General features: G+C 57.9%; 89 protein-coding genes, 1 other RNA gene and 1 riboswitch. Of the genes, 45 read left to right on the forward strand and 45 right to left on the reverse strand.

The window, feature by feature from the left end:
• Window positions 1-86 precede the first annotated feature (86 nt).
• Window positions 87-743 (reverse strand): hypothetical protein, encoded by a 657-nt coding sequence (locus H8B15_RS09665; protein WP_187319482.1) that lies wholly within the window; start codon window positions 741-743, stop codon window positions 87-89.
• Between the two features lie 189 nt (window positions 744-932).
• Between H8B15_RS09665 and H8B15_RS09670 the strand changes: the two genes are divergently transcribed.
• The 3 genes from H8B15_RS09670 to H8B15_RS09680 all read left to right on the forward strand — a co-directional run bounded on the left by H8B15_RS09670 (window position 933) and on the right by H8B15_RS09680 (window position 3,384).
• Entirely contained in the window at window positions 933-1,382 is a 450-nt protein-coding gene (locus H8B15_RS09670) for an ABA4-like family protein (RefSeq protein WP_187319483.1), read from the forward strand.
• A 28-nt stretch (window positions 1,383-1,410) separates the two neighbouring features.
• The gene (locus H8B15_RS09675; RefSeq protein WP_187319484.1) at window positions 1,411-2,280 is read left to right on the forward strand and encodes a hypothetical protein; all 870 of its coding nucleotides are present in this window, start codon (window positions 1,411-1,413) and stop codon (window positions 2,278-2,280) included.
• Between the two features lie 63 nt (window positions 2,281-2,343).
• A complete protein-coding gene (locus tag H8B15_RS09680; RefSeq protein ID WP_187319485.1) occupies window positions 2,344-3,384 on the forward strand; it encodes a sensor histidine kinase in 1,041 nt (346 codons plus the stop codon).
• Here H8B15_RS09680 and H8B15_RS09685 read toward each other — a convergent pair.
• Both H8B15_RS09685 and H8B15_RS09690 read right to left on the reverse strand, forming a co-directional pair.
• Window positions 3,374-3,556: a hypothetical protein gene (locus H8B15_RS09685; RefSeq protein ID WP_187319486.1), complete on the reverse strand. Its 183-nt coding sequence runs from the start codon at window positions 3,554-3,556 to the stop codon at window positions 3,374-3,376. The genes H8B15_RS09680 and H8B15_RS09685 overlap by 11 nt on opposite strands.
• A gap of 410 nt (window positions 3,557-3,966) precedes the next feature.
• Window positions 3,967-4,632 (reverse strand): response regulator transcription factor, encoded by a 666-nt coding sequence (locus tag H8B15_RS09690; protein WP_187319487.1) that lies wholly within the window; start codon window positions 4,630-4,632, stop codon window positions 3,967-3,969.
• Between the two features lie 143 nt (window positions 4,633-4,775).
• Between H8B15_RS09690 and H8B15_RS09695 the strand changes: the two genes are divergently transcribed.
• Window positions 4,776-5,543 carry a LytR/AlgR family response regulator transcription factor gene (locus H8B15_RS09695; protein WP_187319488.1) on the forward strand — a complete coding sequence of 256 codons (768 nt, stop codon included), beginning with the start codon at window positions 4,776-4,778 and terminating at the stop codon, window positions 5,541-5,543.
• A gap of 209 nt (window positions 5,544-5,752) precedes the next feature.
• On the opposite strand, the gene H8B15_RS09700 is transcribed toward H8B15_RS09695, so the two are convergent.
• The 3 genes from H8B15_RS09700 to H8B15_RS09710 all read right to left on the reverse strand — a co-directional run bounded on the left by H8B15_RS09700 (window position 5,753) and on the right by H8B15_RS09710 (window position 8,510).
• Window positions 5,753-6,532 (reverse strand): LytR/AlgR family response regulator transcription factor, encoded by a 780-nt coding sequence (locus tag H8B15_RS09700; protein WP_187319489.1) that lies wholly within the window; start codon window positions 6,530-6,532, stop codon window positions 5,753-5,755.
• 117 nt (window positions 6,533-6,649) lie between these two features.
• Window positions 6,650-7,750 carry a sensor histidine kinase gene (locus H8B15_RS09705; protein WP_187319490.1) on the reverse strand — a complete coding sequence of 367 codons (1,101 nt, stop codon included), beginning with the start codon at window positions 7,748-7,750 and terminating at the stop codon, window positions 6,650-6,652.
• A 64-nt stretch (window positions 7,751-7,814) separates the two neighbouring features.
• Window positions 7,815-8,510 carry a hypothetical protein gene (locus H8B15_RS09710; protein ID WP_187319491.1) on the reverse strand — a complete coding sequence of 232 codons (696 nt, stop codon included), beginning with the start codon at window positions 8,508-8,510 and terminating at the stop codon, window positions 7,815-7,817.
• A gap of 254 nt (window positions 8,511-8,764) precedes the next feature.
• On the opposite strand from H8B15_RS09710, the gene H8B15_RS09715 reads away from it, so the two are divergent.
• Window positions 8,765-9,541 (forward strand): SDR family NAD(P)-dependent oxidoreductase, encoded by a 777-nt coding sequence (locus H8B15_RS09715; RefSeq protein ID WP_187319492.1) that lies wholly within the window; start codon window positions 8,765-8,767, stop codon window positions 9,539-9,541.
• Between the two features lie 196 nt (window positions 9,542-9,737).
• Here H8B15_RS09715 and H8B15_RS09720 read toward each other — a convergent pair whose 3' ends face one another.
• The 5 genes from H8B15_RS09720 to H8B15_RS09740 all read right to left on the reverse strand — a co-directional run bounded on the left by H8B15_RS09720 (window position 9,738) and on the right by H8B15_RS09740 (window position 16,735).
• Complete coding sequence (locus H8B15_RS09720) at window positions 9,738-11,987, reverse strand: TonB-dependent receptor (protein ID WP_187319493.1); 2,250 nt, start codon at window positions 11,985-11,987, stop codon at window positions 9,738-9,740.
• 254 nt (window positions 11,988-12,241) lie between these two features.
• Window positions 12,242-13,951: a gliding motility-associated ABC transporter substrate-binding protein GldG gene (gene gldG / locus H8B15_RS09725; protein WP_187319494.1), complete on the reverse strand. Its 1,710-nt coding sequence runs from the start codon at window positions 13,949-13,951 to the stop codon at window positions 12,242-12,244.
• Between the two features lie 177 nt (window positions 13,952-14,128).
• Window positions 14,129-14,854, reverse strand: coding sequence for a gliding motility-associated ABC transporter permease subunit GldF (gene gldF, locus H8B15_RS09730; protein ID WP_187319495.1), 726 nt, complete (start codon window positions 14,852-14,854; stop codon window positions 14,129-14,131).
• Window positions 14,855-14,984: 130 nt separating this feature from the next.
• Window positions 14,985-15,893, reverse strand: coding sequence for a gliding motility-associated ABC transporter ATP-binding subunit GldA (gene gldA / locus H8B15_RS09735; protein ID WP_187319496.1), 909 nt, complete (start codon window positions 15,891-15,893; stop codon window positions 14,985-14,987).
• A 152-nt stretch (window positions 15,894-16,045) separates the two neighbouring features.
• Window positions 16,046-16,735 (reverse strand): SDR family oxidoreductase, encoded by a 690-nt coding sequence (locus H8B15_RS09740; protein ID WP_187319497.1) that lies wholly within the window; start codon window positions 16,733-16,735, stop codon window positions 16,046-16,048.
• A gap of 12 nt (window positions 16,736-16,747) precedes the next feature.
• Here H8B15_RS09740 and H8B15_RS09745 point away from each other — a divergent pair, with 12 nt between their 5' ends.
• A complete protein-coding gene (locus H8B15_RS09745) occupies window positions 16,748-17,521 on the forward strand; it encodes a GIN domain-containing protein (RefSeq protein ID WP_187319498.1) in 774 nt (257 codons plus the stop codon).
• A gap of 165 nt (window positions 17,522-17,686) precedes the next feature.
• On the opposite strand, the gene H8B15_RS09750 is transcribed toward H8B15_RS09745, so the two are convergent.
• Window positions 17,687-18,400: an SDR family oxidoreductase gene (locus H8B15_RS09750; protein ID WP_187319499.1), complete on the reverse strand. Its 714-nt coding sequence runs from the start codon at window positions 18,398-18,400 to the stop codon at window positions 17,687-17,689.
• Window positions 18,401-18,556: 156 nt separating this feature from the next.
• On the opposite strand from H8B15_RS09750, the gene H8B15_RS09755 reads away from it, so the two are divergent.
• On the forward strand, window positions 18,557-19,246 hold the full coding sequence (locus H8B15_RS09755) for an MlaE family ABC transporter permease (RefSeq protein ID WP_246455375.1): 690 nt from the start codon (window positions 18,557-18,559) through the stop codon (window positions 19,244-19,246).
• A 116-nt stretch (window positions 19,247-19,362) separates the two neighbouring features.
• Window positions 19,363-20,169 (forward strand): ABC transporter ATP-binding protein, encoded by an 807-nt coding sequence (locus H8B15_RS09760; RefSeq protein WP_187319501.1) that lies wholly within the window; start codon window positions 19,363-19,365, stop codon window positions 20,167-20,169.
• Between the two features lie 77 nt (window positions 20,170-20,246).
• On the opposite strand, the gene H8B15_RS09765 is transcribed toward H8B15_RS09760, so the two are convergent.
• The 4 genes from H8B15_RS09765 to H8B15_RS09780 all read right to left on the reverse strand — a co-directional run bounded on the left by H8B15_RS09765 (window position 20,247) and on the right by H8B15_RS09780 (window position 23,472).
• On the reverse strand, window positions 20,247-20,789 hold the full coding sequence (locus tag H8B15_RS09765) for a YfiT family bacillithiol transferase (RefSeq protein WP_187319502.1): 543 nt from the start codon (window positions 20,787-20,789) through the stop codon (window positions 20,247-20,249).
• A gap of 118 nt (window positions 20,790-20,907) precedes the next feature.
• Entirely contained in the window at window positions 20,908-21,531 is a 624-nt protein-coding gene (locus tag H8B15_RS09770) for a bifunctional nuclease domain-containing protein (RefSeq protein WP_187319503.1), read from the reverse strand.
• A 99-nt stretch (window positions 21,532-21,630) separates the two neighbouring features.
• Window positions 21,631-22,608, reverse strand: a complete 978-nt coding sequence (locus H8B15_RS09775; protein ID WP_187319504.1) for an electron transfer flavoprotein subunit alpha/FixB family protein — start codon at window positions 22,606-22,608, stop codon at window positions 21,631-21,633.
• A gap of 123 nt (window positions 22,609-22,731) precedes the next feature.
• A complete protein-coding gene (locus tag H8B15_RS09780; RefSeq protein WP_187319505.1) occupies window positions 22,732-23,472 on the reverse strand; it encodes an electron transfer flavoprotein subunit beta/FixA family protein in 741 nt (246 codons plus the stop codon).
• Between the two features lie 74 nt (window positions 23,473-23,546).
• Here H8B15_RS09780 and H8B15_RS09785 point away from each other — a divergent pair, with 74 nt between their 5' ends.
• The 3 genes from H8B15_RS09785 to H8B15_RS09795 all read left to right on the forward strand — a co-directional run bounded on the left by H8B15_RS09785 (window position 23,547) and on the right by H8B15_RS09795 (window position 26,368).
• Window positions 23,547-23,888 carry a tetratricopeptide repeat protein gene (locus H8B15_RS09785; protein ID WP_187319506.1) on the forward strand — a complete coding sequence of 114 codons (342 nt, stop codon included), beginning with the start codon at window positions 23,547-23,549 and terminating at the stop codon, window positions 23,886-23,888.
• A gap of 202 nt (window positions 23,889-24,090) precedes the next feature.
• A complete protein-coding gene (locus H8B15_RS09790; RefSeq protein ID WP_187319507.1) occupies window positions 24,091-24,768 on the forward strand; it encodes a response regulator transcription factor in 678 nt (225 codons plus the stop codon).
• Window positions 24,769-24,967: 199 nt separating this feature from the next.
• Window positions 24,968-26,368: a sensor histidine kinase gene (locus H8B15_RS09795; protein WP_187319508.1), complete on the forward strand. Its 1,401-nt coding sequence runs from the start codon at window positions 24,968-24,970 to the stop codon at window positions 26,366-26,368.
• A 29-nt stretch (window positions 26,369-26,397) separates the two neighbouring features.
• Here H8B15_RS09795 and H8B15_RS09800 read toward each other — a convergent pair whose 3' ends face one another.
• A complete protein-coding gene (locus H8B15_RS09800; RefSeq protein WP_187319509.1) occupies window positions 26,398-26,820 on the reverse strand; it encodes a hypothetical protein in 423 nt (140 codons plus the stop codon).
• Window positions 26,821-27,071: 251 nt separating this feature from the next.
• Between H8B15_RS09800 and H8B15_RS09805 the strand changes: the two genes are divergently transcribed.
• From H8B15_RS09805 to H8B15_RS09815, 3 genes are all read left to right on the forward strand, one after another.
• Window positions 27,072-28,364 (forward strand): TolC family protein, encoded by a 1,293-nt coding sequence (locus tag H8B15_RS09805; protein ID WP_187319510.1) that lies wholly within the window; start codon window positions 27,072-27,074, stop codon window positions 28,362-28,364.
• 125 nt (window positions 28,365-28,489) lie between these two features.
• Complete coding sequence (locus tag H8B15_RS09810) at window positions 28,490-29,578, forward strand: efflux RND transporter periplasmic adaptor subunit (RefSeq protein ID WP_187319511.1); 1,089 nt, start codon at window positions 28,490-28,492, stop codon at window positions 29,576-29,578.
• 173 nt (window positions 29,579-29,751) lie between these two features.
• Window positions 29,752-32,916, forward strand: a complete 3,165-nt coding sequence (locus H8B15_RS09815; RefSeq protein WP_187319512.1) for an efflux RND transporter permease subunit — start codon at window positions 29,752-29,754, stop codon at window positions 32,914-32,916.
• Window positions 32,917-32,985: 69 nt separating this feature from the next.
• Here H8B15_RS09815 and H8B15_RS09820 read toward each other — a convergent pair whose 3' ends face one another.
• The 3 genes from H8B15_RS09820 to H8B15_RS09830 all read right to left on the reverse strand — a co-directional run bounded on the left by H8B15_RS09820 (window position 32,986) and on the right by H8B15_RS09830 (window position 38,826).
• Complete coding sequence (locus tag H8B15_RS09820) at window positions 32,986-34,074, reverse strand: glycoside hydrolase family 43 protein (protein WP_246455376.1); 1,089 nt, start codon at window positions 34,072-34,074, stop codon at window positions 32,986-32,988.
• 72 nt (window positions 34,075-34,146) lie between these two features.
• On the reverse strand, window positions 34,147-35,703 hold the full coding sequence (locus H8B15_RS09825; RefSeq protein ID WP_187319513.1) for a RagB/SusD family nutrient uptake outer membrane protein: 1,557 nt from the start codon (window positions 35,701-35,703) through the stop codon (window positions 34,147-34,149).
• 36 nt (window positions 35,704-35,739) lie between these two features.
• A complete protein-coding gene (locus tag H8B15_RS09830) occupies window positions 35,740-38,826 on the reverse strand; it encodes a SusC/RagA family TonB-linked outer membrane protein (protein ID WP_187319514.1) in 3,087 nt (1,028 codons plus the stop codon).
• A gap of 427 nt (window positions 38,827-39,253) precedes the next feature.
• Here H8B15_RS09830 and galK point away from each other — a divergent pair, with 427 nt between their 5' ends.
• The 5 genes from galK (at window position 39,254) to H8B15_RS09855 (ending at window position 44,282) form a co-directional block, all read left to right on the forward strand.
• Entirely contained in the window at window positions 39,254-40,429 is a 1,176-nt protein-coding gene (gene galK / locus H8B15_RS09835) for a galactokinase (RefSeq protein ID WP_187319515.1), read from the forward strand.
• Window positions 40,430-40,588: 159 nt separating this feature from the next.
• Complete coding sequence (locus H8B15_RS09840) at window positions 40,589-41,638, forward strand: UDP-glucose--hexose-1-phosphate uridylyltransferase (RefSeq protein ID WP_187319516.1); 1,050 nt, start codon at window positions 40,589-40,591, stop codon at window positions 41,636-41,638.
• Window positions 41,639-41,868: 230 nt separating this feature from the next.
• Window positions 41,869-42,438 (forward strand): Crp/Fnr family transcriptional regulator, encoded by a 570-nt coding sequence (locus H8B15_RS09845; RefSeq protein ID WP_187319517.1) that lies wholly within the window; start codon window positions 41,869-41,871, stop codon window positions 42,436-42,438.
• Window positions 42,439-42,514: 76 nt separating this feature from the next.
• Entirely contained in the window at window positions 42,515-43,252 is a 738-nt protein-coding gene (locus tag H8B15_RS09850; protein WP_187319518.1) for an SDR family oxidoreductase, read from the forward strand.
• A gap of 82 nt (window positions 43,253-43,334) precedes the next feature.
• Window positions 43,335-44,282, forward strand: a complete 948-nt coding sequence (locus H8B15_RS09855) for a quinone oxidoreductase family protein (RefSeq protein WP_187319519.1) — start codon at window positions 43,335-43,337, stop codon at window positions 44,280-44,282.
• 154 nt (window positions 44,283-44,436) lie between these two features.
• On the opposite strand, the gene H8B15_RS09860 is transcribed toward H8B15_RS09855, so the two are convergent.
• The 3 genes from H8B15_RS09860 to H8B15_RS09870 form a co-directional block, all read right to left on the reverse strand.
• Complete coding sequence (locus tag H8B15_RS09860) at window positions 44,437-45,546, reverse strand: glycoside hydrolase family 43 protein (protein WP_343069147.1); 1,110 nt, start codon at window positions 45,544-45,546, stop codon at window positions 44,437-44,439.
• 39 nt (window positions 45,547-45,585) lie between these two features.
• Window positions 45,586-46,686 (reverse strand): glycoside hydrolase 5 family protein, encoded by a 1,101-nt coding sequence (locus H8B15_RS09865; protein ID WP_187319521.1) that lies wholly within the window; start codon window positions 46,684-46,686, stop codon window positions 45,586-45,588.
• A 168-nt stretch (window positions 46,687-46,854) separates the two neighbouring features.
• Window positions 46,855-47,946, reverse strand: coding sequence for a glycoside hydrolase family 43 protein (locus H8B15_RS09870; RefSeq protein ID WP_187319522.1), 1,092 nt, complete (start codon window positions 47,944-47,946; stop codon window positions 46,855-46,857).
• Window positions 47,947-48,273: 327 nt separating this feature from the next.
• Between H8B15_RS09870 and H8B15_RS09875 the strand changes: the two genes are divergently transcribed.
• The 4 genes from H8B15_RS09875 to H8B15_RS09890 all read left to right on the forward strand — a co-directional run bounded on the left by H8B15_RS09875 (window position 48,274) and on the right by H8B15_RS09890 (window position 54,077).
• Window positions 48,274-49,269 (forward strand): glycoside hydrolase family 43 protein, encoded by a 996-nt coding sequence (locus H8B15_RS09875; RefSeq protein WP_216859124.1) that lies wholly within the window; start codon window positions 48,274-48,276, stop codon window positions 49,267-49,269.
• A gap of 135 nt (window positions 49,270-49,404) precedes the next feature.
• Complete coding sequence (locus H8B15_RS09880) at window positions 49,405-50,427, forward strand: LacI family DNA-binding transcriptional regulator (RefSeq protein ID WP_187319524.1); 1,023 nt, start codon at window positions 49,405-49,407, stop codon at window positions 50,425-50,427.
• Window positions 50,428-50,523: 96 nt separating this feature from the next.
• Complete coding sequence (locus H8B15_RS09885; protein ID WP_187319525.1) at window positions 50,524-53,010, forward strand: M1 family metallopeptidase; 2,487 nt, start codon at window positions 50,524-50,526, stop codon at window positions 53,008-53,010.
• Window positions 53,011-53,225: 215 nt separating this feature from the next.
• Window positions 53,226-54,077, forward strand: coding sequence for a transporter (locus H8B15_RS09890; protein WP_187319526.1), 852 nt, complete (start codon window positions 53,226-53,228; stop codon window positions 54,075-54,077).
• A 232-nt stretch (window positions 54,078-54,309) separates the two neighbouring features.
• Here H8B15_RS09890 and H8B15_RS09895 read toward each other — a convergent pair whose 3' ends face one another.
• From H8B15_RS09895 to H8B15_RS09905, 3 genes are all read right to left on the reverse strand, one after another.
• The gene (locus H8B15_RS09895) at window positions 54,310-56,184 is read right to left on the reverse strand and encodes a M1 family metallopeptidase (protein WP_187319527.1); all 1,875 of its coding nucleotides are present in this window, start codon (window positions 56,182-56,184) and stop codon (window positions 54,310-54,312) included.
• A 236-nt stretch (window positions 56,185-56,420) separates the two neighbouring features.
• On the reverse strand, window positions 56,421-57,734 hold the full coding sequence (locus tag H8B15_RS09900) for a M20/M25/M40 family metallo-hydrolase (protein WP_187319528.1): 1,314 nt from the start codon (window positions 57,732-57,734) through the stop codon (window positions 56,421-56,423).
• Window positions 57,735-57,838: 104 nt separating this feature from the next.
• Complete coding sequence (locus tag H8B15_RS09905; protein ID WP_187319529.1) at window positions 57,839-58,561, reverse strand: hypothetical protein; 723 nt, start codon at window positions 58,559-58,561, stop codon at window positions 57,839-57,841.
• A 212-nt stretch (window positions 58,562-58,773) separates the two neighbouring features.
• On the opposite strand from H8B15_RS09905, the gene H8B15_RS09910 reads away from it, so the two are divergent.
• Window positions 58,774-59,238: an META domain-containing protein gene (locus H8B15_RS09910; RefSeq protein ID WP_187319530.1), complete on the forward strand. Its 465-nt coding sequence runs from the start codon at window positions 58,774-58,776 to the stop codon at window positions 59,236-59,238.
• A 36-nt stretch (window positions 59,239-59,274) separates the two neighbouring features.
• Here H8B15_RS09910 and H8B15_RS09915 read toward each other — a convergent pair whose 3' ends face one another.
• The gene (locus H8B15_RS09915) at window positions 59,275-60,024 is read right to left on the reverse strand and encodes a hypothetical protein (RefSeq protein WP_187319531.1); all 750 of its coding nucleotides are present in this window, start codon (window positions 60,022-60,024) and stop codon (window positions 59,275-59,277) included.
• A gap of 84 nt (window positions 60,025-60,108) precedes the next feature.
• Complete coding sequence (locus H8B15_RS09920) at window positions 60,109-63,555, reverse strand: pyruvate carboxylase (protein ID WP_187319532.1); 3,447 nt, start codon at window positions 63,553-63,555, stop codon at window positions 60,109-60,111.
• A 414-nt stretch (window positions 63,556-63,969) separates the two neighbouring features.
• A riboswitch (SAM riboswitch) is annotated at window positions 63,970-64,077 on the forward strand.
• Window positions 64,078-64,237: 160 nt separating this feature from the next.
• Here H8B15_RS09920 and H8B15_RS09925 point away from each other — a divergent pair.
• From H8B15_RS09925 to H8B15_RS09950, 6 genes are all read left to right on the forward strand, one after another.
• A complete protein-coding gene (locus H8B15_RS09925) occupies window positions 64,238-65,503 on the forward strand; it encodes a homoserine dehydrogenase (protein WP_187319533.1) in 1,266 nt (421 codons plus the stop codon).
• 150 nt (window positions 65,504-65,653) lie between these two features.
• Window positions 65,654-66,370 carry an SDR family NAD(P)-dependent oxidoreductase gene (locus H8B15_RS09930; RefSeq protein ID WP_187319534.1) on the forward strand — a complete coding sequence of 239 codons (717 nt, stop codon included), beginning with the start codon at window positions 65,654-65,656 and terminating at the stop codon, window positions 66,368-66,370.
• A 152-nt stretch (window positions 66,371-66,522) separates the two neighbouring features.
• Window positions 66,523-67,833 carry a cryptochrome/photolyase family protein gene (locus H8B15_RS09935; protein WP_187319535.1) on the forward strand — a complete coding sequence of 437 codons (1,311 nt, stop codon included), beginning with the start codon at window positions 66,523-66,525 and terminating at the stop codon, window positions 67,831-67,833.
• A 44-nt stretch (window positions 67,834-67,877) separates the two neighbouring features.
• Window positions 67,878-68,510, forward strand: coding sequence for a TetR/AcrR family transcriptional regulator (locus H8B15_RS09940; RefSeq protein ID WP_187319536.1), 633 nt, complete (start codon window positions 67,878-67,880; stop codon window positions 68,508-68,510).
• Between the two features lie 197 nt (window positions 68,511-68,707).
• On the forward strand, window positions 68,708-70,015 hold the full coding sequence (locus H8B15_RS09945; RefSeq protein ID WP_187319537.1) for an ABC1 kinase family protein: 1,308 nt from the start codon (window positions 68,708-68,710) through the stop codon (window positions 70,013-70,015).
• 187 nt (window positions 70,016-70,202) lie between these two features.
• Complete coding sequence (locus H8B15_RS09950; RefSeq protein ID WP_187319538.1) at window positions 70,203-71,060, forward strand: dienelactone hydrolase family protein; 858 nt, start codon at window positions 70,203-70,205, stop codon at window positions 71,058-71,060.
• A 144-nt stretch (window positions 71,061-71,204) separates the two neighbouring features.
• Here the strand turns inward: H8B15_RS09950 and H8B15_RS09955 are convergent, their stop codons facing one another.
• The 10 genes from H8B15_RS09955 to H8B15_RS10000 form a co-directional block, all read right to left on the reverse strand.
• Window positions 71,205-71,936 carry a phenylalanine 4-monooxygenase gene (locus tag H8B15_RS09955; RefSeq protein WP_246455377.1) on the reverse strand — a complete coding sequence of 244 codons (732 nt, stop codon included), beginning with the start codon at window positions 71,934-71,936 and terminating at the stop codon, window positions 71,205-71,207.
• 376 nt (window positions 71,937-72,312) lie between these two features.
• Complete coding sequence (gene aroF, locus H8B15_RS09960; RefSeq protein WP_187319540.1) at window positions 72,313-73,326, reverse strand: 3-deoxy-7-phosphoheptulonate synthase; 1,014 nt, start codon at window positions 73,324-73,326, stop codon at window positions 72,313-72,315.
• A 144-nt stretch (window positions 73,327-73,470) separates the two neighbouring features.
• On the reverse strand, window positions 73,471-74,253 hold the full coding sequence (trpA, locus tag H8B15_RS09965; RefSeq protein ID WP_246455378.1) for a tryptophan synthase subunit alpha: 783 nt from the start codon (window positions 74,251-74,253) through the stop codon (window positions 73,471-73,473).
• Between the two features lie 169 nt (window positions 74,254-74,422).
• Window positions 74,423-75,628, reverse strand: coding sequence for a tryptophan synthase subunit beta (trpB, locus tag H8B15_RS09970; protein WP_187319542.1), 1,206 nt, complete (start codon window positions 75,626-75,628; stop codon window positions 74,423-74,425).
• 68 nt (window positions 75,629-75,696) lie between these two features.
• Window positions 75,697-76,392 carry a phosphoribosylanthranilate isomerase gene (locus tag H8B15_RS09975; RefSeq protein ID WP_187319543.1) on the reverse strand — a complete coding sequence of 232 codons (696 nt, stop codon included), beginning with the start codon at window positions 76,390-76,392 and terminating at the stop codon, window positions 75,697-75,699.
• A 20-nt stretch (window positions 76,393-76,412) separates the two neighbouring features.
• Window positions 76,413-77,234 (reverse strand): indole-3-glycerol phosphate synthase TrpC, encoded by an 822-nt coding sequence (trpC, locus tag H8B15_RS09980; RefSeq protein WP_187319544.1) that lies wholly within the window; start codon window positions 77,232-77,234, stop codon window positions 76,413-76,415.
• Window positions 77,235-77,311: 77 nt separating this feature from the next.
• Window positions 77,312-78,301: an anthranilate phosphoribosyltransferase gene (gene trpD / locus H8B15_RS09985; protein ID WP_187319545.1), complete on the reverse strand. Its 990-nt coding sequence runs from the start codon at window positions 78,299-78,301 to the stop codon at window positions 77,312-77,314.
• Between the two features lie 64 nt (window positions 78,302-78,365).
• Window positions 78,366-78,950, reverse strand: coding sequence for an anthranilate synthase component II (locus H8B15_RS09990; RefSeq protein ID WP_187319546.1), 585 nt, complete (start codon window positions 78,948-78,950; stop codon window positions 78,366-78,368).
• A gap of 189 nt (window positions 78,951-79,139) precedes the next feature.
• Window positions 79,140-80,555 (reverse strand): anthranilate synthase component I family protein, encoded by a 1,416-nt coding sequence (locus H8B15_RS09995; RefSeq protein ID WP_187319547.1) that lies wholly within the window; start codon window positions 80,553-80,555, stop codon window positions 79,140-79,142.
• A 226-nt stretch (window positions 80,556-80,781) separates the two neighbouring features.
• Complete coding sequence (locus H8B15_RS10000) at window positions 80,782-81,576, reverse strand: alpha/beta hydrolase-fold protein (protein WP_187319548.1); 795 nt, start codon at window positions 81,574-81,576, stop codon at window positions 80,782-80,784.
• Between the two features lie 553 nt (window positions 81,577-82,129).
• Between H8B15_RS10000 and H8B15_RS10005 the strand changes: the two genes are divergently transcribed.
• The 3 genes from H8B15_RS10005 to H8B15_RS10015 all read left to right on the forward strand — a co-directional run bounded on the left by H8B15_RS10005 (window position 82,130) and on the right by H8B15_RS10015 (window position 87,955).
• Window positions 82,130-85,171, forward strand: coding sequence for a SusC/RagA family TonB-linked outer membrane protein (locus H8B15_RS10005; protein WP_187319549.1), 3,042 nt, complete (start codon window positions 82,130-82,132; stop codon window positions 85,169-85,171).
• 19 nt (window positions 85,172-85,190) lie between these two features.
• Window positions 85,191-86,801: a RagB/SusD family nutrient uptake outer membrane protein gene (locus H8B15_RS10010; protein WP_187319550.1), complete on the forward strand. Its 1,611-nt coding sequence runs from the start codon at window positions 85,191-85,193 to the stop codon at window positions 86,799-86,801.
• A gap of 77 nt (window positions 86,802-86,878) precedes the next feature.
• The gene (locus H8B15_RS10015) at window positions 86,879-87,955 is read left to right on the forward strand and encodes a SusE domain-containing protein (RefSeq protein WP_187319551.1); all 1,077 of its coding nucleotides are present in this window, start codon (window positions 86,879-86,881) and stop codon (window positions 87,953-87,955) included.
• 141 nt (window positions 87,956-88,096) lie between these two features.
• Here the strand turns inward: H8B15_RS10015 and H8B15_RS10020 are convergent, their stop codons facing one another.
• On the reverse strand, window positions 88,097-90,670 hold the full coding sequence (locus H8B15_RS10020; protein WP_187319552.1) for a cellulase family glycosylhydrolase: 2,574 nt from the start codon (window positions 90,668-90,670) through the stop codon (window positions 88,097-88,099).
• A 382-nt stretch (window positions 90,671-91,052) separates the two neighbouring features.
• Between H8B15_RS10020 and H8B15_RS10025 the strand changes: the two genes are divergently transcribed.
• The gene (locus tag H8B15_RS10025) at window positions 91,053-91,904 is read left to right on the forward strand and encodes an N-acetylglucosamine kinase (RefSeq protein WP_187319553.1); all 852 of its coding nucleotides are present in this window, start codon (window positions 91,053-91,055) and stop codon (window positions 91,902-91,904) included.
• 224 nt (window positions 91,905-92,128) lie between these two features.
• Here H8B15_RS10025 and H8B15_RS10030 read toward each other — a convergent pair whose 3' ends face one another.
• The gene (locus H8B15_RS10030; RefSeq protein ID WP_187319554.1) at window positions 92,129-94,996 is read right to left on the reverse strand and encodes an alpha-amylase family glycosyl hydrolase; all 2,868 of its coding nucleotides are present in this window, start codon (window positions 94,994-94,996) and stop codon (window positions 92,129-92,131) included.
• A 225-nt stretch (window positions 94,997-95,221) separates the two neighbouring features.
• Between H8B15_RS10030 and H8B15_RS10035 the strand changes: the two genes are divergently transcribed.
• From H8B15_RS10035 to H8B15_RS10050, 4 genes are all read left to right on the forward strand, one after another.
• Entirely contained in the window at window positions 95,222-96,178 is a 957-nt protein-coding gene (locus tag H8B15_RS10035; protein WP_246455380.1) for a DUF2279 domain-containing protein, read from the forward strand.
• Between the two features lie 301 nt (window positions 96,179-96,479).
• On the forward strand, window positions 96,480-97,583 hold the full coding sequence (locus H8B15_RS10040) for a Smr/MutS family protein (RefSeq protein ID WP_187319555.1): 1,104 nt from the start codon (window positions 96,480-96,482) through the stop codon (window positions 97,581-97,583).
• 184 nt (window positions 97,584-97,767) lie between these two features.
• On the forward strand, window positions 97,768-99,639 hold the full coding sequence (locus tag H8B15_RS10045; RefSeq protein WP_187319556.1) for a M1 family metallopeptidase: 1,872 nt from the start codon (window positions 97,768-97,770) through the stop codon (window positions 99,637-99,639).
• A 239-nt stretch (window positions 99,640-99,878) separates the two neighbouring features.
• Window positions 99,879-100,619: an outer membrane beta-barrel protein gene (locus tag H8B15_RS10050; RefSeq protein ID WP_187319557.1), complete on the forward strand. Its 741-nt coding sequence runs from the start codon at window positions 99,879-99,881 to the stop codon at window positions 100,617-100,619.
• Window positions 100,620-100,713: 94 nt separating this feature from the next.
• Here the strand turns inward: H8B15_RS10050 and H8B15_RS10055 are convergent, their stop codons facing one another.
• Entirely contained in the window at window positions 100,714-101,943 is a 1,230-nt protein-coding gene (locus H8B15_RS10055) for a S8 family serine peptidase (RefSeq protein ID WP_187319558.1), read from the reverse strand.
• Between the two features lie 235 nt (window positions 101,944-102,178).
• Between H8B15_RS10055 and rnpB the strand changes: the two genes are divergently transcribed.
• Window positions 102,179-102,654: RNase P RNA component class A (rnpB, locus tag H8B15_RS10060), an RNA gene on the forward strand.
• Window positions 102,655-102,732: 78 nt separating this feature from the next.
• Here rnpB and H8B15_RS10065 read toward each other — a convergent pair.
• Window positions 102,733-103,176, reverse strand: coding sequence for a c-type cytochrome (locus tag H8B15_RS10065; protein ID WP_187319559.1), 444 nt, complete (start codon window positions 103,174-103,176; stop codon window positions 102,733-102,735).
• Window positions 103,176-104,537, reverse strand: coding sequence for a PQQ-dependent sugar dehydrogenase (locus tag H8B15_RS10070; protein WP_343069148.1), 1,362 nt, complete (start codon window positions 104,535-104,537; stop codon window positions 103,176-103,178). The genes H8B15_RS10065 and H8B15_RS10070 overlap by 1 nt, the downstream gene beginning before the upstream one ends.
• Before the next feature lie 230 nt (window positions 104,538-104,767).
• On the opposite strand from H8B15_RS10070, the gene H8B15_RS10075 reads away from it, so the two are divergent.
• Window positions 104,768-105,925 (forward strand): sigma-54-dependent transcriptional regulator, encoded by a 1,158-nt coding sequence (locus H8B15_RS10075; RefSeq protein WP_187319560.1) that lies wholly within the window; start codon window positions 104,768-104,770, stop codon window positions 105,923-105,925.
• 150 nt (window positions 105,926-106,075) lie between these two features.
• On the opposite strand, the gene H8B15_RS10080 is transcribed toward H8B15_RS10075, so the two are convergent.
• The gene (locus H8B15_RS10080) at window positions 106,076-107,077 is read right to left on the reverse strand and encodes an acyl-CoA synthetase family protein (protein WP_187319561.1); all 1,002 of its coding nucleotides are present in this window, start codon (window positions 107,075-107,077) and stop codon (window positions 106,076-106,078) included.
• Window positions 107,078-107,188: 111 nt separating this feature from the next.
• On the opposite strand from H8B15_RS10080, the gene H8B15_RS10085 reads away from it, so the two are divergent.
• On the forward strand, window positions 107,189-107,725 hold the full coding sequence (locus H8B15_RS10085; RefSeq protein WP_187319562.1) for a hypothetical protein: 537 nt from the start codon (window positions 107,189-107,191) through the stop codon (window positions 107,723-107,725).
• Window positions 107,726-107,882: 157 nt separating this feature from the next.
• Here the strand turns inward: H8B15_RS10085 and H8B15_RS10090 are convergent, their stop codons facing one another.
• On the reverse strand, window positions 107,883-110,303 hold the full coding sequence (locus H8B15_RS10090; RefSeq protein ID WP_187319563.1) for an alpha-ketoacid dehydrogenase subunit alpha/beta: 2,421 nt from the start codon (window positions 110,301-110,303) through the stop codon (window positions 107,883-107,885).
• Between the two features lie 237 nt (window positions 110,304-110,540).
• Between H8B15_RS10090 and H8B15_RS10095 the strand changes: the two genes are divergently transcribed.
• The 4 genes from H8B15_RS10095 to H8B15_RS10110 all read left to right on the forward strand — a co-directional run bounded on the left by H8B15_RS10095 (window position 110,541) and on the right by H8B15_RS10110 (window position 115,334).
• Window positions 110,541-111,326, forward strand: a complete 786-nt coding sequence (locus H8B15_RS10095) for a DUF1573 domain-containing protein (protein ID WP_187319564.1) — start codon at window positions 110,541-110,543, stop codon at window positions 111,324-111,326.
• Between the two features lie 171 nt (window positions 111,327-111,497).
• A complete protein-coding gene (ald, locus tag H8B15_RS10100) occupies window positions 111,498-112,628 on the forward strand; it encodes an alanine dehydrogenase (protein WP_187319565.1) in 1,131 nt (376 codons plus the stop codon).
• Between the two features lie 180 nt (window positions 112,629-112,808).
• Window positions 112,809-113,414 carry an SMI1/KNR4 family protein gene (locus tag H8B15_RS10105; RefSeq protein WP_187319566.1) on the forward strand — a complete coding sequence of 202 codons (606 nt, stop codon included), beginning with the start codon at window positions 112,809-112,811 and terminating at the stop codon, window positions 113,412-113,414.
• A 9-nt stretch (window positions 113,415-113,423) separates the two neighbouring features.
• Window positions 113,424-115,334: an LTA synthase family protein gene (locus tag H8B15_RS10110; protein WP_187319567.1), complete on the forward strand. Its 1,911-nt coding sequence runs from the start codon at window positions 113,424-113,426 to the stop codon at window positions 115,332-115,334.
• Window positions 115,335-115,343 lie beyond the last annotated feature (9 nt).

The raw sequence follows: 115,343 nt of genomic DNA on the forward strand, positions 1-115,343 counted from the left end.
TCGTTCAGCTAACAGAAGGTCCTTCGCAAGCTCAGGATGACAGCCGCGTTGGCATTCACCACTTCACCATTTCACCACTTCACCATTTACAAGCCTTTCTGAGACAGTAACCGCTCCCGGCCGCGCACGATTTGGTACAAGTCGCCCAGAAATAGCTTGACCCGGCCAATGAGGATTATTCCGCTTAGCTCCCGCTCTTCGCGCTGGTTCAGGAAGAGCATCTGCCTATAGCCCGCGCCGGCCCCTACCCCTATCCACCGAAACACGCGCATGTGCCCTACCACGGAGGGCTCCACCATCCAGATATGGTCGATGGGGGACTGTTGTCGGTCGCCGTCGGGCAGGCGGAAGCTGGAGAAAACGGTACCGAAACCAAACTGTGTGGGCGTGCTGACCTCCCAGCGCGGTGTGCCAATAAGCACATATTCACCGTAGGCTGTCACGTAGCGAAAGCGCAACTCGCTTTCTGTCCCCGGTGGCAGCTCGGGTGGTGGAGCCAGGCGTGCGGGTACGCCACCGCTCAGGAAATAGCCACCCAGGCCTGCCCGCAGTCGACCGCGCCACTCCAGGCCCACCTTCATGCCATAAATACCCACCAGCTTGCCGTTGAGGGGTGAAAAACGCTGGTCGAGCTGTACTACTACTTTGCGGTGCCGCTCCTTCCGGCTGCTGTCGGGTGGGGCTATGCCCAGGCCGCTGTGAGCGGCAGCGGGCTGGGTTGCCAGCACTAGCGGCAGAAGCAAAAGTAGGCGGGTAAAGTAGTTCACGCCCTCGAAATACGCGGCACGGCGGCGCAAGTTAAGATTTCGCTCTACGGCTCACCTGTTTTTTCCGCTGCTTCACCCCTACGTGCTGCCGTTTCACCCTTATTTGTATCACTGGCAGAAGCCTTTATAGCGAAGTTTACAACTGTATACTTACTCCTTTTCACTATGGCTGATGCTACCCTTCCGGCTCTGTTGTTCCGCTTGGCTAATATGATTGCTCTGGTTGGCTGGGCGCTGCTCCTGGTGGCACCCCGCTGGCGCATAACACGCCGCGTGGTAGGCAACGGGGCGCTGCCGCTGGTGCTGGCCGCCGCCTATTCGGCGTGCATTGGGTATCACTACCTGAGCCCCCACGGTAGCGAGGGTGGTTTTGGCTCGCTGGCCGAGGTAGCCGCTTTGTTCCACGACCCGTGGGCACTACTGGCCGGCTGGGTGCACTACCTCTGCTTCGATCTGGCTGTGGGCGCCTGGGAGCTGCGCGATGCCCAGCGGCGCGGTCTACCCCACTTGCTTCTGGTGCCTGCGTTGGTACTCACTTTTCTGGTGGGTCCGGTAGGGCTGCTGTTGTATGCAGGTTTGCGCCGGTTCTACCCTACCCCTGCCTTGGCTGCCTGAAATCCTTCCACTTCAAATGCTGCTTTTTATGAAAACGACCCTTGCGCCTACCTCCGCTTTTCAGCTTTCTACCCTTGGCCTGCCCGCCCGCTGGCGCCGGCCAGTCTGGTTGCGTCTGCTTCACGATTCATACCCTCTGCTCACTTGGGTAGGCTGGCTGCACGTGGCGGTAGCAGCCGGCGCCGTGGTGCTTGGGTTTTTAGACCACCGCACGGTTACGGGGCTGAATGTGTGGGTTAAGCCGTTCAAATTCGGCGCTTCGGGGGTGCTCTACCTCTGGACGCTCGGTTGGCTGCTGGCCGATTTTCCCGCAGTGGCTCAGCCCAAAGCCCGGCGCATTAGCCGCCTAGCGGGCATCACCATGGCCGGCGAAATTGTCTTGATTTGCTTGCAGGCGGCGCGGGGCACTACCTCTCACTTCAACGTGAGCAGCGCCTTCAACGGAGCCGTTTTTGGCACCATGGGCGTACTGATTATGGTGAATACCGTGGCCATTGTGTGGGCGTTGTGGCTCACGTTCCGGCATCGCCCCATTGGGTCGGTGGCGTGGGTGTGGGGCATCCGGCTCGGATTAGGTTTGTTTCTCGTAGGCAGCATGGTAGGCGGCGCTATGAGCGGCCGCATGGCGCACACGGTAGGCGCTACAGATGGCGGTGCGGGCCTGCCCCTGCTGGGCTGGAGCACCCGCGCCGGCGATTTGCGGGCCGCCCACTTTCTGGGGCTGCACGCCCTGCAAGCCCTACCGTTGGCGGGCTGGCTGCTGGCGCGTATGGCCCCGCGCCTGCGGGCTGGCGTGCAAACCGGCGCTATGGCCTTGGTAGCGCTGGGCTATGCGGGCGCCGTGGGCTGGCTATATTGGCGGGCACTGAGTGGTTTGCCCCTGCTGGCTCGCCCGTAATGTTGTTATTTAACCCGATGATCAGCCTCAGCGCTTACCAAGACAGATCATCGGGCCGCACGTATGAAAGACCAACGCCTACGTTTACTGGGGATTCCGCTGCTGGCGCTGCTGATTACACTGCTGGGCGGCGACTCGCACCGGTTCATTTCGTGGCTGCATTTTCTGGTAAATTGGAGCATCGCGCTGCTCTTTACAACGGTGCTGTGGCTGGGCAACCGGCTGTTGTGGGAGCTGCTGTGGCGGCGCTTCCCCGGTGTAGAGCAGACGGCTCGCCGCTTGTGGTGGCTGGCAGTAGCCTGCGTGCTGTATACCAGCGTGGCCTCGGTGGTACTGCTGTTCTTTCTACACACGGTCTCGCCCGCCTTGTTTCCCATCGAAGCACGTACCTTGTTAGTGCAGGTGGCCTTCAACCTGATTCCGACCACTGTGGTGCAGCTTATCTATGAAAGCCGCCATTTCTTTGAGCAGTGGCTCTGGAACGTGCGCCGGGCTGAGCAGCTGCAAAGTGCCGGGGTACAAAGCCAGCTGGAGGCCCTGCGCAATCAGCTAGACCCGCATTTTCTGTTCAATTCGCTGAATACGCTATCGGCGCTGGTGGAGCCCCACAACGAGCCGGCCCAGCAGTTTGTGGAGCAGCTCGCCGATGTGTACCGCTACGTGTTGCTCAGCCGCGACCAGGCCACAGTGCCCTTGCGCGAGGAATTGGCTTTTGTGGAAACCTATGTGGCGCTACATAAGGCCCGTTTCCGCGACAATTTGCGTGTGGTATACCACGTGCCGGATGCGGTGCAGGCGCGGCATGTGGCGCCACTTAGCGTGCAGCTGCTGGTAGAAAACGCCCTCAAGCACAACGTGGCCTCGCAAGAGCAACCGCTGCTGCTCACCATTGTCTACGACCCCACCACCAACTACCTCACGGTACAAAACCCCATACGCCCCCGCACTGCTGGCCTGCGCCCGCACACGCAGGTAGGGCTGGATAATGTACGGCGGCGCTACGAACTACTACAAGCCCCTCAACCGGTGCAAATAGAAACCGACAACGGCCTGTTCACTGTACGGCTACCGCTGCTACCAAGTGCCCCGGCAGCTACTCACTGATATCCTCTGAGGCCACCAGCTCTGCGTCTAGCAGTGAGTTGGCTATCAGCAGTGTGCCGTCGCTGACTTCTTCCAGGCTGATACCGGCAGATGTAGCCGGTGGGTGGCACACAACTAAAGAGGTATGGCGGCGGCGCAGCCATGCGGCATAGCGCGTGAGGATTGGCAGCATATCCGACGGCAGCATAGATAGCCCACTGCAATCAAGCCAAACCTGGCCTTTTCCGCTGCGGCTAGCATGCCGCAGCGCGCTGCGCAACAGCACGGCATCGGTTGCGGCCGGTGTAGATTCAACCAAAATGACTAGGTAGCTATTCGGCAGAATTTCCCGGTATACCTGCATGGGACTAGGGCTGGAAGGTGATGGCGTTAGCGCGAAGCGTTGGTGCCGCAGATAACATCGTGCAAGCAGATTTATTGTTCTGCCTACGTAAGCTAGCTGCCTATTTACGCTTCTTAATACGGCTGCCAAAATAACGGATTTGCTGAATAAAAAGTTATTTAAAGTATTGATTTACAAATTATTACTATTACAAGCCATTTGTACTATGCAATGCCTTCGCCATAAAAATGGTAGAGACCCTAGTCAATTAGCCCATTGCTGAGAGCATACTTAATTAGGGAAGCGGTGTTTTTTGCTTGTGTTTTCTCCATCATATTTTGCCGATGCGTTTCGATAGTGCGCTTGCTGTTGTAGAGCTTTTCGGCTATTTCACTGGTTGTGAGTCCTTCTGAAATCAACCTGAGTACTTCCAATTCGCGGCGCGATAGAACAGATTCCTTTTTTACTGGCTCATTGATGGTCATGGTAATCGGGGCGCTGTTGCCGGAATTCTGCAGTTTATGCAGCATCTGAAAACCCAGCTCCGAACATAGAAAATGACGTCCGGCAGCCACTGTGCGGATACCAAACGTTATTTCCTCTTTGCCAGCGTTTTTCAGAATGTAACCAGAAGCACCGGCCTCCATCATACGACCAATGTAGGCCTCGTGGTCCAGCATAGACAAAATCAGTATATGCGTTTGCGGGTAGAGCGCATGTACGCGGCGTGTGGCTTCTTCTCCGCTCATAATGGGCATATTAATATCCATGAGCACCACGTCGGCCGGCGTTTCTTGTAGCTTGTCCAGCAGTTCTTGACCATTGCTAGCCTGGTCAATTACTTCAATATCGGGTTCCTGCTGTAGCAGGTAGCTGATGCCATCCCGGATAATGGCATGGTCATCAACAAGTATTGTACGAATCATCCTGATGTGTGAAAGGAAGGAGCAGAAAACAGTATAGAGTATCTACGTGCTGTACGCAATTTGAGCTATTTAGCATACTTGATTTTCATCGACTGCTTTTCCCGCTGCCGCTCGGTGCGGAAGTCCTATAGATGACTGCGACCATGACTATTCTGCTACTAGAAGACGAATACCCGGCCGCCGAGCGTTTGCAACGGCTGCTACAACAGGTGGCGCCTGGGTCCCGGGTGCTAGCCGTATTCGACAGCGTAGCCGGCGCTCTGGCCTGGCTTGCTACCCACCCCGCCCCCGACCTGATCTTGTCGGATATTCAGTTGGCCGATGGGTTGAGCTTCGAGCTGTTTGAACAAACCGTGGTGCGCAGCCCGGTCATTTTCACCACTGCCTACGACCAGTACGCCATTCGGGCCTTTCGGGCCAACAGCATCGACTATCTGCTAAAGCCTGTGAAGGTGAAGGAATTGCAAGCTGCTCTCACCAAGTTGCACCAGTGGCCTACCCCGCCTACCCTCCCCGACCCGGCACAGCGCCTGGAGCGCCTACTAGAAACGCTGGCCATGCCCCAGCAAACTTATAAAACCCGGTTTCTGGTGCGAAGCGGCGAGCAATTGCTCCCATTGCCCACGGCACAGGTAGCCTGGTTCCAGAGCCGCCACGAAACCACTACCCTCGTCACGCAGGAAGGCCAGCGCTTCGTGGTGGAGTACACGCTAGAGCAACTGGAGCAACTGCTGAACCCGCAGGATTTTTTCCGCCTTAATCGACAGTTTATTGCCCAGCTACCGGCTGTGCAGCGGCTGCACGTCTACTTCAACGGCAAACTCAAGCTTGATTTACATCCTGCCCCCAGCGAAGAAGTACTCGTGAGCCGTGAAAAAGCTACTGCGCTCAAGCAATGGCTGGAGCGGTGAGATGGTGAAATGGTGAGTTTGTGAAGTTGTGAAATTGTGAATCGTCTGTCATCCTGAGCGCAGCGAAGGACCTTATGTCAGTTGAACGACGAGCGTACCAACGACTCGTTCTAGCGTGATAAGGTCCTTCGCTGCGCTCAGGATGACAGACGATTCACAATTTCACAACTTCACAAACTCACCATTTCACCACTCACCATCTCACCATCTCACCGCTCCAGCCACGCGCGGAAAGCGCTTACCCGCTCGCGGCTGACGAGCACGTCGCCCTCGGGGCTGGCGGGGGCGAGGGTGGTTTTCAGGCGGGAGTTGGTGTAGTGGATGATGTCTTGAATGGCCGTGTGGTGCACGAGGTAGGCGCGGTTGAGGCGAAAGAACTCGCGAGGATTCAGGAGCTGCTCCAGTTGCTCCAGCGTTTGGTCTACCACCACCCGGCGGCCTTCGCGGGTTTGCAGGAAAGTGGCCTTCTCGAAGCTGAAGAAATACGCCACCTGCGCTACCGGAATCACCTTTAGGTGCTCGCCCACTTTCACCACAAATTGCTGCTTGTACTGCGGCTGGGGTTGGAGCTGCTGCACCAACTGTGTGAGCAAGGTAGCGTCGAAGGCTGGTGCAGCCGGCTGGCGGGCTTGCAGGCGGGCTACGGCGGCGGCTAGCTCGTCGGCATCGATGGGCTTGAGCAGGTAGTCGATGCTATTATGCTTGAAGGCGCGCAGCGCGTACTGGTCGTAGGCGGTGGTGAAGATAACGGGGCAGCGGACCTCCACGCGCTCAAACAGCTCGAAGCTCAGCCCATCGGCCAGCTGAATATCCAGAAACAGCACGTCGGGGGCGGGGTGCGTGGCGCGTAGCAGCTCGACGGCCTCCTCCACCAACTCGGCCGTGCCGATTACCTCTAAAGGCACTGGCTGCTTGCGGAGCAGGTCGGCGAGGCGGCGGGCAGCTAGGGGTTCGTCTTCAACCAGAATGGCACGGAGAGGGGTAGGCATAAGCAAAGGGGCGACTTGCAGCCGCCCATTGGTGAATATGGGAAGTCAAGACAAGATGAAGACAGAAAACAAGAAAGCTAGCATGCTTCTCGGCAGTGGGCAACGGCAAGCTGCCCCCTACCCCAGTGTCAGCAGAGGTAGGGCCACAGTAAACTCGGTGGCCGTGCGCTCGATACGCACTGGCTGGTTGGTCAGGAACCCGTAGCGCGCCTGCAAATTTCGCAGCCCCAGCCCCGTCGACTCGGCAGCAGCCACGGTGCGCGGGCGCAGCGTATTGGCTACGCGCAGCTCGCGGTCAGCGGTGTCTATTTCCACCGTGATGTGCAGTGGATTGCGCTGACTGGTAGCGTTGTGCTTGAGGGCGTTTTCTAGCAACAGCTGTACGGCCAGCGGCGGTACCAGCAGTGTATCCGCGCTTGCGTCTGGCTGTTTTATCTCTACCTGAATGCCCTCCCCCAAGCGAGTACGCTGCAAGTGCAGGTAGGACTCGACGAAGGCCAACTCCTCACCGAGCGGCACTACCTCCCGTTCCTGGCTATCGAGCACGTAGCGGTACACCTGGGCCAGCTGCCGGATGAAGCGCGTGGCGCGAGCCGGGTCGTTTTCTTCCACCAGTACCGTTAAGGCGTTCAGCGAGTTGAACAGAAAGTGCGGGTCTACCTGCCGACGCAACGAGTCGAGGCGGGCCACGGCGCCTTCTTTTTCCAGGCGCTCGGTTTGGATGGCAGCATCACGCCACCCCAGCAAAAACGACCGGCTGTGAATGAATAGCGATATTACCGTCGTCGTAACGAGCGGCAGGATAAACTGACTCCACACGCGCGGCTCCAGCAGCTCGCGCAGAGGACGGTGGTGGTAGAGCACCCGAAATCCACCATTTACCAGCACAATCACCAGCAACGACAGCACTATAGAAAGCGCCACCGTCAGCAGAAAGCGCCGTAGTGGCTCCTGGCGCCAATCGGCTTTGCGGTTCAGCCAAGCGGCGGGGTAGCCATTGGCCAGCCACAGACCAACCGTGTAGCAAATGTTGTAGCCAAATGTCAGGCGGAAGTCCTCGCTAGTTATGGCGCACCCAGGGCAAAACAAAAAGGTAAGCACCACCGACAACAGCAGCATGAAGCCCAGCATCTGCCACCACTGCAACTCATTGGCATAGTGCTTTTTGAAGGTAGGCGCTTCGTCCTTCGCGTGGGCTCTCATGTCTACAGAAATCATAACAGCAAAAAAGTGCGTGGAAGTTACAGAAAAGCCGGTGGCAGCCAACCAGGAGCACGGCACGCTACTTGGCAGCAGCCAGAGCGGTATTGCAGTTTTTGAGCCGGCTCAGCAACTGTCCTTTGCCCCAATCGGGCGCAATAGCCGAGGCCGGCTGGAACGCCTCGAATTTCACCTTGGCCTCTTCGTACAAAGGCTTGGCTACTTCCGGACCACCGCCAAACATTTTGGGCGTAAAGAAGGCATTGTTGGCGCCAATGAGGTAGGGCCGCGGGTTGTTGGGGTTCGCCTTTTTGGCCTGCGCAATGGCCTCGTTCACCATGCCCGAATACTTCATGGAGCGCAGCATGGGCGAAACGCCCAGCCGGGCCTGGTAGATGTAAGCCTGCAATGCCAGTAGTTCCGACTCGTCGCCGCCCAGCTTGCGGGCCTGCGCCAGGGCAGCCTCGGCCTGGTCAAGCGTCTTATCCTTCACATCGCCCTCCTCCTGGCTTTGAAACACGTTGATCAGCAGCGCATAGCCTTGGTAGTAGCGCGGCAACCAGTCCTGTGGCGCTACAGTAGCGGCGCGCTCAAACGTAGCGGCGCTGGCCTTCAGCGCAGCGGGCTCGCCGGTCTGCATCAGCTCCTGAATGGCCGCCGCCATCATACCCTGGTAGCCAGCGGGGGCCGTTTGGGTAGTGGCCGTGGTGGTTTTAGTCTGGGCTGATGCCGAAAGGGAGGCAGTGGCCAGGGCGAGCAGGAAGAGTACCTTTTTCATCGTGGTAAGTGGTTGTGTGGATGTATGATCCAAAAGTCAGCAACCCCGACAACCCATGAAATTTCCTGTATCTAAAGCGTCAGATAAGCCGGATGAAGTGTGGAAATCCTCCGATGGTGTGCTGGGCGTCTGGTGTAGTTCGGCTTGCCGGGCGCAATGCCCTCAGCTAAGCAACCCTACCCTGTTAGGCGCGTTTGCGGAAGATGCACAGCCGACTTTTGGCTGTCTCACCCACTCCTCTCACTTTCTTTCCGATGAAAAGATTAATCAACAAAACGGCCCTCATCACCGGCTCCGATTCGGGTATTGGCCAAGCCACGGCCATTTTATTTGCCCAGGAAGGCGCTAACATCGTGGTGGTATACCACACCGATGCCGATGGGGCAGAGCACACGCGCCAGCAGGTAACACAAGCCGGCCAGCGCGCCCTAGTGGTGCAAGCCGACGTGAGCGATGCCCAACAAGCCGAGCAGCTTTTCAAGCAGGCCTTGTTGGAGTTTGGCTCCGTAGATATTCTGGTGAACAACGCCGGCGTGAGCGGGGCGCACAAACCTGTGGTGGAGATGCAGCCCGAGGAATTCGAGCAGACCATTCGCACCGATTTGTTTGGGCCGTTTTACCTAGCGCGGCTGTTTGCCCAGCACCGCAAGCAGCACGGCGGCAAGGGCAAGATTGTCAACGTCACGTCCATTCATGAGGAGGTAGTATCGCCCGGCACGGCCGACTACTGCGCGGCCAAAGGTGGCCTGCGCAACCTCACGCGCACGCTGGCCTTGGAGCTGGCCGAGGACGGCATCAACGTCAACAACCTCGCCCCCGGCATGATCCTGACGCCCATGAACCAAAAAGCCCTCGACGACCCGCAAAAACGCGAAGAAGGCGAGCAACGCATCCCCATGAAACGGGCCGGCCAACCCGAGGAAATCGCCAAACTAGCCCTGTTTCTGTCTTCCAGTGATTCGGATTACGTGACGGGTTCTACTTACGTGATGGATGGCGGTTTCATGCGCATGGTAGCGCAAGGCGCGTAGTTGGTAGAGTCTTCTCCCATTTGTCACTTAAATTATAGTTGTCATCCTGAGCTTGCGAAGGACCTTCTCACGCTAGAACGAGTCGTTGTTACGAGCATCGTTCTGACGTGAGAAGGTCCTTCGCAAGCTCAGGATGACACATTTTTTAACTTCTTACCCTTCCTACCCTCCTACCCTCCTACCCTCCTACCCTAACTTAATCCTCTGGCGCCGTGTGCAGGTCCACCGGGCGGTTTTTGTTGATCGAAATAAGTAGGTATACGAACACCATGCGGCGGGCCGAGGGGAGCAGTGGCACGGCGGTGTAGCGGCCGGTAGCGGCGTCGGGCGTGCTGGCGTAGCGGTAGCCGAACACGTTCTGTCGGCCCAGTATATTGGAGCAGCTCACGTGGATGATGGTGAAATTTTTACGGATTTGCGTGAGGTAGCTCAGGTTCAGGCTCAAGTCCTGGAAGCTGGGCAGGCGGCCCGCATTGTAGCCTGTGCCAGTGACGGCATCGTAGCGGTTGGGGTCGAAGTAGGCGCGGGGGCTGCCGTAGCTGTAGGTGGCCCCGAATAGCGTGTGCCACTTATCTACCCAATACTTGCCCACCACCGAGAGATTGTGACGCGCCGCGTAGGTAGGCACTGCCCGTACCGGGTCGAAGTGTTGTTGGCGGCGGGTGTCGAGCAGGCTGTAGCTCACCCAGTAATCGAAGTTGCGCAAGGTGGTTTTGTCGCGCCAGAGCACGTCCAGGCCGCGGGCGTAGCCGGTGCCGGTACTGCGGTAGGTAGCGGGGCTAGGCAATTGGTAGGCCAGCGTGGCCGGGTTGAACGCGCCGGGCAGGTCGTAGCGCACTAGGTGGGCATAACGCTTGTCGTAGGATTCGAGGCGCAGTAGGCGCCGGTGGGCTTCGTACTGGTAGGTGAGCTGGTAGTGACGGGCGCGCTCGAAGCGCAGAGGCTCCGGAGCATATTGGCCCAGCCGCAACGCGTCGTTGGTGGGCGTTTGGTAGAAGTAGCCCCAGGCGCCGGATAGCTGGCTGTATTGATTGATTTGATAGGCCAGCGCGGCCCGCGGTGCGGCGTTCCAGCGACCCAGCACCGCCGAGTATTCGGCCCGCGCCCCTACCCTGCCCGCTACCTTGTTGGAGAAGGCAATTTCCGATTCGGCAAAGCCCGTAGCCCGGCGCTCCGTGAAAGCCAATGCCCGCGTCACGTCGCTTTCCCGAGCTTGATAGTGAAACTGATACCGTTGCGCCAATACTTCCGCGCCCACCTTCAGATTCCAGTAGGCACTGGCCGAGTCGTTGGTAACCACGGTCCTACCCACCACCGACTGTTCCAGTTCCTGGATGCGCTGCTGGTCGGGTTGGATGTGCTGGTTGTCGCGAGTGGCGGCGGCGCCGGTTTGCAGGCTCCAGCCGTGGGCCAACGGAGTGCGCCAGGTGGCATTAAGGTAGGCATTGGTGTTGCGCAGGTCCACGGGTTGCCTACCATCGGCATAGTCGGCGTTGGGCGTGAGTACGGCCATGTGCTGCTGCTGAAACGTCCCATAAATCTTCAACATGCCCATCTCGCCGGTGCGCTGCCGGGCCGCTACTGAGCCGCTGGCGGCTTGCATCGTGCGCAGAATCCGCTGGGATACCAGCCCAAAGTAGGGCCGCATGTTCATGTAATCGGCCGTAACGGCCACCGACGACCGTTCCCACCGCTGCTGCCGCGCCAGCGTCAGCCCACCCAACGACAGCGCCGAAATGCCCGTCTGGGTCTCCTCCGCCAAATCCACCGACCGCAGCGCCACCACCGCCGACAACGCCTGCCCGTACTCTGCCGAGTAGCCGCCCGTGCTGAACATTGTGCCCTTGAACAAGGTAGGCGCAAACCGCCCCCGCGCTGGCACCCCGCTGGGTGTGGCGTTATAGGGGCTTTGCAGGGGTAGGCCATCGAGGTACTGCTTGGTTTCGGAGGCCGCACCGCCGCGCACGAATAGCTGGCCGGCCTCGCCGTTGCGGGTGGTGCCGGGTAGGGTATTCAGGGCGCCGGCCACATCGGCCTGGGCACCGGCAGTGGTCTGCACGTCGCGGGCCGAGAAGGTGGTGTTGCGCTTGTCGTCGCCGGCCTCATAGGTACCAGCCGTTACGATTACGTCGCCCAGCTGATTGCGCACAGCCTTCAGCCTGAAGCTGATCTGATGCGCTTTCCCATCCAGCACCACCGGTTGCTCCTGCGCCACATACCCCAACAGCGAGGCTACCAGCGGCAGCGTGCCAGTTTGGATAGTCGTGAACCGGAACCAGCCCAATGTATCGGTGCTGGCCCCGTCAAACGTAGTTTTCAGGAATACGTTCACGCCCGGCAGCGGCTGGCCGGCGGCATCGCGCACGGTGCCTGTGAGAGTAGTGGTTTGGGCCAGCAGGCGGCCGGCCGTCAGCAACAGGAGCAGCAGTGGTAGCAGTCGTTTCATCGGGCAGTAGTAAAGTGATGCCCAAAAGTGCGCGGCGACTACCGGGCAGGAAATTTACTGTTGCTGAAGTGTTGGATTAGGGGAATGAAGGGTAGGGAGAGATAGGCAAAGCTATTTTTCAACTTCGAAAATGCTACCTGTCATCCTGAGTGCAGCGAAGGACCTTATCATGCGAGAACAAGTCGTTGTTATGTCGGTCGTTCATGCGTGATAAGGTCCTTCACTGCGTTCAGGATGACACGGTAATCGAGACATTAAAACCGCGCGTAGCGCCGCTTGCGCCACCACGCCCTACCCAAACCAAACGCGGCTAGCAGGGCCAGCGGCGCCACCAGATTCAGCAGTTGCCAGCGCTGGCGCTGTTCGGCTACTTTCACTTTATCCAAGGGGCGGAGGGTGATTTGCTTACCGCGCACAGCGATGAGGCCGGTTTCGTCGAGGAGATAATCCACAGCGTTCAGCACTAGCTCGCGGTTGGCAAATTCGGTGTTAGCGAGGCGGTCGTAGCCGAGGCGGAAGGGGTTGCCGGTTTTCGGGTCCACGTCGTTGCGCACGAAGTCACCGTCGGGAATAACCAGCAGCTTGGCGGGCTTGGCCAGGGGCGACTTTTCGGGCTGGAACTGTGTGGTGCCGGGCTGGGCGCGGTTGGCGTAGAGCGAACGGAACTGCCCTTCCAGCAGGTAGCCCACCGGCTCGAAGCGCTCCTTATACAGCTTCGGATCAGGCGGTAGGCGGGCGTCGTTGAGGTTGACGGGCACGGGCGCGGGCAGCACGCGGGTATAGCGCGAGGTGAATAGCAGCGGCGTCTTGCGGATGCCCACGGCCTTCACCGTGTCAATGCTGCTCACAAACTTGGTGTACACCGCATCGAGGTTGCGGGTGATGGGGTGCTGGCTGAAGTTGTTGATGAGGGGGTAGAACTGCCAGGGCAGCGGCTCTACTTGCGGCTTGTCGCCCAGGGTGCCCGTCACCAGCGGAATCACGCCGGAGTTGAGGTCCAGCATCAAATCAGGATTGATGCGCACGCCGTACTTGAACAGCATGTCTTCCAGGTTCAGCTGCAACGGAAACGAGAGCATGCCGCCGCGGTTGGCGCTGTCGAGGTTCACGCGCATGGCATCCACGAAAAACAGCGTGCTGCCGCCCTGCGTGATGAATTGATCGAGCTTGAACTTCTCTTCCTCGGTATACGCCGTGGCGGGCTTGGCCACGATGATAGCATCGAGCGGGCGCAGGTCGCGCACCTTCGTCAGGTTCACTCGGAATACGTCGTAATTCTGACGCAAGGAGCCAATCAGGTCGCCGGCTTCGGCGTTGTCCAACTCACCGTGGCCTTCCACGATGCCGATGCGCTTGCGCTGACTGGGCTCTAGGCGCCGGATGGCGCTGGCCAGCTCATATTCCAGTCCCTCAATGCTTTGGTTGAGACGCACGTCGGCGGGGGCGGCCTGGTTGCCGCGCAGCAGCAGCACCGGCAGCTCCTGCGTGCCTACCGACACGGTAGCCCACGGAAAGATGATTTTCTCGACGCGCTTGCCGTTCTCATTGGCGCCCAGGTTGGTAGGGCGTAGGCCTTTCTTGAGTAGGGTCTCGTAGTACTGATTGCGGGCCTGCTCGGTGCCCGCCGCCGAGGGGTCCACGAATACGTAGTGCAGGTTGCTCCCCCCGTATATCTGCATTTCGTTCAGGGTCTCGCGGGTGGCCTGCTGCAAGCGCCGGAACGCGGGCGGAAAGTCGCCATCCAGGTACACCGTAATGGTGACGGGCTGCCTCAGATTCTCCAGCAGCTGCTTGGTAGCCGGCGACATAGAGTAGCGCTTCTCCTCCGTCAGATCGACACGAAAAAAGAATTGCTGGGCCAGGAAATTGAGCAGCAGCAACGCGCCAATCACCACGAAAAAGGTGGTTAGGTCGCGGCGTTTGCGGGAGGTGGCAGGGGTAGAAACAGATTCAGACGAAGCCATAAGCGGCAGATTGTAACTCAATTACGACTGTCATCCTGAGCATGTGGCGCATCAAGCCAGTGTCGAAAGACCTTCTCACGCTAGAACAACAGGCGTCACAACGACTCGTTCTACGGGCATAAGGTCCTTCGCAAGCTCAGGATGACATACTTATTTCACTTCTATTTTACTTACCATTTACCAATTCCTACTCCGCAAGGCCAGCCGCGTAGCCCATAGCATGGCTACTATCACGCTCACGAAATACAGCAAATCGCGGGAGTCGATGAGGCCTTTGCTCAGGTCGCGGTAGTGGGCGGCAATGCCTAGTTGGCTGATGTAGTAAGCCGTGCTACCCTCAAACACCGAAGCAAGCGAATCAAAGCCTGTATACACTAAGAAGCACCCCACCACCGCCACCAGAAAGGCAATAATCTGGTCGCGGGTGATGGCGGAGGCGAAGATGCCGATGGCCGCAAACACCGCCGCCAGCAGCCCCAGCCCCAGGTAGGAGCCCACCGTGGCGGCCGAGTCGATGTTGCCCTCGGGGTTGCCCAGCTGGTACACCGAGTAGTAATAGAGCAGGGTAGGCACCAGCGCCAGCAGTGCCAACAGCAAGCACGCCAGATATTTACCGCCAATAATCTGCCCATCCGTGAGCGGGCGCGTGAGCAGTAGCTCGATGGTGCCGGCCTTCTTCTCTTCCGCAAACGTGCGCATGGTGATGGCCGGAATCAGGAACAGGAAAATCCAGGGCGCGGTGTTGAACAGCGTTTGCAGGTCGGCGTAGCCGTAATCAAGCACCGAGCTATCGGGGAATACCCACACAAACAGCCCCGTAGCCACCAGAAATACGCCAATAACGACGTAGGCAACGGGCGAGCTGAGGAAGGCGTTGAATTCTTTGCGGAGAATGGAATACATAGAGTAAGAAAGGCTGTCATCCTGAGCGGAGCGAAGGACCTTCTCACGCTGGAACGAATCATTATTACGCTTTTCGTTCCAGCGTGAGAAGGTCCTTCGCTCCGCTCAGGATGACAGAAAAATAGACATTTTACTTTGTCAAATTCTTAAACACCTGCTCCAGGGACTGCTCTTCCTGTCTTAGTCCCAGCAGCACCCAGCCCTGGTCGGCGGCGAGGCGGGAGATACTGCCGCGCAGGTCGGGGCCGGCGGCGCGGATGCGGTAAGTAGCGGGCGATGCGTCGGCCTCCACGGCCAAGATGCCGGGTAGGGCGCGCAGGGGCGCAGGGTCAATGGGCTGCTCAAACTCGGCTCGAATTAGGGTTTCGCCTTTTGTGCCAGCACCCAAATCAGCCACGGGTGAATCGGCCACTAGCTGCCCGCGGTTGATAATAACCACCCGGCTGCACAGGGCCGTAACTTCAGGCAGGATGTGCGTGGAGAAAATTACCGTTTTGTCCTCCCCTACCTCCCGAATCAAGGTGCGAATTTCGCCGATTTGATTGGGGTCGAGGCCCGTGGTAGGCTCGTCGAGGATGAGCACGCCGGGGTCGTGGATGAGGGCCTGGGCTAAGCCTACCCGTTGCCGGTAGCCTTTCGACAACGCCCCGATTTGCTTGTTCTGCTCGCGCCCCAGCCCTACCCTATCCACCATTTGCTGCACGCGGCGGCGCAGCTCACTACCCTTCAACCCGTGCACCGAGCCGATGAATTCGAGGTACTCATGCACGTACATGTCCAGGTAGAGAGGGTTGTGCTCGGGTAGGTAGCCCACGCGGCGGCGCACTTCCAGGGGCTGCTCCGTCACGTCAAAACCCGCCAGCTTCACGGTGCCGGCCGAGGGCGGCAGGTAGCCAGTGGCAATCTTCATGGTAGTGGATTTGCCGGCCCCGTTCGGCCCCAGAAACCCCAGGATTTCGCCTTTGCCCGCCGTGAAGCTGATGTTGTTCACGGCGTTTTGCGCGCCGTAGGTTTTTGTGAGTTTCTCGACTTCTACCATGAATCAGTTACCAGTTATCGAGTGTAAAAATAGAACGTCATTTCGACCAACGGGAGAAATCTCGCATGCTCCCGATAATTTCCTGTTAATTGAGATTAGCGCTGCACGCGAGATTTCTCCCGTTGGTCGAAATGACGTTCACAATTCGCAACTCACTTCGGCATCGACGGCCGCATCTGAATCTCCGACACCATTGTGGCCTTGGGTGCTTCCAGGGCGTGCACAATGGCCTCGGCAATATCCTCGGGCTGCATTTTGTGGGGGTCGGGCTCCTGGCCGGCCTTCATTCCACCAAAATTGGTTTCCACCGAGCCGGGCATCACGCACGTAACGCGCACGCCATCCTGGCGCACCTCTTTAAATAGGGCATCGGAGAAGCCACGCACCGCAAACTTAGTGGCGCAGTAGCCCGCCATACCGGCCGAGCCGGCCGTACCGGCTAGCGAGGCCACGTTGATGATGTGGCCTTCGCCTTGCTCCTTCATGCGCGGCAGCACGGCTTTGGTGCAATAAAAAACGCCGTGCACGTTGGTGTCGAACATGGCGCGCCACTCCTCCGACGAGAAGCCGTCGATGTTGCCCATGTTGCCGATGCCGGCGTTGTTGACAAGTATTTGCGCCGCGTCCAGCTTGTCGATAGTGGCAGAGTAGGCTTGCAGTACCGACTGCTCATCCTGCACGTTGCACTCGAAAAAATGGAAGTCTTCGTGCTGCAACTCGTCGGGGGCCGAGCGGCTCCAACCGGCTACTATGGCACCTTTGGCCAGCAGTGCCTCGGCGGTGGCCTTGCCAATGCCTTTGCTGCCCCCTGTGATTATCGCTACCTTGCCACGTAAGTCCATATGCCTGTGTTGATGTTTCAGATTGCGTTTCAGCCGCAAGTTAACGGCCCTACCCGGCTTTTACGCAGTATGCTGGCTGGCAGCCTGCTTTTATTGCTAGCCGCCTGCGGCGACGGGCACGAAACCGATTGCTTGAAAAGCACCGGCCGCATCACCACCGAGCGCCGGGAAGTACCGGCTTTCGAGCAGCTGTATATTCACGACAACGTGGAAGTGGTGCTGGTGCAGGACTCCGTGACGTATGCCGAGGTGCGCACCGGCAAAAATCTGCAAGAAGACATTGAGCTGACTACCGCAGGCAATCAATTGATTATCCGCAACACCAGCCGCTGCAACTGGACGCGCCGCTACGATACCCCGCGCGAAATAACCCTGCATACTCCTTCGGTGCTAGATGTTTTGCAGTTTGATCAAAGCTCCCTCCACATCCCGGCCCCCTTTCGGGCCGACCGGTTTTTCTACCACTTCCTGGGTGCCGGCGAGGCTGACCTCAATCTGGACGTGCAGTACCTGAATATGGATATGTACGAGCTGGGCGACGTGACCCTTCGCGGCACTGTTGCCGGCGATGCCGTAACGCTACTGGGTGGCAGCGGCACCCTCCGCGCCACCGAGTTGGTAGCACGTAACCTCACCTTGCAAACCACCCGCAGTAGTATCGGCGATGCGCATGTGCGCGCTACGGGCACGCTGGGCATCGACCACGCCGGTGCAGGTACTGTTTTCTACCGCGCCCCTACCCACCACGTGGAGGTAACGGGCAAAGGCAATGCGGTGGCTGAGTAGAGCAGTTGTATGACGCCCATGGTTGTCAAAAGAACGGTCATGCTGAGCGCAGCGGAGTCGAAGCATCTCTACCGTAAGTAATTCCTACCGATAGCAACGAAGCGGTAAAGATGCTTCGACTCCGCTGCGCTCAGCATGACCACCTATCATTTTTATGCCCTCCACCTAAATATCGCCCAGCTGCGGCCGGATCAGTAGCTCTTCTACCACGGCTTGCTCCGAGAGCTGGTAGGTAGCAAACACGGCTTCGGCGAGGTCTTCGGGCTTGATGAACCGCTCGGGGGGTAGGCCAGCCCCGGCCCAACTGTCGGTGTAGGTGGCGCCGGGCAGCACGGCCGTCACGCGGATGTTGTGCTCCTTCAGCTCCTCGCGCAGGTTTTTGGTGAAGCCGTAGAGCGCATGCTTGGCAATGCCGTAGGAGCCGCCGTTGGGGTAGGCCGTGAGGCTGGCCGTGGAGCAAATCGTGAAGATGTGCCCGTGGCGCTGCGCTATCATACCGGGCAACAGGGCCTGCGTGACGTCGTAGGCGCTCAGCAGGTTGGCGGCCAGCATCTGGCGCAGCTGCTGCCCATCGGTGGGCTCGTCCTGCAAGCGGCCGGGCACAAAGGAGCCGGTGTTGTGCACCAGCACTTCTACCCCGCCGGGCAGCGCCCGCACAAATTCGCCAAACCGAACCGCATCGGCGTGGTTACTAAGGTCGGCAGGTAGGGTGTGTAGCACAGCTCCCGGTGTGGCCTGCTGCACGGCAGCCTCCAGGGCGGCCAAGTCCTCGGCCGAGCGGGCACAGGTGACGACCGAAAACCCGGCCCGCACAAACCGCTCCACCAAAGCGCGGCCAATTCCGCGGCTGCCACCGGTCACGACGATATTTTTTTGCATTCCTTTGTTTATATGTTGAGGTTTTACGTATGGTGCAACAGGCCTGCTGCCGCGTGTGCGCGTAGACCCGATTTTTCGCAAGTTCCTGCTTTTCTCTTTCCGGACGCTTTTTTTATGGTAAAGACCTTCGGCTCTTTTCTACTCTTTCTCCAAAGTATGCTTTCCCGCGGCGAGCGGTTCAAAACGCTTTGGAACCGCACCATCGACGAGGCTATTCTCATTGGAGTCGATTCTGTTTTTATCGTCTCGCTGGTTAGCGCTTTTATCGGAGCCGTAACCTGTGTGCAGATTTCCTACAACCTGGTCAACCCGCTTATTCCCAAAGCCACTATTGGCTATATGGTACGCGAGATGACCATTCTGGAGCTGGCCCCTACCATCACCAGCATCGTGCTGGCCGGCAAGGTAGGCTCCAGCATTGCCGGTGGCCTGGGCACCATGCGCATTACCGAACAGATTGACGCGTTAGAAGTGATGGGCATTAATTCCTCTTCCTACTTGGTATTACCCCGCATTCTGGCCTCGCTGCTGATGTTTCCGTTGCTGGTGATCCTAGCCATGGGCCTGTCCATTATGGGCGGATACATTGCCGGCACGTTGTCGGGTTCTATCTCGGCGCAGGAGTACATTGAGGGTATCCGGGAGGATTTCATCCCTTATAACATCCTGTTCGCCCTCATCAAATCGTTGGTGTTTGCTTTCCTGATTTCGGCCATTTCGTCTTTCAAGGGCTTCAATACCCGCGGCGGTGCCCTAGAGGTAGGCGCAGCCAGCACCGGCGCCGTTACCAACTCCATTATCGCTATTCTGATAGCCGACTTTGTGCTGGCGGCTGTTCTGTTGTAATCGGTTGTTAGGGTCTTAGAGTATTGGGGGTTTCGTTCTGTCTTTCACTGATTTATGAACGTTGAATTCCAATAAACCCAAGATCCCAAGACCCCAAGACCCCAAGACCCCAAGAAATGATTGAGATTCATAATATTCAGAAGTCGTTTGACGGTAACGCCGTACTGAAGGGTATCACCTGCACCTTCGAGACGGGCAAGTGCAACCTGCTGTTGGGCGGCTCAGGTACGGGCAAATCGGTATTACTTCAGTGTATTGTAGGCCTGATGAAACCAGATTTAGGCAGTATCACCTTCGATGGCACTGTTTTCACCAATAATAAGGTGAATATCCGGCAGGAGATTCGTCGCAAAATCGGGATGCTGTTTCAGGGCTCGGCTTTGTTCGACTCCATGACGGTGTATGAAAATACCGAGTTTCCGCTGAAGATGCTGACGCCGGAAATGACCAAGGAAGAGCGCCGCGACCGGGTGGAGTTTTGCCTGAAGCGGGTAGGACTGGAAAACGCGGGCAATAAGATGCCTTCCGAAATATCAGGCGGTATGAAGAAGCGCGTGGGCATTGCCCGCGCCATTGCCCCTAACTGTACCTACCTCTTCTGTGACGAACCCAACTCCGGCCTCGACCCGCTTACCAGCCTCAAGATTGACGAGCTGATTCACGAAATCACCCACGAGTACAATATCACCACCGCCATCATCACCCACGATATGAACTCGGTGGTGGAAATCGGCGACCATATCATCTTCCTGCACAAAGGCATGAAGCTGTGGGACGGTGATAAGGAGACCATATTGAATGCCGAAGTACCTGAGCTGAAAGAGTTTATCTTCAGCAGCAGCCTCGTTCGCGCCGCCAAGCGTGTAGACGATGAAGGTGGTTTGCAAGATGTGCTAGACGACGACCCCGTGCGGGCTAAATAATACTCTGTGTATCTGGCCAAGAAAAAAAGGTCTCACGCACTAGCCGTGGGACCTTTTTTTCTTGGCTTGTGGTATAACTACCAGCCTTCGCGCCGCCGCAGCTCTGTGATGTGCGCCAGGTGATGGCGCCCGTGCCACGCATACAGCACCAGCGCCTGATCCAGCGTAAAGGTTTTTTCAGAGCCCGGATGATAAAACGTACGCTGCCACTGCGCCTCTGTGAGTTGGCGCAACAAGGTAGTCCAGCGAATGTGCAACGCTTCTAGCAAGGCTAGCGACACTGCCGGTTTAGTGGCTGCCGTATCGGGCAGCTCGGCCCAGGCCTGCTCATCGTAAGGACTAATGGTGGGGGTGTCTTCGGTGAGGGCTAGTTTGAAGCGCACGTAGCTATTGAGGTGGCTATCGGGTAGGTGGTGTATCACTTGGCGCACCGTCCAACCGCCGGGGCGGTAGGGCGTATCCAGCTGCGCCGAGCTAAGGCCTGTGACGGCCGCACGCACCTGATCGGGTAGTAGAGCCAACTGTGCAATGTAGGCAATGCGGGCACCCTGGGCCAGCGGCTCCGTGGGTAGGATAGGTTGGCCAATGGGGTAGCGCAAGTCGGGAAGTTCTGTTGTCATAAGCTAAGGTGCATGGAAGAAGCGCAAGGTAACGGCAACGAATTAATAGCGGCCTTGCCACCAAAATAAAAGCCTCTCCCAAACAGGAAGAGGCTTTCTGGCCTTTAGTAGCGATACATTATTCTTTGTTGCGCTTGTTTAGCTCGTCGCGGATTTTAGCGGCTTTCTCGTAGTCTTCTTTTTCCAGCGCCTGGGCCAGCATCTTGGTCAACTCATCCAGCGACACCTGCCCGCTGGGCTCGCGTGGCTCCGGTGCCGGCTTGCTGCTGCCGCTCGTGGTATCGTCATCGTCGTCATCATCCTCGTCCGACTCTTCAGGATTTTCGTCCAGGTCGCTCAGGATAATGCCGGCTTCGCTCAGTACGCTTTCCACTGTGTAGATCGGTACGCCAAAGCGGAGGCCGATGGCAATGGCATCGCTGGGGCGGGCATCCAACTCGAAAGTGGTAGCCCCATCAGAGCACACAATTTTGGAGTAGAACACGCCTTCTTTCAAGTCAGAAATCACGACTTCCAGAATGGCTACGTGCACCTGCTCGGCAAAGGACTTAAACAGGTCGTGCGTAAGCGGACGATTAGGGCTTATTTTTTCAATCTGAATCGCGATACTTTGGGCCTCAAACATGCCAATGATGATGGGCAGCCGACGGTTGCCTGTCTTCTCTCCCAAAATCAGGGCAAACGACCCCGATTGAGATTGGCTGGAAGAAAGTCCTAGTATCTCGAGCTGAATTTTTTTCACAGGAGAAAGTATGTGCTGGTAATGAGGTGAGTGCGCCTAACGGGACTGCAAAAAGCGTATATTTTGATATATAACACTCATTTTCAATCGGTTTACGCCTTAACCTAGTTCCTTAACGGCTTGGGTTAGTTTCGGTAGTACGTCGAATACGTCGCCAACGATGCCATAATCGGCGGCTTTAAAGAACGGCGCCTCCGGGTCTTTGTTGATGACTACAATCACCTTGGAGGAGTTGACGCCGGCCAAATGCTGAATGGCGCCCGAAATACCACAGGCAATATACAGGTTGGGCGAGATGGTGATGCCCGTTTGGCCCACGTGCTCGTGGTGGGGGCGCCAGTCGGTATCAGACACGGGCTTGGAACAGGCCGTGGCCGCACCCAGGGCCTTCGCCAGGTCCTCAATCAGGTTCCAGTTTTCGGGGCCCTTCATGCCGCGGCCACCCGATACCACGAGGTCGGCTTCGGGTAGGAGCACGCCGCCGGCCTGGTCCTGCATCACTACCTCTTTGGGCGCGTCGGCAAAGTCGGCGTCGGTCAGGTTGGCCGAGAAATTTTCTACAGAAGCGGTTTTGCCGGCTTCATGCTGGGCCTCAATAGAGTTTTTCTTGACGGCAATAATCTTGCGGTCGGTGGTGAGGGCCACGTCGGCCAGGGCTTTGCCCGAGAAGGCACCGCGCTTCACCACAAACTGCCCGCCATCTGTTTTAGGCAGCTCTACAGCGTTAGTTGCCAGGCTGGCCTTCAGGCGGATGGACAGGCGCGAGCCTACCGCCGCGCCGATGTTGGAGTTGGCCAGTACCAGCACTTGCGCGCTTTCCTGTTCGGCGGCGGCGGCAATGAGCTTGGTGTAGGCACCGTTCACGAAGTCTTTCAGGCGGGGCTCGGCGTCGTAGAGCACTTTGCTGATGCCCTGCTCGCCCAATTTAGCGAGGTTGTCCTCGGTGGCTTCGCCTACGGCTACGGCCGTAGCCGTGGTGCCGAGTTGCTGGGCTACCTGGCTGGCGTAGGTAGCCACTTCCAGCGAAGACTTTTTCACCTCGCCTTTATCGCATTCTATAACAACTAGTACAGACATTATCTTGTGGTTTTGTCATCCTGAACGGAGCGAAGGACCTTATCACGTCCGCGCCGCTTGAAGTAGGAAAACCAACGAAAGCAGCCGTGATAAGATGCTTCCCTCGTCAGCATGACAGTCGAACTAAATCACTTTCGCCTCGTTGCGCAGGAGCTTGATCAGCTCGCCGGCATTTTCAGCGTCGATGAGCTTTACACCCTGCTTCTTGGGGGGTAGGGCAAACTCGGTTACCTCGGTGCGGGGCGCGTCGCCGGTGGGCTCTACCACTTTCAGGGGCTTGGTGCGGGCCGTCATGATACCGCGCATGTTGGGGATGCGGGGCTCGCACATGGGCTGCTGGCACGACGCTACGAACGGCGTGTTCACCTCCACTATTTCCTTGCCGCCCTCAATCTCGCGCTCCAGGGTAGCGGTGTTGCCGCTCATATCCAGCTTCATAGCGGGCGCTACCGTGGGGATACCCAACAGCTCGCCTACCATGCCGTGCACCTGAAAGCCGTTGTAGTCGATGCTTTCTTTGCCCATCAGAATTACGTCGTAGCCACCGTCTTTGGCGACATTGGCAATCTGCTCGGCCACGAAAAAGGCGTCCTTGGGGGCCGCATTCACGCGGATGGCATCATCAGCGCCGATGGCTAAGGCTTTGCGAATGTTGGGTTCGGTATCGGCCTCGCCTACGTTCAGCACCGTCACGGTACCGCCGCCCTGGGCTTCTTTCAACTCAATGGCACGGGTCAGGGCATATTCGTCCCAGGGATTTATCACAAACTGCACGCCGGCTTTGTTGAACTCCTTATTATCCGGGGTGAAAGTGATTTTTGTGGTCGTGTCGGGCACGTTGCTGATGCAAACGAGAAACTTCATTAGGCTGCGTTAGATAGACGAACAATACGGGAAAGCCCCTAATTTCGGGCGAAGATACAGAAAACTCCTACCCGATGGAAAACACACCCAGCCGCCTTTCGCAACTCCTGGCTTTCTACGCCGACGACCCAAACGATGCCTTCACGATCTACGCGTTAGCCACTGAATATCGGGCCGCGGACCCGCAAAAAGCCATGGAATTTTACCAAAAGCTGCTGGACGAGCACCCTGAATATGTGGGTACGTATTATCACGCCGGAAAGCTGCTGGCGTACTTAGAAAAGCCCGATGAAGCCGAAAAAGTTTTCCGCAAAGGATTGCAAGTAAGCCGCAAAGCCGGCCAGATGCACGCCGCCAGCGAATTGCAGCAAGCCCTCAACCAGCATTTGGGCTTGGATTATGAGGATGAGGTGTGATATAGGTTTGGGGGACTGATGGTCTGAGTTGGTGGGGGTCTGGGTTCGTAGGTAGGGGTTGTCATCCTGAGCTTGCGAAGGACCTTCTCACGCGTGAACGACAGACGTACCAATGACTCGTTCAACGGGCATAAGGTCCTTCGCAAGCTCAGGATGACACTCTTCCTATTCCTCTATCCCCACACCCCAGTACCTCACTCCCATGAAAATCCTGTTAGTCGAAGACGAACCCAAGGTTTCTGCGTTTATCCGGCGTGGTTTGGAGGAGGAGCACTATGAGGTGGAAGTGGCCTACGATGGCACATTTGGCCAGCGGCTGGCCCTCACGCACTCCTACGACCTAATTATTCTGGACGTCATCCTACCCAATCAAAGCGGCCTGGACGTGTTAAGAGCCATTCGTGGGCAGGACCAGCAGGTGCCCGTGCTCATGCTCACGGCCCTGGGCACCACCACCGATAAGCTCCACGGCTTCGATGGCGGCGCCGACGACTACCTCGTGAAACCCTTCGACTTTGCCGAGCTGTTGGCCCGCGTGAAAGCCCTCACGCGCCGCCGTGGCCACACGGCCAAGGGAGCAGTGCTTACCCTGGCCGACCTCAACTTGGATACGGCCGCCAAAACCGTGACGCGCAACGGCCAACCTATCAAGCTCACGGCCCGCGAGTTTACCCTGCTGGAGCTGTTTATGCGCAACCGTGGCCGGGTACTCAGCCGCGCCGAAATAGCCGAAAACTCCTGGGAAGATTCCTTCGACTCCGGATCAAACGTCATCGACGTATATGTGAATTACCTGCGCAACAAAATCGACAAGAATTTTCCTACCAAGCTCATTCACACAGTAGTAGGCATGGGCTATGTATTGCGGGAAGAGGGGTGAAATGGTGAGATGGTGAGTAGTGAATACGGCTGTCATCCTGAGCGTAGCGAAGGACCTTCTCACGCCAGAACGACCACCTTAATAACGACTCGTTTCTACATTCATCGTTCCAGCGTGAGGAGGTCCTTCGCTACGCTCAGGATGACAGCCGTATTCACCACTCACTACTCACTACTCACTACTCACCATCTCACCACCCATGACCATCCGTAACCGCTTGACCCTCTTATTTCTGAGCATGGTGGCCGTTATTCTGGCGGTGGCTCTCACGGTGGCGTATGTGCTACAGGTGCGCTACTCGCAGCGGGAGTTTCGGCAGCGCCTGCGCGACCGGGCCGAGGTGACGGGCTATATCTTTCTGGAGCAGGATGAAATGCGGGCCGGGGCCTTTCGCTTGTTTCAGAAGCGCTATTTGCAAGCCTTGAACAACGAGGTATTGCAGATTTATGACTCCAACCACCAGGTGCGTTTTTTGGAGGAAGACGAAAGCATTACGCTATCCGATAAGCTACTGGCCCGCATTGTGGTGGATGGCGAAATGTATTTTACCATCGGACCGCGGCAAGCCATTGGGATGTTCTACCACGACAACCAGGGCGACTACATTATAGTAGCCGCCGCCGAGAACAAGCTGGGCAAAGCCCGCCAGCAAAACCTTGCCCTCATTTTGGCGCTGACCTTTGTAGGCAGCCTGGCGGTTATCTACGTGGCCGGGCGCATCTTTGCGGGGCGGGTACTGGCGCCCATTGCCGCCGTCAACGACCAAGTGGACCGCATCACGGCCCGCGACCTGCATTTGCGGCTGGACGAAGGACAAGGCCACGAGCAGGACGAAATTACCCGTCTGGCTACCACCTTTAACCGGATGCTCACGCGCCTGGAGGACAGCTTTGAGGCGCAGCGTACGTTTGTCAGCAATGCTTCGCACGAGCTGCGCACTCCGCTCACGGCCACCATTGGCGAGGTGCAGGTGCTGCTGAAGCGCGACCGGACACCGGCCGAGTACCGCGAGGCGCTGGCCTCGGTGCTAGCCGAGCTGCAACAGCTAAAAACCCTGTTTAATGACTTGCTGGAGCTAACGCAGGCAGAAGCGAGCAGCCCCCACCCCGACGATATTCGTCTGGACGAGCTGATCTGGGAGGCCCGCGAAGCTCTGTTGCCTGAGTGGCGGCGACGCGTACACATTCACCTAGAAGCCCTACCCGCCGAGCCCGAAGCTCTGGAAATCAAAGGCAACCGGCAGCTGCTTACCCGCGCCCTGATCAACCTGCTGGACAACGCCCTGAAATACTCGGGCGAGGCACCCGTGGACGTCACGTTTCGCTACGCCAGCGAGGCAATCCGCATCAGGATTCAGGACCAGGGCATGGGCATTGCCGAAAAGGACCTGGCCAACATCTTTCAACCCTTTTTTCGGGCGGCCAACGCGCGGGGTGTGGTGGGCCACGGGGTAGGGCTGCCTCTGGCTCGTAAGATTATTGAGCTGCACCAGGGGCAGCTCCACATCACCTCTACCTTGCACGAAGGCACGCTGGCGGAAGTGCAGTTTTCTACGGGCAACCCAACTCAACGTTTTGATAAGCAAGGCCCTACCCGATAATACTCTGTTTTACAAGAGCTTCCTACTACCTAGTGTAGCGCTACGTGGGTGAGTGGCGAGGCTTGCTTCTGCAACCACAGGCAGGCCGTGGCTACATCATCGAACGTAGTTACGATGATTGGCTTCACGTGAATCAGGATATGCTCCGTGGCGTCGCGGTTGGCAAACAGCCGGGGATACACCCACGCGATGTGTCGCAGCCCGGCCCCTACCAGCTCCTGCAACCACCATGGGTCCCAGGTCGACAGATCGGCGGAGGTGCTGCTGATGGAAGAGGTGTCGTTTAGCATTTTGCTGCTGGGCTGCTGCCGTAAAGCATCCAACAGCAACAAGCCCGCTGCCTGAGTCGATTCCTGCGTGTGCACGCCCTGCCATTCGGCGTAGAGCCACTGGTTGATTTCGTCGTAGTAAATGGATATACCCGGCGTGGTGACAATCAGACGAAGCGGCATGAGCAAGAGCAATTAGCACTGGTAAGAACGTACTGATAGTCAGTGTGAGCTGACGAAGCTACTGAATAGAATGAAACTTAACGGACCAGCACTATAATTATTCCTATGAATTATAATTCTCTCTTATTTTATTTTACTGATTTTCAATTACTTATTTAAATATTAAGATTTCTAATCCGTTTCTAATCCAACTCTAACATCGGCCTAATACCGTCGGAGTACACTTGCATATCCAATTATCAGAACCGGATATGTCTCGCTTTCACTCGCTGCTGTTTTTTCTGTTGTTGCTGATTGGCACTAGCCACGCCGCCCCTCTCCTACCCACGGCGGCCGTGCCCGATACAGCCCAACTTACGCTACCCGAAGCCGAGCAGCGCTTCACTCAAAACAACCTGCTGCTGCTGGCCCAGCGCTACAATGTGTCGGCGGCGCAGGCGCAGATTCTGCAGGCCCGGCTTTGGGACAACCCTACCCTCTCGCTGGAGCAAAACACCTACAACCCCAACACGCGGCGTGCCTTCGACGTGACGCGCCGGGGCGAAAGCATTGTGCAGGTGCAGCAGCTGTTTGCCATTGCCGGACGCCGCAAAGCTGCCGCCAACGTGGCCCAGCAAAATGCTCTGGTAGAGCAGTTCAACCTGGAAGATTTGCTGCGCAACCTCAACTACCAGCTGCGCACCACCTTCTTCGATCTGTACTACAAGCAGCAAACCGTTAGCACCTACAACACCGAAATCAGCTCGTTTCAGCGGACGCTGACGGCTTACCAGAACCAGTATGATAAGGGCAACATTGCTCTGAAAGAGGTGATTCGGCTGCGGGCTTTCCTATTTGACCTACAATCGGAGCGGCAGGCGCTGCTCTCGGAAATTGCCTCGCAGGAGTCGGATCTGCGGATTTTGTTGCGCGAGTCATCGGGTACGTACTACCGCCCCGCCGTCAACGATACCCGGTTGCAGGCCTTGTCGCTCACGGGCTTCTCGGAAGAGCAGCTGGCCGACACCGCCCAAGTGGCCCGTGCCGACCTGCGCGCCCGCCAGGCCGACGTGGAGCAGCAAAACCAGAACCTGCGCCTGCAACGCGCCCTGGCCGCCCCCGACCTGGCCCTGGGCTACGTGTACGACCGCGCTGGCAGCTACATCCAGAACTACAATGCCCTGACGCTGGGCGTGGCCGTGCCCATTTTCAACCGCAACCAGGGCAATATCCGCACGGCGCAGGCCCAGATTGAGCAGAGCCGCGCCCAGCGCGACCAGCAGCTGCTCACGGTGCGCAACGACGTGCAGGAGGCCTGGCGCCAGGCCCAGCAAACCGATGCGCTTTACCAGACGGCCACCCGCAACATCAGCGACTTTTCGCGCCTGATTCAGGGCATCGAGCAGAGCTACGCCAAGCGCAACATCACCATCGTGGAGTTTCTGGATTTCTACGAGAGCTACAAGAACAACATCGTGCAGCTCAACCAGTTGCGCGCCGCCCGCCTGCGGGCGTTCGAGGCGCTTAATTTCTCGGTAGGGCGCCCGGTATTCAACGTCGAATAGCCTTGGGTTTTTGGTTGGTGGTTTTCGCTTGCGGAATCTCTTACTAAACAAGGCAACAAAAACCCAATATCGGCAACCAACAACAAAGGCCTAAAATCAACAACAAAAAACCAGCAACTAACCATATGAACCGCCTCCTTTTTCCTACCCTTTTTGTCCTCACGCTGGCGGGCTGCTCCGGTCACGACGAAGCCGAACAGCCGCACAAAGCCGAGGCGGGTTTCTCGCTGTCGGACCAGATGTTGCAGGAGCTGAAGATTGACACGGTGCACGCCGAGCCCGTGCGCGACGAGCTGCTGCTAACCGGCCAGATTGCCTCCGACGGCGACAAAACCGTGAAGGTGTACCCGCTGGTGGGCGGCGTGGTGGAGCAGTTGAGCGTGGAGCTGGGCGACCACGTGACCAAGGGGCAAGTACTGGCCGTGATTCGCAGCGGTGAAATTGCCGACCTGCAAAACCAGTCCTCTACGGCCGGCTCCGACCTGGACATTGCCCGCAAAAACCTGCAAGTGGCCGAGGATCAGTTTGCCGATGGCCTAGCCTCGGAGCGCGATGTGACCCTGGCCCGCCAGGAGCTGCGCAAGGCCCAGAGCAACGTGGGCAAATCGCGCAAGCAGCTGAATGTCTACGGTGTATCGGCCGACGGCACCTACACGCTACGGGCGCCGATTTCGGGCTTCATCACGGAGAAAAACGTGACTGATCACATGCAGTTCAACGCCGATAACGTGGGCAACCTGTTCACAGTCAGCAACCTGGATGATGTGTGGATTATGGCCAACGTGTTTGAGTCGGACATTGCCAAGGTGCACGAAGGCTACACGGCCCAGGTAACTACCCTCTCCTACCCCGACAAGGTGTTCACCGGCAAAATCGACAAGGTGTTCAACGTGCTCGACCCCGACTCGAAGGTGATGAAGGTGCGCGTGCGCCTGCCCAATCCCGGCTACCTGCTCAAGCCCGAGATGTACGCCCAGATCAAGGTGGAAAACACCCAAAACGAGAAGATGCTGGCCGTGCCCGCGCAGTGCGTGGTCTTCGACAAGGACCGCAACTTCGTGCTGGTGTTCAAGGACCGCAGCCACATCGAAACCCGCGAGGTGAAAGTGGCCAAAACGGTAGGCGACACCAGCTACGTGGAATCGGGCCTGCACGACGGCGAGCGAATCATCGCCCAAAACCAGCTATTGGTATACGACGAGTTGAATGATTAACGCGGGAACGTCATGCTGAGCATGTTGCGCATCAAGCAAGGGACGCAGCGAAGTCGAAGCATCTCGCGTGCCGCGCTAACCTCAACCGTCAGGAAATTACCGGGCGCACGCGAGATGCTTCGACTCCGCTGCGCTCAGCATGACTGCCTAAAATAAGTCCCCAAGATCCCAACATGAACAAGTTCATCCAAGGCATCATTGCCTTTTCGCTGAAGAACCGCGGCTTCATCTTTTTGCTGACGCTGCTGGCCATTGTGGCCGGGGTGGTGAGCTACCGCAACACGCCCATTGAGGCATTTCCGGACGTCACGAACACCGAAATTACCATCATCACGCAGTGGCCCGGCCGCTCGGCCGAGGAGATTGAGAAGTTTGTGACGGCCCCGGTGGAAATTGCCCTGAACCCGGTGCAGAAGAAAACCAGCATCCGCAGCACTACCCTCTTCGGGTTGTCGGTGGTGAAGGTGATTTTCGATGACGGCGTGGACGATGCCTTCGCCCGCGTGCAGGTCAACAACATGCTGCAAGACGTAGACCTGCCCGAAGGCGTGGACCCCGAGGTGCAGCCGCCCTACGGCCCTACCGGCGAAATCTTCCGCTACACCCTCGACAGCAAAAGCAAAACCGTGCGCGAGCTGAAAACCCTGCAAGACTGGGTGATTGAGCGTAACCTGAAAGCCGTACCCGGCGTGGCCGACGTGAACAGCTTTGGCGGCGAGGTGAAGGATTACGAAATCAGCGTGAACCCCAGCAAGCTCCAGGATTTCGGCATCTCGCCGCTGGACCTCTACAACGCCATTCAGCGCAGCAACATCAACGTGGGCGGCGACGTGATAAACGCCGGCCAGCAGAACTTTGTGGTGCGCGGCATCGGCCTACTCAACAACATTTCCGACATCAACAACACCGTTATCAAGAACGTGAACGGGGTAGGGATTCTGGTGAAGGATGTGGCCATCGTGCACGAGTCGGCCCTACCCAAGCTGGGCAAGGTAGGCCGCAACTACGACGACAACATGGTGGAAGGCATTGTGGTGATGCGCAAGGGCGAAAACCCCTCACAGGTGATTGCCGCCCTCAAAGCCAAGGTGACCGAGCTGAACGAGAAAATCCTCCCCTCCGACGTGAAGATCAAGACCTTCTACGACCGGCAGCAACTCATCGACTTCTCCACCGAAACTGTGATTCACAACCTGCTGGAAGGCATTATTCTGGTCACGGTTATCGTGTTCGTGTTCATGGCCGACTGGCGCACCACGGTGATTGTGTCGGTGATTATTCCGCTGGCGTTGCTGTTTGCCTTCATCTGCCTGCGGCTGAAGGGCATGAGTGCCAACCTGCTCTCGATGGGCGCCATCGACTTCGGTATCATCATCGATGGGGCCGTGGTGATGGTGGAAGGGCTCTTTGTGGCCCTCGACCATAAAGCCCACGAGGTAGGGATGGAGCGCTTCAACAAGCTCTCGAAGCTGGGCCTGATTAAGAAGTCGGGCCGGGAGATGGGCAAGTCGATTTTCTTCGCCAAGGCCATCATTATCACGGCCCTCCTACCCATCTTTTCCTTCGAGAAGGTAGAAGGCAAGGTGTTTTCGCCCCTGGCTTGGACGCTCGGCTTTGCCCTGCTTGGGGCGCTCATTTTCACGCTGACGCTGGTGCCGGTGCTAGCTTCGCTGCTGCTCAAAAAGAACGTGCGCGAGAAGGACAACTTCTTCGTGCGCGGCATCAACCGCGGGGCGCAGCGCTTTTTCGCCTTCACCTACGCTCGCAAAACGGCCAGCTTAGTGGTGGCTGCGGTGGTGGTAGTGGTGGGCATGGGCGCGTTCCACTTCCTGGGCTCGGAGTTCCTACCCGAGCTGAACGAAGGCTCTATCTATGTGCGGGCGCAGCTGCCGCTGAGCATTTCGCTGGACGAATCGAATAAGCTTTGCAACGAGATGCGGCGGGTGTTCCTGAGCTTTCCGGAGGTAGGCGATGTGGTGAGCCAGACCGGCCGCCCCAACGACGGCACCGACCCCACGGGCTTCTACAACAACGAGTTTCTGGTGCAGCTGAAGCACACGCCCGAGGTAGAGGCCGAGATGAAGCACAAGGACAAGCGCGAGGCCCTGATTGAGCACATGAAGGAGAAGCTGGCCCGCTTCCCCGGCGTCGATTTCAACTTCTCCCAGCCCATCACCGACAACGTGGAAGAAGCCGCTTCGGGCGTGAAAGGCTCTATTGCCGTGAAAATCTACGGCACCGACCTGAAGCTAATGGAAGCCAAAGCCCGCCAGGTCTACGACGTGCTCAAGGACATCAAAGGCATCGACGACCTGGGCGCGTTGCGCAACATCGGACAGCCCGAGCTGCACGTGGAGCTGGACGAGCGGCGCATGGCCCAGTACGGCGTGAGCAAAGCCGACGCCAACGCAGTGCTGGAAATGGCCGTGGGCGGCAAGCAGGCCACCCAGATGTACGAGGGCGAGCGGAAATTCCCGATTGTGGTGCGCTACGAGGAAGGCTTCCGCCAGTCGCCTACCCAGATTGCGGCCCTGATGGTGCCCACCATGAACGGCAACAGCGTGCCGCTGTCGGAAATTGCCACCGTCTCGGACGTAAACGGCCCCTCGCTCATCTACCGCGACGACAACAAGCGCTTCTCGGCCGTGAAGTTCTCTATCCGCGGCCGCGACATGGGTAGCACCATCGAGGAAGCCCAGCGCAAGGTAGATGCCGTGGTGAGCCTACCCAAAGGCTACAGCATGAAGTGGACCGGCGACTTTGAAAACCAGCGCCGCGCCACCCAGCGCCTCACGCAGGTGGTGCCCATCTCGCTGGCGCTGATTTTCTTCATCCTGTTCATCCTGTTCGGCAACCTGAAAGACGCCGGGTTGGTACTCCTGAATGTACCGTTTGCCATCATCGGCGGCATTGCCATGCTGCTCATCACGCACACCAACTTCAGCATCTCGGCCGGTATTGGCTTCATTGCCCTGTTCGGTATCTGTATCCAGAATGGCGTGATTCTGATTTCGGTGTTCAAGCAGAACATGCTGAAAAAGATGAGCCTCGACGACAGCATCCACGAAGGCGTGACCAGCCGCGTGCGCCCCGTAGTGATGACGGCCCTGATGGCCACCATCGGCCTGATGCCGGCGGCTATCAGCACCGGCATCGGCTCCGAAACCTCGAAGCCCCTGGCGATTGTGGTGATTGGTGGTCTGATTACGGGCACCATCCTCACGCTGTTCATCTTCCCGCTGGTGTTTGAGCGCGCCTACCGCGCCGAGCACACCCACTACGGCGACGACCCGGCGCTGCGCCAGCACAGCCACAAGCCCGTGCTGGTGGGGGCATAAAGTCCACTAATAACACGAAACCCCAGCACCGGAAGGCGCTGGGGTTTCGTGTTATTGGGCGGTAATGAGCTATTCGCCGCTGGGTACGGGTAGGGCCGTGCCTACGGCCACGGGCGTGCCAAAATCGGGCATGCCGTCGCTTTTCCAGGTGAAGGGTTGCATGCGGGGCGTGCGTGAGTTGCTGCACCCCTGGCCCGTCATGGGGTTGGCGTGGTAGATTATCCAATCCTGGGTGCCGTCTTTCGATTTGAAGAAGCCGTTGTGGCCGGGGCCGTATGCCTGGTTGGCGGGGTTCTTCGTGAAAACCGGGGTAGCCGTTTTAGTCCAGGAATCGGGCTTGAGCGGGTCGGCGGTGCTGGAGGCCGTGAGTAGGCCCAAGGCGTAATCGTCGGTGCTGCAATGGCTGGCCGAATACACGATGAAGGTTTTGTCGCCGTGGTGCAGGGCTTCGGGTCCTTCGTTTACGAAGGGGTAGCCGGTTTTTTCCCAGCCGTAGGTAGGCTGCGAAATCTCCACCCGCTCGCCGGCGAGGGCCGTGGGGCTGCGCATTTTGGCGATGTACAGGCGCTGGGTTTCGTTTTCTACCCCACCGCCAAAGTCCTTGTGGCCCGACCAGATAAAGTAGCGCTGGCCGTTTTGTTCTAGCACGGTGCCATCAATGGCCCACTTATCGTCGGAGGTGGCTACTTTGCCTACCAACGTCCAGGTGCCGGTGGTAGGGTCGGCGGCGGAGTTTTCCAGCACCCAGGTGCGGTGGCCGCCGCAGCACATGGGGTCGGCGCTGAAGTACACGTACCACTTACCGTCGAAGAAATAGATTTCCGGCGCCCAAATGTCGCGGTAGCTGCCGTTGGGCGTCCAAATCACCTTTTCTGGGGCCGAGCCTACCTCCGACATCTTCGCGGTTTTGCGCAGGCGCAGGTCGCCGCCGGAGGTGCTCATGTAGTAATAGAAACCGTCTTTCTGATACACCCACGGATCGGGGCCAGAATTGAGCAGCGGGTTTTTGAAGGTAGCCGCTCCGGTAGTAGGCGGCGTAACGGGCGGGAGGATAGGCGGCGCAGGCGCAGGGTCCGACGACGAACCGCCCCCGCAGGCCAGGACGACCAGCAACATACCAGTCACCAGCAACCGACGAGTAAGAATAGCTGCGAACATAGAAAAGAAGATAGAAGGATGGAGTAGAAAAAAGCCGCCGCACCGTGGCAGGCGCGGCGGCTCTCTGTGTTACTATTGCCAGCCGGGATTTTGCGTTAGACCAGCCGCGTCGATATCAACTTGCGGGATGGGTAGCAGGTTGCTCTTGCCAACTACAAAGTTGTTGAAATCGGCATCGCGGGCTTTCAGCTGATCCACTGTGCTCTGGCTATTCAGCAGGTTCCAGCGCTTTAAATCAAACCAACGCAGTCCTTCGCCGGTCAGTTCGGTTACGCGCTCGTGCATAATCTGCGTGCGTAAGCTAGTCTGGTCGAAGCTGCCGCTTGTGAGCGGCGCCAGGGTAGCGCGGCTCCGCACGCGGTTGATTAGCGGAATGGCGTTAGCGGTCTGACCTTGCTCGTTCAGGGCTTCGGCTTGCAACAGCAGCACATCGGCAAAGCGCATCACGCGGTGGTTGATGGGCGAGTCGAAGTTCTCGAAATTACGATAGTAGTCGGTCTGGTACTTGCGCCAGTACACGCGGGTAAGGTTGCGCCTATCGTTTTTGTCATAGCGCGTGAAGAACCCTACCCCATACACCAGCGTGTCGCCATCAACTGGTAGGGCAGTAGAGAATTGGCGTCGATTATAGAATACAGTAGCGGCCAAGCGCGGGTCGCGGGTACCAGCCGTAGTCCCTTCCTTCAGAAATTCCGTTACCACCCAGGGCCGTACCTCCCCATCTACGAAACCGCCGGCATCGGGCGCACCCCAGAACTGGGACCGTTGCCCTCCCTCCGACGAGGTAGCGTCGTCGCCGTCGTTGCCGCCTTGCTTGGCGTCGGAGAACTGCACCTCAAAAATAGATTCTGAGTTGTTCTCCGTTGTGTGCCGGAAGTTGTCGGTGTAGGTATTAGTGAGTGAGTACTGATTGGAATTAATCACCTCCGCAAACTGGGCCGATGCATCGGCCCAGCGGCGGTTTTGCATATAGGCTTTGCCCAGCAGTGTAGCCGCTGCGTTGCGGGTAGCCCGGCCAATATCTGTACCGGTATACGAAACATCGAGGTCGGGTTTGGCGGCTAGCAGGTCGGCGTACACCTGGTTCCATACGGCCTCTTCGGTACCCTGGGTAGGCCGGTAATCCAGCGTGGAGGGCTCCAGCGCCAGGGGCACATTGCCATAGAGCGATACCAGATTGAAGTAGAACAAAGCGCGCAGGAAACGGGCTTCAGCAATTACCCGTGCTTTCAGCTTTGCATCCATCTCAATGGCGGGCACATTGGTAATCACTTGGTTGCAGCGCCAGATAGCGCGGTAACCGTCGCGCCACAGGTTCTGCGACACCTCAAAGTTGTAGTTAACCTGCGTGAACTTGGTGAAGTCGGCCAGTTCGCCCCAGGGGCTCTGGCTGAAGCCATCGTCAGAGCGCAGATCATAAGCAAAATTGTACCAGCGGCGGTAGGTACCCAGTTGTTGCAGGCCGCTATAGCAGGCATTCACGCCCTGCACGGCATCGGCACTGGTAGCCCAAAAGGAGGCTGTGGTCGGCTGGTTAGGGTTTACCTGTTCAAGCAGGTCTTTTTCGCAGGCAGTGGTTAGCAGTAAGGTGCTCGCCAGCGCGGTTATTTTAAAGAAAGGATATTTCATGACAAAGTAGAGGCGAATAGGAATGAAACGACGCGCTTAGAAGCCCAGCTGGATGCCGGCCGTGTAGGAGCGCACCACGGGGTAGGTACCATCGTCGATGCCACGGGCCAGGCTGCCGCCACCCGGCGTTTCGGGGTCGTAGCCACTGTACTTGGTGATGGTGAAGACGTTCTGGCCCGTTAGGTACACGCGCACGCTACCGATGCCTTTCACCTTGTTCAATGCCGTTTGGGGCACGTTGTAGCCAATTTGCAAGTTTTTCAGGCGTAGGTAGGAGCCGTTTTCCAACCAGCGCGTGGAGTTGATGCGTGAGTTGTTGGCAGCCGAGTAGGCACCAGCACCGCCGCCGCCCGATTTCACTGCACGCGGGGTATTGGTGGGGTTTTCGGGCGTCCAGGGGTTGTAGTCTGTGCGATAGTTGCTGTTGTCGTCGCCGCGGTCTACCCACCATTTTCCTACGTTGAGCACATCGTTGCCCTGCACACCCTGAAACAGCGCGGCAATATCAAAATTCGCGTAGCCCGCAGTGAGGTTTACGCCGTACTGAATTTTTGGAAATACCCGCCCTACGTGCACACGATCGAGGTCGTTGATGATGCCGTCGTTGTTGATGTCGCGGTAGCGAGCATCGCCGGGTGAGGCTTCTGGCTGGGCGCTGGCCGCCACTTCGTCAGCCGTCTGAAACACACCGTCGTACTGATACAGGTAGAAGGAGCCTATTTCGTAGCCCACCTCGGTGCGGGCCGCCCCGTTCGGGCCGGCCTGATAAATCTGCCCATTACCACCTAGCTGCTCCACCCGGTTGCGAATGGTCGTCAGGTTGGCCGATGCGCCATACGTGAATGCACTGCGCGTATCGGAATAGCCTACGTTAAGTTCAAAACCGCTGTTCTCCAGACGACCAATACGCTGGTAGGGGTCGGTGCCGGCATTGCCCAGGAAAATTGGGGGCACCGGGTTTACCAACGCCTGCCGCGTTTGGGCAACGTAGTAGTCAGCCGAGAGTGTCAGTCGATCCTCCAGCAAGCCCATATCCAAACCTACGTTGGTGGTGCGGCGCTCTTCCCAGCCAATGCGCAAGCTGGGCAGCTGGGTCTGAATCTTTCCGTTTACGATGGTTTGGGTAGGCCCGAATGGGTAGTTTACGTTGGTGTTGATAGCCGCCGTAGTGAGGTAGGAAGCACCGTAAGGGCCATTCAACTGGTCGTTGCCGAGGGAGCCGTAGCTGGCGCGCAGCTTCAGATTGCTGATGCTACTGCCGATGTTTTCGAAGAAATGCTCCTTGGAAATACGCCAGCCCGCCGAAGCGGCGTAGAAGTTACCGTATCTGTTGGCCGGGTCGAAGCGGGAAGAACCGTCGCGGCGGTAGGCACCCGTCAGCAGGTAGCGCTGGTCGTAATCATAGGTAACCTGCCCAAAGTAAGAGCGCTTGGTGAAGGTGTATTGATTGCCCTCCACTGCCGGATTCTGCGTACCCGCTTCCAATGCCCAGTAATAGGTAGGCCCTGTACCGTAGCCATAGTTGATACCACGCGTCAGGCTGTAGTCGGTGCGCTGCTCGGAATAGCCAGCCACGGCCGTTACGTTGTGCAGGCCAAAGCTCTTGTCAAACGTCAGCGTATTTTCTGCCAAGCCGAAGAAGCGGCTACCCTGGTTTTCGGCAAAGCTAGATGGGTTCAGCGGGTCGTTTTGCCGCCACTGCCCATACTGCCGCTTGGCCTGGTCATGAAACGCGTAGTAGTCAGTAGCCAGGTTGAGGCGGTAGCGCAGGAAATTGGTAAACGAAAACTCCCCGAAAACACTACCCTGCAAGTGATTTTGGGTATTGGTATCGTTCAGCAGGTTTTGCAGCGCAATAGGGTTGGTGCCAAAGGTGCTGGCATTGGTATTGCCGAAGCCATAGCCTCCGGGGTTGTCCTCATTATATACGGGAATCACGGGCAGCATCCGCAGCACGTCGTTGAACGGCACGCCATTCAGGCGGGTTTGGTTGGCCCGCGTGAGTAGCAGGCTCTCCCCTACCTTCAGCTTACCTTTGGTAAAGCCCGAATTAACGCGCAGGCTGTACCGCTCGAACTTTGGCCCTTCAATGATGCCTTTCTGGTTGAAATACCCAGCTGAAATCAGGAAGTTGGAGTTAGGACCGCCACCCGAAAAACCCAGGTCGTAGTTCTGCACGGAACCGTGCTGCAGCAACTCCTTTTGCCAATCCGTATTCACGCCGTTGTCGGTAGCAGCGAAAGGCTGCCGCGCTAGGCCGGCGTTGTCGTAAGACTGATTGTTGATTTCGCGCCACCGGTCGGCTCCTACTAGGTCGTAGGTTCGGCCAATCACCTGCGGACCACCCGAGGCACTCAGGTTCACCTTCGTCTCGCCCGAGCGCCCGCGCCGGGTAGTGATGATGATAACGCCATTTGCGCCACTGGCCCCATAGGCCGCCAGCGAGGCCGCATCCTTCAGCACCTGTACAGTTTCTACATCCTGTGGGTTGAAGTCGCGAATGTCGAACGTCCACAAGCCATCTACCACATACAATGGGCTGCTGCCGTTGTTGATGGAGCCAATACCCCGAATATTCACCGTGGGGCTCTGGCCGGGTACGCCCGAGTTCGTTACCTGCACACCCGGCAAGCGTCCCTGAATGGCTTCCGTTACGGTGGCTACCGGTGCGCGGCGTACTTCTGTGCCCGTAGTAGTGGCCACGGAGCCCGTTACATCCTCGCGCTTCTGCGTGAGGTAGCCGACTACCACCACGTCGTTCAGTGTCTGGGCATCAGGCTTCAGCGAAACGTCGATACTCGTACGACCACTCACGGCCACCTCCTGGCTGGTGTAGCCTACGAAGGAGAAAACCACGGTGGCGTTGTCGGGTACCGTTAGGGTATAGCGGCCATCGGTATCCGTCTGGGCGCCGTTGGAGGTACCTTTTACAACTACGTTCACACCGGGCAGGCCCGTGCCCGTTTCATCTACTACCCGGCCCGAAATGGTTATATCGGCTACCATAACGTGGCGCAGTGGTATGCGCGGAGCGGGCGGCGCTGCGGCCGCCAACGTCATTGGCAAGCAGCAGAGTAGCGAGGGTAGCGCTATCTGATGCAGGTAACGTACGTTTTTTTTCATGATGAATAAGAAAAGGGAAGTGGGAATGGGAAAACTTCTTGCAAACGTTTGCTTGTAAAGCAGTCAATAAAATATTCGCAAACGTTTGCACATACGCTGAAAAAAAAGGCCCTATAGCACAAAACAGCGTCTTAGCAACGGGAATTTACCAAGACACAGCATAACCGGAAGAGCTTCTAAACTCCGGTTTGTGCGAAAGAGCAGACGCAATTTTAGAGGTTTACTACGCTAAAGTCAACATTTTACGCTGAATAATCATAATTCGAATAATCTTTCCTGTTTCAAACAAAGCAGTAGTTGGTTCGTAAATCATTATTGACAAAAGACTTATCCACTCACAAAAACTATTTGCCATCAATCAGACAAACGTTTGCGCAAATTTTGTTCTTTTGCACTAGTTCTTCTGTTCTCCTTACCTATCTATCATATGCTTTCAGCCACTGTTGCGGCCGCTTTCCGGCAACACTTCTCTGCTACCCCACTGCTAGTTCGGGCCCCAGGCCGAGTCAATCTGATTGGGGAACATACCGACTACAACAACGGCTTTGTGCTGCCAGCCGCCATTGACAAAGAAATTTGCTTTGCCGTGGCGCTGAATGACCAACTGGAGGCGCGCTTGTATTCCGTGGATCAGGATGAGCATTATGTAGTGGACCTGAAAGAGGTACAGCCGGGCAAAACGCAGTGGGCCAACTATCTGAAAGGCGTGGTGGCCGGGTTTCAACAACGGGGCGTTACGGTGCCGGGCTTCGATTGTGCTTTTGGCGGCAACGTGCCTATCGGAGCCGGCTTGTCGTCGTCGGCGGCGGTAGAGTGCGGGCTGGCGTTTGCGCTGAACGAGTTGCTGGGCGCGGGCTTCAGCCGCATGGAGCTAGCCCTGATCGGGCAGCAAGCCGAGCACCAGTTTGCCGGTGTGCGCTCCGGCCTGATGGATCAGTTTGCCAGCCTGTTTGGCAAGGCCGACCACGTGGTGCGCCTCGACTGCCGCTCGCTGGACTATGAGTATTTTCCCTTCGATACGGCCACTTGCCACATCGTGCTCTGCAACTCCGGCGTGAAACACTCCCTGGCCAGCTCGGAGTACAACACCCGCCGCCAGGAATGTGAGAAAGGCGTGCAAATCTTGCAGCAGTACTACCCCAAGGTGGAAAGCCTGCGCGACGCTACCCTGGCCCAACTAGATGAGCACCGCGAGGAGCTGGGCGACGTGGTATACCGCCGCTGCTCCTATGTAGTGCGCGAAAACCAACGCGTAGAAATTGCCTGCCAGCACCTGACGCAGGGTGATTTGGCCGCCTTCGGGCAGCAGATGTATGCCTCGCATGCCGGCCTGCGCGACGACTACGAAGTGAGCTGCCCCGAACTGGATGTGCTGGTGGAAATTGCCCGCGAGACGCCCGGCATCCTGGGCTCGCGTATGATGGGCGGCGGCTTCGGCGGCTGCACCATCAACCTGGTGCCCACGGAGCTGGTGGACAGCTTCTGCGAGCGGGCCGCCGCCGAGTACCAGAGTCGCCTGGGCTTGCACCTGGAGACGTATAAAACCTCTATTGTGGCCGGCGTGGAGGCCTTACCGGCTGTGACAGCTGGCTTGCAGAGTTAGCCGTTGGCTTCGTTTGGCAGATGAAGAAGGGGGTAGTTTCCTACCTTACTGCTTTCGTTTGCCTGCTTGTGCAATGAGCAGCTGCAAGCCGCCCCTACGTCGTTCTTACTTCGTTCCTACCTACCCGGTCCCCAGGACCCTTAGACCCCAAGACCCCACATGGCTGAGTTTAATTTCAACGACCATCCCCACCGCCGCTTCAATCCCTTGCTGGGGGAGTGGATGTTGGTTTCGCCCCAACGCTCGAAGCGGCCGTGGCAGGGCCAGCAGGAAGAGCCCGACCGGGCCGAGCGCCCCGCCTACGACCCTACCTGCTACCTCTGCCCCGGCAACGTGCGCGCCAACGGCGAGCATAACCCGCAGTACACCGGCACGTTTGTGTTCGACAACGATTTTGCCGCCCTGCAAGCCGACGTACCGCCCGGCGACCTGAACGTGGAGGGCTTGCTGCAAGCCAAGGCCGAATCGGGGGTAGGGCGCGTGATTTGCTTTTCGCCCCGCCACGACCTCACCCTACCCGAAATGAGCGTGGAAGCCATCCGCGGGGTGGTGGATGTGTGGGTGGAGCAGTTCCGCGAACTGGGCGCCCAACCCGACATCAACTACGTACAAATATTTGAGAATAAGGGCTTTATGATGGGCTGCTCCAACCCGCACCCACACGGCCAGATCTGGGCGCAGCGCCACGTGCCCGGCGACCCGGCTAAGGAAACCATCCAGCAAGAAGCCTACTTTCAAAAGCACGGCAAGACCCTGCTGGCCGACTACCTGGCCCTGGAACTGCGCACCAAGGAGCGGGTAGTGGTGGAAAATGAGCACTTTGTGGTGCTGGTGCCCTTCTGGGCGGCCTGGCCCTACGAAACGCTGGTGCTACCGCGCCGCGTGGTGCAGGACATCACGCAGCTAACCGATGAGGAGCGCACGGCTTTTGCCGACATCATCCGCCGCCTCACCATCCGCTACGACAACCTGTTCCAGACCTCTTTCCCCTACTCCGCCGGTCTGCACCAGCGCCCCACCGACGGCCAGGAGCACGAAAGCTGGCACCTGCACATGCACTTCTACCCCCCGCTGCTGCGCTCGGCCACCGTACGCAAGTTTATGGTAGGCTACGAGCTGCTAGCCGAAGCCCAGCGCGACATCACCGCCGAGTACGCCGCCCAGCGCCTCCGCGAGCAGCCGGAAGTCCACTACAAGGCTAGCTTGTAAGATAAAAGAACCTGTCATCCTGAGCTTGCGAAGGACCTTTTCGCGGTAGAACGAGTCGTTGTTGTGACAACCGTTCTATCGTGGGAAGGTCCTTTGTGCTGCTTGGGTTGGCAAACGTTTAGGGGTAGCCCTGCTTAAATTGCTAAGCCGCAACTCACCGTCACCAACGCTTGAAATCTTTTTTGCCAAATGACAAGTAGTGCCTGCACCGCGTCCGCGTACTTTGCCTCATGGATGAATTCTTCGCCTACCTCCTGCAATTTGGGTCGCTCAATCCACAGCAATTAGCCCTGATTGCTAGCAAGACCACGCCTTTGGTGCTCTCCAAGGATGCGTATTTTCTGGAAGCAGGGCACGTGTCCCGGCGGGTAGGGTTTCTGCTGGAAGGGGTGTTGCGAATTTGCTACTACAGCAAGCAAGGCGATGAAATCACCCGCAATTTCATCGATGAAATGCACCTGACCACCGACTTGCGCGGGCTGGAATATGGCTTGGCTTCGCCTGAGTACGTGCAGGCCGTAACCGATTGCCGGCTCCTCGTGTTCGCGAAGCACGACTGGGATGAATTGGCCCATACGATTGTGGGCTGGAGCGAGATGGTGCACAAGATGACCTCCAAGCATCTGCGCGAGAAGCTGGCCCGCATTAGCCCCATGGTGAGCCAAGATGCAACCACCCGCTACCAGGAATTTCTGGATAATTACCCCCAACTGGCCAATCGCATTCCCTTGTCGTATCTGGCTTCGTTTCTAGGCATCACGCCGTCGTCGCTGAGCCGGATACGCAAGAATATCCGCTGATGCGCTTTTTGCCAAATGGCAAGTGCAAGCCTTTGGAAGAGTAGAACCTTTGCGGCGTCAATCAACCGCAATGTTCATGAAAACTGTTCTTATAACCGGCGCCAATAAAGGCATCGGCTTCGAAACTGCCCGCCAGCTCGCCCAGCAAGGCTACCACGTGTATCTAGGCAGCCGCGACTTGGCCAATGGGCAGCGGGCCGTGGCGCAACTACAGGCCGAAGGGCTGTTGGAGGTGGAAGCCATCCAGCTGGATGTCACCCAGGCCGATTCGGTGCAAGCCGCCCGCGCCGAAATCGGCCGCAAAACAGAGGTGCTCGATGCGCTGGTCAACAACGCTGCCATTACCGGCGGCATGCCGCAAACGGCCCTTGGGGCCGAGGTAGCGGCGTTTCAGGAGGTATTTGCCACCAACGTGTTTGGCGTGGTGCAAGTCACGCAAGCCTTTATCGACCTGTTGCGTCGGGCGCCCCAGCCCCGCATCGTCAACGTGGGCTCCAGCGGCGCATCGCTGACGTTGCACAGCGACCCTACCTGGAAATACTACCACCACAAGGGGGCGGTCTACCCAGCTTCTAAGGCTGCGCTGCATATGTACACCATCGTACTGGCCTACGAGCTGCGCGACACACCCTTTAAAGTGAATGCAGTGGATCCGGGCTTTACGGCCACCGACCTGAATAACCACCGCGGCACGGGTACTGTGGAGGATGCGGCCGCCCGCCTGGTAAAGTATGTGCTAGTAGGTGAAGAAGGCCCTTCGGGTAAATTTATCAGCGAGGAAAACACTCCCGTAACGGGCGAAATTCCGTGGTAGGCAGCACACTATATCAGCCTACCCCAGAGTCTGGGCATACCCAGGCTTTCATCCCAGCGTTGTCGAAACACCCAGCAACACCATGCAACTAGTACAATTTTCTGAACACGGCGACGCAGGCGTGTTACAGGTAGTAGACTCGCCGAAACCGCGGCCAGCAGCGGGCCAAGTGTTGATTAAGGTAGCCGCTGCCGGGGTCAACTACGCAGATATCTGGCAACGAAAAGGCAGCAACCCTACCCCTCTCTCCTTACCTTATGTACCTGGCTATGAAGTAGCGGGCACTATTGAGGCTGTGGGCGACGGGGTGACGACTTGCCAGGTAGGTCAGCGGGTAATGGCGATGCTGGCCAGTGGCGGTTATGCGGCCTATGTGGTGACGCTGGCAGCACAAGTAATTGCCTTACCGGCAGAACTAGAATATGCCCAGGCCACTGCCCTACTGGCGCAAGGCCCAACGGCTGTAGGCCTGCTCAACACGGGGCACTATGCATCGGTGCTGGTGCTGGCGGCGGCTGGCGGCGTAGGTTCTTTGCTGGTGCAGGTGGCCAAAAATCGGGGCATCCGGGTGGTGGCTGCGGTGGGCAGTGACGCGAAAAAAGCGGCTGCGCAAGCCAGCGGGGCCGACGCAGTAGTGAACTACACCCAGGCCGATTGGGTGCAGCAGGTGCGTGCCCACACGGCTGGCCAGGGCGTGGCTGCTTCTTTCGATGCCGTGGGCGGCCGTGTGGGCACGCAGGCTTTGCAAGCACTTGCAATTGGAGGCACGGCAGTGGTGTACGGCGCAGCGAGTGGCGAGCCTACCCATTTGGACGCCCAGCAGCTTATTGGGCCGCAACAGATGGTACGGGGGTACACAGTTTTTGCCGAACTCGCAAAACTCGGCGAATACACGGCAGAATTGCTAGGCTACCTTCGGGCCGGCAACTTGCAGCTCCCCGTACAGTCCTACCCCATTGCGGAGGTCCAAACGGCGCATCGCGACCTAGAAGCGCGGCAGACACAAGGGAAGGTAGTGCTGCTTTTTTGAGATACTACGGCAACAAAACCTGAGCAAAAAGCCATAAAAAATAGGGGCTTCTCTCGAAATACCACGAGCCCAAAAGCAAACGAGCGGGCCAAAGAGTCCGCTCGTTTGTCTTTAATGATTCGCAACAAGTATGGGAAGCACTCCACGCAGTCACTCATCTCTCCCCACTCGGCCGGGCCAGGTGCGTACCCGTCGCTACTGGCACGCCAAAGTTGGGGGTGCCGTCGGCATTCCAGGTGAAGCGCTGGGCGCGGGGCGAGCGGAACCCGCCGCAGCCCTGACCGGGCTGGTTGTTGGCGTGGTAGAGAATCCAATCCTGCTTGCCGTCCGGCGACTTGAAGAAGCTGTTGTGACCGGGCGCATACACGCCGTTCGTGGGGTTAGCCTGAAATACCGGCTCGGGGCTTTTCGTCCAGCTTTCGGGTTTGGTCAGGTCACTTTTGGCGGAGGCCGTGAGCATGCCCAGCTTGTAGGAGTCGGTCCAGCAGCCACTGGCCGAGTAGATGAGGTAGAGCTTATTACCGTGGCTGAGCACCTCGGGGCCTTCGTTCACGTCTACATGGGGCGGGTTGCTGGTGGCGCCCAGGTCGCCATCCTTTTCCCAGGCATAGGTAGGGGTCGATACCAGCACGCGCGGGCCGTCTACGGTCCAGGGGTTTTTCAGGTGGGCCAGGTAGATGTCCTGGCGGCCGTTCACGTCGCCCTCCCACCCCGACCACACCACGTACAACTCCTTGTTGTGCTCGAAGATAGAGCCGTCAATGGCCCACTTGTTGGTGGCATCGGTGAGCTGGCCTTTGTCGGTCCAGGTGCCTTGCAGGGGGTCGGGCGAGTCGTTTTCGAGCACCCAGAGGCGGTGGGTTTGGTTGTTGCCCGCATCGGCGGCGTAGTACACGTACCACTTGCCGCGTAGGTAGTGCAGCTCCGGCGCCCAGATTTCGCGGGAGTTGGGGCCAGTGGTAGGGGGCGTCCATACCACGCGCTTCTCGGCCGTACCCAACTGGCTCAATGACTTGGTTTTCCAGAGCGTGATGTTGCGGCCCGTCGTGTGCGTGTAGTAGTAATAGCCGTCGTGGTAGATGCTCCACGGGTCGGCGCCGGAGGGCAGCAGCGGGTTGGTGAAGGTAGCCTCCGGTGCCGTAGTTGAGGCAGCAGTATCGGTGGGGGTGGTAGCAGCAGGGCGGGTGCAACTCCCTACCCCACCCAACAGCGTCACGCTCAGCAACAAGCTGCTCAGCCACCGAGCAGGTGCTACCTTTCTCACTGGAGGGAGCGTACGCAATGAAGTCAACAGAGCCATAGCTTATTTACCGTTCAGCTTTTTGATAAGGTCAGCTTCGTCCTGGCGGTAGGGCGTGCCGTCTTTGCGAAACACCTCGTGGAACCACTCAATGGGCTCCGAGCCGTCGGCCAGAGGCGTATCCCAGGCGTATTTGGTGTTGGTTTTGCCGTCAACCAAGCCCCAGTTGATGGCGCCTACGTTCTCCTTTTTCAGCATGGGCATGGTAGTAGCGAAGCGACTGTTACGCGGGCGTGCCATGTACTCGGTGCAAATCAGCGGGCGACCGTTGGCTTTCAGCAGCTGCACTACCCGGCGGTGCCAGGCCTCCTCCTCATAATCGTGGTAGGTAACCACATCGGAATGGCCGAGCTGAAATGCGTTCAGCTTTTCGAAGTCCCAGTTCCACAGACCAACGCTCAGCGGCTGCGAGGGGTTGATTTCGCGGGCCCAGGCAAAGGTATTGCGCAGCAGCGGCAACGAGGCGTCGCCCTTACCGGAGTTGCCGGGCTCGTTGTATAAGTCCCACAGCAAGATGCGCTTATCGTTAGCAAACGTGCGCACCACGTCCTGCACGTAGGGCTTCAGGGCCATGAAGGTAGCCGAGTCGCGCGAGGCCGGGTCGCCGGGGTCCTGCACCCAGCCCGAGTTGTGGATGCCGGTTTTGGGGGCCGGCTGCGTGCCGGGCTGCGAGGTCTTGTTCCAACAGTCATCAAAAAACACGAAAATCGTTTGGATGTGGTGCTTGTCGGCAATGGCCAGGTAGTCGTTCATCCGCTTCTTGAAGCCTGCCTGGTCTTCTTTCCAGGCCACGCTGTGCAGAAACACGCGCATAGCGTTGAAGCCAATGCCCTCGGCCCAGCCTAGCTCCTTATCGATGGTAGCCGGGTCGAAGGTGGCGGCCTGCCACATTTCCAGCTGGTTGATGGCCGTGCTGGGCGTGAAGTTGGCCCCATTTATCCAGGGGTGCTGCTGGTACCAGGCATTGGCCTTGTCGGCCGACCACATCTGGCCGGTGGTGGCCGTAGCCACGGCGCGGCTTTTGGTCTTGGCTTTCGTTTTCTGCGCCTGCGCGCCGGTGGTCGTCAGCAACGCTAACGACAGGTAGAGCAATAGTTTTTTCATGTGTAGGTAGGAAAGTGGGAAAGATGAAAAACAGAATAGAGACGGCACTGTCATGCTGAGCGGAGCGGAGCGAAGTCGAAGCATCTCGCTTGTTGATGTGAGATACTATCTGTCGTCAGCACGCGAGATGCTTCGACTTCGCTCCGCTCAGCATGACAATCCCCTACCCTACCGGCCCCCAGCCCAACGCAGGGGAGTTTCCAGCGAAACCGGCACGCCGAAATCGGGCGAACCGTCGGGGCGCCAGGTGAAGGGTTGCATGCGGGCGCTGCGGCCTTCGCACTTGCCATCGGCCTGGGCCTTGGCGTGGTATACCAGCCAGTCGCGGCCATCGGGGGATGTGGCGAAACCGTTGTGTCCGGTGCCCCACACGTGGTTTTCGGGCGAGGGTTTGAACACTGGCTGCGGCGCTTTGGTCCACGACTCGACGCGAAGCGGGTCCTGACCTTTAGCGGCCGTCAGCATGCCCAGCGAGTAATTATCGTCCCAGCAAGCGCTGGCCGAGTACACGATGAATAGTTGGCCTTTTTTGCCCGCCAGAAACTCTGGCCCTTCCAGAATCTGCCTACCCCCGCCTTTCTCCCAGGCATAGGTAGGGCGGGCGATAATAGTCTCTTTGCTTTCGTCGATGGTCCAGGGATTTTGCAGGGGCGCAATGCATAGCACGCTTTGCGGCCCCACGTAGGCCGAGTAGAGAAAATACGGCTTGCCGTTGTGCTCGAACACCGAGCCATCGAGGCCGGTGTACTTCGTATTCACCCTACCCCTGTCTACCCACTGACCTTGGGTAGGGTCGGCCGAGGCATTTTCCAGCACAAACACGTAGCGGTGGTCATCGTCGGGGTGAGCTTTGTCGGCGGCGGTGTAGTAGAGGTACCACTTGCCCTGGAGGTAGTGCAGCTCCGGCGCCCAGATCTGGGCGGAGTTGGGGCCGGTGGCCGGCGGAGTCCAGACCGTAATAGGCTGCGCTTTGCCTACCTCGCTGAGCTGTTGGGTTTTCCAGAGCGCGATGCGGCTGCCGAGCGTATTGGTGTAGTAATAATAGCCGTTGCGCTGGGCCACCCAGGGGTCGGGGCCGTTGGCTTGTAGCGGGTTAGTAAAGGATTGCTGCGCCCATGCACTTGCTGGTAGCAGTGCTGTTAGTAAGCTTAGTGCTACGCCATACCGAATTGCCCAACCTAGGTGCCGGATAACTGATTTACCGGGTTGGCCGTGGTAATAAGGTAACTTGGTAGTAGGTCGAACTGGATGATGGACCATGCAAACGTTTGTTTGGAAAACAAAAATCGATAGGGTAACAGAACAGTGTAAGAGCTGTATATGAAAAGCGTTTAATGGATTCTCTTACCACATTGTTATCTACACTTTCTAGAATGCATATTGCTATTTGCGAAATCCTATCCAAGTAAGAATCCGCAAGCTAACCGACTTTACTCAATGATGCAAACGTTTGCATATTTGGCGTAAAATGTGCCTATTTGCTGAGTCTATACAATACTTCCCACCCTACTTATGCTTTCTCGTCGTCATTTTTTGCAACAATCAGCTGCTGGTTTAACTGCGTTGGCTCTTGCGCACCAACAGGTTATGGGCGCTACCCGCACCTATACTAACCCAGTCTACCCCGGCTCCTTCCCCGACCCTTTTGTGCTGCGCCATGGCAAGCGTTACTACGCCTTTGGTACCACCGGCCAGAGCCGCACCGCCGACGGGCGCATTTTCACCCTGCTCACTTCCGATAATCTGATCGACTGGAAGCCCCAGGGTGGTGCCCTCCTACCCCCATCCGAGGCTGAGGGGGCCGACTTCTGGGCGCCGGAAGTAGTGGAGCACAACGGTACTTTTTACATGTACTACTCCAAAGGCGGCGGCGCTATTGCTTCCTCTGTGGGCCACCGGCTCTACGTGGCCACCAGCCAAAAACCCGAAGGCCCCTACCAGCAAGTGGCCCTATTGGACGTGCCCGAAAGCAAGTTCACCATCGACGCCCACGCTTTCCGCGACACCGATGGGCAATGGTACTTGTTCTACGCCCGCGACTTCACGGACACCGACAACGGCTACCGCCCCGGTACCGGCCTGGCCGTAGACCGCCTCGTGGGCATGACCAAGTTGGCCGGCGAAAGCCGCACCGTGATGCGCGCCCGCCACGACTGGACGGTGTTCGAGAAAAACCGCACCATGCCGCTCTACGACAACCGCACCTTTGCGGAGTGGCACACGCTGGAAGGTCCCTTTGTGCGCCGACACAACGGCAAATACTACTGCTTCTACAGCGGCGCCAATTTCCTCACCGACCGCTACGGCGTGGATTATTGCGTGGCTGATACCGTGATGGGCCCTTACCAGGATACAGGCTCCGATAAAGGCGCCCGCGTGCTGCACTCCATCCCCGGCAAGGTGCGCGGCCCCGGCCACCACTCGCATACCATGAGCCCCGATGGTAAAACCGAATACCTCGTGTACCATGCCTGGGACGAGGGCATGAAGGAGCGGCAGCTCTGCATCGACAAGCTCCTCTGGACCAGTCAAGGCCCACGCTGCCAGGGACCTACCTACACACCCCAGCCAGCGCCCCGCTAGCCTCGCCACAGACGCGTACGGCCGGTGCCTTTGTTGCAGGCACGTGTCTCTTCAAGTTTTTATCGGTAGGAACACGCAACAATTTGCGCAACTTTGCGGCAATTGTTGTGCTTCTTCACATAACATCCCTCCAACTTGGCCCGCGCAAAAGCCTCCATCACCGACCTGGCCCAGCAGTTGGGCATCTCCGTTTCCACCGTATCTCGGGCGCTCAGCAACCATCCCAGCATCAGCGACGCTACCAAGCAGCGGGTATGGAAGCTCGCCAAAGAGCTGCACTACCAGCCCAACCACCTCGCGGCCGGCCTGCGCAAGGGTCGCAGCAAGCTGCTGGGCGTGATTGTGCCGCACATTGATGGGCACTTCTTTACGCTGGTGGTGAAGGGCATTGAGACGGTGGCTACCAAAGCCGGTTTCAACGTGCTCATCTGCCAGTCGAACGAGGACGTAGCCCACGAGCGCCAGAACATCGAAACCCTGCTGGGGGCGCAGGTAGAAGGCATTCTGGTATCGTTGTCGCGCACCACGCGCGACTTCCGGCACTTCGAGAAGGTGCAGCGGCAGCAGATTCCGCTGGTATTTTTTGATCGGGTGCTGGATGGACTGGATGTGAGTGCCGTGGTGCTTGACGACCGCGCCGGCGGCTACCAGTCCACCAAGCACCTCATCCAGCAAGGGTACCGCCGTATTGCGCACTTTGGCGGCCCGCAGCACCTGAATATCTACAAAGACCGGCGCCAGGGCTACCTCGATGCCTTGCGGGAGCACGACCTGCCCGTGGAGGAAGACCTAATCCACATCGGCAACATGAAAATGGAAGATGGCGCAGCTGGCATTGCGCACCTGCTCGCCCTACCCAACCCACCCGACGCCGTGTTTTCGGCCAGCGACTTTGCGGCCGTAGGGGCCTTGCAGGCGCTCAAGCAGCGCGGCCTGCGCGTGCCCCAGGACATGGCTCTGGCTGGTTTCAGCAACGAAACCTTCACGTCCCTCACTGAGCCCATGCTCACCACCATCGACCAGCGCTGCGAACAAATGGGGCAAGCCGCCGTGCGCCTGTTCCTGGAGATTCTGGCCGAAACCTCCGGCGACTTCTCGCCCCGCCGTGTGGTGCTCCGCCCCGATTTGCTGGTGCGCAGCTCCTCGCAGCCGATATAAGAACGGTGTAGAGACGCATACACAACCCGTTAGGCAACCTTCGCGGCACTTTCGCTTCTTTTGCGTCACAATTCCCTTTCCATCCATTTTTCTCTGATGAACAAAGCCTTCTTGCTGAGCCTGGGTCTGTTTCTGACCGCCGCCACCGTGCAAGCACAAACCCCGGCTACGGCTACCAGTGTTGCCGAGGCCACGCCCTACCGCGCCACCGCCACCAAGCGCAACGATTTGGTACACACCAAGCTCGACGTACGTTTCGACTATAAAAAGCGCTACCTCTACGGCAAGGAATGGGTGACGCTGAAGCCCCACGCCTACCCCACCGACTCGCTCCAGCTCGATGCCAAAGGCATGGATATTCAGACCGTAGCGCTGGTGAATGGTAATGCGAATCAGCCGCTGAAATTCACCTACGACGAGGAATTTCTGCGCATCAACCTGGGCAAAACCGTGCAGCCGGGCACCGACTACACCTTGTATATTGAGTACACGGCCAAGCCCGACGAGCTGAAAGTGAAGGGCTCGGCCGCCATTACGGATGCCAAAGGCCTCTACTTCATCAACCCCGACAGCGCGGTGGCCGGCAAACCCGTGCAAATCTGGACCCAGGGCGAGACGGAAGGCTCCTCGGCGTGGTTCCCTACCATTGACCGGCCCAACCAGAAAACTACGTCGGAGATTTCGATGACGGTGCCCAGCAAGTACGTGACGCTGAGCAACGGCAAAATGACCGACAGCAAACCCGCCGGCGCCGGCCTCCGCACCGACACCTGGAAGATGGAGCTGCCCCACTCGCCCTACCTGTTTATGATGGCCGTGGGCGACTTCAAAATTACGCACGACACGTGGCGCGGCAAGCCGGTAGATTATTACCTGGAGCCCAAATACGCGCCTTACGCCAAGGAAATCTTCGGCAAGACGCCCGAGATGATGGAGTTCTTCTCGAACCGTCTGGGCGTGGAGTACCCTTGGAACAAATACGCCCAGGTGGTAGCCCGCGACTACGTGAGCGGCGCCATGGAAAACACCACCGCTACCCTGCACGGCGAGGCAGTGGCCGGCACGGCCCGCGAAATGCTCGACCGCCCCTACGGCAGCAGCGAGTCCATTGTAGCGCACGAGCTGTTTCACCAATGGTTTGGCGACTACGTGACGGCCGAAAGCTGGAGCAACCTGACTGTGAACGAGTCGTTTGCCGACTTCTCGGAGGCGCTGTGGGCTGAGCACAAGTATGGCAAAGACGCCGCCGATGCGCACCGCTTTGGTTACATCCGGCGCTACCTCAGCGGCCCCGGCAACGAGGACAAGGACCTCGTGCGCTTCCATTATGCTGATAAAGAGGATATGTTCGACGGCGTGACTTACCAGAAGGGCGGCGCCATTCTGGATATGCTGCGCACCTACCTCGGCGACGATGTATTCTTCAAGGGCCTGAATAAATACCTCACCGACAACAAGTTCGGCAACGGCGAAGCGCATCAGCTGCGCCTGGCGCTGGAAGCCGTGTCGGGCCGGGACCTGAACTGGTTCTTCAACCAATGGTATTTCGGGGCGGGAAATCCTGTGGTTACGATTGACTACGGTTGGGACGCGGCCAAAAAGCAGCAGAGCGTGACCATCAAGCAAACGCAGGAAGGGCAGAAGTTTATCCTACCCCTCGCCATTGACGTGTATGTGAAGGGCAAGGCTGAGCGTCATCAGGTGCTGATGACGGAAGGCACGCAGACGTTCAGCTTCGCCGCCGCCAGCCAGCCTGAGCTGGTGAATGTGGACGCGACCAAAATGACGCTGTGGCAGAAAACCGACAACAAGCCGTTCACTTCCTACGTGTACCAGTACCAGCACGCGCCCCTGTACCTCGACCGGCGCGAGGCGCTGGTAGCGGCCCAAGCGCGTCAGAAGGACGATGCTGCTGCTCGTGCCCTGTTGCTCTCGGCTCTCAACGATAAGTTCTACGGCCTGCGCCTAGCCGCTGCGCAGTCCCTGGACCTCAAGAATCCGGAGATGCGCAAGAAGGCCGCCGACGCGCTGCGCAAGCAGCTGAACCAGGAAAAAGAAACCGCCGTGCAGGCAGCCTTGCTCACCGATTTGGCCGTGCTCAACGATAAGCGCGACCAAAAGCTCTACGAGAAGTATCTGGATAATCAGTCGTACAACGTGCAGGGCGCGGCCCTCAATGGCCTGAGCATGACCAAGCCCACCGTAGCCCTGGACCGTGCCAAAGCCCTGGAAGCCGACAGCCGCGGCGCCCTCACGCAGGCCATTACGGAAGTGTACGCCAAACAAGGCGATGCCGCCCAATGGCCCTACATCCAAGCCCAATTCGACGACGCGGGCGCCCAGCAGCGCATCAACATGCTCGAGGCAATGGACGAGGTGATGGTGCGCACCACCGACCCCGCTATCTTCAATGCCGCCCTCACGCGCGTGAAGGACCTAGGTATCAAGTACAAACAGTATGGCATTGACCGCGCCGTGCTGGGCCTGCTTGCCGACGTGCAGGAGCGCAAAACCGGCGCTACAGCCACCCAAGCCAAACAGGAAATCGAAAAAGCCGCCCAGGAAATTCAGCAAGCGAAGTAAGTGGTGAGGTTGTGAAGTTGTGAAGTTGTGAAAGAAAAAGCGCCTGTCATCCTGAGCTTGCGAAGGACCTTCTTACGTGTGAACGAGCCGTTGTTACGCCAGTCGTTCACACGTAAGAAGGTCCTTCGCAAGCTCAGGATGACAGGCGCTTTTTCTTTCACAACTTCACAACTTCACCAGTCTGAACTTTCTGCCGCCTGGTTGCGTCGGGAGCTATGCGAATGACCACTCTGCTGACGGCTACCGGCTTGCTCCTGCTAGCCGGCCCAGCCCGCACCCTGGCCCAAAACCTACCTTCCGACCCCGTTCCCAACGCCGAAACGCCCTTCATCCACAACCTCCGCCCCGACCGCCCCGGACAGACAGTAACCACCAGTATGCTGCATCCTGGGCAGGTGCAGGTGGAGTTGGGCGCCCTGCGCTATGCGCCGCCGGACGGGGTAGGGCCGCGCCGCACGCTGTCGTCGGCGCTGCTGCGGGTAGGGTTTTTCAACCACATCGAGTTGCGGGCTTCGCAAGGCTATTTGGCAGATGTTTCCGTTCGTCCTACCGCCGGCGACGCGCCACTGCCTACCCTACCCTCCTACCCCAGCGGCTTTGCGCCACTCACGGTGGGCGCTAAATTTTTAGCCTCCAGTAACCAAGATGCCCGCTCACAGGTGGTGCTGCTCACTGAGCTGACATTGCCTACCGGTAATGCGTCCTACCCCAACCAAACCTACGAGCCGGCGGCCCGCTTGCTGGTGTCGCAGCAGCTAGGGCAGCGCTACGGCCTGGAGGCCAACGCGGGCTTTCGGCAGCGCGGGTTTCGGGCCGAGGGTACCAGCCAGGGGCAGTACCTGGGCACGCTGGCGCTGAATGGGGCCATCTTACCCACCATCGGCTTCTTTGCCGAAACTTACACGTTCTGGCAACGCACCTACGGCTGGCAGCCGGGCCTAACAGGTGGCCTCTACTGGCGCCCTACCCCCGGCCTGCGTCTGGACATGAATGCCGGTAATACCTGGCGCGAAGGTCACGCCGCGCCGCAATTTGGCGCAGGCGTGAGCGTGCGGCTGCCGAAGTAGCTTTTATTGAAGCTGCTGACCGTGAGCTGATACAAATTGCCGCGTAGCGGCTGTAGGTTTGTAGATAACAGCGCCTCCGGTGTGCAGTGCCGCGTAGCGGTACAAGAAACGACCTACTGTTCTTGCACCGCTACGCGGCGCCGATCTTCTTAATCCCGCTGTGTACTCCTACAAACCCACAGCCGCTACGCGGCAATTTGCGTCAACTCACGGTCAGCAGCTTCAATAAAAGCTATTTCGCCGTCCACGTGTTGTCCTTCTCGTTGGCGTCCATAAACAAGCCGCCAGCAAGTACTACCTTCTGTACCGCCTTTTTGGTAGGTAGCGCGATGGTAGTCTGGCGCTGATTGGCCTGCCATACGGCGGGCGTTTGGTGCAGGGTGTCGGTGCTGCCGTCGGCGTAGGTCACCTGCACATCGAAGGGCACCGCGAAACCGCCGATGTTCCTCACCGTCACTACCTGGTTCTTTTTGACCTTCGCTACTGGCTCCACGGCCAGGTCGATGTAGTAGTTGGTGAAAAACCAGTTCTGAAAAAACCAGTTCAGGTTTTGGCCCGAGGCATCGGACATGGAGTTGAAGTAGTCCCACGGAATGGGGTGCTTGCCGTGCCAGCGGTCCATGTAGGCGTGCAGGCTCTTCTTGAACAGCTCGTCGCCGAGCATATCCTTTAGGGCCAGGTAGCTCAGGGAAGGTTTGCCGTAGGCGTTGTTGCCGTAGCCGGCCTTCAATTCGCTGGACGGGGTAATGATGGGTAGGTCTTCGGCCGTGCTGGGGTCGTGAATCCAGCGGTTCACGCGGAAGCGCTTGTAGAACTCGTCGGCCTTAGCCGCACCGTTTTCCGCCCTACCTATCAGCAGTTCGAAGGTAGTAGCCCAGCCCTCGTCCATGAAAGCGTAGCGGCTCTCGTTGATGCCCATGTAGAACGGGAACCAGGTGTGCGCAATTTCATGGTCCTCTACGAGTTGCGCGAATTGCAGATCGTCTTGCGGACTGTCGTTCACCATCATTGGGTATTCCATGTCGGCGAAGCCTTGCACCACGGTCATTTTGGGGAAGGGGTAGGGCACGCCGGGCCAGTTGTGCGAGAACCAACCCAGGGCATTCTGGCCATTTTTCACGGCTGAGTGGAAGTCTTCGGTTTTGTCGGCGTAGGCGGCCTGCACGCTGGCGCGGCGCTTGGTGGCATTATCCACTACCACACTGGCAGCATCCCACACGTACTGGTCGCTCACGCAGAAAGTCACGTCCGTAATGTCGTCGGCCTTCCACACCCAGGTGTTCACCGGCTTTTGCGCCGTGATGCGGTGGCTGTTCAGATCGGCTTGGGTGGCTACGTGCACTACCGCATCGCTAGTCATGGACTGGGCCAGGCGCTGGGCGAAGGTGGGTTGCAGCACCTCGGTAGGGTTTTGCAGCGTGCCCGTCGACCACACAATGTAGTTGGCAGGCGCCTGCACGCGCAGGGTGTAGTCGTTGAAATCGTTGTAGAACTCCTGGGCATCGGTGAAATCCAGCTGGTCCCAGCCGTTGTAATCGTCGTACACGGCCACGCGGGGGTAGAAATAGGCCAGGAAATAGGTGGTTTTGTCGAGCATCCCTTCGCGGCCGCTTTGCACCGAAATGGGGAAGTGCCAGGCAAACGCCAGCTGCACCGAGTCGTGGGGCAGCAGCGGCCGGGGCAGCGGCACGCTCTGCCAAGTGGCGTGTCCGCCGTTTTCGCGGAAGGGCTGCACTTTCCCTGCCACCGCAAACGTGTCAATCGTAACGCCCTCAGTCAGGTAGTCGGCTGCGGCGCCACCGTTGCGGGTAGCGCCGGGCCGGTGAATGTTTTGGCTAAGGCGAATTACCAGCCGCCGCAGCGTATCGGGGCTGTTGTTGACGTATGAAATCTGCTCCCTACCCCGGATGGCGCGGTCGGGCGGCCGAACCGACATGGTAATATCGTAGCGGGCGGTGTTTTGCCAGTAGTTTTTGCCCGGCCGGCCATCGGGCGAGCGGGTGCCTTTGTTGAACGCCCGCTGAATGTCGCGGGGCTTATATAAGTCTTGGGCGAAAGCGTGGCTAGTGGCCAGGAGAAAGAGAAGCGTAAGAAAGGAACGGGACATGGGCTGTAGGGGCGCGTTGCACGCGCCCATCGTTGTTTAAAAGGACTTTTTTAGGAGAAAGGCACAGCAAAGTACGGTCATTATATAAAAGAACGTCATTTCGACCAGCGGGAGAAATCTCGCGTGCTCCGGTAATTACTAACCGGTGTCAGCACGCGAGATTTCTCCCGCTGGTTGAAATGACGTTCTCTTACAGTCGTTCTTTGTAAACAACGACGGGCGCGTGCAACGCGCCCCTACCGCTGCACCGACTCCTTTGCCACGCGGGTAGGCGTTTGCTGGCCCGAGATAATGCCGGTGGCGCTGCGGGCAATGGCGTTGATAACGGCCGTCATGTTCTGCAAATCCAAACTCTCAATTTCGTCGTCGACGGAGTGGTAGAGCTTGTCCGTGGGGATTTGGTCGGTGCTGATGGTGTGGGCCGGCACGCCCAGGCGGGCCAGGGTGGCGTTGTCGGAGCGGTAGAACAGGTTTTGCTCGGGGTAAGGGTCGGGCTCGAAGCGGAAGGGCGAGCCTTCAAGGTTCTGTTGCAGCAGCGGGCCGAAGTCGCTACGCTCGTAGCCGGTGATGAAGGCCGTATTGGGGCCAAACTTCGCCACCTTGCCAATCATTTCAATATTGAACATGGCCACCACCTTGTCCGGATCAAGCTGGCGCGAGAAATACTGCGAGCCAAACCCACCAATCTCCTCGGCTGTAAAAGCCACGAATACCAGCGTACGAGCATTCTTTTTCTGCTTCTTGTAGTACTCGGCCAGGGCTACCACGGCGGTGGTGCCGCTAGCGTCGTCGTCGGCGCCGTTGGCGATGGAGTCGCCAGCCACGGCCTGGGTGATGCCCAGGTGGTCGTAGTGCCCCGAAAACACTACCATTTCCGACGCCAGCTTTTTGTCGCGGCCGGGTAGTGTACCCACCACGTTGCGCATGGCAACGGGCTTGATGGTGGTGGTAGCCGTTACGGCGAAGGTAGGCGCGGCCTCTGCTAGTGGCGCGGTAGCCAGTAGCATCGCCACGGCGTGCGCTGCCGGCTGCTGGGCTTTCACCGAACCCCGGTTCAGCCCCAACAACCGCTTAAACTGTGCCTGGTGCGCCGGATCGACAATGACCACGGCGTTTTCGTGCAGGTCCAGCAGAGGGCGCACCACCTGAAATAGGTTGTCCTGCGCGCCTACCTGTACGGTGCGCACCGTCGCGTCGGTATTGGTCCAATTGAGCTGGGGCAGGCCCGAGGATAGCACGATGTTGTCGGGGGGTAGGGCGGTGCCGTTTAGCGTGGCGGTGCGGGCGCTGGTTTGCGCTTCGTAAGCCTCAAACTCCTGCAAAAAACCCTCCTTGCCCGGCAGCGGCTTCAGGCCAATGCGCTTGAACTCGGCTGCCAGAAACTGACCGGCTTTCAGGTTGCCGGGGCCGGCACTGGGGCGGCCGCCCATGTCGTCGGCGGTGAGGGTGCGGGCCACGCGCTCCACCGTAGCCGCCGATACGGCCGGTTGTTTTTGGGCAGTGGCCTGAAAGCCGACTAGCAGGCTAGCGGCTAAGAGAAGGTGTTTCATGAAGGCAAGCTTACTGATTTTGTGGTAGGTTCTGCAATTAGGGTTGAAGGGTAGAGGTATAAAACTTCAATAGGCCGTCATACTGACAGTACGGTAAGAATTCCTTACCCTGCCGGGTCTACTACCTGCATCAAGGTCATCAAATCAGCTTCGGATTTGCCCATGCTTCGGTTGCGGTCGGCTTCACTTTTCAGCTTGGTTGATAGCTCAGGCGCGGCGCTCTGCAAGGCTTTCAGCGTGAGCTTGTTGATGGGCACCACTTTGCCGTCGGGGCTACACAAGTAATATGTTTCTTTGGTTACCAGCTCGTCGTAGCGCTTGTCTTGACTGTAGGCGCCTTTGTAGTTAGCCTGTTCCATTTTCTTCTGGTACTGCTTCAGCACAGTGTATTTGCCCTCGTGCAGCACCTCCACAAACTCGCGGCCCTGCGCTGGATTTGGCGCTTCGGCAAAGCGCCGAAAGCGTCGCTCGGGCATTGCGCCGGCGGCATCCGTGAGCACGAAGCTCTTCACGCGGTTTTCGTTCAGCAGCATCGAGTCGGTGCGGGCGGGCTGACGGGCGTAGAGCAGTTGCTGCACCACATCGTATTTCAATAGTACGGGTTGCAGCTTCACGTCGTGGTCGGTGGTGACGACGGCGGGTAGCCAGCGGGCAATGGCGTAGGGCGAGCCTACCAAGCCTTGGTAGCGCGTATCAATGGTGTAGCCCTGGCCGCCACGCACAATGGAGTTGATGTTTTCCTGGGCCATCACGCCGCTGCCGCTGGTAGGCACCTGGCTCACCTGAGCCCGGTTTTGCTGCATCGATAAGCCCAGCATTAAGACCATAACTCCGCCCCAACGAACCGCCCGGTGTGTGGTTTCGTACTGCATAGTGATTCTAATATTTTAACTAAAGTGGATGACCTGACGTTGGCTCTAACGGTTCTGCTCGTGCAGCAGTATACCACGTCCTACCCCGTTCATACACATAGATAAGCAGTTGCGCGTAAAGTTTTATGTTTGCCGCTTATTGTCTTTCCTCCTTCCCTACTCCTCACATGCGTATTACCTCTCTTTTCGGCGCTGCACTCACTGCGCTGCTTGCTAGCTGCGCCGGCCGCGAGCCCGCCGAAACCACCCAAACGCCCACCGTAGCCACCACGCCCCTGCGCGGCACCTACTGGGTGCTCCATCAACTGGGCGACTCAGCCGTAATTACTCACGAAAACAGCCAGGAAGTCTATCTGACACTAGCGGCCGACAGCAGCAACCGCGCCGAAGGCCAGGCCGGCTGCAACCGCTTCCGGGGCCGCTTCACCCTGGCCGCCAACGACCAATTGAGCTTTTCGCCGCTACTATCAACCAAAATGGCCTGCCCGCGCCTGCAACTAGAAAGCCGCTACCTGAGCGCCCTCGAGGGCACTACCCGCTACCAACTGCAAGGCGACACGCTGCGGTTGTTGGGTGCCCCCGCTGGCACGCGGGTGGTAGCACAGTTTCACGCCAGCACGGCGCCGGAGTAGGATTACCACATGAATGCAAACTAGCAGGTACTACTGCTAGTTTGCATTCATGCTTATTGACGTGAGCATCGCAATAAAATCCTTTTCACTTCGCAAATCCCTTTGTAAAGAATAATGCTTTATTTTTTCCATCAAATTTGGCATAGCTTTCTCGAATGATTTCTCAGATAGCTTCACAGGCATTATTTTATTGTTTCTATATATAAAATATTCTTCTTTATCGATTATTTCATCGTATAAGTTACCACTATTATAAGCAGATCCTCCCGATGCTTTCTTTAGAACTTTCTTATTGTTTTTTAACAAAGCAATTCCATTACTATTGAAAAGTTCTTCGAAATATACACTACCCATCTCTAACTCAGATGCAGCAGGTATTTGTTTGAATACGCGATTTACTACGACGTAATCTCCGTTTTTCAGTTGCTCATCGTAAAGAGTAACCGATTTTATGCGTCGATCATCAAGGGCAATCGAATCACCATTGCCTTTTTTAACTAAAACAGCTTTATTATAAGCATCTATTCTTACAGGTATAGATTTAATAATTTTCGAATCACTCATTTCAATATCTCCTTTACTCCATTTTGGCAATATAAAGGGACTTCCTTTTAAACCTTTATAACGATTATCAAACGTATAGTAGTTGTTATGTTCAGAATATGCGTTTATTGCATCTTGCGTTCTATTATCCGCTTGATAGCCGCCTGATTTAGTTTGTGCCGAGACGTAAAAAGCAGGCATTAAAACTATCATGGCAGCGCCTAATAATATTTTCTTTTGCATGCAATTCATATCATCTTTAAAATTAATTATTTATTACGCGACTTGTGAAGATATTAAGAAAAGAGTATTATAACAATTACCCTCCTACCCCAACGTCAATACCAAGTCGTCGGCATTCACCAGGGTGCCTTCCTCCAGCGTTACGGCTTCCACGGTGGTGTCTTCGGGGGCGGTAATGGTGGTTTCCATCTTCATAGCCTCGATGATGAACAGCGGGGCGTTGCGCTTCACTTCCTGACCGGGCTTTACCAGTACGCGGGAAAGTAGCCCCTGCAACGGGGCGCCCACCTGGCGCGGGTTGGCTTTATCGGCCTTGGCGTTTTGCACCTTTTTCACCTCCACCGACCGGTCGCGCACTTCCAGGTTGCGGGTTTCGCCGTTGATGGAGAAGAACACCGTGCGCTTGCCCTCATCATTGGCAATGCCTAGAGAGCGGAACTTCACAATGATGCTCTTGCCGCGGGCAATGTCGATGATGCTTTCCTCGCCGGGTTGTAGGCCGTAGAAAAACAGCCGCGTGGGCACCACCGATACGTCGCCGTACTCCTGCACGAAGTCCCAGTACTGCGTGAATACCTTGGGGTAGAGCAGATAGGAAAGTAAGTCGGTAAACTCCACGCCCGGCCCAAATTTCTGCTGGAACGCCTTCCAATCTGCATCAAAGTCGATGGGTTCGAGGTGGGCGTTGGGGCGGTCGGTGTAAGCGGGTTGGTCTTTCAGGATGATTTCCTGCAAGCCCTCGGGCCAGCCCCCCTCAGGCTGCCCAATGTCACCGCGGAATAGGCTCTGCACCGACTCGGGGAAGTTCAGCGTCTGGCCCTTTTCCCACACATCCTGGGTTGTGAGGTTGTTCGATACCAGGAATAGGGCCATGTCGCCTACTACCTTCGAGGACGGCGTCACCTTCGTGATGTCGCCGAAAAGCTGGTTCACGTCAGCAAACGTCTTTTTAATCAGCTCAAACTTGTCGCCCAGGCCCAGCGCTACGGCTTGCGGGCGCAGGTTGGAGTACTGCCCACCCGGAATTTCGTGCTGAAACACGTCGGCCGAACCGGCTTTCAGGCCCGATTCAAACGGCTGATAGTACGTGCGCACGCCCTCCCAATAGTTACTGAACTCGTTGAGGCTCTGCTGATCGAACTCGCGGTGGCGGGGCGTGTGGCGCAGCATCTCCACGGTGGCGTTGAAGTTGGGCTGCGAGGTGAGGCCCGAAAGGCTACCCAGGGCCACGTCAATCACATCTACGCCGGCCTCCACGGCCTTGAGGTAGGTGGCGGCTTGCAGACTGCTGGTGTCGTGAGTGTGCAGGTGAATGGGTAGGCTGATGGTGTCGCGCAGGCCGGCAATCAACTCCTGGGCGGCGTAGGGCTTCAGCAGGCCCGCCATATCCTTGATGCACAAGATATTGGCGCCAGCATCCTCAATCTGCCGGGCCAGACGCAGGTAGTAATCCAGGTTGTACTTCTTGTTCTGCGGGTCCAGCAAATCGTTGGTGTAGCAAATGCTGGCCTCGGCCAAGCCCCCCGTTTTCTCGCGCACAAACCGGATGCAGCTTTCCATGCCCGGCATCCAGTTCAAGGAGTCGAAAATGCGGAACACGTCGATGCCGGTTTCCCAGCTTTGCTGCACGAAGCGCTCCACCAGATTGTCGGGGTAGGCCTTATAGCCCACGCCGTTGGCCCCCCGGATCAGCATTTGCAGCAGGATGTTGGGCACGGCCTCGCGCAGCTTGGCCAGGCGCTCCCAGGGGTCTTCGTGCAGGAAGCGCAGGGCCACATCGAAGGTAGCGCCACCCCAGCACTCCAAGGAAAACGTCTGGGGGTGCTGCTTGGCAAAGCGCTCGGCCACCTTCAGCATATCGAAGGTGCGCATGCGCGTGGCCAGCAGGCTTTGGTGGGCATCGCGCAGGGTGGTGTCGGTATAGTGGATGAGGGTATCCTCGCGCAGCCACTTGGCAAAGCCTTCCGGCCCCAACTCGGTGAGGCGGTCTTTAGTGCCGGGGGGATAGGGCGCGGTGGCGTCGTAGTGGGGCAGCTTGGGCTTGGGCAGGTCGCGGGCCGGGTCCTGGGCGCCGTGCACGTCGGGGTTGCCGTTCACGATGATGTCGCCCAGGAACGTGAGCAGCTTGGTACCGCGGTCTTGGCGCACCTCAAACTTAAACAGCTCGGGATGGTCTTTGATGAAGTCAACCGTGGCGCTACCATTCTGAAAATCAGGGTGCGCCACAATGTTTTGCAGGAACTGAATATTGGTGCGCACGCCCCGAATCCGGAACTCCGACAGGGTGCGCAGCATCCGCTCGGCGGCCTCCTTCAGGGTAGGCGCCTGGGCCGATACCTTCACCAGCAAGGAATCAAAAAACGGCAGAATCTTGGCGCCTTGGTACACCGAGCCCTGGTCGAGGCGGATACCGAAACCGCCCGCCGAGCGGTAGGCCACGATGGTACCGTAGTCGGGCTTAAAGTCGTTTTCGGGCGCCTCGGTGGTGAGGCGGCACTGCAAGGCAAAGCCTGTCACGCGTGGCTGTACTTGCGGATCGAGGTTGATTTCGGGGTCCTGCAAGTGGTAGCCCGAGGCAATGTAGAGTTGGGTTTTGATAAGGTCGACGCCCGTCACCATCTCCGTCACGGTGTGCTCTACTTGAATGCGCGGGTTTACTTCAATGAAGTAAATCTCGCCCAGTTCCGGCTTCACCAGAAATTCCACCGTGCCCACGTTGTTGTAGTTCACGGCGCGGGCTAGGCGCAGGGCGTAATCGTAGAGTTGCTCGCGCAGCTCCTCGGCCAAGCCCAGGGCGGGCGCTACCTCCACTACCTTCTGGAAGCGGCGCTGTACCGAGCAGTCCCGCTCGTAAAGGTGCGTCACGCTGCCGTAGGCGTCGGCCACCACCTGCACCTCAATGTGCTTGGGCTTTTCTACAAACTTTTCGAGGAATACCGTGTCGTCGCCGAAGGCTTTCAGGGCCTCGTTGCGGGCCTCGAAAAAGCCTTTTTCCAGCTGATCGTCGTCGCGGATGACGCGCATTCCCCTACCCCCGCCACCCGAAGCAGCCTTCAGCATCACGGGGTAGCCGATGCGGTTGGCCTCAGTGCGGGCCGTTTCGAAGTCGTTTAGCTCTTCCTCACTGCTCTGAATAATAGGCACTTGCTCGCGCAGGGCCACTTCCTTGGCGCGCACTTTATCGCCGAGGGCTTCCATCACCTCGGGGCGCGGCCCCACGAAGATGATGCCTTCCTCGCCGCAGCGCCGGGCCAGGGTAGCATTTTCACTCAGGAAGCCGTAGCCGGGGTGAATGGCGTCCACGCCGTTGTCTTTGGCAATGCGCAGCAGTCCTTCAATATCGAGGTAAGGCTTGAGCGGGTCATCGTCCTCACCGATCTGGTAGGCTTCGTCGGCCTTGTAGCGGTGCAGGGAGTAGCGGTCCTCGAAGGTGTATACGGCCACGGTGGTGATGCCCAGCTCAGTGGCAGCGCGCATCACGCGGATGGCAATTTCGCCCCGGTTGGCAACGAGGAGTTTGCGAATGTTCATAAGTAAGTTCGGGTGTTTTGGTCAGCGTGGGCTCAAACTAGGCAATAATTTAACAGAAATGACAAAAAAGGATACTTTTTGCAATGAAAATGACAATTTATGGAGCACTTCTGTACAACTTCTCTGCACTCGCTCAGCTGTGTCGAGTGAGGACTACGCCCCCGCACTCGCTCGGCTGTGCCGAGTGAGTACTACGCCCAAGCAGCTCTGCTGCGCGCGCCTGCATCCCGTTGAGCCAGGTTCGGACAAGCGGCGCGGCCGGATACGGGGCAGAGCCCCTCAGGCGTAGGCCTCACTCGGCACAGCCGAGCGAGTGCGGCGATGTGGAGAGGACAGAGAATGCGCAGTGCGAACCCAGCTATTTGCCGTCAACCGCGGGCCTCGTATATTTGCCCTACCGCTCCCGCAACGGAGCACTTATCAAGAAAGGCGGAGGGACAGGCCCTGCGATGCCTTAGCAACCGGTAGCTATAGCTACGAGGTGCTACATCCTGAATCTGCGCGAGCAGATGAAGATAAGTTACGAAAGGCTCGGCGCCCCGTTGTGGGGTTTGGCTCTTCTGACTTGTCGGAAGGGCTTTTTTTGGGCCTTTTCGGGAAGAAATCTTGGTGAGATGCTTTGGGGTGAAGGCGGCTTTTCCCTCACCTAGGGCAGTTCTGCTGCCTTGATTTCGTTTTCCGCATGACCCGCACCGACATTCGCATTGGTTTATTTGGTTTTGGCGTGGTAGGCCAGGGCCTGCACACGGTTCTGGAACGCACGCCCGGCTTGCGCGCCCGCATTGGCCGCATTGGCGTGAAAGACCGCACCAAGCAGCGCAGCCTACCCGCCGAGCTGTTCACGTTCGACCGCGCCGCGTTGCTGGATGATGAGTCCCTGAACGTGATTGTGGAGCTGATTGACGACGCCGACGAAGCCTACCATATCGTGACCGAAGCCCTGCGCCGGGGCAAGGCCGTGGTGACGGCCAACAAGAAAATGCTGGCCGAGCACCTCCCCGAACTCATTGACCTACAGCGCCAAACCGGCACCCCGCTGCTCTACGAGGCCGCCGCCTGCGCCAGCCTGCCCGTCATTCGGAACCTGGAAGAGTACTACGATACCGACCTGCTGGAGGCGGTAGAGGGCATCATCAATGGCTCTACCAACTACATCCTCACGGCCATGCACCGCGACTCCATTTCCTTTGCCGAGGCGCTCAGCAAGGCCCAGGCGCTGGGCTTCGCCGAGAGCAACCCCGCCCTGGATGTAGAAGGCCTGGACGCCCGCAACAAGCTGGTGCTGCTGCTCACCCACGCCTTCGGGCTGGTGACCTCGCCCCAGCAAATCCTGGCCGTAGGCATCGACCGCCTCAGCGACCTGGCCGCCGACTACGCCCGCGAGAAAGGCCTGGCGCTCAAGCTCATTGCCGAAGCCCGCCGCCTACCCGACGGCAACGTGGCCGCCGCCGTGCTGCCTACCCTGGTGCGCCCCGAGCACGAGCTGGCGCGGGTGCAGGACGAATACAACGGCCTCATTACGCAGAGTGGTTTTGCCGATCGGCAGTTTTTCCTGGGCCGCGGCGCGGGGGCCGTACCTACCGCCTCGGCCGTGCTCAGCGACTTGTCGGCCCTCACCTACGGCTACCGCTACGAGTACAAGAAAATCAGCCAGAACACCGACTCGGCCCTCACGCCTGATGCTGCTGAGGTAGACGTGCTGGTGACCTTTACGGACGAGCACGCCCCCCAGGAAGCCGACTTCACGCGGGTACACGAAACCTTCCGCTCGGCTGTGCGCGGACATTATCTCACGGGCACCATCGGGCTGGCCCAGTTGGCCGAGGCCGAGTGGCTGCGGCTGCCCGGCATTTGCGTGGTGCGCCTGCCTACCCCATTACGCGCGGCGGCCCATGTTCAGCCCGCCGATACGCAAGTGGCTGGGGCCGCCGCGGCTTTTGCAGATTAGCGCGTTCTGGTTTTTTCTCGCCGAGGTGCGCGGAGGTCGTCCACTGCGAACCTCGGCGCCTACCTCCGCGCATCTCGGCGAGAAAACTCGGCAGCCACTACCGCTTGTTTTGCGTAGCAGAAACTCAACCATTCACTTGCTTCGCATTTCATGGAATTTGCAGATAAAAATATTCTCCTGGTAGGCGCTTCCTCCGGTATTGGCCTCGCCACGGCCCGCCTACTGCACGGCCTGAAGGCCAACCTATACACGGCCTCGCGGCACGAGTCGCCGGAACTGGCGGAACTGGGTACCACCTTCCTACCCCTCGACGTAACCGAGCCCTTCGCTTCCACCGCTTTCGATGCCCTACCCGACACGCTGCACGGCGTGGCGTATTGCCCCGGCAGCATCCGGCTGCGGCCGTTTGAGCGCATTGCGCCCACCGATTTTCGGCAGGATTTTGAGCTGAATGTGCTGGGCGCCGTGCACGTGCTGCAAGCCGTGGTGAAGCGGCTGAAAAAGTCCGGCGGCGCTTCTATCGTGCTTTTCAGCACAGTAGCTGCCGAAACGGGCATGAGTTTTCATACCAGTGTAGCCACCGTGAAAGCCGCCGTGGAAGGCCTCACTCGCGCCCTGGCCGCCGAGTATGCCGGCGCCAACATCCGCGTGAACTGCATTGCGCCTTCCCTCACGGATACGCCCCTGGCCGCTGCCTTGCTCAACACCCCCGAAAAGGCGGAGGCCAGCGCCAAGCGCCACCCCTTGCAGCGCGTGGGCCAACCCCAGGATATGGCCTACATGACGTCTTTTCTGCTTTCCGACCACAGCTCGTTTATCACCGGCCAGGTCCTACCCGTGGATGGTGGTATGGGGAGGTTGAAATAAGAATGTGATGTTTTGTAATCTGTCATCCTGAGCGCTGCGAAGGACCTTCTCACGTGTGCACGAGTCGTTGGTAAACTTGTCGTGCACACGTGAGAAGGTCCTTCGCAGCGCTCAGGATGACAGATTCTTCCAGTTACATAAGAATCAATCCTATGAAACTCACGATATTCTGGCACCGGCGCGATTTGCGCATTACCGACAACACCGGCCTAGCGGCGGCGCTGCAAGAGGAAACGCCCGTCGTGCCGCTGTTCATTTTCGACCGCGACATTCTGGATAAGCTACCCAGCAAGCAGGACGCCCGCGTAACGTTCATCTACGACGCCGTGGAGCAGGTGGCGCAGGAAACCAAGGACAACGGCGGTACCATGCTCGTGTTTTATGGCAAGCCCGAGGAAGTCTTCAAACAGTTATTGAAGGACTACGACCTGGCCGCCGTGCACACCAACGAGGACTACGAGCCCTACGCCCGCCAGCGCGACGAGGCCATAGCCAAGCTGCTAGACAAGCACGACGTGCCCTTCACGGCGCACAAAGACCAAGTGATTTTTGCCAAAGACGAGGTGCTGACCAAGTCGGGCACACCGGCCAAGGTGTATGGCCCTTACAACAAGGCCTGGCGGGCCGCGTTGCAGGACGACAGCTTTCAGGAGCAACCCTCGCGGCGGTTGTTTACCAAGGAAAACCTGCACCACATTGCGCACGCTCCGGCCCGCCCTACCCTCCCGGACATGGGCTTTGAGCGGTACGAGCAGCCGGTGCCCCCCGCTCGCCTACCCAACAAAAACTACGTAGAGGACTACGACAAAACCCGCAACCGCCTGTCCGACGACCACGGCACTACGCACCGCTCGGTGCACCTGCGTCACGGCACTCTCAGCGTACGGCAGATGATGGGTAAGGCGCAGGAGCTGAACGACAAGCTGCTGGACGAGCTAATCTGGCGCGACTACTTCATGATGCTGCTCTGGCACTTCCCCGATACCGCTGAGGAAAGCTATGATAAGCCTTTCCGGCGCATCAAGTGGCGTAACAACCAGGAGGAATTTGCGGCGTGGTGCGAGGGCCGCACGGGCTACCCGCTGGTGGACGCTGGTATGCGCCAGCTCAACCAAACCGGCTGGATGCACAACCGCGCCCGCATTACTACGGCCAGCTTTCTGATCAAGGATCTGCTGATTGACTGGAAATGGGGCGAGCAGTATTTCGCCGACAAGCTCATCGACTACGACATGAGCAACAACATCGGCAACTGGCAGTGGACGGCCGGCACGGGCGTGGTGTCGGCGCCGTGGTTTCGCATCTTCAGCCCCGAAAGTCAGCTCCAGAAATACGACCCCAAGCTGGAGTACGTGAAGGCCTGGATACCCGAGTTCGGCACCGACGACTACCCCCAGCCGATAGTGGACCACAAGGAGGCCCGCCAGCGGGCCCTGGATGCCTACCGCGCCGCCCGTAAATAGGCCTTTCCCGGCAACTTAAACCCCTGTTCAACGGTTATACCACTATGGAAAAGGAAGCTATCAAACTCGCTTATCTCGACTACGTGCTGCGCAAAGGCCAGCCGCCGGTTTCGGTCTACAAGCTCATGCATAAGCTGGGCGCTACCGAGGCCGAATTCTACCAGCACTACGCCACCTTCGCGGCCATCGACCGCGAGATTTGGGCTGATTTTGGGCGCCAGGCCCGCGCCCGCGCCGCCGAGGAGCCCGTGTGGGAGCAGTACGGCGCCCGCGAAAAGCTGCTGGGTTTCTACTATACCCTGCTGGAAATTCTGAAGCAGAATCGCAGCTACGCGCTGTGGTCGTTGCGCTACTCGCTCACCAAAATGCCCGGCATGACCCCGCGTATTCTGGACGATTTCCGCCAGGGTTTCGAGCAGTTCGTAGCCGATATCCTGCGCGACGGCCGCCGCACTGAGGAAGTTGCTTCCCGCCCCATGATTCAGGAGAAATACCCGCGCGCCTTTTGGCAGCAGATGCTGTTTGTATTGGGCTTCTTCGCCAAAGACGATTCCCTGGGCTTCGAGCGCACCGACGCCGCCATCGAAAAAGCCGTGACGCTCAGCTTCGACCTGGTAGGTCGCAACACCCTGGACTCCGCCGTGGACTTTGTGCGGTTTCTGGTGCAGAGCCGGTAGGAATAGGCGATTTACCCCACCCCCCGACCCCCTCCCCTCCGGGAGAGGGGGAGCCTGACGATTGGGCTGTTAACTTTTAGCTTCTATTGAACGAGGCTAAAAGCATCAGGTAATAGCTTAGGTAACGTCTCCCCCTCTCCCGGAGGGGAGGGGGCCGGGGGGTGGGGTCCACGTTAGTACAGTATTCAACAGCCACAATGCCAGAACACACCAAGCCGCTCGTTTCCCTACCCACCACCAAAGTGGCACGCGCCGCCCGTTTCGCCAAAACGGGCTTAAACGTGGGGGCCAACTACGTGAAGCACTACGCCAAACGGGCCGTGGGCGCAGAAAGTGCTACGGCTGACTTGCACCAGGCCAACGCCGAGGAGCTGTACAGCGCGTTGAGCGAGATGAAAGGCTCGGTGCTAAAAGTGGCGCAGATGCTGGCGATGGAGAAGAATATTCTGCCCACGGCCTACGCCGAGCAGTTTGCGCAGGCACAGTACCAAACGCCGCCGTTGTCGGGGCCGCTGATTGTGAAGGCCTTCCGGGATGCGTTTGGTAAGTCGCCTTTTGAGCTGTTTAATACGTTTGACTTAAACGCCCGGCAGGCGGCCAGTATTGGGCAGGTGCACTTTGCCGAGAAGGATGGTAAAGCGTTGGCTGTGAAGGTGCAGTACCCCGGCGTGGCCGACAGTATTCGGTCGGATTTGCGGATGGTGATGCCCGTGGCCTTGCGTGTGTTGGGGCTGGATGAGGCCACAATGCGGCCCTACTTGGAAGAGGTGGAAACCCGATTGCTGGAGGAAACGGACTATCAACTGGAACTACGCCGCGGGCAGGAAATTGCGGCCCAGTGCGGACACATTCCGCACTTGCGCTTTGCAGCGTATTACCCTACCCTGTCTGCTGCCCGCATCCTCACGATGGACTGGCTGCCAGGCCAGCACCTCAAGGAGTTCCTGGCAACTAATCCTACCCAGGCGGTACGCAACCAGCTCGGGCAGGCGCTCTGGGATTTCTACGCCTACCAGATGCACACGCTGCGCCAGGTGCACGCCGACCCGCACCCCGGTAATTTCCTGCTCGATGCCACGGACGGCGGTACGCTGGGCGTGTTGGATTTTGGCTGCGTGAAGAACATTCCAGCCGATTTTTATCAACTCTTTTTCGCCCTGCTCGACCCCGCTGTGCTGGCCGACGACACCCGCCTCACCGACTTGCTCACCCAACTGGAAGTGCTCCGCCCCGACGACGCCCCTACCCTACGCGACCTGTACCTGCGCACCCTGCGCGTGTCGCTGGAGCTAGTGGCACGGCCGTTTCACGAGTCACCGTTCAACTTTGGCGACCCCGCGTACATGCAGGCCGTGTACGCCCTCGGCGACGACCTGATGCAGGAACCCGAGCTGCGCAAACAGCGCGAGCCGCGCGGTTCCCGGCACTTCATTTACGTCAACCGCACCTATGTGGGCCTCTACGCGCTGCTAGCCGAGTTGGGTGCCGAAGTGCGGACGGCGTAGGGGCGCGTTGCACGCGCCCATCGCTGACAGATACGACAGATCCGCGGGCAAAATAGCGTGACTATCTGGCTCGCCAGCGCCCACAAAATACAGGTTCAGTATCGACTTCTACCTTCTAGAATTCGTTTTTCATTCAATCTGCGCGCCCGTTGTTGTTCTACGATGGGCGCGTGCAACGCGCCGCTACATGAAAAAACTCCTAACTCTTTGCCTGCTGTTGTTCAGCACCATTTCGTTGGTTTCGGCTCAAAACACCATGATGAGTTGCTGCGTGAAGCCCACCGTCGCCACCGAAGCCTTTGCGATGCTCGCCAACGATGACGCTTTTGTGGGTGGCCACGATGCTCCCCTACCCTACACCTATCAGGGTGCCGGCGACATGATTTCCTACCCTACCCCCGATGGCAAAACGGCCAAGGCGTTTATGCTCAAAAGCGCCACGCCTTCCACCAAATATCTGTTCGTAATTCATGAATGGTGGGGGCTGAACGACTATATCAAGCGCGAGGCGGCGGGCTTTGCGCGGGAGCTACCCGGCGTCAACATCATCGCCCTCGACCTTTACGATGGGCAGGTAGCCACAGCGCCCGCCGAAGCCAGCAAAATCATGCAAAGCGTGCAAACCAGCCGGGCAGAGGCCATTATCAAAGGTGCTATTCAATACGCAGGTCCCAAGGCGCAGATTGCCAGCATTGGCTGGTGTTTCGGGGGCGGTTGGTCGTTGCAAACAGCGCTGTTGGCTGGCAAGCAGGCGGTAGGCTGCGTAATGTACTACGGTATGCCGGAGAAGGATGTAGCGCGCTTGAAAACGCTGAACACCGACGTACTCGGCATTTTTGCCTTGCAGGACAAGGGTATTTCGCCCGAAGTAGTGGCGCAGTTTCAGAAGGATATGGCCGCCGCTGGCAAAAAGCTGACGGTGAAAAACTACGATGCTGTGCATGCCTTCGCCAACCCTAGCAACCCCAACTACAACAAAGCCTACGCCGACGAGGCACATGAACTGGCAGTAGCGTATTTGAAGAGGAGCTTCAAGTTGAAGTAAGGGTAGGTATTAAGTCCTGTCATCCTGAGTGGAGCGAAGGACCTTCTCACGTGAGAACAGGACGTTGCTACGTCAATCGTTCAGTCGTGAGAAGGTCCTTCGCTCCACTCAGGATGACAGGACTTTCTCTTTTTACCCCTCCGCCTACCGCACCGCCAGTTGCCAGTTGCTGGCGAGTAGCGCTGCCAGATCAGCTACGCTTTCGGTGAGTTGGTCCCACGAGTTGAGTACGAAGTACTGGTCCTGGTAATGCGCTTCGGAGTAGGGCGTATGCAGCACCGTAGCCAGATCGAAGGGGTGGCGCACGTCGGTGCTGTTCAGCCAGTGATGAATCTCGCCCGCCGACGACAGCAGCCCCGCCCCATAGATGCGCGTGCTGCCGCCTTCCGTTACGAGGCCGAACTGCACCGTGAAGCCGTAGAGCCGCGCCAGTTTTTGCAGCGCTACCGAGTCGTGCAGATGCTGGCCGGCTACTCTACCCAAAAAGTGCAGGAAATCGGCGAAGGCATGGTCCATCAACAAGGGCAAATGACCAAAAGCGCAGTGGAACAGATCGGGCTGCTCAATGAAATCGAACTGCTGCATGGACCGAATCCAGGTGGTAACCGGGAATTTGCGGTCGGCCAGCAGCCCAAAGAAGGTAACGGCATCTAACTCCCCCTCTACGGGCGCAATTTCCCACCCCGTACGCCGCCGCAGCCGCTCGCTCACTTCCTCAAAGCGAGGAATAGCCGTGCGCTGAAAGCCAACCTGTTGCAAACCCTGCTCGAAGGCCACGGCCGCGCGTTTGTGCAGCAGCGCCGTTTGACGGTCAAACAATACCTTCCAGACCAGTTGGTCCTGGGTGGTGTAGTGATGGTAGTGTTGCGTATCCATAGCGTTTGGCATAAAAAAAGCCCGGCCTCCGGGTGGAGTCGGGCTTTTGTGGTTTTCAGCTTCGTACGTCATGGTTTAACTTACGTACTGGCAATACCGCCCGACTCCGTCCTCCATGGGACGAATATTCATCAGGGTAAAGCGCTTGACAGATTGTTGTTGCATGACAGAACAAATATAGAAAATATTTTGAATTTGATACTTCTTATCGAAGAATTTTATCAAAAAAAGTCGATTAAATATATCAATTCACTACATAATATCAATTAATAATAGTATTATCATAAATAACAGACTACTATATTACCAATTACGCAATACTTCATTCAGGTTTGTGCTTTCATTACCCCTTGGTTAAGTCCAAGCTCGACAGACACTATTCCAGATCTTGCCGCAGGGCGTATACCCGGCGCAAGTTGCGAATCAGGCGTGCCGATTCGGCGAAATTCAAGGTTTGGGCACCGTCGGAAGCAGCTTGCTCGGGCCGTTCGTGAGCTTCGTAGATGATGCCGTCGGCGCCGGCCATCACCCCGGCTAGGGCCATATCGGCCACGTAGTCGCGGATACCGATACCGTGCGAAGGGTCGACGATGACGGGCAGGTGGGTTTTCTCTTTCAGAATTGGTACAGCATTCAGGTCCAGCGTGTTGCGCGAGGCGGTTTCGAATGTGCGAATGCCCCGCTCGCAGAGAATCAGCTTTTCGTTGCCGCCGGAGAAAACGTACTCAGCCGACGACAGTAGTTCCTCGATAGAACCCGAGATGCCCCGCTTGATCATCACGGGCTTGTCCACGCCGCCCAGCGCATCCAGCAGGTTGAAGTTCTGCGTGTTGCGGGCACCTACCTGAAACACATCCACGTAGTCGTGCATCTCCTCTACCTGCGACACCTGCATCACCTCCGTAATGATTTTGATGCCGTGCTGCCGGGCTAGCTGGTGAAACAGCTTCAGCCCATCCATACCCAGGCCCCGGAAGGAGTAGGGCGAGGAGCGCGGCTTGAACACGCCGCCGCGCATGATGCGCACGTCATTCTCAACCAAGTGCTGCATGATGCTTTCCATCTGGGCCTCGCTCTCGATGCTGCACGGACCAGCCGCCAGCGTGAGCGTGCCCTCGCCAATGCGCACACCGTCGCCGAGGTCGAGGACGGTTGGGCGCACGCGCCACTTCCGGCTCACCAGCTTGTAGTCGTCCGACACGCGGTGGATGTCTACAATGCCCGGTAGCTGCCCAACGGTACGAATGTCGAAATCGGCCTTACCGATGCCGATGAGGTAATGCGCGCGCTGCGTGGTCACCTCCGTGACTTTGTAGTTTACCGCCTTGATGCGGCTGATAATGGCTTCCCGGTTTTCGGGAGAAATGGCGGGTTCTAGTTGAATGAGCATAGAAAAATTGGTTTGTCATCCTGAGCTTGCGAAGGACCTTATCAGGTGAAAACGACAAGCATACCAACGACTCGTTCTGCCGTGATAAGGTAGGTCCTTCGTCGCCGCTTGATGCGCGGAATCCTTAGGATAACAGAAAAACGGTTAGTTCAGTACCGATTGCACAAACTGGCGGGCGGCGGCTGGGGCGTCGTCTACCCCATCCATTGCCTTAATCAGAGCCGAGCCGATGATGGCGCCTTCGGCATACTGACAAGCGCGGTCGAAGGACTGCTTGTCGCCGATACCGAAGCCGATGAGGCGCGGGTTGCGCAGATTCATGGCTTCAATACGCTGGAAATAGGCTTCCTGCGCGGTGCTGTCCTGGCCGGTTTGGCTGCCCGTGGTGCCAGGGCCCGACACGAGGTAGAGGAAAGAATCCGTCAGCTCGTCGATGCGGCGGATGCGCTCGGGGGCGGTTTGGGGCGTGATGAGGAACACCGGCCGCAGGTTGTAGCGGCGGAAAATCTCCTGGTACTCCTCCACGTAATCATCAAGGGGTAGGTCGGGTAGGATAACGCCATCAACACCGGCTTCGGCGGCTTCGCGGCAGAAATTTTCTACCCCGAATTGCATCACCGGATTCAGATAGCCCATCAGCAGAATGGGCGCATCGGGCACGCGCTGGCGCACGCCTTGCAGCTGGCGGAACAGCACGCGCATGTTCATGCCGTTTTGCAGGGCCACGGTGCCGCTGTGCTGAATCACCGGCCCGTCGGCCAGCGGGTCAGAAAACGGCATCCCGATTTCCACCAGGTCGGCGCCGGCCTCGGTTACGGCTTCAATGAGGGGCACGGTAGCCTCCAGCGTAGGATAGCCGGCCGTGAAGTAGACGTTGAGCAGCTTTTTGCCCTTCTGCTCGAAGGTGGTTTTGATGCGGTCTTTCATGAGGTACTTCTTTGTCATCGTTCCGTCTGTCATCCTCCATCTGGCGTCCGCTTGCAAAGGACCTTCTCACAGCAGAACGACAATCGTTCAGTGAGTAACCAAACGTGAGAAGGTCCTTTGCAAGCGGACGCCAGATGGAGGATGACAGACGGAACGATACCAGCCCTTTTTATTTCTGCTCCGTTAGTTTTTCGGCGTATTTCAGGTAGGTTTCCAAATCCTTGTCGCCCCTACCCGACAAATTCACCACCACCACGTCATCCGGACCGGCACCGATTTGGTCGAGGGCGGCCAGGGCGTGGGCGGTTTCGAGGGCCGGGATGATGCCTTCTAGGCGGCTTAGTTCGGCCACGGAACGAAGGGCGTCGTCGTCGGTGATGGCAATGAAGCGTGCACGGCCCGAGTCGCCGAGGTAGGCATGCAGGGGGCCGATGCCGGGGTAGTCGAGGCCGGCGGACAAGGAATAGGGCTCGGTAATCTGGCCGTCTTCGTCCTGCATCAATAAGGTGCGCGAGCCGTGGATGATGCCCGGCTTGCCCAGTACCGAAGTAGCCGCCGAGTGGCCGGAATCGACGCCGTGCCCGGCCGCTTCCACGGCTATCAGCTTCACATCCGGCTCGTCGAGAAAGTGGTAGAAGGCGCCGGCCGCGTTGGAGCCGCCGCCCACACAGGCCACCACGTAGTTGGGCAGCTCGGAGCCGGTTTTTTCCAGTAGTTGCTTGCGCATTTCCTCGCTGATAACAGCCTGTAAGCGCGCCACCAGATCAGGGTAGGGATGCGGCCCTACCACCGATCCGATGATGTAGTGCGTATCCACGGGGTTTGAAATCCAGTCGCGGATGGCCTCGTTGGTGGCGTCTTTCAGGGTTTTGCTGCCGCTGGTGGCGGGGCGTACCTCGGCCCCCAGCAGGCGCATGCGGTACACGTTGGGCTTCTGGCGCTCCATGTCGATTTCGCCCATGTACACAATGCACTCCAGGCCCATGAGGGCGCATACGGTGGCCGTGGCCACGCCGTGCTGGCCGGCGCCGGTTTCGGCAATGATGCGCTTTTTGCCCAGGCGCTGCGCCAGCAAAATCTGCCCGACGGTGTTGTTGACCTTGTGGGCGCCGGTGTGGCACAGGTCCTCACGCTTCAGATAGATGCGCGTGTTGTACTTGGCCGACAGCCGTTTGGCCTCAAACAACGGGGTAGGCCGGCCCACGTAATCGCGCAGCAACTGCTGGTATTCTTGCTGAAACGCAGGGTCGGCTAGAATATCCAGGTATTGGGTGCGCAGCTCCTCCACGTTGGGGTAGAGCATTTCGGGAATGAAGGCGCCGCCAAACTGGCCGTAGTAGCCGCGGGCATTGGGCGCAAAAGCAGAAGTAGCCATAGTGAGAACCAAAAGGCACGCCGGGCGCGCAGGGTAGTGGTTGGGAATTCGTAAAGGGGAAATAGCCGTTAGGCATTCGAAATATTGCTGCCGGGCCGGAGGCGCTGAAACAGCTGCCGCAGCTTGCCCACGTCTTTTTCGCCGGGCGCCAGCTCAAAGCGGCTATTCAGGTCGATGCCGAAGAGGCCGGGTAGGCGCAGCGTTTGCAGTTCCTGGGCGTGGGCCAAGTCGAGCCCGCCGGCCAGAAAGTAGGGTACCGACAGCGGGTAGCGCTCCAGCAACTGCCAATCGAAGGTAGTACCGTTGCCGCCCAGCGCCGGGCCTTTGGTGTCAAACAGGAAGTAGTTGCAGCAGTCGGCATAGGGCGCGACTTGCGCAAAATCAAACGCCTCGCCCACCGAGAAAGCCTTGATAATCAAAAGGCCCACCGCACGCAGCTCAGCGCACTGCTCAGGCGACTCGTGCCCATGCAATTGCACCAGGTCCAGGCCGTATTCTACCACGCGCTGCCGAATGACTGCCGTTGTCTCATCTACAAACACGCCTACCTTTAGAACAGATGGGGGCAGCTTGTCGAGGGTTTGCACGTTGAGCGTGGGGGCGGCGTAGCGCGGCGACTTCGCGTAGAAAATGAACCCCATGAAATCTACCCCCAACTTTGCTACTTCCCGAATGTTTTCGTCGGAGCGCATGCCGCATACTTTGATGCGCAAGCCGGGGGTAGACGATGACATCGGGTAGGTAACGGGTAGGGTGGGAAACATCAGAGAGTCAGGGTAAATAATTAGAGAACAACGGCCGGCTCGGTGGCGCGCAGCTCCTGCACCAGCGCCGCACAGGCTTTTTCGGGGCGGCTGTGGCGCATAAAGGCCTCGCCCATCAAAAAGCCCCGGTAGCCCACACCGCGCAGGTAGGTGATGTCGGCCGCCGAGGTAAGGCCGCTTTCGGTCACTTTTACGAACTCAGCCGGAATCTGCTCGGCCAGGGCCACGGAGGTTTCCAAGCTTACGGAGAAGTCGTGCAGGTTGCGGTTGTTGACGCCCACCAGGCTTACGGCTTCGGGGTGCAGGGTGCGGGCGAGTTCCTCGGCGTTGTGCACTTCCAGCAGCACTTCCAAGCCCAGCGAGCGGGCAAACTTGCCCAGGCGGGCCACTTCTTCAGCCGACAATACAGCGGCAATCAACAGCACCACATCGGCGCCCATGCTTTTGGCTTCGATGATCTGGTACTCGTCAATCACAAAATCCTTGCGCAGAATGGGGCAGAAATTGTAGCGGCGCGCAATGGTCAGGTCCTCGGTTTTGCCCCCGAAAAACTCCGTGTCTGTCAGCACCGACAGGGCCGAGGCGCCCGCCTGCATGTAGCCCAGGGTAGTGCGCTCCACGGGCGCATATTGGTTGATGAACCCCTTGCTGGGCGACTTACGCTTGAACTCGGCAATGATGCCGCTCAGGTCGTCACGGAGCAGGTAGCGGCGCAGGCTCAGGGGCTGCGCCTCCATATATAAGCTACGCTCCAGCAGTTTGGTGGGCACCAGCTCGCGGCGCTCGGCTACCTCGCGGCGCTTGTGGGTAATGATTTTATCGAGAATGGTTTCGGTCGACATCGTGCGGTTGCAATTTCCCACCATAGTGCGCCGTAGTAAACGCTCCGGCGCGTGGTAGGCGTTCAAACAAAGTGAAATTAAGCGGCCAGCAAGCGGCGTAGCGCCTCGCGGGCCCGCCCCGAATCAAGGGACTCCTGCGCCGCCGCCAGGGCCTGCGCAAAGGTAAACTCTGTTTCGCGACACTGAATAGCCAAGGCTGCATTAGCCGTCACCACGTCGCGCTGGGCAGGCGTGGCCCTACCCTCCAGCACGTCCAGAAACAGCCGGGCCGATTCTTCTACGGTACGCCCGCCCGCCAGGCTAACAGGTGTGGTGGCCGTCAGGCCCAGATCACCCGCAGTCACTACCCGTTCGCCGGTGCTGGTGGCTACTTTGGCCGCCCCGGTCAGCGACAGTTCATCATACCCATCCAGGGCGTGCACCACGGTGTAGCGTGCCTGGGTTTGCTGGAAAAGGTACTGATACAGACGCAGCAACTCCAGGCTGAACGTGCCCGCCACCTGGTAACGCGGCCGCGCCGGATTCACCAACGGCCCCAGAATGTTGAAGAACGTGCGCACGCCCAGCTCCCGCCGGATAGGTCCGGCGTGGCGCATGGCCGGATGAAACGCCGCCGCGTGCAAAAAGCAGATATTGGCCCGCTCCAGCTGCCGCTTTAGCACGTCGTTGCCTACCCCAAAGTCTATTCCCAAGCTCCCCAACACATCGGCCGAGCCGCACACCGACGACACGCCAATGTTGCCGTGCTTGGCCACCGGGTAGCCCGCGCCCGCCACCACAAAGCAAGCCAGGGTGCTGATATTGAGCGTGTCCTTGCCGTCGCCGCCCGTGCCCACAATGTCTACTACGTCGTGCGTGCCCAATTCTGGGTCACGGGAGAGTTCGAGCAGCGCGTCGCGGAAGCCCGCCAACTCCGGCACCGTGATGGGCCGCATTCGGTACACGGTCATGAAGGCTGCCATTTCAGAAGCGTTGGCGCCGCCCTGCCCGATTTGCGTCATGGCCTCACGGGCCTCGGCATGGGTCAGGGGTTGTTGGTCAAATAAGGTATTGAGAAGGTGTTTCACGTGGGAGAATTTCGAGGGAGGGTCAGGGGCACTCCCCTCCTCAGCTAAGGAGGGGACTTTCGTTCTATTCGTCGTTTCCTTCCAGCCAGTTTTTCAGCATTTCCTTACCGTACTCCGTCAGGATAGATTCGGGGTGAAACTGTACGCCGCGCACATCATACTCGCGGTGGCGGAAGGCCAGCACCTGCCCCTGGGCGTCAATGGCCGTCACTTCCAGCTCGGCCGGCATCGACTCGGGCTGTACTACCCAGGAGTGGTAGCGCCCTACCTTGAACTGCGTGGGTAGGCCGGCAAACAGCCGGTCGTTGCCAGTGATGATGTCGGCATCCGTCGCAATGCCGTGCAGCACAGCCGGCAGGTTGTAGAGCGTGCCGCCGAAGCTCTCGGCAATGCCCTGGTGCCCCAGGCACACACCCAGCATGCGCTTGGTGGGCGCATAGCGTTGGATTACCTGTGGCATCAGGCCCGCGTCGGCGGGCACGCCGGGACCGGGCGAGAGCATAATGGCATCGTACTGCTCTACCTCTTCCAGCGTCAGCTTATCGTTGCGGATGACGGTGGTTTGGTCGCCGTAGCCCAACTCGCGCAGCAGCTGCACCAGGTTGTAGGTAAAGGAATCGTAATTGTCGAGGACGAGAATCTTTTTCATGGAGATTAGGGTCTTGGGGTCTTGGGGTCTTGGGGTCTTGGGTTATTACCCTACACCCCAGCTCCCCACTCCCATCTCTATCTAGTATTCAAACTTGAGTTTATCAATCAGCTACACAACACACGGGCCGGCGGTAAAAGGCTCAACGTCATCCAAGACCCTAAGCCCCCAAGACCTTAAGCCCCCATTCTACACTTGCTCAGCCTCTTTCAGGGCTTTGCGCAGGGCGGCCAGCTTGTGGTGTACTTCGTTGAGTTCGGAGTTAATGTCGGAAGCGGCTACTACCCCGGCGCCGGCCTGGAAGTAGAGCTGGTTGTCGGTGCTGAGGAAGGAGCGAATCATGATAGCGTGGTTGAAGTCGCCGTTGAAGCCCAGGTGGCCCAAGCAGCCGCCGTAGTAGCCGCGGGCGGTGGGTTCCAGCTGATCAATGAGCTGCATGGCGCGGTGCTTGGGCGCCCCCGAGAGCGTGCCGGCCGGGAAGGTATCGGCCGCTACCTGCAAGGGGTTGGTGCCGGGTAGCAACTGGGCCGTCACCTCGCTCACCAGGTGAATGACGTGGGAGTAAAACTGGATTTCGCGGAACACCTTCACCTCTACCTGGTCGCCGTGGCGGGCCAGGTCGTTGCGGGCCAGGTCCACCAGCATCACGTGCTCGGCGTTTTCCTTGGGGTCTTGAGCCAGGCGCTCGGCGGCGGCGGCGTCCTCGGCATCGTGGCCGGTGCGGCGGAAGGTGCCGGCAATGGGATAGAGACTCGCCTTACTCCCCTTTATAAGGAGTTGTGTTTCGGGCGAGGAGCCAAAAATCTTGAAGTTACCGTAGTCGAAATAGAACAGGTAGGGCGAGGGGTTGATAGAGCGCAACGCCCGGTACACGTTGAACTCATCACCCGTGAAGCCCTGCTGGAAACGCCGGCTCAATACAATCTGAAATACGTCGCCGCGCAGGCAATGCTGTTGCCCCTGCGCCAGCACCCGCAAAAACTCCTCGTCGGTTTGGTTGGTTTCTACTTCGCCCTGAGTCTGAAACCGGAACTCCGGTAAAGATGGATTCCGAATCAGGTTTACCAGCCGTTTCAGGCCATCCTCATCCACGGCCTCACCTTCCAACGTGTGCTCAAACACGTACAGCTCGTTGCGGAAGTGGTTGAGGGCGATGACGTAGCGGTAGGTGCCGTACAGCATCTCCGGAATGTCGCCGGCCGCTTGCTTGGCCGCGTTCAGGTCGAGGTCCTCGAAATGCTGCACCGCCTCGTAGCCCAGGTAGCCAAACAGACCACCCGTGATGAAATCGAAGCCACTTTCTTCGGTCTGGAAGCTCTGCGCAAACTCTTGCAGGCGGGCCAGCGCTGCGCGGGGCTCGGTCAGCGTTTCCGTGGCCACAGTGCCATCGGGGAAGGTCTGCTTCACTACCCCGCGCCGCACCTCAAAGCGGGCTAGCGGGTCGCAGGCCAGGTAGCTGAAGGCGTTTTGCTGCCCGTGGTAGTCGGAGCTTTCCAGCAGCAGGCAGTTGTCGTACCGGTCGCGCAGGCGCAGGTAGAGGCCCACAGGGGTTACGGTATCGGCCAGCACCCGGAGGTGGCGAGACTTAAGCGTGAAATGCGGCATTGGGCAGAGCGTAGCGAGGTTGGAGGTAGAAAAGGGCTGAAAAACAGAAAGCCCGGCGGTCGGCCGGGCTTTCTGTTCACATATGCGGAGTATAGAACTTTACCGCACGCACAGGGTATCCCGTCCGGAGTTTCGGAGAGGCCACCACCAGGCTTGCAGAGAAAGTTGCGATTTCATGAGTTGGATTACCGTCTATTCGACGTGCCACAAAGGTAAGCAGCCGAGTTTACGGCGCAAGTATTTTTTTGGTTTCCGCTGATTTTCCACCAAACAACCATTGATACGCCATCGGAAACTCCCGGCGCCAGAAACCTTCGTTGTGCTGGCCATCGGGGCGCACCACCAAGCGCAGATTGGCTGAACGCACGCCGGCCTGATGCAGCTGGTCGCGCAGTTGTGTGAGGTAGGGTACCATTGTTTCGCTTTCGCGCTGCCCAGCCACCATATAGAATCGGGTAGCACGCCCCGGCCGAGCATACTGCACGAAGTGGTCTAACGAATCTTTCGCAAACCAGAGCGCCGGCGAAAAGGCCCCTACCCTGCCGTATACCTGCGGGTAGCGCAGGGCAGCGTACAAAGCAATGAGTGCCCCCATGCTACTACCTCCAATACCCGTGTGGCGCCGCCTAGCGCGGGTGCGGTAGTGTTGGTCGACGTAGGGTTTGAGGGTTTCCGTGAGAAAAGCGGCGTACTCCCTACCCTCCCCGCCACCATACTGCGGGTTGCGCCAGGGCGAGTACTCGTCCAGACGCTTGTCGCCACCATTATCCACGGCTACCACAATGACGGCATGTTTCTCCCGGTCCAAGGTTTCATCAACGCCCCACTCGCCGCTGAAGCTGGTGGCCTCGTCGAACACGTTCTGGCCATCCTGTAAATATAGCACAGGGTAGCGGCGGTGGTTGGTGGCGTAGCTAGGCGGCAGGTACACCCACACCCGGCGTGTGCGATGCAATTGGGGTAGTGCTATTTCCAGCGTCGTCACGGTAGCAGAAGCGGTATGCAGCTTTTGCGCTTGCACCGGCTCTAACCCGCAGAGTGCTAGTAAGCAAACGCTACCTACCCGCCCCCACCCTACCTTACGCGCTACGCTTGGCCTGTTCTTACACATATTTTCTCTGTCACGCTATCTCCTTTTAATTTCGGCGTGCTAGCAAATGAGCAGAATTTATAGATAGGGCACTGAAAAAAGATTGTGAACAACTATTTTTTTTCAGTGCCCTATCTTCATTTTATACAACTTGAATTGCAGCCTTAATTTCTTCAGATAAGCGCAGCTTGCTACTCATAACCTATTCGTAATTAACATACTATCTTAAACCTACCCAAACGTTTGCGGTAGCAAATATCCAGTGGCCTTGTGTGAATGTTCTGCCAACCGCTGAATATGACCTTGCAACACCTAAATCACAATTGTTTTTATAGGTTTTATCATAGTATCTTCGTCTTTACATTCAATTTTGGGCGAAAAATAACCGCTTAAGTAGCCAAAGCGTGTAATTTCTCGTAAGCGCCGAAATCGTTTGCAAATCGGCTTTGCCGACAGTTAAATTCCCAACCCTAATTATTTTTCAATGAAACACCCTTACCTGGTGAAACTACTGTTTCTCCTGCTAATTGTGTGCGCTGGTTTCACTGGCGCATTCGCCCAAACCGGCTCCGTGAGTGGCCGCGTGGTGGACGAACAGAAACAGGGCTTGCCCGGCGTGACCGTTGTGATAGAAGGCACCTCGCTTGGCAACTCTACCAATGCCGATGGCACCTATTCTATTCAGAACGTACCCACCGGCCCACAGACGCTGATTATTTCCTTTGTAGGCTATAATACGCAGCGTCAGCCGGTTACGGTAAACAACGGCCAGAACACGGTGGTGCCTGTTGTTACTATTGGCGAAAACACCACCCTGCTGAATGAAGCGGTGGTAGTAGGCTACGGTACCCAGCGCAAGCAGGATGTAACGGGCGCTGTGACGCAGATTGACGAGAAGCAGTTTGTAAAGGGTCAGGTAACGAACCCCGAGCAGCTGATCCAGGGCAAGGTAGCCGGTGTGCAAATCACGACCGGCGGCGGTGCTCCCGGCGCGGCCACTACCATCCGCATTCGCGGGGGCTCGTCGCTGAACGCCAGCAACGACCCGCTGATTGTGATTGACGGCGTACCGGTAGACAACAGCGGCGTGAGCGGCGCAGCCAACGCGCTGAGCCTCATCAACCCCAACGATATTGAAACCTACACGGTGCTAAAAGACGCGTCGGCCACAGCTATTTACGGCTCGCGTGCGTCAAACGGTGTTATCCTGATTACCACCAAGCGCGGCGTGCAGGGCGAGAAAGTAACAGTGAACGTTAGCTCGCTGGCTTCTGTCTCGAAGCGCTACAACTCAGTAGACGTGCTATCGGCCGATCAGCTACGCAATACCGTAGCCAGCGTGGCCCCTACCAAAAGCAACCTGCTGGGTTCCAGCAACACCAATTGGCAGGACGAGATTTTCCGCACGGCTTTCACCTCCGACAACAACGTGAGCGTGGCCGGCGCAGTAGGCAAACTCCCTTTCCGGGTTTCATATGGCAACTTGGAGCAGCAGGGTATCCTGCGCACCAACCGCCTCATCCGTAACACGGGCTCCATCAGCCTGACCCCTGTGCTGTTCGACAACACCTTGAAGGTGAACATGAACGTGAAGGGGTCTATCATCGACAACAACTTTGCTGACGCTGGCGCCATTGGCGCAGCCCTGGCTTTCGACCCTACCCAACCCGTGCGCAGCGGCGCTGAAGGCTACGGTGGCTACTTCGAGTACCTGCAAAGCGCCGGCGGTGTGCCCCAGCAGAACGTACCCCGTAACCCGCTGGCCCTGCTGGAATTGCGCCGCGACCGGAGCACCGTGAAGCGGAGCATCGGTAACATTCAGCTGGACTACGCCCTACCCTTCTTCCGCGACCTGCACGCCAACGTGAACCTGGGTTACGATGTTACCCGCAGCAACGGTAGCAACCTGGTTGATGCAGCGGCCGCGGCTGCGTATTTCAACCGCCCCCTGGACGCTTCCATTACTGGCCGCCAGGGTGGTTCGTTCAACCGCTACGCCCAGAACCGCGACAACAAACTGCTAGAAGCCTACCTCAACTACACCAAGCAATTCGGCGAAACCCGCCTGGATCTGCTGGCTGGTTATTCCTACCAGGACTTTGTAACTACCTCGCCCAATCTGCCTACCTACTTGGCCGACGGTACCACCATCTTCCGGGCGGCAGCAGTTAATCCGTTCCGCACGCAATACACCATTCTCTCGTATTACGGCCGCGCTAATCTGAGCATCAACGACCGGTACGTACTTACGGGTACGCTGCGTAACGATGCCTCGTCGCGCTTCCCCTCCTATAACCGCAACGCCCTGTTCCCCGCTGTTTCGGCCGCGTGGAACATCAAGAACGAGTCGATTCTGAAGGACAACAACACGTTCTCCGACCTGAAGCTGCGGGCTGGCTACGGCATCACTGGTCAGCAGGATATTGTAGGCGCAGCGGGTAGCGACTACCCATACATTCAGCGCTACACTGTCAACTCCCTGCAGGCGCAGTACGGTTTCTATAATCCTGCCACTGGCCAGTATGAGTACTACGTTCCTTACTCTCCGCAGGGCTTCAACCGCAACCTGAAGTGGGAGCAAACTACCACCTATAACGCCGGTATCGATTACGGCTTCCTGGATGGCCGCCTGAGCGGTTCGGTAGACGTGTACTACCGCAAAACCAAAGACCTGCTGGCCGTTATTCCCATTCCGATCCTGACCAACTATACCAACCAACTGGTGTCGAACGTAGGCTCGTTGGAAAACAAGGGTGTCGAGCTGAACCTGAACGCGACGCCGGTACAGGGTGAGCACTTCACCTGGACGCTGAACGCCAACGGTACCTACAACGTGAACAAGATCCTGTCGCTCGGGCCACAGGTAGAAGGTTTTGCTGGTATTGAGAACAATGGCGTAGCGGGCGGTACCGGCACCAACATTGGCATCTACCGGGTAGGCGAGCCTTCCTCGTCCTTCTATGTGTACAAGCAAGTATACGGCGCCGATGGTAAGCCGCTGCAAGATGTATATGCCGACCTAAATGGTGACGGCATCATCAACAGCAACGACCGGTACGTGTACAAGCAGGCTGCCCCGCCCGTTATCCTGGGCTTCAGCTCCAACATGAGCTACGACCGCCTGAGCCTGGCCTTTACGCTGCGCAGCCAGCTGGGCAGCTATTTGTACAACAACGTAGACTCGCAGAATGGCACCTACAATGGCATCACCAGCCAGCCCACGGTAATCACCAACGCTACCCAAGATGCCCTCTACACGGGTTTCACCAACCTGAAGCAAGAGCGCTACTCCTCGGATTACTATATCCAGAACGCTTCTTTCCTGCGGATGGAAAACATAACCCTGGGCTACGACGCCGGCAAAATAATGGGCAACCGCGGGAATCTGCGCCTGACGGCTGCTGTTCAAAACGTGTTCCTGATTACAAAGTATTCGGGTCTTGATCCAGAGATTTTCAACGGGGTTGACAACAACGTGTATCCCCGCCCCCGCACCTACACGATTGGCCTGAACCTCAGCCTGTAATTGTCTCTCTGATTTTATAATGAAAACATCATATATCTTCCGCCGTACCCTGGGCCTGGGCCTCGTTGCCGGCTCCCTGCTGGCCACTACTTCGTGTAATGACGACCTGGACCGCGTACCCACCTACGACCTGAACACGGAGAGCGTATACAAGGATGCGGAGGGCTACCAGCGCGTAGCTGCCAAAGTATACAGCGGTTTTGCCGTAACGGGCGGCCAGGGCCCAGATGCCACTACCGGCGACATTCTGGGCATCGACCAAGGCACTTCCGACTACGTTCGCTCCCTGTGGAGTGCGCAGGAGCTGACCACCGATGAGGCCGTTATCCAGTGGGGTGACCCCGGCGTGCAGGACTGGCACAACATGAACTGGACGTCTAGCGGCGTGCTGATTCGGGGTTTATACAGCCGCATTCTGTACGAAGTAACGCTCTGCAACGGCTTCCTGGCGCAGGCTACCGATGCCAACCTCAGCAGCCGCGGCATCACGGGGGCCGATTTGACCAACATCCAGCGCCTGCGGGCTGAGGTGCGTTTCCTGCGCGCCCTGGCCTACTATCACGCGTTGGATCTGTTTGGCAACCCGCCCTTCGCCACGGAAAACGATGAGATTGGGGGCACTACCCCACCCCGCCAGACCACCCGGGCTGAGTTGTTCACTTACATCGAGTCGGAGCTGAAAGCTATTGACGCCGACCTGGCGGCTCCCGGCCAGAACCTCTATGGCCGCGCCGACAAAGCCGCCGCCTGGACGTTGCTGGCCAAGCTCTACCTCAATGCCAAGGTATATACTGGCACGGAGCGCAACGCTGACTGCGCCACTTACGCCAAACGCGTGATTGACAGCGGTGTGTACTCGCTGACACCACAATACAAAAACCTGTTCCGTACCGACAACAACACAAGCAAGGAAGTTATTTTCCCGATTGTGTATGATGGCAAGTTGACGCAGACCTACGGCGGCACTACCTTCCTGACGCACGCTGCCGTATCGGGCACGGCTAACTCCTTCTGGAATCCAGCCAGCTACGGCATCAACGGGGGCTGGGGTGGCATCCGGACCACGCCACGCCTGTACCAGCAGTTCCCGGATACGGCGGCCGATTCTCGGGCCAAGTTTGTGACGGGTGGCCAGTCACTGGAAGTGACTTCGCAAACCACTTTCACGGACGGGTACGTGCCTATCAAATTCAAGAACATCTCCTCGGCTGGTAAACCCGGCTCCGACCTGGTGTTTGTGGACACCGACTTCCCCATGTTCCGCCTGGCCGATGTGTACCTGATGTATGCTGAAGCTGCCCTGCGCGGCGGTGGCGACCAAGCCCTGGCCCTTACCTATATGAACCGTGTGCGGGCGCGGGCATTCAACAACGCTCCCGCGGGCAACATCACGGCTTCGCAGCTCACGCTGGACTTCATCCTGAACGAGCGTTCCCGCGAACTGTACTGGGAAGCTACCCGTCGCACCGATCTGATTCGCTTTGAGCGCTTCACCACAGGCTCCTACCTGTGGGCCTGGAAAGGTGGCGTGGCCGGTGGCCGGGCCGTAGATGACTCTCGTCGACTGTTCCCAATTCCAGCTGCTGACTTGAGCGTGAACCCCAACCTGACGCAGAACCCAGGTTACTAATAAGCAGGCTGCCAAGCGCCAGTTGGCGCTTGGCAGCCTGTGTAGTTCCTTTTTCCGACATTATAATTTCCCACACAATGAAAACTTGGTTTACCAAAATACTGGGAATAGGCGCAGTTGCCCTAGCCCTTACCGCGTGTGAAAAGGACGAAGATAGAGCGGTAATTAGCTCGAATGGCGGGCCGACGCTTACAGCTTCATCTACAGCCCTTGGCGCACTTTCTGCCGATAATGCGGCTAAAGAAGCCGTAGTTTTCAATTGGACCAACGCCGATTATGGCTACCCTGCTGCTGTAACGTACACCTTGCAGCTTGACGTGAAGGGCAACAATTTTAAATCACCCAGCGAGTTCACTACTACTGCTACCAAGCGGGCATTCACGGTAGCAGAATTGAACAGCACGCTGCTAGCTTTGGGCATTGCGCCGGGCTCATCGGGTCAGCTAGATGCACGTGTGCTCTCCAATGTGAGCAGCAACACTACGTACGCGCAGCAATCGGGCGTTACTTCCGTAACGGCTATGCCCTACCTGTCCATCATTGCGTACCCCTCGTTGTACGTTCCGGGCAATTACCAAGGCTGGGCGCCTGACAAAGCACCTAAGATAGCTTCGCCAGCCAACAACGGCACGTACGAAGGCTACGTGAATTTCACGGATCCCAACGGCTTCAAGTTTACAAGTGCACCTAACTGGGACAATACCAACTATGGTATTTCGGGCACTACTACGACTGATCCTGCTACGAAGGAGGTTTCGGGAAAACTTTCTACGGCTGGTGGTGACATTTCATTGCCCGCTACAGGCTACTACCGCCTGGTAGTAAATGTTCCTAACCTGACGTGGACGGCGACGCCTACTACTTGGGCTGCTATTGGCTCAGCTACCCCCGGCGGGTGGGACAACCAAACGCCGCTAACGTACAATACGACCACTGGCACGTGGTCGGCTACGATGAACTTGAGTGCTGGTGGTGAGATTAAATTTAGAGCCAACAATGCTTGGGATATCAACTACGGCGACAATAAAGCAGACGGCGTGCTGGACGCTGGCGGCGACAACATCAAAGGTCCCACGGCAGCTGGTAGCTACCTGGTTACGCTTGATTTAAGTCAGGGTGCTGGCAACTATTCTTATTCCCTCCGCAGGAATTAGCGTTTTCCTCTCACCTATAAAAAAGGCTCCTGATAATAATCAGGAGCCTTTTTTATAGGTGAGAGGCTACGGGGCATCTTCGTTTACTGTAGCACGAATACTGTGTTATCGTTTGGCTGGTAGGCCGTAGCAGCCCTCGTCTCACCGCAACTGCACCGACTCAATATCTACGTGGCGGGCGGCAGGTGCGGCGGGTAGTACCACCTGAAGCACTTCAGCATCGGCTAGCCGTAGCACTGGGGGCTGCGTGGCGGGCTGAAACGTGAGGGGGAGGAAACTGGGGTAAGGCCGCGGGCTCAGTAGTAATGGCGCTGGGCGGAAGTCAGCCAGGGGCACGCGCATCGTCTGCCGGTTAGTGCCTAGCGTTATCGTAGTAGCATAGGCAGCTGCATCTTTGGTCACCAGCACCACTTGCACAGTGGTGCCCGCTTGGCTGGCGGCCCCGGTTAGTACCAGCTCTTTGACGTCGAGCATGTCTTGGCGACGTCCTTGCACTTTATCGCCAAAATACGTCCGCAGGCACATGGCCGGGGTATTGCTGGCGACGTCGGTACCGGCTTGAGGCTTGCCAATCAGGCGTACGGCCAGCGCGCCGGTGGCAGGGCTGGTTACGTAGTCGGCATAGCTACCCTCCCCAATGCGCCCTAGCTCCACCTGGTCTTGGTCGGTAGCGGCGGTGAACAGGGGTAGGGGCGCAGCGGCCGGCACTATGGCGGTTTCCCAATGCTCTGGATGCGCATAGTCCCATTGGCGCGGCGAGCCCGCAAAACTACCCGGAAACGTGGTTGTCCTGCCTTTTTGCTTCACCACTATCCAATACCGTAGCAGGCCCGGATACAGCAGCTCGGCGGGCACGGTGGCCTCAAACGAGGGATAGGCTATGCGTTGCATGGGTAGGGTTTGGGTGCGGCCGTAGTAGTGCTGCGCCACTAGCAGCACACTATCAGTAGGAGCCAGCCCTACCACCTTGGCGGTGAGGCGCAACGGCTGCCCGGCCGCTACCTGGGGGTAGGGCTCGTGTAGTACCTGTAGGTCGGCAACGGTCGGTGCGGGCGCCACAAACTCGCCCAGCAGCAGCGCGCCTACCCGCGTTTGGGCAGTCCAGGCAGTCGTATTCCGTTGCGGAGCCGCCAGCAGGTATACGCCGGGCCGCACAACTGCTTCCCCGTTAGTAGCCTGCGCCTGGGCGGCATTGCCTTTGTTAAGACCACGCATGGTGAACTGCGGCCCCAGATCAGCCAACGAGATACGCAGGGGCTGCGGGTTCCACTCGATGCGCGTGACGGTGCGTTGCAGCGAGGTTTGCGCGAAAGGGTCCGCTACCTGCACGGCGTCGGGCATCACTTCCAGGCGCCACACACCGGGCGCCAGTTGGTCTAGGAAGTAGGCGCCAGTGCCCCCGTAACGCACCACCGGCGATGACCCTACCCCGGCCACGTGCCGGAGGGCAGCGGGCTTCTGGGGCTGCGTGCGGGTGTTGCTGGTGTAATAAAACGCTTCAGGGGTATTCATCTCACTGAGTTGCTCGCGGTAGCTGATGCGAAACGCGCCGAACGTAGAATCGGCGGGGTAGGCGGCGGTTTGCTGTCCGCGCTTCACCTGCCGGAACACCTGCCCGGCAATCAATAGGCTCAGGGCTTTTGAGGGGGTGTAAGCTAGGTTGAGGTAGTGGGTCTGATACTCGGTGTTGGCGTAAGCAATGGCCAGGGGGTCGTAGGCAAACTGCGTGGCCCACTGAAAACCCGCGGCCCGAAAGCTGCGGGCCATGGCCGGGTACATGATGGGCTGCAAAATATCCGCCGACTCAAACTCGTACACCATCTTCGCCTTCGAGGCGAAACGCTTATCCTGACGGTAGGGAATTGGGTATTGATCGACGTAAGGCAGGAAGTTACCATGCAGAGTATGGCCGCCCACCAGCCCTTCGGGGTACCATTGGTAGGTGATGCCGTCTACCTTGGCATTCAGAATAGCCTCGTGCACCCGCGGGTTTTCGGCAATGTTGTAGAACACCGGCTTGCGGCAGCCGGTATTGCGAATGGCGGCGGCCATGCGGTTGGCAAAGGCCGTGACCTGCGCGGCTGGCTCGTGGTAGCGCGGCTCGTTGCACACCTCGAAGGCGATGATGTCGGGGTCTTGGCGGTTGAGCTGCTTGGTGTAGGTATTGCGGTGGTTGAGGAACTGCGTGAGGTAGCGCTCCTGCGCCGCCACCGCCCGCGGGTTGGTGTAGGCCTGGCCTTTGTCGTAGATGGACGAGAAGCCCGTCATGGCCGTATCGGGCTCGGGGTAGCCGTTGCCCCAGTAGGCTATGGGCGTCAGGATGATCTTGATACCGTGCTCCTTGAGGCGGCCCACCAAGAAATCGAGCAGGCGCAGGTGCTCGTTTTCCAGCAGATTACCCACCGTATCAGTGATTTCCACATCCCATACGTGCACCCGAAACGCATCGACACCCAGCCGGGCCAGGTGGTACACGTCCTGCTCGATAGCCTGCTCCGGGGATACGCCCAAGCGCCGGTGCGCACGGTAGGAATAGGCAAACGGTGTGGTGTAGTTCACCCCAAACAATGCTACCTCCTGCCTGCCTTTCTGCCAGCGCAGTACGCCCTGCTTATCTACATACACGTCGCCCCGCGCGGCGCTACTTTGTGCCTGGGCAACGGGTTCTTGCAGCAGAGAAAAGGAAAACAGAAGGAAAATGAAAACTTTCTGCATGAAGAGAAAAGAAGAAAAAGAGTGCCCAGCTTCCGGCGCTTCCACTTCGGGAATAGGCTGGTGCTTGCCCATGTTTGAAAAGTTCGGCAAGTTAGCGCAAACGTTTGTCTAGCTCCAGGCTGAATTTGTCGCTTCCCAGCTTGGTGTAACAATCCGTTTTGATTTTATCCACTTTTGCCTTCGCAAACTTTCGAATACTATCTTTTTAGCTATACGCTTGTTTTCTAATTACTCCATATCCTTGCCTTTCAGCAATATCCCAATAAACGACTTTCAACTACCGAAAACTTTTCCGTGCTTCGCTATTCTGCACTACGCGGTAAGTACACACCCTATTCTGGGACGCTGCGTATTTCTTTTTTTACTTTCTTCTACCCTTCCCATGATCATCATCGCTGACGGCGGCTCTACCAAAACCAACTGGTGCCTAATCGACAACGCGGGCACGCGCATTTATTTCAATACCGAAGGCTACAATCCCTACTTCATCAGTACCCAGGGAATCATTGAGTCGCTCGAAAAAAGCCTGCCCGATAACCTGGACCTGCCGGCCATCAGTGAGGTGTATTACTATGGGGCCGGATGCTCTACCCCGGAGAAGGTGGAAACAGTAGCCGCCGCCATGCGCCACGTGTTCAAGCAGTCGGAAGTATATGTAGGCCACGATTTGCTTGCCGCCGCCCGCGCTCTGCTGGGCCTGGAAAAGGGCTTTGCGGCCATTCTGGGCACGGGCACTAACACGGCCCTCTACGATGGCAAAGACGTAACCCTGAACATCGACTCGCTGGGCTATTTCCTGGGCGACGAGGGCTCGGGCTCGTTCATCGGCAAGCGCCTGCTGCGCGACTACATGCGCGGCTACCTCCCCGATGGCTTGCAGGAGGCTTTCCAGAAGCAATATGAGTTGGACAACGAAGAAATATTCGACCGCCTCTACAACCAGCCCCTACCCAACCGGTTCCTGGCCAGCTTCGCCAAGTTTGCCTACGACCACAACAACGTAAGCTACTGCCGCGACATCGTGCTGGAAGGTTTCAATACGTTCTTCGACAACTTGGTGGTGCATTACCCCAACTACCAGGAATACAGCTTCAACTGCATCGGCTCGGTGGGCTACAACTTCCGCGATGCTCTCACGCAAGCCGCCAAAACCCACAATATGGAAGTCGGCAAAATCATCCGCTCCCCTATTGATGACCTGGTGACCTACCACACCGTACTCGCCAAGAAATAGAGTTTCTAATGTGCTGATTTTTGATGTGTTGATTTGTTGATACTAGACCGTCATGCTGAGCGGAGCCGAAGCATCTCTACTGATAGTAATTCATTTACTCACCGTAGAGATGCTTCGGCTCCGCTCAGCATGACGGTCTATCAAACAAAGAAGGCGGCTCCAAACGGAGCCGCCTTCTTTGTTAAAAATCAACACATCAAAAATCAACGCATCAACACATCCACCTAGTGCTGCACTACCAGGCGCGTGGTTTGCTGCTGTGCGCCGGCTTGCAGGCGTACGAAGTAGACGCCGTTGGCCAGGTTGGCTACGGGCAGCGTCAGCTCGTGGGTGCCGCTGGTCTGGCGGCCCGCTACGGGCACTGTCCGCACGGTGGCGCCCAGCATGTTTTGCACCGTCACGGTAACGGTGGGCGCGGCGGCGCTTAGCTCGTAGTAGAGCGTGGCCGTGCCGCCTGTGGGGTTGGGCGAGGCCAGCAGCTTGAGGCCGCTCACGGCCTGCGCGTTCTTCACGGGCAGCACCGAGTTGGCGGGCTTGGTAATGGGCTTGTTCGTATAGACGAAATACTCACCGGGTTGCAGCGTGATGGTGGCGTTGGCATCGACCACGTTTATGGGCGTGCTGGTGAGGTAGTTATACCACGTACCGGTTTGCTGAAACTGGGGATTGACGGTGGTAGCCGTCACGCCGAAGTTGCCGAGCACCGTCACGCTCAGGTCGCTATTGGAGAGGTGAATGGCTTTGGCCTGGCCGGTTAGCTCCTGCGAGAAGGCAGTAGGCGCGGCAAACACCGGCTGCATTTTCAGCGCAATCAGGGCGCGGTAGGTGTCGTAGAGGTGACGACGGTTGGCCTGGCGGTAGTAGTCCCAGCGGATGGGCTTGTTGCTGAGGCGGCAGTCGTTGCTGATGGTAGTGCCATCGGCGCACACGTTGATGCTGTAATCGTAGCCTACCTCCCCAAACTGCCAGATCAGGCGCGGGCCGGGCACGGTGAAGAAAAACGCTGCGGCCATTTCGTCGCGCTTCAGGCCGGTAGCCAGATCCTTCACGTTGTAGCTTCCGCTGCTGTTGCCGAAGGCCGCGTTTTTGAATTGCAGGCGCTCCTCGTCGTGGCTTTCCATGTAGGTAATCAGGTTGGGCTGATTCCAGTCGCGCTGCCGATAATAGCCCCAGCTGAAGTCCCACCCATCGCTGTAGCCCATGGTGGCTTGGTTGTAGGCATGGTTCAGATTACCCCACAGCATCATCCCGTAATCGGCCAGCTCCTTGCCCTCCTGATTGGCGGCAAACGACTCCAGAATAGGGTAAGAGTTATTGTCTACGCTCATCTGGTAGTCGTAGTATTCTTTCCAGATAGCTACGCGGGTAGGATCATACACAGCATCGTAGGTAGCTTCCGTTTTCTGCACTTGGCTGAAACCGCCCGCCAAGTCAAAACGGTAGCCGTCGATGTGGTACTCTTGCAGCCAGAACTGCATCACGCGCTTCGTGAAATACTTGGTGTAGGCGCTTTCGTGGTTGAAATCGTACCCCACGTTGTAGGGGTGTTTGGCATCCTGGTTGAACCACGGGCTGTTAGCGGCGGGCTTGTTCCCATCAAAATACAGCTGCACCATGGGCGACTGGCCGAAGGAATGGTTCAGCACCATGTCCAGTACCACGGCAATGCCGCGGCGGTGGCACTCGTCGACGAGCTTTTTGAGGTCGTTTTTGGTGCCGTAGTATTTGTCGGGTGCGAAGTAGAACGAGGGGTTGTAGCCCCAGCTTTCGTTGCCCTCAAACTCATTTACAGGCATCAGCTCCAGCACGTTCACGCCCAGGCGCTGGAGGTAGGCCAGCGAGTCGGTTACGGTTTTGTAATCGTGGCGGGCCACAAAGTCGCGCACCAGCAGCTCGTATATCACCATGTTGGTGCGGGCCGGACGCTGGAAGTTGGTGGTAGTCCAGGTGTACTCGGCGGCGCCCGGCGACAATACCGACACAATGCCCGTGGTCTTACCTGTGGGGTAGGCTTTCAGATTGGGGTAGGTAACGGCCGGAATGTACTGGTCGTTATTGGGGTCCAGCACCTTCTCGGTGTAGGGGTCGGCGATGCGCAGGCTGCCATCTACCAGATACTGATAGGCATATTCCTGGCCGGGCGTGAGGCCGTCAATCTGCACCCACCAGCGGCCGTTTTCGGCGTCGTTGGCATCGGTGCGCTTCATCAGCGTAGCGGCGGTAGGCTGCCAGTTGTTGAACTCGCCAATCACGTACACGCTCTGCTTGCCGGGGGCCGTGAGGCTCAGAATAACCGAAGTGCCGCCGCTCAGGTAGGTCACGCCGTCCTTCTTGGCGCCGGCGGGTAGGGCAGCCGTCGTGATGGTGGGCTGCACCAGCAGGAGGCGCTGATCTGTAACCGTAGTAGTGCCGTTGGTGGCCGTGAGCATCAGTGTATTGATGCCGGGCTGCGTCACGGCCACCGTGGCCGAGAGCGAGGTAGTATTGGCCTGCTGCGCCACTTGCGTGCCGTTGAGGGTAAGGGTAAGCGTAGCCGCCGCCGAGGCAGTAGCCGTCACGGCTACCGAGCCGCCAGTTACCAGCACTGGGTTGTTGTTGCTGGTGGCCGGTGCCGTGATGCTGGCTTGCAAGGCCGTTGTTTGTGACACATCCACGAAAATATCGGTGTTGCCAGTGCCTTTGCCCTCGGGCGTACCACCTGCGCCACGAAACACCATGGCCAGTTGTCGTACGGTTTCGCCGGAGCCCTTCAGGCCGGGGTAGTAGTCCTCGGGCACGAAGGTGATGCTGTAGCGATGGTTGCCCAGCGCCGTCATCTTCTCGGCGGCAATGGGCGTACCAAAGCCGTTCGGATTTTTTACGTGCTTCCAGTCGCTGGGCGTAGTGCTCAGGTTGGTAATCACGCCGGTGTAGATGTATACGTCGCCGGTGTAGTTGGCCAGGCCGGCGTTGCCTTTGGTAGCGTCAAAGGTGAGTGTTACCTGATCCGTTGCGCGGAAGAAGGTAGGGGTAGCTGTCACCACCTGCGCCCAAGAAGCAGGCGCACTGCTTAGTACCATCAGCAATAAACAGATGAGTCGAAGTCTTTTCATTCAGAACGGTAAGAAAGTGGGAATTTGGAAAAATGAACGATAGCAGATTCAGGCAAAAACGCTGTTTTTCGGCTTCGTAATCGTTTGCATAGCAAAGGTACACATTGTCTTTTCCCAGTATCTAATTGCACCCAGTTTTTGTATGTAGTTTTGTTGCTTGCTATTGCTTGCCCCGCTGTAATGTCTTTTTTTCGCTCTTTTGGCTGCTGGTTTTCACCCTGGCTTTTGCTGCTATTCACATTAGGACTGCCCCAGCAACTTGCACAAGCGCAGGCATTGACCCAATTGCGCACGGCACCGCAGCTTCCCGACTTTCCCTATTCCGCCTCTACCCTAGCACCTCCGCTTACCCCACCCGATTCGTCGCGGCAAGCTCGCCTCAACCGCCGTCTGCCCCTGCTGGCCGGCGGCTTGGCAGTTACCTACACGGGCCTCACCTACGGCCTCAGCAAAGCCTGGTACACGGGCGAAAAAAGCCGTTTTCATTGGTTCAATGACTTTCCGGAGTGGAAACAGATGGACAAAGCCGGTCACTTCTGGGGGGCCTTTCACGAAAGTCGGGGGGCCGTGGATATGCTGCGCTGGGCGGGCCTCGACGACCGCAAGGCCATTTGGTACGGCGGCTTTGTGGGGTTTCTTCTACAAAGCCCCATCGAAATCCTCGACGGCCACGACCCCGACTACGGCGCCTCGGCCACCGATCTGGCGGCTAATTTTCTGGGCTCGGTTGGGCTGATTGGGCAGCAACTGGCATGGAACGAGGTGCGCATCATGCCCAAAGTATCATTCCATACCAGCCGCTACGCCCCCATGCGCCCCAATGTGCTGGGCCGCTCGTTTGCCGAGCGCCTGCTGAAAGATTACAATGGCCAAACCTACTGGCTGGCCGTCGATGTGGGTGCATTTATGCCCGCCACCTCGCGCTGGCCCCGCTGGCTACAGCCGGCAGTGGGTTACGGCGCCCAGCAGATGGTCTACAACGATGCCGACGCCAACGCCGCCCTGGGCCTGCGCGCCTACCGCCAGTACTACCTTTCGCTTGATGTGGATCTGCGCCGTATCCCTACCCGTAGCAAGCTCCTGCGCCGCGTGTTTTATGTAGCCAGCATCTTCCATTTGCCCGCGCCTGCTTTGGAATATAATAGTCGGCGCGGGTTGGTGCTGCATGGGTTGTATTATTAAGTCTGAACCACGGATTCGCTCGAATTTTCCGGATTTCACGGATTTTATGGCTGTTCGCAACGTTGGCCGGTCTGGCGCCGCAGACGCAAAGGCTGCTATATTTTTCATTTCTCATCTGGCACCCCCTCTCCTTCTTCATGTCGCGCATCAAGCGAGTGTAGGGGGCCGGGGGGTGAGGCGGACCGTTGAACGCATCAACCGACTCGCAAAACCCTCCCATGACAACTAATAAGCAACGCTACCACCGTTTGGCCGTTACTTTTGTTGTATTCTGACATTGAACCACCCCCCCCATAGATATATGCAAGTAGGAGATAGAGTGCGGCTGCTGACTGGCCGCGAAGAAGGCATTGTTACCCGCCTGCTCGATAATGAGCTGGTGGAAGTTGCCATTGATAATGACTTCACGATTCCGGTACTGCGCCGGGAGGTGGTGGTAGTAGCTGCCGAGGAGCAGAAAGCCTTCGGCAAAACGGCCGCTGCCGTGGCCAACGAGCGCAAGGCTGCCAGCACCGGCGCCGCCCGCGCCGCGCAGGCCGCTGGCGAAAAGCCCGCGCCCGCATCGTCGTCAGCATCAGCTAAAAAAGGAAGCAGCCCTACCCCACCGCCCGTCAAGATTGCGAAGGGGCTGTACTTGGGATTGGTGCACCAATCGCCGGAGCTGCTGGCCGTGCACGTCATCAACAACACCGATGCTGACGTGCTCTACACCTACGGCGAGGAGCGCCCCGACGGTACCTACCGCGGATTGGCTTCCGACAAGCTTGAACCCAAAGCTGCCAGCAAGCCCTTGGGCCACTGGCACCTCAAGGATTTCGATAAGTGGCCCGCCGTGCTGGTGCAGCTCCTCCCCCACCAGCTCAATGGCACCACGGCCTACGATCTGCTCAGCAAGCGCACCCAGTTCAAGGCCGCTACGTTTTATAAGAGCCGCCAGCAGGCACCCATTATTCAGAAGGAGGCCTACCTGTTCCAACTCGACGAGAAACCTGCTGCGCCCCTCGCGCCGCCTACCCCCGAGAAGCTGGCCGAAACCCTAAAGGCCCAGCTCACCGGCGACGCGCCCGCCAAACCCGACACCGTGGCGCCTACCCCCGAGCCCGCAAAGGCCATTGTGGCCCCGCCCCACGAGCTGGACCTCCACATCGAGGCCCTACGCCCCGAGGGCGCCGAGGGCCTCAGCAACACCGCCATGCTCAAGCTCCAGATGGATACGTTCGAAGATGCATTGTCGCGGGCGCTGGCTACCAACATGCACGAAATCGTCTTTATTCACGGGGCCGGCAATGGCACGTTGCGCAAGGAAATTCACAAGCAACTGAGCCGGAACAAAGACATTAAGTTCTTCGAGGATGCCCGCAAGGAGAAGTTTGGCTACGGCGCTACCCTGGTGCGGCTGAAGTAGGTAGTGTAAAAACCCGCAACTGTGCTGTCATCCTGAGCAGAGCGAAGGACCTTATCACGTGAGAACGAGTCGTTGCTACGATTATCGTTCTGGCGCGATAAGGTCCTTCGCTCTGCTCAGGATGACAGCTGCGGGCTTTTCTCTATTATAGAAAGCCAGGCGCGCTTATTGCGTACTTTGCGCCATGTTTCGCATCCTTTCTCTCGCCTCTTTGCTGGCGCTTGGCTCCTTGGCGGTACAGGCCCAGCAGCCCCTACCCATCCCGCGCAACCTGGCTGCTACCTACGCCGCTGGCACCCGCGCCGAAAACGGCCTGCCGGGTCCCAATTATTGGCAAAACGCGGCCGATTATACCATTAAGGTCAATTTCAATCCGGCTACCCGCCTGCTCCAAGGTACGGTGGATATTGCCTACCAGAACAACAGCCCCGACTCGCTGCGGCAGCTGGTGTTCAAGCTCTACCCCAACATCTACCAGAAAGGTGCCCCGCGCGACACGCGCTTCTCCCCCGCCGACCTCACCGACGGCGTGCAAATCGAGCAGCTGACCATCAACGGCCAGGCCACCGACGACGCCCAGCGCCGCATCGACGCTACCAACATGACGGTTTCAGTGCCCAAAGCCATTGGCCCCAGGCAAACGGCCCGCGTAACGGTGGCCTACTCTTACACCCTCAACAAAGGCTCGCACCAACGCACCGGCGAGGTAGAGCCGGGCGCCGATTTCGTGGCCTACTTCTTCCCGCGCATTGCCGTGTACGACGACATCGACGGTTGGAACCGCATTCCCTACACCGGCTCGGCGGAGCTGTACAACGACTTCTGCAACTTCAAGGCGGATATTACGGTACCTAAGGATTTTGTGGTGTGGGCCACCGGCACGCTCACCAACGCCCCACAGGTGTTGCAGAAAAAGTACGTGCAGCGCCTGCAAGATGCGGAGAAGAAGGACGACGTTGTCACGATTATTAGCGCCGCGGATGCAAAGCGCAAGAACATCACCACAAACAACGCGCAGAACACTTGGCACTTCGAGGCCGACGATGTGGTGGATTTCGTGTTTGCTACTTCCGACCACTACGCCTGGCAGGCCAGCAGCCTGGTGGTAGACCCCGCCACCAAGCGCCGCACCCGCGTAGATGCCGCGTATAACCCCAAGCACAAGGATTTTGAGGAGGTCGTGCACTTTGCCCGCCGCACGGTGGAGGCCATGAGCTACACGTTTCCGAAGTGGCCCTTTCCCTACTCCCACGAAACCGTATTCGACGGCCTCGACCAGATGGAGTACCCGATGATGGTGAACGACAACCCCACCAAGACTCGCGAAGATGCCATCACGCTCACCGACCACGAGATTTTCCACACGATGTTTCCGTTCTACATGGGCATCAACGAAACCAAGTACGGGTGGATGGACGAGGGCTGGGCCACCATCGGCGAGTGGATCATCTCGCCCCTCATCGACCCTAAGGTGGTAGACGAGTACGGCGTGGCGCCCTACGCCCGCGCTGCCCACACCGAGCACGACATGCCCATCGTTACGCTCACCACGCAGCAATCAGGCACGCCCTTTTACCTCAACTCCTACCCCAAGCCGGCGCTGGGCTACCTCTATGTGAAGGACATGCTCGGCGACGAGTTATTCACGAAAGCCCTGCACACCTACATCCGCAACTGGCACGGCAAACACCCTATGCCCTACGACTTCTTCAACTCGATGAACGCCGGTGCGGGCCAGAACATGAACTGGTTCTGGCAGCGCTGGTTCTTCGACCTGGGCTACCCCGACCTAGCCATCCAAACCGTGACCAAGCAAGCCACCGGCTACCAGGTAACCGTAGCCGCTAAAGGCACTAAGCCCGTCCCGGTAGACCTCACCGTAACCTTCACGGACGGCACTACCACCAAACTGCACCGCTCCGTGGCCGCGTGGCAGTCCGGCAACACCTCCGTCACGCTGGATATCCCAACTACCAAAACGGCTAAGCGCATGGTGCTGGGTAGCACCTATGTGCCGGATAGCTTCCCGAAGGATAATGTATGGGAGGGTAAGTAGGTAGGGAATAAGAAAACCAGATAACAGTGATTTTTTGGAGGTAATACGAGAAAGCAATCTGTATTATACTGCTCCAAAAATCATTGCTATCTGGTTTTAGCCAACCCTTGCTTTAAGGAATCCTGTCTATGGTTTTTACTCGGCAGACAATTAAAATCACCCACATATAATTCCCATTACGAATAGGATTTGGCTTAGTTTATGAATGCGCACGATGCATTATAAACCATTTTCATATCATGAATCTAACAAAATGTTCAGGCATATTTACATGCCTGATAGTAATTACTTTAAGCACTCACGGACAAACTATTGGCAATACAACAGAGCCAAACAATTCTACCTCCTTTGAAACGCAAACCTATTTCGGGTTTAGAACTGGATATAGTAACTACCATATGACAGGGAGTGAAGCCGATTTTCGAACTACTCCCTACAGAGTTCAATTTTCAGACGGGTCCGTGGATTTTCAGGACAAAAACAAGCCAATCCAATGGTTTACAGTGGGAGCGATTTATCGACAAAAAATTTACAAACGTTTAGCCTTCCAATTAGAAATAAACTACCTACGTGAAGGAGGTAGTTTTGAAGCTCCTCCATTTGGCGGCTATACACTTGACCGCACTAACTTTGTTATCGACAATCTGCATATTCCTATACTGCTCAATCTACAGGCCTTCGCTATTGGTCCTTTGACAATGCACTTGGAGGGTGGTATAGCAGCGAACATAGTAGTAAATGGAGTTGAATTGGATAGACCCAACTTGCATCCTAGTAATATATTCAACAACCCTAGCGTAATCCCAGCAAGTGTGTGCGGAGCAGAAATTGCTTGGCGGCATCAGAAGTCCCATTACTTGCTTAATTTCCGGTATACTAACGATTTAACTGATTTCTACCAAAGAGAATATATAGGCACTCACTATAATTTAAAAAGTAAAGGCTTCTCGGTTTCCACTGGTGTATTGTTTGGGCAATAAACTGATTAACTGATTAAATAATCGGTTTTGCTCTTGAACAAGAAAGGCCAGCCTACAATAGGCTGGCCTTTCTTGTTCAATGTGTATACTCCTTTTACAAATGCGCAATCGGATCAGCGTTGCCGTCAGGGTCATTCTTTACAGCGCCACTGGTCGTAAAGCCCTTACCCTTCATGAGTAGCACGCCGGCCATGTGCGGGGTAGCCATAGAGGTGCCGCTGATGGTGTTGTAGCCGCCACCCATCCAGGTCGACTGGATGTTAACGCCGGGCATGCAATAGTCTACCGGTGGGTTGCCGTAGTTGGAGAAAGAAGCCCAACTATCGGAGCTGTTCATGGCGGAGATGGTGAAGATGTTGTCCCCATTCACGCGGGCGGGTGAGTGGTTGTTAGCGTTGTCAGTTTCGTTGCCGGCAGCCAGGGCAAACAGCACGCCGCCTTGCGATGCGGCTAATACGGCATCATCGAGGGCCTGTGATACGCCGCCGCCCAGGCTCATGTTAGCCACGTCGCCGGCTCTACCTTCGGCCCCTACGTAGTCAACGCCGGCAATAACGCCGGAGTTAGAGCCGCTACCGCGCGAGTCGAGCACGCGTACTGCCACTACGGAGGCGCCCGCAGCTACTCCTACCACGCCAATGCTGTTGTTGAGGGCCGCAATGGTACCTGCTACGTGTGTGCCGTGGCCGTTGCCATCGTCGGGCGATGTGTAGCCTTTGCCGCTGGTCAGGAATGAGCGGCTGCGCGATGCATCCACGTTCAGGTCGGGGTGGTCCAGGTCGATTCCGGTATCAATTACCCAGGCCGTTTTGCCGGTGCCGTCGCCGTAGCCTACCCGCGCAATGCCGTAGGGGATGGTCTGAGAAGGAGCAGTAGTACCACCGCCGCCACTTGGCTTGCCCAACGAAATAACTTTATCCTGCTCTATATAGGCTACACTGGCATCCATGCGCAATTTTGCAGCTTCAGCAGCCGACAGCTTAGCCGAGAAGCCTTTCAGCACGTGCCCATAAGCATGGCCCACAGCTTGTTCGCTCAGCCCGTGCGCTTTCAGCAGGCCATACGCCTTGGCCTTCACTTTTTTCACTTTGCCCTCATAGTTATCGGCCGAGGTAGTGGCAACGGCACCGTCTTTCAGCACCACAATGTATTGACCAGCTATTACCTCATCGGCTGATTTAGCGTCGTTTGTTACAGTGGCTACAACCGGTTCCGATGGCATCGCCATTTCGTCGGAGCAGGCAGTGAGGGTAGCGGCACCCGCGGCTGCGGCCGCTACTAATGCCCAGGAAGAAAAACGCAGGTGATGTACTTTTTTCTGCATACTGCTGAAATTTGGAAGGAAGAAAAGGGTAGTTAAAAAGAGCTAAGTACCAATTATTCAATAATCAGAAATCGATTACGGATATAATCGGCTCATCAAACTACCCCTTTTATTGTTATTTCCATATAATATGACAAAAAATAATTTAGGTTATATATTAGAGAATACCTGTATTCAACATGGATTTTCGCAGAGTTAATGCACTGCTATTTTTCATTGCACTACCTTTGTTTCTGTAATGAGTCGCTCCACCGCGGCGCCTTCAGGCGACGAGGAAAGTCCGGGCAACACAGAGCACCCTGCTTCCTAACGGGAAGGACGGAGAAGCGTAAAGTAACTTCGGACAGCCAGTGCCACAGAAAATTACCGCCAGGCGGTGAAATGGTGAGTGGTGAGATGGTGAGTCATGTTCAACCTGCGCAAGCAGAACAACAAACTCATCCTTTCACCATTTCACCATCTCACCATTTGGTAAGGGTGAAAAGGTGCGGTAAGAGCGCACCAGCGGCTGGGCAACCATGCCGGCTGGGTAAACCTCAGGGGTTGAAAGACCAAATAAGCGGATACGCTTCGGCCTTCGGGCCGGGGCACCGGGCGGCTCGTCCGGCGTCCGTGGGTAGGTTGATGGAGCCTTTCCGCGAGGACTGGCCTAGATAAATGGTGGAGGCGCGGCAACGCGTACAAAACCCGGCTTACAGACTCATTACCAGCAACAAAAAGGCCGCCGCAACTTCTGTTGCGGCGGCCTTTTTATGTGCCTTCTACCTATATATAAGGTTTGGGTAGAGGCTATTTCTTTTTTGCGGCGCGGGCGGTTTTCACCTCCCCTACCTGCACGGCGCTGGCTTTGTTGCCGAAACTGTTGCGTACGTACGTGAGCACGTCGGCTATTTGCTGGTCGGTTAGGAAATCGTGGGCGGGCATCACGTTCTGGTACGATTCGCCATCGATTTCCTGATCTTCCATGCCATTGAGCAGCACATTAATCAGGCGGGTTTTATCGCCCAGCACGTAGCTCGTCTTACTAAGCGGCGGGTTCATGTTCTGCACACCGCCCCCGTCGGCCATGTGGCAGGTCAGGCAGTTTTGCGTATAGACTTTCTTGCCCGAAGTCAGTGCCGTTGCTGAAACGGCTGACGCGACGGGCTTTTTGGCAGTTGTTGCTGGCTTCTTCTGCGCCAGGGTAGGTAGGGAAAGCAGCACAAGGCTGGCAATCAACAAAGTATGCTTCATTATTTTTTGTTGTAGACGATACGGTAGATGGTGCCCTTCACGTCGTCGGAGACGTAGAGCGAGCCGTCGGGACCCTGGGCCAGGCCGCAGGGGCGGTGGTCGGCGCGGCCAGAGGCGGCTTTCTCAGGTGAGCCGGCAAAGTTGTCGGCAAATACTTCCCAGTTGCCGCTGGGCTTACCGTTTTTGAAGGGCTGGAATACTACGAAATAGCCTTTTTGAGGCTCAGGAGCCCGGTTCCAGGAGCCGTGAAAGGCAATGAACGCACCGTTCTTGTACTTCTCCGGAAACATGGAACCCGTGTAGAACAGCAGGCCATTGGGCGCCATGTGGGCAGGGTAGGCCGCCGCCGGGTCGATGTACTTATCGTCCACGGTTTTCTTGCCGTCGCCGCCGTACTCGGGCGCCATCATCTTCTTGTTTACCTCTTGGTTGTAGTAGATGTAGGGCCAGCCTGCGTTATCGCCCTTGTCGAGAGCATACATACACTCCGCCGGGAACTGCGCCGATTCTTTCTCTGTGTACTTATCGGGGAACAGCGTGTGCAGCTGGTCGCGGCCGTGCTGCATCACAAACAGCTTATTGTCTTGCTGGTTCCAGTCCAGCCCTACCACGTTGCGCAGGCCGGTGGCGTAGCGCAGGCCGTCGCCGTATTTCTGGTTCAGTTTGTTGGCTTTGAACTGCCAAATGCCGCCGGCCGAGTCCAGCACGGGGCAATTGGGCATGCCCATGGAGCCAGGGCGCCGGTCGCGCTCCTGGCAGGAGTTGGAGTAGGCGCCCACGTTCACGTAGATGTTGCCGCTATTATCAAGCACCACCGATTTACTTTCGTGCTGCTTGCGGTTAATCAGGCCTGTTATAATCTTCTCTGGCTGGGTAGGATTCGTTACTTCGCCTTTGTTGTCGAGCTTGTAGCGGTATACGTCCTCATCGGATGAGGCATAGAGGTAGCCATCTTTGTTGTACATGCCCGTGCCGCCATAGCCGCCAAAACCGCCCGCAATGGTGGCTTTGCCAGTACTGGTTGGGTGTAATGTCAGGATGCCTTTACCATCTTTCACCCGACTCAGCTTCACGTATACCACGCCCTGAGGCGTCACGGTGAGGTGGCGGGCGCGCGCGCCGGTTTCGGCGGCTACCAGCGCGCCGAAGCCAGCGGGCAGCTTCAGGCCGGCGTTGTCGGCATCGGGCACTACCCGCGCTGGGGGGGTTAGCGCATACAGCGCGAGGCTACCTGCTACGGCGGCGGTGGGTAGCAAAAGGCGAGTCAGGGTGTTTTTCATGGAGGAAAGCGTGGTGATGTTGGCAAATAACGTGGGCAGCGGCTGGTAGTTGCTTTTGCCTGCTCTGTGTACGGATTGCACAGCTACAAACACACCTTGACAGGCTGCTGTTTTGAAGGTGCAAGCTGTTCATTATTTCAGCCCGTATCATGCAAACTATGTCTGCTCCAACGTTCGTATATAATCCAGCAGTTCCAGCCAACAGCTACTCCCCTGCTTAGGTTGCCGGTGGGCGGAGCAACTATGTGGCTCCCCGTTGCTTTTTGCTACCTTCGCTCTATTACGCACCTCTCGCTTTCTCTATTTATTTCATGCCCCGTATTCTCATCATCGACGACGAAAAAGCTATTCGGAATACTCTGAAAGAGATTTTGGAGTATGAAAGCTACAAAGTCGACCAGGCCGAGGACGGCCCCACCGGCCTCGATATGCTTATTAAAGATAAGTACGACGTGGTGCTCTGCGACATCAAAATGCCCAAAATGGATGGCATTGAGGTGCTGGAGCGCGCCCAAATCGTAGCGCCCGACGCGGCTTTCATCATGATTTCAGCCCACGGCAACATCGATACGGCCGTGGATGCCACCAAGAAAGGCGCCTACGATTTCCTGCAAAAGCCGCCAGACCTCAACCGGCTGCTCATCACCGTGCGCAACGCCCTGGACCGCACCAAATTGGTAGCCGAAACCAAGACGCTGAAGAAGAAAGTCGCCAAGAATTCGCAGATGGTAGGCGCCTCGCCGGCCCTGGAGGTGGTGCGCAAGGCCATCGAAAAGGTAGCTCCTACCGATGCCCGCGTGCTCATCACTGGTCCCAACGGCGCCGGCAAGGAGATGGTAGCGCGCCAGCTGCACGAGCTAAGCGGCCGCAACAGCGGCCCCATGATTGAAGTGAACTGCGCCGCCATTCCGTCAGAACTCATTGAAAGTGAGCTGTTCGGCCACGAAAAAGGCTCGTTTACGTCAGCCGTAAAGCAGCGCATCGGCAAGTTTGAGCAAGCCGACGGCGGCACGCTGTTTTTGGACGAAATCGGGGACATGAGCCTGTCGGCGCAGGCCAAAGTATTGCGGGCCTTGCAGGAAAACAAGATTACCAGGGTAGGCGGCGAAAAGGAAATTTCGGTAAACGTGCGCGTGCTGGCGGCTACCAACAAGAACCTATTGCAGGAAATTGCCGACCGCAACTTCCGCGAGGACTTGTACCACCGCCTCTCGGTTATCCTCATCCAGGTGCCGCCGCTCAACGACCGGCGCGAGGACATTCCGGCCCTCATCACCAAGTTCCTGGCCGACATTGCCGGCGATTACGGCAATAAGCCCAAAAAGGTAGACCCCGCCGCCATGAAGTACCTGCAAAACCTCGACTGGCGCGGCAACATCCGCGAGCTGCGCAACGTGGTAGAACGCCTCGTCATTATGAGCGACGATACTATTTCCGAAAGCGACGCTAAAGCGTTTGCGGGAAAGTAGGGTTTGCTGATTAGCTAACTAAAAAGCCACCTGTCATCCTGAGCTTGCGAAGGACCTTATCACGTGAGAACAAGTCGTTTTTACGTGATAAGGTCCTTCGCAAGCTCAGGATGACAGGTGGCTTTTTAGCTCTGGCAACTTGCACCCAAGCTACGCCATCTGATTACACCCACGCACGTCGGAGTTATCCATCCTACCCAGCACTTCAAACGAGCCATCGGGGTGCATGCGGGCCAGGTCTTTGGTTTCGATGAAGGCACAACTGTCCACGTTGGCTAGGTCGATGACGTTGAGGGCGCCGTCGGGACGGTCGTTGCTGACGGCGAATGGGTCGCTGGGGTCGCGCAGGAGCACGCGCAGCTGGGCAGGCACATGGAAGCGGCCGTCGCCGAAGCTATAGGCTTGGCTCAGCAATTCCGTCATGCCATACTCGGAGTGGATGCCGAGCGGACCGAATGCCTGTTGCAGCTCCTGATGCAGCTCCTCCCGAATCATCTCGCGGCGCCTACCCTTCATGCCGCCGGTTTCCAGCACGGTAAGATCTTGCAGCTCGGGCACCGGGCCGTATTCGGCCGCCAGATCCAGCAGGGCGTAGCTCACGCCGAAAAGCATGATGCGGCGACTCGGGTCACGTTTCGCCTCCGCCAAGGTAGTGAGCAGAGCAGCGTGGTCGCGTAGAAAAAACGCCTCTTGCGACTGCCCCGAGCGACGGGCAAAATCGTCAATCATCGCCACTAATGATGAATTGCCCTGCTCCAGGTAAGATGGCAGCAGGGCCAGAAACGTCCAGCTGGTAAGCGGGCCATAGTACTGCTCGAAGATGCGGGCGGCGTTGTCGCGGTAGAGCTGCGGGTCGCGGAGCTGGTGGCGACTGCGCTGTTGCAGGGTAGTGCCGCTGCTCAGAAACAGCTCCTGGCCTTCCCAGGCCTGCGGCTCGGTGCGCACGTCGTGGGTTTTAAAGAACTCGATGGGTAGGAAGGGAATATCCGTGAGGCGGTGCACAGCCTGCGGGTCGCGGCCCAGCTGGGCGAGGTAGGCGGCGTAGGGCGGGCAGTGCGCGGCCTGGTAACGAAAGAGCGCAAGAGCGGTTTCTTCTGCCTGCTCCACCGTTAACTGGGGTAGGGCACGCAGGTAGGTTTGCCGGAAACTCATTGGGGTCAGTTGAGGTTAGAAGCGTACAACAAACAAGCGCCCGCTTCGTTGGGAAATTTGTACCTTGTTGCCATCTGAAACGCCTTTTTCGGATTTTCTTAGCCGCCTCTTATGCTCACTATTCGTACGCTTGCACTGGGTGCTTCCTTTCTGCTGGCTGGGGCCGGCGTGTCGTCGTGCCTCACCCCCCCCGACTACCCCGATACGCCTAGCATCGAGTTTAAAAGCATTCGATCGGAACGTGTTGTGGCGGATATTGGCACCTATGATACGGTGACGGTAACGGTATCTTTCCGGGATGGCGACGGCGACTTGGGTCTGGACAATTCGGAAACCAACGCGCCGTATAATCTCACGAATAGCAACGGGCAGCCAAACAAGTTTTACAACAATTACTTCTTTCAGCCGCAGATTCTGCGTGGTAATACATTTGTTGATTACGACCTGTCGTTTCCGTACGACAGCCGCTTTCCCCGCATCCCTCCTATCGACCGCAACGAGCCAAAACGCGGTAACCTGAGCTTCGGTCTTCAAGTTTTCCAGGGCACCTTCCCGGCCGGCTCCCAGATTCGTTTCAAGGTTTCCATTGCCGACCGTGCCCTGAACGTGAGCAACGAAGTGACTACGGATCCGATTACGATTCAGTAAAGAACAAAAGAACGTCATGCTGAGCGAAGGCGTAGCCGCAGTCGAAGCATCTCGCGTGCAACGGTAATCCCAATCGATAGGAGTTACTCACGAGCGAGATGCTTCGACTGCGGCTGCGCTACGCTCAGCATGACGTTCTCTTTTTCACTTACTAAGCTCAATAAATAGCCGGAAACTGCTTCGGGTTTGCTTCGTGCAGCAGTTCGTATACCGTATCAAATACATCCTCGGCGTTGGGCTTGCTGAAGTAGTCGCCATCGGAGCCGTAGGGCGGGCGGTGTGCCTGGGCCGAGAGGCAGCGCGGTTGGGCATCGAGGTAGCGGTAGGCTTGCTGCTGATCCAGCACTTGCTGCATCATATACGACGTAGCACCGCCAGGCACGTCCTCGTCGGCAAACACCACGCGGCTGGTCTTGCGCACGCTATCGGCAATGCTGTGCTGGGTGTCGAAAGGTAGCAGCGTCTGCACATCAATTACCTCCACCGAAATCCCTACTTCGGCAAGCTGCTGAGCCGCGTCCAGCACGATGCGGCACATGGAGCCGTAGGTTACCACCGTCACGTCGGAGCCTTCGCGCAGCACCTCGGGCACGCCCAGGGGTAGGGTAAACTCGCCCACGTTAGTCGGAATCTGCTCTTTGAGGCGGTAGCCGTTCAGGCATTCAATCACGAGGGCCGGCTCGTCGGAGCGCAGCAGGGTGTTGTAGAAACCAGCCGCCTGTGTCATGTTGCGAGGCACCAGCAACTGCATTCCACGAATAGAGCCTAGAATCATCTGAATAGGCGAACCGGAGTGCCAGATACCTTCCAAGCGGTGCCCACGCGTACGCACAATCAATGGGGCTTTTTGCCCGCCTTTGGTGCGGTATTGCAGGCTGGCGAGGTCGTCGGAGAGAATCTGGATGGCGTAGAGCAGATAGTCGAGGTACTGTACCTCGGCAATGGGTCGCAGCCCGCGCAGGGCTGCGCCAATGCCCTGCCCTACAATGGTGCATTCCCGAATGCCCGTGTCCGTCACGCGCAACTCACCAAACTTGGCTTGCAACCCCGCAAAGGCCTGATTCACGTCGCCGATGCGGCCCACATCCTCCCCGATAGCGAAGATGGTCGGGTCACGGCGGAAATTGGCGTCGAAGCATGCTTGTAGTACTTCGCGGCCGTCGACAGGCGGGGCGTTGCGGGCAAATTCAGCGGAAATTTCTTCAATATTGGTGGTGGCGTGCTCGCTCTGGCTGTGCAGATAGGAGTTGTAGCGGTCGGCGTTGTCGGCCTCGGCTTGCTCCAGCCAGTTGAGCAGGTCGCGGCGGGCTGCGCTGCGCTGGCCGCGCACCTGGCGCAGTACCCGGCGCACCGTCCGCACCATATCGGCCCGAATGGGCGCGGGGTTGAATTGCAGCCCCGACACCATTTCGCGCAGCTCGTTTTCGGTGTTGGTTTCGAGCAGCAGCGCGTCCAATAGCTTCACGACCTCGTCGCGCTCCTGCTTAATGGGGTTAAAGAAGGCGTTCCAGGAAGCGGTGCGCGCCTGCTTCACAGTTTCTTTAGCTTCGTTTTCCAGCTGGTCCAGCTCGGCTTTGGTGGCGTGGCCTTCTACCAGCAGCCACTCGCGCATTTTGCGTAGGCAGTCGTGCTCTTCTTCCCAACCCAGGCGTTCCTGGCTCTTGTATCGCTCGTGCGAGCCGCTGGTGCTGTGGCCCTGCGGCTGCGTCACCTCGGTCACGTGGATGAGCACGGGCACGTGCTGGGTGCGGCACACCTCGGCGGCGCGCTGGTAGGTATCAATGAGGGCGGGGTAGTCCCAGCCTTTCACCACGAAAATCTCGAAGCCGTCCTGGCCTTCGCCTTCGCGCTGAAAGCCAGCCAGAATAGCCGAAATACTCTGCTTGGTAGTCTGATATTCAGCGGGCACCGAAATACCGTAATGGTCGTCCCACACGGATACCAGCATGGGAATCTGCAACACGCCCGCCGCATTAATGGCCTCGAAGAATACCCCTTCCGAGGTGCTGGCATTGCCGATGGTACCGAAAGCTACTTCATTGCCCTTATCGGAAAACTGCGTGAACTGGTGCAGCTCTGGGTTTTGCCGAAACAGCTTGGAGGCATAGGCCAGTCCCACCAGGCGCGGCATTTGGCCGGCCGTGGGCGAAATATCAGCCGAGGAATTTTTACTGTTGGCCAGGTCCCGGAACTGTCCATCCTCATCGAGCAGACGGGTGCCAAAGTGCCCGCCCATGCTGCGGCCGGCCGAAGCCGGGTCGGCCTCGGCGTCAGGGTTGGCATAGAGCTGGGCAAAATACTGCGTCAGCGTCAGCTCGCCGATAGCCAGCATAAAGGTTTGGTCGCGGTAGTAGCCGGCACGCCAGTCGCCGGGCCGGAAAGCGCGGGCCATGGCCAGTTGCGGCAACTCCTTGCCATCCCCGAAAATGCCAAACTTGGCCTTTCCCATGAATACTTCCTTGCGCCCGGCCAACGAGGCATGCCGACTTTCCCACCCCAGGCGGTAATCGTGCAGCAAGTCTTCCCGGCGCAAAGCAGTAGCGGTGAGCAGGTCGGCGGTTTCAGGGGTAGTAGACATAAAGAACAGAGAAAAGAAAGACGGGTAGGAATCGGGAGGAAGAACGTGTGCGACGCAAAAGTACGGAAAATGCTGGGGCAGGGACGCGCCGCAGTTGGCAGCCTGCCCTCGTGCGGGGGTAGGGCGGGCAATGCGTATCTTTGCCGGAACTGATGGCCTGCCGTTTAAGTTACGACCTCTGAGAGAATTTCGGGCTGTTGACTTCTTCCTGTTTTCCTACCTTTTTGCTACGCACGTATGACGATTTCCTTACGCTTAGCGGCCAGTCTGCTGCTGTGCCTTGTGGGCCTCACAGGTGCCCATGCCCAGGGCGTGATGACATTTCAGGAAGAATTGCACGATTTCGGTAAGGTACCCGAGGGCACGGTGGCTACCCACGAGTTCAAATTCAAGAACACCGGTAACCAACCGCTGGTGATTGGCAACGTGCAGGCCAGCTGCGGCTGCACCACCCCCGAGTGGACGCGCACGCCCATCTTACCCGGCAAAATGGGCGTGGTGAAGGCCATGTATAGCAGTGCCGGCCGGCCGGGTGTGTTCAACAAAACCATCAGCGTCACTGCCAATACCACCGCCCCCACAACGGTGCTCACCATTAAAGGCACGGTGCTGAACAAGGAGGAAATCCGCAAGTCGCTGACGCCGGCCGAGCTGGCGGCCGCGCCGCGGGCCGTAGCGGCCCAGCCGGTACACAACTTCGGGCGCATGGAGGCTGGTCAGCAGCCAGTGGCGCGCTTTGTGGTGCAGAACACAGGCAAGCAGGATCTGGTGTTCAGCGGCATCACATCGGGCTGCTATTGCATTGGGTTCAAAACGCCCCCTACCCTCATCAAACCCGGCCAGAGCGGCACCCTGGAAATCATCTACACCCAGCGCAAGCTTGGCGCGATGGTTGACGAGGCCACCCTCACCAGCAACGACCCACGCGGCGACCTGAAACTGACCCTAAAAGCTGAGGTGGTAAAAAGCCTGAACGCCGCCAGCCTAGTGAAAGAAAGCGACGTAAGCGTCCCATTTAAGTAGTGAAGTTGTGAAGGGTGAAATTGTGAATTTGACGTTTTGACTGCGCTTTTGTGCTATGCGCTTAGGTAACCCATCCAAAATGTCAAACTCACAACTTCACCCTTCACAACTTCACCACTGCTGTATATTTGCATTTCCTTTTTCAACTTCTCTACTTTTTCCTTCTCAGCCATGTTAATCGGCGTTCCGAAAGAGATTAAAAACAACGAAAACCGTGTAGGTCTGACGCCCGCCGGCGTTGCCGAACTGCGTAAGCACGGCCATACGGTATATGTGCAGAACACGGCCGGTCTGGGCAGCGGCTTTCAGGATGCCGAGTACCAGCAGGCCGGCGCCGAAATGCTGCCAACCATTGAGGACGTGTACGCCACGGCCGATATGATTATCAAGGTGAAGGAGCCTATTCAGCAGGAATACCCCCTGATCAAGGAAAACCAGCTGCTGTTCACGTATTTCCACTTTGCCAGCAGCGAGGAGCTGACTCACGCCATGCTGGAGCGCAAGGCTGTGTGCCTGGCCTACGAAACCGTGGAACTGCCCTCGCGCGCCCTACCCCTGCTGATTCCGATGAGCGAGGTGGCCGGCCGCATGGCCCCGCAGGAAGGCGCCAAGTACCTGGAGAAGCCCCTGAAAGGCCGCGGCATTCTGCTGGGCGGCGTGCCCGGCGTGAAACCCGCGCACGTGCTGGTGCTGGGTGGCGGCATTGTGGGCACGCAGGCCGCGAAAATCGCCGCCGGCCTGGGCGCACAGGTGACCCTCATGGATATCAGCCTGAACCGCCTACGCGAGCTGGACGACATCATGCCCAAAAACGTGTCGACGGTATACTCCAACGAATACAACATCCGCGAGGCCATCAAAACTGCCGACCTCATTGTAGGCGCCGTGCTGATTCCGGGTGCTAAGGCGCCCCACCTCATCACCCGCGACATGCTGAAGGACATGAAGCCCGGCACTGTGCTCGTGGACGTGGCTGTGGACCAGGGTGGCTGCATCGAAACTTGCCGCCCCACCACGCACGAAGACCCTACCTTCATCATTGACGACGTGGTGCACTACTGCGTAGCCAACATGCCCGGCGCGGTGCCCTACACCTCTACCCTGGCCCTCACCAACGCTACCCTACCCTACGCCGTGAAACTGGCCAACCAGGGCTGGCGCGTGGCCTGCCTGCTCAACGAAGACCTGCAAAAAGGCCTGAACGTGGTGAACGGCGAGGTAGTCTACAAAGGCGTAGCCGATGCCTGGGGCCTACCCCTGGCCAGCGTGGAATCGGTGCTGAAGCCCATGCCGGTTATGTAGCTGTTAGCTGATAGCTGTTGGCTATTAGCTCTTTTGTAAGAAGCAGCGCCGACTGATACTGGACGAATCGTTGACAGACGCGACTTGGCCGCCTGTCAGCAATTTGTCCAGTATCAGTCGGCGCTATTTTTAAATAATTTACTCGTGTGCCGAAGCTATTAGCTAACAGCTCAAAAGAATATGAAGGGAGTTATTTACCAGGGCGAGTCGGTGTCGGACGCCGCTACGTTTGCTCGCCTACCTCTGGCGATGCAGAATTACCTGTTGCAGTGCAACGGCCTACTGGCCTACCAAGGTGGCCTGCACCTGCGCGGCTGCTGCCAGGCCCCGGAGTGGCACTCGCTACGCCACGCCTGGGAAGGTGAGGCGGCCTTATCGGCTCGCTATCAGAAAGTACGCCCCACCGACATTCCGTTTGCCGAGGACTACGCCGGCAACCAGTTTTTGCTGCGCGGCGAAGAAGTAGTGTTCCTAGACGCCGAAACCGGCGAAATTGCCTACCTCCAGGTCGATTTTGAGAAGTTTATTGCAGGGGTAGAGAAGTTTCCGCAGCAGGCGTTGGGGCTGGAAATTCTAATTTCCTACCTGAAAGGCGGCGGCCACCTGCGGCCCGGTGAGCTGCTGAGTATTCAGCCGCCGCAGTGCGTGGAGGCGCCCAACCAGCAGCGCACACTGCGCCCTCAGCCCACGGCCGAGCGCCTGGCTTTTCTGGCCGATTTCTACCGCCAGATTCGCAACCTCCCTGATGGGCAGGCCCTGCGCATCTCGCCTTCTTCCGACCACTAGCCGCTGCCTATGCCTACGCTCGCGCTTCGGCTGCTGCTGCGTCGTTTTTCGCTGCTGCTGGCGGTGTACTTGCTGCTGCGCCTCGGCTTTTACTGGGCCAACCACGCCACGTTTCAGGAGGCTAGCACCGGGCAGGTGCTGCTGGCCTTTTGGCACGGCTTCCGGTTTGATGTGGCGGCGCTGCTGCTGCTGAACCTGCCGTGGCTGGTGCTGTCGGTGGTGCCGGCGTATGGGCGCGGGTGGCAACGGCTGCTGCGCGTGTTGCACGTGGTGCTGAACACGCTAGGCATTGCGCTTAACATTATTGATACTGAGTATTTTAAGTTTATTGGCCGACGCACTTCCAATGAACTGACGACCATCGGCGACGACGTGCGCCGGCAGGCAGGGCAGCTGGTGGGGCAATACTGGTATCTGCTGCTGCCGCTGCTGGCGTTGCTCGCCTTTCTGTGGTGGTTGTATCCCATGCCTACCCAGCGCAGCGTGCAGGACGAACAGCGCCAGTGGCGCACCCGTCGTCCCGCCGCGCGCTACGGCCGCTGGGCGGCGCAGCTGGTGGTGCTAGTTGGGCTGATGGTGTTGGGCATCCGAGGTGGGTTGCAGTTGAAGCCCTTGCGCACCGGCGCGGCCTTTGTGCAGCAACCGGCCGTGCTGGGTCACCTGGCGCTCAATAGCACCTTCACCTTCATCAAGAGCTTGGGCTACCAGAGCATCGACCACCGGCAGTATTTCGCTTCGGATACCGCTTTGCGGCAGGCGCTGGCAGCTCGCCCGTTGCCAGCCCATACCCTACCCCCACGCCCGGACAACGTGGTAGTGCTGTTGCTGGAAAGCTTTGCTTCGGAGTATGTAGGGGTCGAAAATAATGGCCGCGGCTACACGCCATTTTTCGATTCGCTGGCTACGCAGGGTCTGTTTTTTCGGGAGCATTATGCCAACGGGCGGCGCTCTATTGAGGCGCTTCCGGCTACGCTGGCGGGGCTGCCGTCGCTGCTGGAAAGCCCGTTTATTACCTCTAATTTCCAGACCGATGAGCTGCACGGTCTGGGCGAAATTCTGGCGCACGAGGGCTACAGTACCAGCATATACCACGGTGCGCAAAACGGCACCATGGGCTTTAACACCTTCGCCGGGGCTGCCGGTATGCAGCGCTATCTTGGTCTGGAAGAATATCCCGGCGCCACCCAAAGCCCCGATTTCGACGGTCATTGGGGTATCTTTGACGAGCCCTACCTCCGGTATTTCGCTCGGCAGCTTGGGCAGCAGCGGCAGCCGTTTTTCAGCTTGCTGTTCACGCTCAGCTCGCATGAGCCGTTTGGACTGCCGGCCGGTTATGAGAAGCGTTTTCCGAAAGGCACCCTGCCCATTCATCGCACCATCGCCTACACCGATTTTGCCCTGCGGCAATTCTTTGAAACGGCCGCCCGGCAGCCGTGGTACCGCAACACGCTGTTTGTACTGCTGGCTGACCACACGTCTCAATCGGACCGGCCGGGCTACCAGAACACGCTGGGGGCCTACAAAACGCCGCTATTGCTCTTCCACCCCGGCCACGCCCTACCCCCGGCCGACACGCACCGCATCACGCAGCAAGCCGACGTGCCTGCCACCGTGCTCGACTACCTGCACCGCGGCGCCAGCGCCCCGCTCCTACCCTTCGGGTACTCCGTATTCGACCAGGGCACCACCGGCCGCGCCATGTTCCTGAGCGGCGGCAGCTACTTTTTGGTCCATGCTGATTTCGTGACGGAGCTAACGGCCGACAACCAGGTACGTCTCTACCCCTACCGCACGCACTTCATCCCGGCCGCGCCCCTCGCTAATCCCGACCCGCAGAAGTTGCGGCAGTATGGGAATGAGTTGAAAGCGTGCGTACAGTTTTACGTGAATGGGTTGGTGGATAATACGTTGTATAAGTAGCGGTGCTTA

It is taken from the genome of Hymenobacter citatus (assembly GCF_014333615.1).
Classification (GTDB): Bacteria; Bacteroidota; Bacteroidia; order Cytophagales; family Hymenobacteraceae; genus Hymenobacter; species Hymenobacter citatus.

Coding starts and splice junctions, on each gene's coding strand:
- H8B15_RS09670 (WP_187319483.1), top strand. CDS start 933: ATGGCTGATGCTACCCTTCCGGCTCTGTTGTTCCGCTTGGCTAATATG.
- H8B15_RS09675 (WP_187319484.1), top strand. CDS start 1,411: ATGAAAACGACCCTTGCGCCTACCTCCGCTTTTCAGCTTTCTACCCTT.
- H8B15_RS09680 (WP_187319485.1), top strand. CDS start 2,344: ATGAAAGACCAACGCCTACGTTTACTGGGGATTCCGCTGCTGGCGCTG.
- H8B15_RS09685 (WP_187319486.1), bottom strand. CDS start 3,556: ATGCTGCCAATCCTCACGCGCTATGCCGCATGGCTGCGCCGCCGCCAT.
- H8B15_RS09690 (WP_187319487.1), bottom strand. CDS start 4,632: ATGATTCGTACAATACTTGTTGATGACCATGCCATTATCCGGGATGGC.
- H8B15_RS09695 (WP_187319488.1), top strand. CDS start 4,776: ATGACTATTCTGCTACTAGAAGACGAATACCCGGCCGCCGAGCGTTTG.
- H8B15_RS09700 (WP_187319489.1), bottom strand. CDS start 6,532: ATGCCTACCCCTCTCCGTGCCATTCTGGTTGAAGACGAACCCCTAGCT.
- H8B15_RS09705 (WP_187319490.1), bottom strand. CDS start 7,750: ATGATTTCTGTAGACATGAGAGCCCACGCGAAGGACGAAGCGCCTACC.
- H8B15_RS09710 (WP_187319491.1), bottom strand. CDS start 8,510: ATGAAAAAGGTACTCTTCCTGCTCGCCCTGGCCACTGCCTCCCTTTCG.
- H8B15_RS09715 (WP_187319492.1), top strand. CDS start 8,765: ATGAAAAGATTAATCAACAAAACGGCCCTCATCACCGGCTCCGATTCG.
- H8B15_RS09720 (WP_187319493.1), bottom strand. CDS start 11,987: ATGAAACGACTGCTACCACTGCTGCTCCTGTTGCTGACGGCCGGCCGC.
- gldG (WP_187319494.1), bottom strand. CDS start 13,951: ATGGCTTCGTCTGAATCTGTTTCTACCCCTGCCACCTCCCGCAAACGC.
- gldF (WP_187319495.1), bottom strand. CDS start 14,854: ATGTATTCCATTCTCCGCAAAGAATTCAACGCCTTCCTCAGCTCGCCC.
- gldA (WP_187319496.1), bottom strand. CDS start 15,893: ATGGTAGAAGTCGAGAAACTCACAAAAACCTACGGCGCGCAAAACGCC.
- H8B15_RS09740 (WP_187319497.1), bottom strand. CDS start 16,735: ATGGACTTACGTGGCAAGGTAGCGATAATCACAGGGGGCAGCAAAGGC.
- H8B15_RS09745 (WP_187319498.1), top strand. CDS start 16,748: ATGTTTCAGATTGCGTTTCAGCCGCAAGTTAACGGCCCTACCCGGCTT.
- H8B15_RS09750 (WP_187319499.1), bottom strand. CDS start 18,400: ATGCAAAAAAATATCGTCGTGACCGGTGGCAGCCGCGGAATTGGCCGC.
- H8B15_RS09755 (WP_246455375.1), top strand. CDS start 18,557: ATGCTTTCCCGCGGCGAGCGGTTCAAAACGCTTTGGAACCGCACCATC.
- H8B15_RS09760 (WP_187319501.1), top strand. CDS start 19,363: ATGATTGAGATTCATAATATTCAGAAGTCGTTTGACGGTAACGCCGTA.
- H8B15_RS09765 (WP_187319502.1), bottom strand. CDS start 20,789: ATGACAACAGAACTTCCCGACTTGCGCTACCCCATTGGCCAACCTATC.
- H8B15_RS09775 (WP_187319504.1), bottom strand. CDS start 22,608: ATGTCTGTACTAGTTGTTATAGAATGCGATAAAGGCGAGGTGAAAAAG.
- H8B15_RS09780 (WP_187319505.1), bottom strand. CDS start 23,472: ATGAAGTTTCTCGTTTGCATCAGCAACGTGCCCGACACGACCACAAAA.
- H8B15_RS09785 (WP_187319506.1), top strand. CDS start 23,547: ATGGAAAACACACCCAGCCGCCTTTCGCAACTCCTGGCTTTCTACGCC.
- H8B15_RS09790 (WP_187319507.1), top strand. CDS start 24,091: ATGAAAATCCTGTTAGTCGAAGACGAACCCAAGGTTTCTGCGTTTATC.
- H8B15_RS09795 (WP_187319508.1), top strand. CDS start 24,968: ATGACCATCCGTAACCGCTTGACCCTCTTATTTCTGAGCATGGTGGCC.
- H8B15_RS09800 (WP_187319509.1), bottom strand. CDS start 26,820: ATGCCGCTTCGTCTGATTGTCACCACGCCGGGTATATCCATTTACTAC.
- H8B15_RS09805 (WP_187319510.1), top strand. CDS start 27,072: ATGTCTCGCTTTCACTCGCTGCTGTTTTTTCTGTTGTTGCTGATTGGC.
- H8B15_RS09810 (WP_187319511.1), top strand. CDS start 28,490: ATGAACCGCCTCCTTTTTCCTACCCTTTTTGTCCTCACGCTGGCGGGC.
- H8B15_RS09815 (WP_187319512.1), top strand. CDS start 29,752: ATGAACAAGTTCATCCAAGGCATCATTGCCTTTTCGCTGAAGAACCGC.
- H8B15_RS09820 (WP_246455376.1), bottom strand. CDS start 34,074: ATGTTCGCAGCTATTCTTACTCGTCGGTTGCTGGTGACTGGTATGTTG.
- H8B15_RS09825 (WP_187319513.1), bottom strand. CDS start 35,703: ATGAAATATCCTTTCTTTAAAATAACCGCGCTGGCGAGCACCTTACTG.
- H8B15_RS09830 (WP_187319514.1), bottom strand. CDS start 38,826: ATGAAAAAAAACGTACGTTACCTGCATCAGATAGCGCTACCCTCGCTA.
- galK (WP_187319515.1), top strand. CDS start 39,254: ATGCTTTCAGCCACTGTTGCGGCCGCTTTCCGGCAACACTTCTCTGCT.
- H8B15_RS09840 (WP_187319516.1), top strand. CDS start 40,589: ATGGCTGAGTTTAATTTCAACGACCATCCCCACCGCCGCTTCAATCCC.
- H8B15_RS09845 (WP_187319517.1), top strand. CDS start 41,869: ATGGATGAATTCTTCGCCTACCTCCTGCAATTTGGGTCGCTCAATCCA.
- H8B15_RS09850 (WP_187319518.1), top strand. CDS start 42,515: ATGAAAACTGTTCTTATAACCGGCGCCAATAAAGGCATCGGCTTCGAA.
- H8B15_RS09855 (WP_187319519.1), top strand. CDS start 43,335: ATGCAACTAGTACAATTTTCTGAACACGGCGACGCAGGCGTGTTACAG.
- H8B15_RS09865 (WP_187319521.1), bottom strand. CDS start 46,686: ATGAAAAAACTATTGCTCTACCTGTCGTTAGCGTTGCTGACGACCACC.
- H8B15_RS09870 (WP_187319522.1), bottom strand. CDS start 47,946: ATGGTCCATCATCCAGTTCGACCTACTACCAAGTTACCTTATTACCAC.
- H8B15_RS09875 (WP_216859124.1), top strand. CDS start 48,274: ATGGGCGCTACCCGCACCTATACTAACCCAGTCTACCCCGGCTCCTTC.
- H8B15_RS09885 (WP_187319525.1), top strand. CDS start 50,524: ATGAACAAAGCCTTCTTGCTGAGCCTGGGTCTGTTTCTGACCGCCGCC.
- H8B15_RS09890 (WP_187319526.1), top strand. CDS start 53,226: ATGCGAATGACCACTCTGCTGACGGCTACCGGCTTGCTCCTGCTAGCC.
- H8B15_RS09895 (WP_187319527.1), bottom strand. CDS start 56,184: ATGTCCCGTTCCTTTCTTACGCTTCTCTTTCTCCTGGCCACTAGCCAC.
- H8B15_RS09900 (WP_187319528.1), bottom strand. CDS start 57,734: ATGAAACACCTTCTCTTAGCCGCTAGCCTGCTAGTCGGCTTTCAGGCC.
- H8B15_RS09905 (WP_187319529.1), bottom strand. CDS start 58,561: ATGGTCTTAATGCTGGGCTTATCGATGCAGCAAAACCGGGCTCAGGTG.
- H8B15_RS09910 (WP_187319530.1), top strand. CDS start 58,774: ATGCGTATTACCTCTCTTTTCGGCGCTGCACTCACTGCGCTGCTTGCT.
- H8B15_RS09915 (WP_187319531.1), bottom strand. CDS start 60,024: ATGCAAAAGAAAATATTATTAGGCGCTGCCATGATAGTTTTAATGCCT.
- H8B15_RS09920 (WP_187319532.1), bottom strand. CDS start 63,555: ATGAACATTCGCAAACTCCTCGTTGCCAACCGGGGCGAAATTGCCATC.
- H8B15_RS09925 (WP_187319533.1), top strand. CDS start 64,238: ATGACCCGCACCGACATTCGCATTGGTTTATTTGGTTTTGGCGTGGTA.
- H8B15_RS09930 (WP_187319534.1), top strand. CDS start 65,654: ATGGAATTTGCAGATAAAAATATTCTCCTGGTAGGCGCTTCCTCCGGT.
- H8B15_RS09935 (WP_187319535.1), top strand. CDS start 66,523: ATGAAACTCACGATATTCTGGCACCGGCGCGATTTGCGCATTACCGAC.
- H8B15_RS09940 (WP_187319536.1), top strand. CDS start 67,878: ATGGAAAAGGAAGCTATCAAACTCGCTTATCTCGACTACGTGCTGCGC.
- H8B15_RS09945 (WP_187319537.1), top strand. CDS start 68,708: ATGCCAGAACACACCAAGCCGCTCGTTTCCCTACCCACCACCAAAGTG.
- H8B15_RS09950 (WP_187319538.1), top strand. CDS start 70,203: ATGAAAAAACTCCTAACTCTTTGCCTGCTGTTGTTCAGCACCATTTCG.
- H8B15_RS09955 (WP_246455377.1), bottom strand. CDS start 71,936: ATGGATACGCAACACTACCATCACTACACCACCCAGGACCAACTGGTC.
- aroF (WP_187319540.1), bottom strand. CDS start 73,326: ATGCTCATTCAACTAGAACCCGCCATTTCTCCCGAAAACCGGGAAGCC.
- trpA (WP_246455378.1), bottom strand. CDS start 74,253: ATGAAAGACCGCATCAAAACCACCTTCGAGCAGAAGGGCAAAAAGCTG.
- trpB (WP_187319542.1), bottom strand. CDS start 75,628: ATGGCTACTTCTGCTTTTGCGCCCAATGCCCGCGGCTACTACGGCCAG.
- H8B15_RS09975 (WP_187319543.1), bottom strand. CDS start 76,392: ATGTTTCCCACCCTACCCGTTACCTACCCGATGTCATCGTCTACCCCC.
- trpC (WP_187319544.1), bottom strand. CDS start 77,234: ATGTCGACCGAAACCATTCTCGATAAAATCATTACCCACAAGCGCCGC.
- H8B15_RS09990 (WP_187319546.1), bottom strand. CDS start 78,950: ATGAAAAAGATTCTCGTCCTCGACAATTACGATTCCTTTACCTACAAC.
- H8B15_RS09995 (WP_187319547.1), bottom strand. CDS start 80,555: ATGCCGCATTTCACGCTTAAGTCTCGCCACCTCCGGGTGCTGGCCGAT.
- H8B15_RS10005 (WP_187319549.1), top strand. CDS start 82,130: ATGAAACACCCTTACCTGGTGAAACTACTGTTTCTCCTGCTAATTGTG.
- H8B15_RS10010 (WP_187319550.1), top strand. CDS start 85,191: ATGAAAACATCATATATCTTCCGCCGTACCCTGGGCCTGGGCCTCGTT.
- H8B15_RS10015 (WP_187319551.1), top strand. CDS start 86,879: ATGAAAACTTGGTTTACCAAAATACTGGGAATAGGCGCAGTTGCCCTA.
- H8B15_RS10020 (WP_187319552.1), bottom strand. CDS start 90,670: ATGCAGAAAGTTTTCATTTTCCTTCTGTTTTCCTTTTCTCTGCTGCAA.
- H8B15_RS10025 (WP_187319553.1), top strand. CDS start 91,053: ATGATCATCATCGCTGACGGCGGCTCTACCAAAACCAACTGGTGCCTA.
- H8B15_RS10030 (WP_187319554.1), bottom strand. CDS start 94,996: ATGAAAAGACTTCGACTCATCTGTTTATTGCTGATGGTACTAAGCAGT.
- H8B15_RS10040 (WP_187319555.1), top strand. CDS start 96,480: ATGCAAGTAGGAGATAGAGTGCGGCTGCTGACTGGCCGCGAAGAAGGC.
- H8B15_RS10045 (WP_187319556.1), top strand. CDS start 97,768: ATGTTTCGCATCCTTTCTCTCGCCTCTTTGCTGGCGCTTGGCTCCTTG.
- H8B15_RS10050 (WP_187319557.1), top strand. CDS start 99,879: ATGAATCTAACAAAATGTTCAGGCATATTTACATGCCTGATAGTAATT.
- H8B15_RS10055 (WP_187319558.1), bottom strand. CDS start 101,943: ATGCAGAAAAAAGTACATCACCTGCGTTTTTCTTCCTGGGCATTAGTA.
- H8B15_RS10065 (WP_187319559.1), bottom strand. CDS start 103,176: ATGAAGCATACTTTGTTGATTGCCAGCCTTGTGCTGCTTTCCCTACCT.
- H8B15_RS10075 (WP_187319560.1), top strand. CDS start 104,768: ATGCCCCGTATTCTCATCATCGACGACGAAAAAGCTATTCGGAATACT.
- H8B15_RS10080 (WP_187319561.1), bottom strand. CDS start 107,077: ATGAGTTTCCGGCAAACCTACCTGCGTGCCCTACCCCAGTTAACGGTG.
- H8B15_RS10085 (WP_187319562.1), top strand. CDS start 107,189: ATGCTCACTATTCGTACGCTTGCACTGGGTGCTTCCTTTCTGCTGGCT.
- H8B15_RS10090 (WP_187319563.1), bottom strand. CDS start 110,303: ATGTCTACTACCCCTGAAACCGCCGACCTGCTCACCGCTACTGCTTTG.
- H8B15_RS10095 (WP_187319564.1), top strand. CDS start 110,541: ATGACGATTTCCTTACGCTTAGCGGCCAGTCTGCTGCTGTGCCTTGTG.
- ald (WP_187319565.1), top strand. CDS start 111,498: ATGTTAATCGGCGTTCCGAAAGAGATTAAAAACAACGAAAACCGTGTA.
- H8B15_RS10105 (WP_187319566.1), top strand. CDS start 112,809: ATGAAGGGAGTTATTTACCAGGGCGAGTCGGTGTCGGACGCCGCTACG.
- H8B15_RS10110 (WP_187319567.1), top strand. CDS start 113,424: ATGCCTACGCTCGCGCTTCGGCTGCTGCTGCGTCGTTTTTCGCTGCTG.